General features: G+C 72.5%; 108 protein-coding genes, 2 pseudogenes and 1 riboswitch (2 of these 111 cut by a window edge). Of the genes and pseudogenes, 73 read left to right on the top strand and 37 right to left on the bottom strand.

Features of this window, described 5'->3' with window-relative positions:
- The 6 genes from ACQEVZ_RS23135 to ACQEVZ_RS23110 form a co-directional block, all read left to right on the top strand.
- Positions 1-1,170: the 3' portion of a hypothetical protein gene (locus ACQEVZ_RS23135; protein WP_433369775.1), read on the top strand. The gene continues 45 nt to the left of window position 1, outside the view; 1,170 of the gene's 1,215 nt are visible here — the last part of the coding sequence; the start codon falls outside the window, past its left edge; its stop codon occupies positions 1,168-1,170.
- A 104-nt stretch (positions 1,171-1,274) separates the two neighbouring features.
- Positions 1,275-2,642, top strand: coding sequence for an O-antigen ligase family protein (locus tag ACQEVZ_RS23130; RefSeq protein WP_433369772.1), 1,368 nt, complete (start codon positions 1,275-1,277; stop codon positions 2,640-2,642).
- On the top strand, positions 2,639-3,085 hold the full coding sequence (locus ACQEVZ_RS23125) for a hypothetical protein (protein WP_344511432.1): 447 nt from the start codon (positions 2,639-2,641) through the stop codon (positions 3,083-3,085). Before ACQEVZ_RS23130 ends, ACQEVZ_RS23125 begins: the two co-directional genes overlap by 4 nt.
- Before the next feature lie 140 nt (positions 3,086-3,225).
- Entirely contained in the window at positions 3,226-5,325 is a 2,100-nt protein-coding gene (locus ACQEVZ_RS23120) for an alpha-galactosidase (RefSeq protein WP_433369769.1), read from the top strand.
- A gap of 114 nt (positions 5,326-5,439) precedes the next feature.
- Complete coding sequence (locus ACQEVZ_RS23115; RefSeq protein ID WP_433369766.1) at positions 5,440-7,716, top strand: putative bifunctional diguanylate cyclase/phosphodiesterase; 2,277 nt, start codon at positions 5,440-5,442, stop codon at positions 7,714-7,716.
- 57 nt (positions 7,717-7,773) lie between these two features.
- Complete coding sequence (locus ACQEVZ_RS23110; protein WP_433369763.1) at positions 7,774-9,435, top strand: cellulose binding domain-containing protein; 1,662 nt, start codon at positions 7,774-7,776, stop codon at positions 9,433-9,435.
- On the opposite strand, the gene ACQEVZ_RS23105 is transcribed toward ACQEVZ_RS23110, so the two are convergent.
- Entirely contained in the window at positions 9,407-10,027 is a 621-nt protein-coding gene (locus ACQEVZ_RS23105) for a LuxR C-terminal-related transcriptional regulator (protein WP_344511440.1), read from the bottom strand. The genes ACQEVZ_RS23110 and ACQEVZ_RS23105 overlap by 29 nt on opposite strands.
- Before the next feature lie 130 nt (positions 10,028-10,157).
- The gene (locus ACQEVZ_RS23100) at positions 10,158-10,754 is read right to left on the bottom strand and encodes a response regulator (protein WP_433369759.1); all 597 of its coding nucleotides are present in this window, start codon (positions 10,752-10,754) and stop codon (positions 10,158-10,160) included.
- Between the two features lie 182 nt (positions 10,755-10,936).
- Here ACQEVZ_RS23100 and ACQEVZ_RS23095 point away from each other — a divergent pair, with 182 nt between their 5' ends.
- Entirely contained in the window at positions 10,937-13,252 is a 2,316-nt protein-coding gene (locus ACQEVZ_RS23095; RefSeq protein WP_433369756.1) for a cellulase family glycosylhydrolase, read from the top strand.
- A gap of 197 nt (positions 13,253-13,449) precedes the next feature.
- The gene (locus ACQEVZ_RS23090; RefSeq protein WP_433369753.1) at positions 13,450-14,592 is read left to right on the top strand and encodes a molybdopterin-dependent oxidoreductase; all 1,143 of its coding nucleotides are present in this window, start codon (positions 13,450-13,452) and stop codon (positions 14,590-14,592) included.
- Here ACQEVZ_RS23090 and ACQEVZ_RS23085 read toward each other — a convergent pair.
- Positions 14,586-15,419, bottom strand: a complete 834-nt coding sequence (locus tag ACQEVZ_RS23085) for a PSP1 domain-containing protein (RefSeq protein WP_344511448.1) — start codon at positions 15,417-15,419, stop codon at positions 14,586-14,588. The genes ACQEVZ_RS23090 and ACQEVZ_RS23085 overlap by 7 nt on opposite strands.
- 237 nt (positions 15,420-15,656) lie before the next feature.
- Between ACQEVZ_RS23085 and ACQEVZ_RS23080 the strand changes: the two genes are divergently transcribed.
- A complete protein-coding gene (locus ACQEVZ_RS23080) occupies positions 15,657-17,225 on the top strand; it encodes a hypothetical protein (protein WP_433369749.1) in 1,569 nt (522 codons plus the stop codon).
- A gap of 431 nt (positions 17,226-17,656) precedes the next feature.
- Here ACQEVZ_RS23080 and ACQEVZ_RS23075 read toward each other — a convergent pair whose 3' ends face one another.
- Positions 17,657-17,899 carry a hypothetical protein gene (locus tag ACQEVZ_RS23075; RefSeq protein WP_354901094.1) on the bottom strand — a complete coding sequence of 81 codons (243 nt, stop codon included), beginning with the start codon at positions 17,897-17,899 and terminating at the stop codon, positions 17,657-17,659.
- A gap of 205 nt (positions 17,900-18,104) precedes the next feature.
- On the opposite strand from ACQEVZ_RS23075, the gene ACQEVZ_RS23070 reads away from it, so the two are divergent.
- The 5 genes from ACQEVZ_RS23070 to ACQEVZ_RS23050 all read left to right on the top strand — a co-directional run bounded on the left by ACQEVZ_RS23070 (position 18,105) and on the right by ACQEVZ_RS23050 (position 22,845).
- The gene (locus tag ACQEVZ_RS23070) at positions 18,105-18,494 is read left to right on the top strand and encodes a GntR family transcriptional regulator (RefSeq protein WP_344511454.1); all 390 of its coding nucleotides are present in this window, start codon (positions 18,105-18,107) and stop codon (positions 18,492-18,494) included.
- A gap of 133 nt (positions 18,495-18,627) precedes the next feature.
- Positions 18,628-19,113, top strand: a complete 486-nt coding sequence (locus tag ACQEVZ_RS23065; RefSeq protein WP_344511456.1) for a MarR family winged helix-turn-helix transcriptional regulator — start codon at positions 18,628-18,630, stop codon at positions 19,111-19,113.
- Positions 19,110-20,669 (top strand): MDR family MFS transporter, encoded by a 1,560-nt coding sequence (locus tag ACQEVZ_RS23060; protein ID WP_354901092.1) that lies wholly within the window; start codon positions 19,110-19,112, stop codon positions 20,667-20,669. Before ACQEVZ_RS23065 ends, ACQEVZ_RS23060 begins: the two co-directional genes overlap by 4 nt.
- A 74-nt stretch (positions 20,670-20,743) precedes the next feature.
- A complete protein-coding gene (locus ACQEVZ_RS23055) occupies positions 20,744-22,381 on the top strand; it encodes a fatty acid--CoA ligase (protein ID WP_433369744.1) in 1,638 nt (545 codons plus the stop codon).
- Positions 22,378-22,845, top strand: coding sequence for a hypothetical protein (locus tag ACQEVZ_RS23050; protein ID WP_344511462.1), 468 nt, complete (start codon positions 22,378-22,380; stop codon positions 22,843-22,845). Before ACQEVZ_RS23055 ends, ACQEVZ_RS23050 begins: the two co-directional genes overlap by 4 nt.
- Here ACQEVZ_RS23050 and ACQEVZ_RS23045 read toward each other — a convergent pair.
- Complete coding sequence (locus tag ACQEVZ_RS23045; RefSeq protein WP_433369741.1) at positions 22,842-23,792, bottom strand: Ku protein; 951 nt, start codon at positions 23,790-23,792, stop codon at positions 22,842-22,844. The two genes, ACQEVZ_RS23050 and ACQEVZ_RS23045, sit on opposite strands and share 4 nt — an antisense overlap.
- Before the next feature lie 98 nt (positions 23,793-23,890).
- Between ACQEVZ_RS23045 and ligD (ACQEVZ_RS23040) the strand changes: the two genes are divergently transcribed.
- Together ligD (ACQEVZ_RS23040) and ligD (ACQEVZ_RS23035) are read left to right on the top strand one after the other, a co-directional pair.
- Entirely contained in the window at positions 23,891-24,844 is a 954-nt protein-coding gene (ligD, locus tag ACQEVZ_RS23040) for a non-homologous end-joining DNA ligase (protein ID WP_433369738.1), read from the top strand.
- The gene (gene ligD / locus ACQEVZ_RS23035) at positions 24,837-25,703 is read left to right on the top strand and encodes a non-homologous end-joining DNA ligase (protein WP_344511468.1); all 867 of its coding nucleotides are present in this window, start codon (positions 24,837-24,839) and stop codon (positions 25,701-25,703) included. Before ligD (ACQEVZ_RS23040) ends, ligD (ACQEVZ_RS23035) begins: the two co-directional genes overlap by 8 nt.
- Positions 25,704-25,792: 89 nt before the next feature.
- On the opposite strand, the gene ACQEVZ_RS23030 is transcribed toward ligD (ACQEVZ_RS23035), so the two are convergent.
- On the bottom strand, positions 25,793-26,986 hold the full coding sequence (locus ACQEVZ_RS23030) for an aminotransferase class V-fold PLP-dependent enzyme (protein WP_433369735.1): 1,194 nt from the start codon (positions 26,984-26,986) through the stop codon (positions 25,793-25,795).
- Positions 26,987-26,998: 12 nt separating this feature from the next.
- Positions 26,999-27,116: riboswitch (SAM riboswitch) on the bottom strand.
- 326 nt (positions 27,117-27,442) lie between these two features.
- Here ACQEVZ_RS23030 and ACQEVZ_RS23025 point away from each other — a divergent pair.
- The gene (locus tag ACQEVZ_RS23025; RefSeq protein WP_433369732.1) at positions 27,443-28,894 is read left to right on the top strand and encodes a PrsW family intramembrane metalloprotease; all 1,452 of its coding nucleotides are present in this window, start codon (positions 27,443-27,445) and stop codon (positions 28,892-28,894) included.
- Here the strand turns inward: ACQEVZ_RS23025 and ACQEVZ_RS23020 are convergent.
- Positions 28,885-29,214, bottom strand: coding sequence for a GroES family chaperonin (locus ACQEVZ_RS23020; RefSeq protein WP_344511622.1), 330 nt, complete (start codon positions 29,212-29,214; stop codon positions 28,885-28,887). The two genes, ACQEVZ_RS23025 and ACQEVZ_RS23020, sit on opposite strands and share 10 nt — an antisense overlap.
- A 146-nt stretch (positions 29,215-29,360) precedes the next feature.
- Here ACQEVZ_RS23020 and ACQEVZ_RS23015 point away from each other — a divergent pair, with 146 nt between their 5' ends.
- The gene (locus tag ACQEVZ_RS23015) at positions 29,361-30,614 is read left to right on the top strand and encodes an AI-2E family transporter (RefSeq protein WP_433369729.1); all 1,254 of its coding nucleotides are present in this window, start codon (positions 29,361-29,363) and stop codon (positions 30,612-30,614) included.
- Positions 30,615-32,237: 1,623 nt separating this feature from the next.
- Here the strand turns inward: ACQEVZ_RS23015 and ACQEVZ_RS23010 are convergent.
- On the bottom strand, positions 32,238-34,223 hold the full coding sequence (locus tag ACQEVZ_RS23010; RefSeq protein ID WP_344511624.1) for an ATP-dependent DNA helicase: 1,986 nt from the start codon (positions 34,221-34,223) through the stop codon (positions 32,238-32,240).
- Positions 34,224-34,354: 131 nt separating this feature from the next.
- On the opposite strand from ACQEVZ_RS23010, the gene ACQEVZ_RS23005 reads away from it, so the two are divergent.
- Complete coding sequence (locus ACQEVZ_RS23005) at positions 34,355-34,849, top strand: DUF402 domain-containing protein (RefSeq protein WP_344511474.1); 495 nt, start codon at positions 34,355-34,357, stop codon at positions 34,847-34,849.
- Here the strand turns inward: ACQEVZ_RS23005 and sigJ are convergent.
- Complete coding sequence (sigJ, locus tag ACQEVZ_RS23000) at positions 34,832-35,695, bottom strand: RNA polymerase sigma factor SigJ (protein WP_433369725.1); 864 nt, start codon at positions 35,693-35,695, stop codon at positions 34,832-34,834. The genes ACQEVZ_RS23005 and sigJ overlap by 18 nt on opposite strands.
- Before the next feature lie 65 nt (positions 35,696-35,760).
- Here sigJ and ACQEVZ_RS22995 point away from each other — a divergent pair, with 65 nt between their 5' ends.
- The 3 genes from ACQEVZ_RS22995 (at position 35,761) to ACQEVZ_RS22985 (ending at position 38,513) form a co-directional block, all read left to right on the top strand.
- Positions 35,761-36,756: a hypothetical protein gene (locus tag ACQEVZ_RS22995; RefSeq protein WP_344511479.1), complete on the top strand. Its 996-nt coding sequence runs from the start codon at positions 35,761-35,763 to the stop codon at positions 36,754-36,756.
- 112 nt (positions 36,757-36,868) lie between these two features.
- A complete protein-coding gene (locus ACQEVZ_RS22990) occupies positions 36,869-37,495 on the top strand; it encodes a DUF47 domain-containing protein (protein WP_433369722.1) in 627 nt (208 codons plus the stop codon).
- A gap of 1 nt (position 37,496) precedes the next feature.
- The gene (locus tag ACQEVZ_RS22985; protein ID WP_433376924.1) at positions 37,497-38,513 is read left to right on the top strand and encodes an anion permease; all 1,017 of its coding nucleotides are present in this window, start codon (positions 37,497-37,499) and stop codon (positions 38,511-38,513) included.
- Between the two features lie 179 nt (positions 38,514-38,692).
- On the opposite strand, the gene ACQEVZ_RS22980 is transcribed toward ACQEVZ_RS22985, so the two are convergent.
- The 3 genes from ACQEVZ_RS22980 to ACQEVZ_RS22970 are packed head-to-tail and all read right to left on the bottom strand — an operon-like array spanning position 38,693 to position 42,033.
- Positions 38,693-40,690: a M91 family zinc metallopeptidase gene (locus ACQEVZ_RS22980; protein ID WP_433369719.1), complete on the bottom strand. Its 1,998-nt coding sequence runs from the start codon at positions 40,688-40,690 to the stop codon at positions 38,693-38,695.
- Positions 40,687-41,013 carry a hypothetical protein gene (locus tag ACQEVZ_RS22975; RefSeq protein WP_433369716.1) on the bottom strand — a complete coding sequence of 109 codons (327 nt, stop codon included), beginning with the start codon at positions 41,011-41,013 and terminating at the stop codon, positions 40,687-40,689. The genes ACQEVZ_RS22980 and ACQEVZ_RS22975 overlap by 4 nt, the downstream gene beginning before the upstream one ends.
- Positions 41,014-41,055: 42 nt before the next feature.
- A complete protein-coding gene (locus tag ACQEVZ_RS22970; protein ID WP_344511487.1) occupies positions 41,056-42,033 on the bottom strand; it encodes a Gfo/Idh/MocA family protein in 978 nt (325 codons plus the stop codon).
- Between the two features lie 38 nt (positions 42,034-42,071).
- On the opposite strand from ACQEVZ_RS22970, the gene ACQEVZ_RS22965 reads away from it, so the two are divergent.
- A complete protein-coding gene (locus tag ACQEVZ_RS22965) occupies positions 42,072-42,503 on the top strand; it encodes a hypothetical protein (RefSeq protein ID WP_433369713.1) in 432 nt (143 codons plus the stop codon).
- Positions 42,503-43,264, top strand: a complete 762-nt coding sequence (locus ACQEVZ_RS22960) for an NUDIX hydrolase (RefSeq protein WP_433369710.1) — start codon at positions 42,503-42,505, stop codon at positions 43,262-43,264. The genes ACQEVZ_RS22965 and ACQEVZ_RS22960 overlap by 1 nt, the downstream gene beginning before the upstream one ends.
- Positions 43,265-43,273: 9 nt before the next feature.
- On the opposite strand, the gene pstB is transcribed toward ACQEVZ_RS22960, so the two are convergent.
- The 6 genes from pstB to ACQEVZ_RS22930 form a co-directional block, all read right to left on the bottom strand.
- Positions 43,274-44,050, bottom strand: a complete 777-nt coding sequence (gene pstB, locus ACQEVZ_RS22955) for a phosphate ABC transporter ATP-binding protein PstB (RefSeq protein ID WP_344511493.1) — start codon at positions 44,048-44,050, stop codon at positions 43,274-43,276.
- A 20-nt stretch (positions 44,051-44,070) separates the two neighbouring features.
- On the bottom strand, positions 44,071-45,159 hold the full coding sequence (gene pstA, locus ACQEVZ_RS22950; RefSeq protein ID WP_425552400.1) for a phosphate ABC transporter permease PstA: 1,089 nt from the start codon (positions 45,157-45,159) through the stop codon (positions 44,071-44,073).
- Positions 45,156-46,058, bottom strand: a complete 903-nt coding sequence (pstC, locus tag ACQEVZ_RS22945; protein ID WP_433369705.1) for a phosphate ABC transporter permease subunit PstC — start codon at positions 46,056-46,058, stop codon at positions 45,156-45,158. The genes pstA and pstC overlap by 4 nt, the downstream gene beginning before the upstream one ends.
- 98 nt (positions 46,059-46,156) lie before the next feature.
- Complete coding sequence (gene pstS, locus ACQEVZ_RS22940) at positions 46,157-47,275, bottom strand: phosphate ABC transporter substrate-binding protein PstS (protein ID WP_360567195.1); 1,119 nt, start codon at positions 47,273-47,275, stop codon at positions 46,157-46,159.
- Positions 47,276-47,468: 193 nt separating this feature from the next.
- Complete coding sequence (gene mshD / locus ACQEVZ_RS22935; protein WP_433369702.1) at positions 47,469-48,422, bottom strand: mycothiol synthase; 954 nt, start codon at positions 48,420-48,422, stop codon at positions 47,469-47,471.
- Positions 48,423-48,491: 69 nt separating this feature from the next.
- Positions 48,492-49,193, bottom strand: coding sequence for a winged helix-turn-helix transcriptional regulator (locus ACQEVZ_RS22930; protein WP_344511503.1), 702 nt, complete (start codon positions 49,191-49,193; stop codon positions 48,492-48,494).
- Between the two features lie 219 nt (positions 49,194-49,412).
- On the opposite strand from ACQEVZ_RS22930, the gene ACQEVZ_RS22925 reads away from it, so the two are divergent.
- The 6 genes from ACQEVZ_RS22925 to ACQEVZ_RS22900 all read left to right on the top strand — a co-directional run bounded on the left by ACQEVZ_RS22925 (position 49,413) and on the right by ACQEVZ_RS22900 (position 53,685).
- A complete protein-coding gene (locus tag ACQEVZ_RS22925; protein ID WP_344511505.1) occupies positions 49,413-50,363 on the top strand; it encodes a hypothetical protein in 951 nt (316 codons plus the stop codon).
- A 93-nt stretch (positions 50,364-50,456) separates the two neighbouring features.
- Entirely contained in the window at positions 50,457-51,224 is a 768-nt protein-coding gene (locus ACQEVZ_RS22920; protein WP_344511507.1) for an LmeA family phospholipid-binding protein, read from the top strand.
- Between the two features lie 86 nt (positions 51,225-51,310).
- Complete coding sequence (locus ACQEVZ_RS22915; protein ID WP_354901066.1) at positions 51,311-51,418, top strand: Ms5788A family Cys-rich leader peptide; 108 nt, start codon at positions 51,311-51,313, stop codon at positions 51,416-51,418.
- Positions 51,419-51,630: 212 nt separating this feature from the next.
- Positions 51,631-52,482 carry a sulfurtransferase gene (locus ACQEVZ_RS22910; RefSeq protein ID WP_344511509.1) on the top strand — a complete coding sequence of 284 codons (852 nt, stop codon included), beginning with the start codon at positions 51,631-51,633 and terminating at the stop codon, positions 52,480-52,482.
- A 13-nt stretch (positions 52,483-52,495) separates the two neighbouring features.
- Complete coding sequence (locus tag ACQEVZ_RS22905) at positions 52,496-52,807, top strand: DUF1416 domain-containing protein (RefSeq protein WP_344511511.1); 312 nt, start codon at positions 52,496-52,498, stop codon at positions 52,805-52,807.
- Positions 52,808-52,899: 92 nt separating this feature from the next.
- Positions 52,900-53,685: a hypothetical protein gene (locus tag ACQEVZ_RS22900; RefSeq protein ID WP_344511513.1), complete on the top strand. Its 786-nt coding sequence runs from the start codon at positions 52,900-52,902 to the stop codon at positions 53,683-53,685.
- 3 nt (positions 53,686-53,688) lie between these two features.
- On the opposite strand, the gene ACQEVZ_RS22895 is transcribed toward ACQEVZ_RS22900, so the two are convergent.
- Entirely contained in the window at positions 53,689-54,063 is a 375-nt protein-coding gene (locus ACQEVZ_RS22895) for a DsrE family protein (RefSeq protein ID WP_344511515.1), read from the bottom strand.
- A 12-nt stretch (positions 54,064-54,075) separates the two neighbouring features.
- Here ACQEVZ_RS22895 and mtfM point away from each other — a divergent pair, with 12 nt between their 5' ends.
- The 11 genes from mtfM (at position 54,076) to ACQEVZ_RS22840 (ending at position 61,578) form a co-directional block, all read left to right on the top strand.
- The gene (gene mtfM / locus ACQEVZ_RS22890) at positions 54,076-54,180 is read left to right on the top strand and encodes a small membrane protein MtfM (RefSeq protein ID WP_033363477.1); all 105 of its coding nucleotides are present in this window, start codon (positions 54,076-54,078) and stop codon (positions 54,178-54,180) included.
- Positions 54,177-54,761: an FABP family protein gene (locus ACQEVZ_RS22885; RefSeq protein ID WP_344511517.1), complete on the top strand. Its 585-nt coding sequence runs from the start codon at positions 54,177-54,179 to the stop codon at positions 54,759-54,761. Before mtfM ends, ACQEVZ_RS22885 begins: the two co-directional genes overlap by 4 nt.
- A gap of 22 nt (positions 54,762-54,783) precedes the next feature.
- On the top strand, positions 54,784-55,209 hold the full coding sequence (locus ACQEVZ_RS22880; protein ID WP_344511519.1) for a Fur family transcriptional regulator: 426 nt from the start codon (positions 54,784-54,786) through the stop codon (positions 55,207-55,209).
- Positions 55,160-56,275, top strand: a complete 1,116-nt coding sequence (locus ACQEVZ_RS22875) for a YgfZ/GcvT domain-containing protein (protein ID WP_433369693.1) — start codon at positions 55,160-55,162, stop codon at positions 56,273-56,275. Before ACQEVZ_RS22880 ends, ACQEVZ_RS22875 begins: the two co-directional genes overlap by 50 nt.
- A gap of 8 nt (positions 56,276-56,283) precedes the next feature.
- On the top strand, positions 56,284-57,117 hold the full coding sequence (locus tag ACQEVZ_RS22870) for a 3-keto-5-aminohexanoate cleavage protein (RefSeq protein WP_344511523.1): 834 nt from the start codon (positions 56,284-56,286) through the stop codon (positions 57,115-57,117).
- Between the two features lie 85 nt (positions 57,118-57,202).
- Positions 57,203-58,150, top strand: a complete 948-nt coding sequence (locus ACQEVZ_RS22865; protein ID WP_433369690.1) for an asparaginase — start codon at positions 57,203-57,205, stop codon at positions 58,148-58,150.
- A gap of 69 nt (positions 58,151-58,219) precedes the next feature.
- Positions 58,220-58,633: a helix-turn-helix domain-containing protein gene (locus ACQEVZ_RS22860; RefSeq protein WP_425552402.1), complete on the top strand. Its 414-nt coding sequence runs from the start codon at positions 58,220-58,222 to the stop codon at positions 58,631-58,633.
- A complete protein-coding gene (locus tag ACQEVZ_RS22855; RefSeq protein WP_344511527.1) occupies positions 58,630-59,118 on the top strand; it encodes a hypothetical protein in 489 nt (162 codons plus the stop codon). Before ACQEVZ_RS22860 ends, ACQEVZ_RS22855 begins: the two co-directional genes overlap by 4 nt.
- A 68-nt stretch (positions 59,119-59,186) precedes the next feature.
- Positions 59,187-59,513, top strand: coding sequence for a DUF2516 family protein (locus ACQEVZ_RS22850; RefSeq protein WP_433369686.1), 327 nt, complete (start codon positions 59,187-59,189; stop codon positions 59,511-59,513).
- Between the two features lie 280 nt (positions 59,514-59,793).
- Positions 59,794-60,708 carry an alpha/beta fold hydrolase gene (locus ACQEVZ_RS22845; RefSeq protein WP_433369683.1) on the top strand — a complete coding sequence of 305 codons (915 nt, stop codon included), beginning with the start codon at positions 59,794-59,796 and terminating at the stop codon, positions 60,706-60,708.
- A gap of 132 nt (positions 60,709-60,840) precedes the next feature.
- On the top strand, positions 60,841-61,578 hold the full coding sequence (locus ACQEVZ_RS22840; protein ID WP_360572228.1) for an alanyl-tRNA editing protein: 738 nt from the start codon (positions 60,841-60,843) through the stop codon (positions 61,576-61,578).
- A gap of 670 nt (positions 61,579-62,248) precedes the next feature.
- On the opposite strand, the gene ACQEVZ_RS22835 is transcribed toward ACQEVZ_RS22840, so the two are convergent.
- Positions 62,249-62,656, bottom strand: a complete 408-nt coding sequence (locus ACQEVZ_RS22835; RefSeq protein ID WP_344511532.1) for a GntR family transcriptional regulator — start codon at positions 62,654-62,656, stop codon at positions 62,249-62,251.
- A 143-nt stretch (positions 62,657-62,799) separates the two neighbouring features.
- Between ACQEVZ_RS22835 and ACQEVZ_RS22830 the strand changes: the two genes are divergently transcribed.
- Complete coding sequence (locus ACQEVZ_RS22830) at positions 62,800-63,675, top strand: EI24 domain-containing protein (protein WP_433369679.1); 876 nt, start codon at positions 62,800-62,802, stop codon at positions 63,673-63,675.
- A gap of 1,090 nt (positions 63,676-64,765) precedes the next feature.
- Here ACQEVZ_RS22830 and ACQEVZ_RS22825 read toward each other — a convergent pair.
- On the bottom strand, positions 64,766-65,524 hold the full coding sequence (locus ACQEVZ_RS22825; RefSeq protein ID WP_344511536.1) for a maleylpyruvate isomerase family mycothiol-dependent enzyme: 759 nt from the start codon (positions 65,522-65,524) through the stop codon (positions 64,766-64,768).
- A gap of 65 nt (positions 65,525-65,589) precedes the next feature.
- On the opposite strand from ACQEVZ_RS22825, the gene ACQEVZ_RS22820 reads away from it, so the two are divergent.
- On the top strand, positions 65,590-66,630 hold the full coding sequence (locus ACQEVZ_RS22820; protein WP_433369675.1) for a UDP-N-acetylmuramate dehydrogenase: 1,041 nt from the start codon (positions 65,590-65,592) through the stop codon (positions 66,628-66,630).
- Here ACQEVZ_RS22820 and ACQEVZ_RS22815 read toward each other — a convergent pair.
- The gene (locus ACQEVZ_RS22815) at positions 66,614-67,390 is read right to left on the bottom strand and encodes a class I SAM-dependent methyltransferase (RefSeq protein ID WP_433376921.1); all 777 of its coding nucleotides are present in this window, start codon (positions 67,388-67,390) and stop codon (positions 66,614-66,616) included. The two genes, ACQEVZ_RS22820 and ACQEVZ_RS22815, sit on opposite strands and share 17 nt — an antisense overlap.
- Entirely contained in the window at positions 67,390-68,145 is a 756-nt protein-coding gene (locus tag ACQEVZ_RS22810; protein WP_433369672.1) for an SDR family oxidoreductase, read from the bottom strand. The genes ACQEVZ_RS22815 and ACQEVZ_RS22810 overlap by 1 nt, the downstream gene beginning before the upstream one ends.
- Before the next feature lie 129 nt (positions 68,146-68,274).
- Between ACQEVZ_RS22810 and mshA the strand changes: the two genes are divergently transcribed.
- The 4 genes from mshA (at position 68,275) to ACQEVZ_RS22790 (ending at position 72,942) form a co-directional block, all read left to right on the top strand.
- Positions 68,275-69,591, top strand: coding sequence for a D-inositol-3-phosphate glycosyltransferase (mshA, locus tag ACQEVZ_RS22805; RefSeq protein ID WP_433369669.1), 1,317 nt, complete (start codon positions 68,275-68,277; stop codon positions 69,589-69,591).
- Positions 69,588-70,079, top strand: coding sequence for a YbjN domain-containing protein (locus ACQEVZ_RS22800; protein WP_360572217.1), 492 nt, complete (start codon positions 69,588-69,590; stop codon positions 70,077-70,079). The genes mshA and ACQEVZ_RS22800 overlap by 4 nt, the downstream gene beginning before the upstream one ends.
- A gap of 13 nt (positions 70,080-70,092) precedes the next feature.
- A complete protein-coding gene (locus ACQEVZ_RS22795; protein ID WP_433369665.1) occupies positions 70,093-71,556 on the top strand; it encodes a glycosyltransferase family 39 protein in 1,464 nt (487 codons plus the stop codon).
- A gap of 435 nt (positions 71,557-71,991) precedes the next feature.
- Positions 71,992-72,942, top strand: coding sequence for an alpha/beta hydrolase family protein (locus tag ACQEVZ_RS22790; protein ID WP_433369662.1), 951 nt, complete (start codon positions 71,992-71,994; stop codon positions 72,940-72,942).
- Here ACQEVZ_RS22790 and ACQEVZ_RS22785 read toward each other — a convergent pair.
- Genes ACQEVZ_RS22785 through ACQEVZ_RS22775 form a run of 3 tightly spaced genes read right to left on the bottom strand, consistent with a single transcriptional unit; the run spans position 72,939 to position 75,769 of the window.
- Positions 72,939-73,247 carry an STAS domain-containing protein gene (locus tag ACQEVZ_RS22785; RefSeq protein WP_344511548.1) on the bottom strand — a complete coding sequence of 103 codons (309 nt, stop codon included), beginning with the start codon at positions 73,245-73,247 and terminating at the stop codon, positions 72,939-72,941. The genes ACQEVZ_RS22790 and ACQEVZ_RS22785 overlap by 4 nt on opposite strands.
- A 39-nt stretch (positions 73,248-73,286) precedes the next feature.
- The gene (locus ACQEVZ_RS22780; protein ID WP_433369659.1) at positions 73,287-74,513 is read right to left on the bottom strand and encodes an MFS transporter; all 1,227 of its coding nucleotides are present in this window, start codon (positions 74,511-74,513) and stop codon (positions 73,287-73,289) included.
- 32 nt (positions 74,514-74,545) lie between these two features.
- On the bottom strand, positions 74,546-75,769 hold the full coding sequence (locus ACQEVZ_RS22775) for an MDR family MFS transporter (RefSeq protein WP_433369656.1): 1,224 nt from the start codon (positions 75,767-75,769) through the stop codon (positions 74,546-74,548).
- 63 nt (positions 75,770-75,832) lie between these two features.
- Between ACQEVZ_RS22775 and ACQEVZ_RS22770 the strand changes: the two genes are divergently transcribed.
- A complete protein-coding gene (locus tag ACQEVZ_RS22770; protein WP_344511552.1) occupies positions 75,833-76,585 on the top strand; it encodes a phosphoglyceromutase in 753 nt (250 codons plus the stop codon).
- A 55-nt stretch (positions 76,586-76,640) separates the two neighbouring features.
- Here the strand turns inward: ACQEVZ_RS22770 and phoU are convergent, their stop codons facing one another.
- A complete protein-coding gene (gene phoU / locus ACQEVZ_RS22765) occupies positions 76,641-77,297 on the bottom strand; it encodes a phosphate signaling complex protein PhoU (protein WP_344511554.1) in 657 nt (218 codons plus the stop codon).
- A gap of 217 nt (positions 77,298-77,514) precedes the next feature.
- Here phoU and ACQEVZ_RS22760 point away from each other — a divergent pair.
- Positions 77,515-78,561 (top strand): annotated as a pseudogene (locus tag ACQEVZ_RS22760) (sensor histidine kinase); the annotation flags it as partial.
- A 77-nt stretch (positions 78,562-78,638) separates the two neighbouring features.
- Positions 78,639-79,322: a response regulator transcription factor gene (locus tag ACQEVZ_RS22755; protein WP_344511556.1), complete on the top strand. Its 684-nt coding sequence runs from the start codon at positions 78,639-78,641 to the stop codon at positions 79,320-79,322.
- Positions 79,323-79,341: 19 nt separating this feature from the next.
- On the opposite strand, the gene ACQEVZ_RS22750 is transcribed toward ACQEVZ_RS22755, so the two are convergent.
- Positions 79,342-79,971 (bottom strand): PilZ domain-containing protein, encoded by a 630-nt coding sequence (locus ACQEVZ_RS22750; RefSeq protein WP_344511558.1) that lies wholly within the window; start codon positions 79,969-79,971, stop codon positions 79,342-79,344.
- A 45-nt stretch (positions 79,972-80,016) separates the two neighbouring features.
- Positions 80,017-80,463 carry an acyltransferase gene (locus ACQEVZ_RS22745; protein ID WP_425552406.1) on the bottom strand — a complete coding sequence of 149 codons (447 nt, stop codon included), beginning with the start codon at positions 80,461-80,463 and terminating at the stop codon, positions 80,017-80,019.
- Positions 80,464-80,756: 293 nt separating this feature from the next.
- Here ACQEVZ_RS22745 and ACQEVZ_RS22740 point away from each other — a divergent pair, with 293 nt between their 5' ends.
- Positions 80,757-80,969 carry a hypothetical protein gene (locus ACQEVZ_RS22740; protein ID WP_344511561.1) on the top strand — a complete coding sequence of 71 codons (213 nt, stop codon included), beginning with the start codon at positions 80,757-80,759 and terminating at the stop codon, positions 80,967-80,969.
- A gap of 34 nt (positions 80,970-81,003) precedes the next feature.
- Here ACQEVZ_RS22740 and ACQEVZ_RS22735 read toward each other — a convergent pair whose 3' ends face one another.
- Positions 81,004-81,837, bottom strand: coding sequence for a hypothetical protein (locus tag ACQEVZ_RS22735; RefSeq protein ID WP_433369650.1), 834 nt, complete (start codon positions 81,835-81,837; stop codon positions 81,004-81,006).
- Positions 81,838-81,880: 43 nt separating this feature from the next.
- Between ACQEVZ_RS22735 and ACQEVZ_RS22730 the strand changes: the two genes are divergently transcribed.
- A complete protein-coding gene (locus ACQEVZ_RS22730) occupies positions 81,881-82,810 on the top strand; it encodes a Ppx/GppA phosphatase family protein (RefSeq protein ID WP_433369647.1) in 930 nt (309 codons plus the stop codon).
- A 40-nt stretch (positions 82,811-82,850) separates the two neighbouring features.
- Positions 82,851-83,666 (top strand): sugar phosphate isomerase/epimerase family protein, encoded by an 816-nt coding sequence (locus ACQEVZ_RS22725; protein WP_344511567.1) that lies wholly within the window; start codon positions 82,851-82,853, stop codon positions 83,664-83,666.
- 186 nt (positions 83,667-83,852) lie between these two features.
- Here ACQEVZ_RS22725 and ACQEVZ_RS22720 read toward each other — a convergent pair whose 3' ends face one another.
- Entirely contained in the window at positions 83,853-84,053 is a 201-nt protein-coding gene (locus ACQEVZ_RS22720; RefSeq protein ID WP_344511569.1) for a cold-shock protein, read from the bottom strand.
- Positions 84,054-84,256: 203 nt separating this feature from the next.
- Positions 84,257-84,844, bottom strand: coding sequence for a CGNR zinc finger domain-containing protein (locus tag ACQEVZ_RS22715; protein ID WP_344511571.1), 588 nt, complete (start codon positions 84,842-84,844; stop codon positions 84,257-84,259).
- 78 nt (positions 84,845-84,922) lie between these two features.
- Here ACQEVZ_RS22715 and ACQEVZ_RS22710 point away from each other — a divergent pair, with 78 nt between their 5' ends.
- The 9 genes from ACQEVZ_RS22710 (at position 84,923) to ACQEVZ_RS22670 (ending at position 94,208) form a co-directional block, all read left to right on the top strand.
- Complete coding sequence (locus ACQEVZ_RS22710; protein ID WP_354901039.1) at positions 84,923-85,843, top strand: proline dehydrogenase family protein; 921 nt, start codon at positions 84,923-84,925, stop codon at positions 85,841-85,843.
- 91 nt (positions 85,844-85,934) lie between these two features.
- Positions 85,935-88,163: a hypothetical protein gene (locus ACQEVZ_RS22705; RefSeq protein WP_433369641.1), complete on the top strand. Its 2,229-nt coding sequence runs from the start codon at positions 85,935-85,937 to the stop codon at positions 88,161-88,163.
- A gap of 23 nt (positions 88,164-88,186) precedes the next feature.
- On the top strand, positions 88,187-89,533 hold the full coding sequence (locus tag ACQEVZ_RS22700) for an efflux RND transporter periplasmic adaptor subunit (protein WP_433369638.1): 1,347 nt from the start codon (positions 88,187-88,189) through the stop codon (positions 89,531-89,533).
- The gene (locus tag ACQEVZ_RS22695; RefSeq protein WP_433369635.1) at positions 89,530-90,249 is read left to right on the top strand and encodes an ABC transporter ATP-binding protein; all 720 of its coding nucleotides are present in this window, start codon (positions 89,530-89,532) and stop codon (positions 90,247-90,249) included. Before ACQEVZ_RS22700 ends, ACQEVZ_RS22695 begins: the two co-directional genes overlap by 4 nt.
- Positions 90,246-91,430 (top strand): ABC transporter permease, encoded by a 1,185-nt coding sequence (locus ACQEVZ_RS22690; RefSeq protein ID WP_344511581.1) that lies wholly within the window; start codon positions 90,246-90,248, stop codon positions 91,428-91,430. Before ACQEVZ_RS22695 ends, ACQEVZ_RS22690 begins: the two co-directional genes overlap by 4 nt.
- A gap of 163 nt (positions 91,431-91,593) precedes the next feature.
- A complete protein-coding gene (locus ACQEVZ_RS22685; protein WP_033363444.1) occupies positions 91,594-91,809 on the top strand; it encodes a helix-turn-helix domain-containing protein in 216 nt (71 codons plus the stop codon).
- A gap of 132 nt (positions 91,810-91,941) precedes the next feature.
- A complete protein-coding gene (locus ACQEVZ_RS22680) occupies positions 91,942-92,043 on the top strand; it encodes a 30S ribosomal protein bS22 (RefSeq protein WP_007465623.1) in 102 nt (33 codons plus the stop codon).
- Between the two features lie 39 nt (positions 92,044-92,082).
- Complete coding sequence (locus tag ACQEVZ_RS22675; protein WP_433369631.1) at positions 92,083-93,138, top strand: NAD-dependent epimerase/dehydratase family protein; 1,056 nt, start codon at positions 92,083-92,085, stop codon at positions 93,136-93,138.
- Positions 93,135-94,208 carry a lysophospholipid acyltransferase family protein gene (locus ACQEVZ_RS22670; protein ID WP_433369628.1) on the top strand — a complete coding sequence of 358 codons (1,074 nt, stop codon included), beginning with the start codon at positions 93,135-93,137 and terminating at the stop codon, positions 94,206-94,208. The genes ACQEVZ_RS22675 and ACQEVZ_RS22670 overlap by 4 nt, the downstream gene beginning before the upstream one ends.
- A gap of 692 nt (positions 94,209-94,900) precedes the next feature.
- Here ACQEVZ_RS22670 and ACQEVZ_RS22665 read toward each other — a convergent pair.
- The 3 genes and pseudogenes from ACQEVZ_RS22665 to ACQEVZ_RS22655 form a co-directional block, all read right to left on the bottom strand.
- A complete protein-coding gene (locus ACQEVZ_RS22665; protein ID WP_433369625.1) occupies positions 94,901-95,827 on the bottom strand; it encodes an HAD family hydrolase in 927 nt (308 codons plus the stop codon).
- Positions 95,828-96,160: 333 nt separating this feature from the next.
- Positions 96,161-97,024, bottom strand: a pseudogene (locus tag ACQEVZ_RS22660) (DUF5667 domain-containing protein); the annotation flags it as partial.
- 169 nt (positions 97,025-97,193) lie between these two features.
- The gene (locus tag ACQEVZ_RS22655; protein WP_425552405.1) at positions 97,194-98,135 is read right to left on the bottom strand and encodes a sigma-70 family RNA polymerase sigma factor; all 942 of its coding nucleotides are present in this window, start codon (positions 98,133-98,135) and stop codon (positions 97,194-97,196) included.
- A gap of 441 nt (positions 98,136-98,576) precedes the next feature.
- Between ACQEVZ_RS22655 and ACQEVZ_RS22650 the strand changes: the two genes are divergently transcribed.
- From ACQEVZ_RS22650 to ACQEVZ_RS22635, 4 genes are read left to right on the top strand one after another with little or no spacing between them, the layout of a single operon-like run.
- Positions 98,577-100,070: an AMP-binding protein gene (locus tag ACQEVZ_RS22650; RefSeq protein ID WP_433369622.1), complete on the top strand. Its 1,494-nt coding sequence runs from the start codon at positions 98,577-98,579 to the stop codon at positions 100,068-100,070.
- Complete coding sequence (locus ACQEVZ_RS22645) at positions 100,067-100,312, top strand: glutaredoxin family protein (protein ID WP_344511591.1); 246 nt, start codon at positions 100,067-100,069, stop codon at positions 100,310-100,312. Before ACQEVZ_RS22650 ends, ACQEVZ_RS22645 begins: the two co-directional genes overlap by 4 nt.
- Entirely contained in the window at positions 100,309-100,938 is a 630-nt protein-coding gene (locus ACQEVZ_RS22640; protein ID WP_433369618.1) for an HAD family hydrolase, read from the top strand. The genes ACQEVZ_RS22645 and ACQEVZ_RS22640 overlap by 4 nt, the downstream gene beginning before the upstream one ends.
- Before the next feature lie 35 nt (positions 100,939-100,973).
- Positions 100,974-101,618, top strand: coding sequence for a response regulator transcription factor (locus tag ACQEVZ_RS22635; protein WP_344511637.1), 645 nt, complete (start codon positions 100,974-100,976; stop codon positions 101,616-101,618).
- 69 nt (positions 101,619-101,687) lie between these two features.
- Here ACQEVZ_RS22635 and ACQEVZ_RS22630 read toward each other — a convergent pair whose 3' ends face one another.
- Entirely contained in the window at positions 101,688-102,980 is a 1,293-nt protein-coding gene (locus ACQEVZ_RS22630; protein WP_344511595.1) for a sensor histidine kinase, read from the bottom strand.
- A 402-nt stretch (positions 102,981-103,382) separates the two neighbouring features.
- On the opposite strand from ACQEVZ_RS22630, the gene ACQEVZ_RS22625 reads away from it, so the two are divergent.
- From ACQEVZ_RS22625 to hemB, 5 genes are all read left to right on the top strand, one after another.
- The gene (locus ACQEVZ_RS22625) at positions 103,383-104,129 is read left to right on the top strand and encodes a redox-sensing transcriptional repressor Rex (protein WP_344511596.1); all 747 of its coding nucleotides are present in this window, start codon (positions 103,383-103,385) and stop codon (positions 104,127-104,129) included.
- A gap of 85 nt (positions 104,130-104,214) precedes the next feature.
- Positions 104,215-105,522: a glutamyl-tRNA reductase gene (locus ACQEVZ_RS22620; protein ID WP_433369613.1), complete on the top strand. Its 1,308-nt coding sequence runs from the start codon at positions 104,215-104,217 to the stop codon at positions 105,520-105,522.
- Entirely contained in the window at positions 105,522-106,460 is a 939-nt protein-coding gene (hemC, locus tag ACQEVZ_RS22615; RefSeq protein ID WP_344511600.1) for a hydroxymethylbilane synthase, read from the top strand. Before ACQEVZ_RS22620 ends, hemC begins: the two co-directional genes overlap by 1 nt.
- The gene (locus ACQEVZ_RS22610; protein WP_433369609.1) at positions 106,444-108,027 is read left to right on the top strand and encodes a uroporphyrinogen-III synthase; all 1,584 of its coding nucleotides are present in this window, start codon (positions 106,444-106,446) and stop codon (positions 108,025-108,027) included. The genes hemC and ACQEVZ_RS22610 overlap by 17 nt, the downstream gene beginning before the upstream one ends.
- Before the next feature lie 41 nt (positions 108,028-108,068).
- Positions 108,069-109,049, top strand: coding sequence for a porphobilinogen synthase (gene hemB / locus ACQEVZ_RS22605; RefSeq protein WP_433369606.1), 981 nt, complete (start codon positions 108,069-108,071; stop codon positions 109,047-109,049).
- A gap of 250 nt (positions 109,050-109,299) precedes the next feature.
- On the opposite strand, the gene ACQEVZ_RS22600 is transcribed toward hemB, so the two are convergent.
- Positions 109,300-110,850 carry a GGDEF domain-containing protein gene (locus ACQEVZ_RS22600; protein WP_344511605.1) on the bottom strand — a complete coding sequence of 517 codons (1,551 nt, stop codon included), beginning with the start codon at positions 110,848-110,850 and terminating at the stop codon, positions 109,300-109,302.
- 238 nt (positions 110,851-111,088) lie between these two features.
- On the opposite strand from ACQEVZ_RS22600, the gene galE reads away from it, so the two are divergent.
- Complete coding sequence (gene galE / locus ACQEVZ_RS22595) at positions 111,089-112,060, top strand: UDP-glucose 4-epimerase GalE (protein ID WP_433369602.1); 972 nt, start codon at positions 111,089-111,091, stop codon at positions 112,058-112,060.
- A gap of 168 nt (positions 112,061-112,228) precedes the next feature.
- Positions 112,229-112,553, top strand: the beginning of a protein-coding gene (locus ACQEVZ_RS22590) for a hypothetical protein (protein WP_433369599.1). It continues 1,688 nt past the right edge of the window; the window shows 325 of its 2,013 coding nt (coding positions 1-325); the start codon lies at positions 112,229-112,231; its stop codon lies off the right edge, out of view.

Here is a 112,553-nt window from a genome sequence, read left to right as displayed (position 1 = left end):
GACGCGGCCGGCGCCGGCCTGCAGGCGCTCGCCGCGTTGCTGCTGACCCTCGCGTGGGCGGCCAGGGACCCCGACCTGCCGCGCGTCGCCTGGGCGGCGTTCGCGGGCGTCGGCCTGTGCGGCTGGCTGTTCCTGATCACCGCCGCCCGGTCCGCCCGCCTGGCCGCCACCGGCGCCGGCGAGCTGCGGGGGCTCCTGCTGGTCGCGATGCTGCTCGCGCAGATCGGCTTCGTGCTGCGGCTCAGTGCCCGCGAGCCGGTGGTGCCCGGCCTCGAATGGGTCGTCTTCATGATCTCGGCGCTGCTGTTCCTCGCGGCGTACGAGGTCGCCCGCCGGCCGGTGCACCAGATGCTCTGGGTCGCCACGGTCGGCGTGCTGCTCGCCGGGTCGGTCGCCGCCGTCGTTGCGACCCCGCACGGCGTGCTCGAGCCGCGCCTGTACTGGCGGCAGGCCCTCCCTGCGGCCGTCCTCGCCGCGGCCGTGTCCGGCGCCGTGGTGCTCGGGTGCCTGTGGCGCCGGGACCGGGTCATGCGGGAGGCGGTCAGGGCGCACGTCGTCGCCGTGCCGCCGCTGGCCGTCTACGCGTTCACCCGCGACCCGGGCGCCGCGACCCTCGTGTGCGGCGCCACGGCCGGCGCGGTGTTCGGCGCGGGACGGGTGCTGTGGCGGTCGTCGTGGACCGCGACCCTCCGGCCGATCGGCACCGGCGTCGCCGCGGTCGCGGCCGTCACGACGGTCCTGTGGCTGTTCGACCCGTGGAAGGTCGCCGTCAGGGAGCCGGCACCCGCCCGGGATCTCGTCGGGGTCGCGCGGGAGGCGGCCGGGGCCGTGTCGCTGGCCGACGTGGGCGGGCGGGCCGGCGAACTGGTGCTGACGCTGCTGGTCCTGGTGTTCGCGCTGCAGGTGGGGCTGCTGGCGGCGCGGGCCGCCCGCCCGGACGCCGAGCTGCCGGACCGGCACGCGTTCCAGCGGGTGTGGGCGGTCGCGCTCGGCGGCCAGGTCCTCGCGTCGCTCCTCGCGCCGCTGCTGGTCGGGGTGCTCCGGCTGCCGGCCCCACCGACCCTCACCACGCTGCCGTTCGCGGCCGACGGGGCGAGCTTCGTCGTGACGTTCGCGGCGCTCGGTCTGCTGTTCGCCGCCGCCCAGCGCCCGCCGGCCGGAGCCCTGTAACGCCTGGGCGGCCCAAAAGGTTGTATCGGATAGGGGTCTGCGAATCTTCGCGGACGTCGATACTGTTTCCGCCACGGGCACCCTGACGGGGAAGGGTGGTGCTGGTGGAAACGCTTGTGCACAAACAGGATCCGGTCCTGTCTCACATCGCTCTGGTCGCCGCGGCGACCGCCGGCGTCGTCGCTCAGGGTGGCTTCTACCTGCCGGGCAGGACGCTGGTGACCGTGCTGGCCGCGGTCGCGTTCGGCCTCGCGCTGCACGCCCGGCGGGACCTGCTCACGGGGCTGGTCGCGATCCTCGGCACCGCCGGTGCCGTCGTCGCGTGGGCGCTGCTGCGGGGCGTCGTGAGCGGCGGGCTGCCGGTCGTGGCCGCGGTCGCGGCGAGCCTGGCCACGCTCGTCGCGGCGCTCGCGGCGGTGCGCCTGACCGGCCCGGCCGCCCGGCAGTGGCTCATGTCGGGCCTGGTCGGGCTCGGCACGCTGGTCGCGGTGACCGGCTGGGCCGGTGTCGCGTGGCGGCTGGAGCGCTGGTCGGTGCTGGTCGAGTCGACGATGTGGCGCGCCGCGTCCACGCTGACCTACTCCAACGCCGCGGCGGCGGTCCTCGCGGCCGCCGCGCTGCTGGCGCTGGCACTGGCGGTCGACGATCCAAACGTCTGGTGGCGGCCCTGCGCCGTCTATCTCACGCAGGTGGGGCTGGCCGCGACGCTGAGCCGGGCGGGTGCGCTCGCGTTCGCCGCCGGGCTGGTCGTGCTCGCCGCCGCCGCCGGTGTACGAACCGTGCTCCGGCACGCCGTCCCGGCCCTGCTGGGCGCGGGGGTGGCCCTGGCGGCGCTCATCCCGTCGTTCCCGGCGGACGCGTCGCCGCGGCCGCTGCTCGCGGTCGGCGGCCTGGTCGCCGGCGCCGTCGTGGCGCTGGTCCTGCCGCGGCTGCCCGCCTTCGTGCTGCTGGGCGCCGGCGCGGTGCTGGCGGTCGCGGCGCTGCTGGGCCTGCGGCACGTGGCGGGGCTCGACGCGCTGCTCGCCCGGCGGGCGACCCTCGCCTCCCGCGGGCGGTCCGGGGCCACGTCCTCGGCGCTGGACCTGGTCGCCGCCCACCCGCTGGCCGGCAGCGGCCCGGGGCAGGGGCGGTACTTCTGGATCGACCACACCGGCCAGCTGGTCGTGAGCCGGTGGGTCCACAACGAATACCTGCAGTGGCTCGTCGACCTGGGCGCGATCGGCCTCGTGCTGCTGCTCGCGTTCGTCGCGGCCCTGATCCTGCACGTCCGCGCCGGCCGGCGTGCCGGCGTGCCCATCCCGCTGTGGGCCGGGGCGGTCGCCGCCATCGCCGCGCTCGCGCTGCACAGCGCCTTTGACTTCCTGTGGGAGCTGGCGGTCGTCCCGCTGCTCGTCGGTGTCCTGGTGGGCATCGCGGGTCCCTCCCACGGCGAAGAGTCCGCACCACCACCCAACGGGGAGGAAACATCATGAAGGTCACCAAGTCCAAGCTCGGCGTCGCCGCGCTCGCGGTCGGCGGGGTGCTCGCGTTCGCCGTCCCGGCCGGCGCGGCCGTCAACCTCCAGTCCGAGTCGCCGGGCCACGGCACGGTGAAGATCGCCAAGCAGGCCCAGCTGAAGGCGAATGGCGCGGCCACCGTCGTGACCCTGAACGTCAGCTGCCCGGCCGGCTGGCTCTTCACCGGTTACGTCAGCGTCACCCAGGCCGTCGGCAACATCACCACCGGTGGCTCGAACCGTACGTCCGAGATCACCTGCACCGGCTACACCCAGAAGGTCAAGGTCCCGGTGACGGCCTCGCCGGCACCGTTCAAGGTGGGCGACGCGTACGCCCTCGGCGAGATCCAGGTCCACAGCCCCGGCTACCAGTACTTCTACGCCAACACGGGCCGCGAGATCGTCAACGTCCAGTCCTGATACAGGGGGCGCGCCGGCTTCCGGGCCGGCGCGCCCGCGCTTCCCGGCGGTGGTCGGGCCGGGAGGCGCCACACGACGGGGGTGTCGAGCAGGGATGCAACGGGGGACCTGCTCGACACCCCGCGGTCGATGATGGAGGGGTGACAGCGTTGCTGATCCATCTCCAGGCCGCGGGCACCAGCCTGGTGCTGGACGCCCGCGGCCCGCGGCCGCCCGCGATCCTGCACTGGGGCGCCGCGCTGGGCGACCTGACCGACGCCGACCTGGCGGCGCTGGCCGGCGCGGCGGTCCCCGCGGTGCCACCCAGCTCCCTGGACGAGCCCCTGCGGCTGTCGACGCTGCCGGCGCTGGCGGAGGGCTGGACGGGCCGCCCGGCCGTGCGCGGCTCCTGGGCGGCGGGCCCGGCCCGCCCCGCGTGGCGGCTCGCCGGCGTCGAACGCCCCTCCTCCGGCGCCGTCGTGGCGGACCTGCGCTCGGCCGACGGGCTGCTCCAGGTCGCCGGCGAGGTCTCGCTGTCGCCGCAGGGCGTCCTGCGGATGCGGCACACCCTGACGAACCACGGCACCGGCCCGTTCCTGCTCGACGCGCTCGACGTCGTGCTGCCGGTGCCCGCGCGGGCCGCGGAGATCCTCGACTTCAGCGGCGTGTGGGCCTACGAGCGGCGGCCGCAGCGGGCCCCGCTGCGCGACGGCGCCTGGAGCCGCGAGACCCGGCACGGCCGCCCCGGGCACGACGACCCGTTCCTCATGATGCTCGGCGTCCCCGGCTTCGACTTCCGCGCCGGCGAGGTCTGGGCCGTGCACCTCGCGTGGAGCGGCGACAAGCGGCTGTGGGCCGAGCGGCAGCCGCTGGGCCGCTCGGTGCTCGGCGCGGGCGAGCTGCTCGACCCCGGCGAGATCCTGCTCCCGCCCGGCGGGTCCTACACCTCGCCGTGGACGGTGGCGGCCTGGTCGGCGACCGGGATCGACGGCCTCTCCGAGCGCCTGCACGGCTGGGTCCGCGCACGCCGGGGCCCGGTCCCGCCGCGTCCGGTGGTGCTGAACACCTGGGAGGCGGTCTACTTCGACCAGAGCATGGAGCGCCTGCGGGGCCTCGTCGACGCGGCGGCGGACGCGGGCGTCGAGCGCTTCGTCCTCGACGACGGCTGGTTCACCGGGCGGACCGACGACCGGCGGGCGCTGGGGGACTGGACCGTCGACGCGGACCGCTGGCCGCACGGGCTGCACCCGCTCGTGGCGGCGGTGCACGCCCGCGGCATGGACTTCGGGCTGTGGGTCGAGCCGGAGATGGTCTCCCCGGACTCGGACCTCGCGCGGGCCCACCCGGACTGGCTGCTCGGCCCGCCCGGCGCGGCGACCTGGCGGCACCAGCGGGTCCTCGACCTGTCGTCCGGCGCCTACGAGCACGTCCTGGAGGGCCTCACCGCGCTGCTGCGGGAATACCCGATCGCCTACCTGAAGTGGGACCACAACCGGGACCTGCTGCAGGAAGGCGCCGCGCACCGGCAGACCACCGCGCTCTACCGCCTGCTGGCCGAGCTGCGCGGGCGGTTCCCGCACGTCGAGGTGGAGAGCTGCGCGTCCGGCGGCGCCCGCGTCGACCTCGGCGTGCTCGACCTCGTCGACCGGTTCTGGACCTCCGACAGCAACGACCCCCTCGAGCGGCAGCGCATCCAGCGCTGGACCGGCGTCCTCGTGCCGCCGGAGCACCTCGGCTCGCACGTCGGCGCGCCGGCGGCGCACGTCACGGGGCGCACCAGCGACCTGAGCCTCCGGCTGGCCACCGCGCTGTTCGGCCACGCCGGCATCGAGTGGGACCTCACCACCGCGTCCGGGGAGCAGCGGCTGGAGGTCGCCGAGTGGGTGCGCTGCTACCGGCGGCTCCGGCCGCTGCTGCACACCGGGACGGTGGTCCGCTCCGGCGGCGACGACCCCGACCGGCTCGTGCACGGCGTGGTCGCGGCCGATCGCGGCGCCGCCGTGTACGCCCTGGTGACCCTGCGGGCCTCCGGCGCCGCGATCCCGCCCCCGGTCCGGTTCGCGGGGCTCGACCCGGACCGCCGGTACACCGTGCGGCCGCTGCCCCTCGGCGGCCCGCCCAGGACCGTGCAGGACCGGCCGCCCGCGTGGCTGCTCGACGGCGGGATCACCCTGCCGGGCCGGCTGCTGGCGGAGGTGGGCCTGCCGGCGCCGCTGCTGGCCCCGCAGCAGGCGGTCGTGTTCGAGGTGGTCGCCGCCTGAGGTCGGGACCGATCCTGAACGGCAGCCGCGACGAGCGGGCCGTTTGGCTCAGCCGCGGCCCTCCGCCGCCGAATGGGTGGTTGACGACGGTGTCGGGCGGAGGTTGCCAGGGCGGTGGGAGCGGACCGGCGGACGCGGCGCTGGGCGGCCGTGCTCTGGGTGCTCGGCGGCCTGTACGCGCTCACCGTCGCCGGCATCGTCGCCACGGCCGGCGCGCTCACCGTCGCCGGCATCCTCGTGTCCGGCGTGATCGGCCTGGTCTGCGCCGTGTGCGCGGCCCGCCACGACTGGCTCGACCAGCGGACCCGGCGCGCCTGGCGCTTCATGGCCTTCGGCTACGGGCTCGCGCTCGGCGTGCCGGTCGTCGCCACCGTCACCGACACGGGGCCCTTCCCGTCGCCCGGCGACGCGGCGCACCTGGCGTTCGTGCTGGTGCTGCTGTTCGCGGTGCGGGCGTTCCCGTTGCTCCCGGAGGCCCGCGGCGAGCGCCACAAGCACGTCCTCGACGCGGCCATCGTCGTCGCCGGCGCCGCCACGACGATGTGGTACTTCGTGGTCGGGCCGTACATCGCGGCGAAGGGCGCCTCGACCGGCACGGTCGTCGCCGCGGCCGCCCGCCCCGCCGCCGACCTCGCCCTGCTGTCCGGGCTCGTCATGGTGCTCCTGCGCGGCGCCGACCCGACGTCGCGCCGCCCGCTGGGCATCGTGGCCGCCGGGATGCTCGTGTACACCGTGGGCGACGGCCACCTCGGCCACCTGCGGGCCCACGCCGACCAGGTCGGGCGCACCGCCTGGCAGCTCGCCTGCTGGAGCACGACCCTGTTCCTGCTGGCGGCCGCCGCCGTCGAGCAGAACCGCCGGGCGACCCGGCGGTCCGTCGATCGCGGCGCGGCGCGGCCCGGCAGGACGCGGCTGCTGCCGTACGCCGGGATCGGCGTCGGCTACGCGCTGCTGGTGCTCGCCGCGGTCCGGCAGGGGCAGGCGCACCCGTGGGCCGGGCTCGTCGCCGGCGCGGCCGGCATCACCGGGCTGGTCATGCTGCGCCAGGCGCTCGTGCAGCAGGAGAGCCGCGAGATGGCGGTCACCGACGGGCTCACCGGGCTGGCGAACCGGTCCCGCGTCCACGAGGCCCTCGGCCGCGCCCTCGCCCGCGGCGGGCGGACGGGCGGGAGCACCGCCGTGCTGCTGCTCGACCTGAACGGCTTCAAGCAGGTCAACGACGCCCTCGGGCACGAGGCGGGCGACCGGCTGCTGGTCGAGTTCGGCGAGATGATGCGCCGCAGCGTGCTCGGCGGCGACCTGGTCGGCCGGCTCGGCGGCGACGAGTTCGCCGCGGTGCTGCACGACATCGGCCGGGTCGACCACGCCGTCGCCGTCGCCCGGCGGATCGCGGCCGCGACGGAGCAGCCGATCCCGTTCGGCGACCAGACGCTGCGCGCGTCGGCGAGCATCGGCGTCGCCGTCGGCGGGCCCGGCGAGTGCACGGCCGACGAGCTGCTGCACCGTGCCGACCTCGCCATGCACCAGGCGAAGCGACGGGATGGCGGCACCCGCTGGCAGTGCTGGGACCGCAGCCTGACCGACGAGGCCGAGCTGTCGCTGGAGCACGAGCTGCGCGGCGCGATCGCCGGTGGCCAGCTGCGGCTGCTGTACCAGCCGATCGTCGCCCTCCCGCACCGCGAGATCGCCGGCGTGGAGGCGCTCGTCCGCTGGGAGCACCCCAGGCACGGGCTGCTCGTCCCGGAGAGGTTCGTGCCGCTCGCCGAGCGCGCCGGCGTGATCGAGGACCTGGGCCGCTGGGTGCTGGAGCAGGCCTGCGCGCAGGCGAAGGCGTGGCAGCGGCGGGTGCCGTCGCTCCAGCTCAACGTCAACATCTCGCCCCGTCAGCTGGACAACCAGGGCTTCACCGGCGAGGTGCTGGAGATCCTCGACCGGGCCGGGTTCTTCCCCGGTCACCTGGTGCTGGAGGTGCCTGAGAGCGCGGTCGTCGGCGGCGCCGCCGACGGTGCCGGGCACACCGCCGAGGCCGACCCGATCGCGCAGCTGGAGGCGCTGACCACGGCCGGGATCCGGGTCGCGCTGGACGACTTCGGCACCGGGTACTCGTCGCTGCGCTACCTGACCCGCCTGCCGGTCGACGCGCTCAAGCTCGACAGCTGCTTCGTCGCCGAGCTCGACGGCACGTCGAAGGGCTCGGCGGTCGCGCAGGCGGTGCTGCGGCTCGGGCAGATGCTGCACCTGGACACCGTCGCCGAGGGCGTCGAGGGCGAGGCCCAGGCGCGCGAGCTGACCCTGCTGGGCTGCGAGAAGGCCCAGGGCATCTACTTCTCCGGCCCCGTCCCCGCCGCCGAGCTGGAGCGCCAGCTGCCGGCGGTCGCGACGCCCCGGTGACAGCGCTCCCACGGGACAGTAGCGGGTTGCCGCGCTGCGAGTGATACTCGTCGCACCATGCGTGACTCAGTGCGCCTTCGTGCGGCCGTCGCACTCCTCACCGCCACGGGAGCGGTCGTGCTCGGGGTGGCCGGCGCCCTCCCCGGGGGGCTCGCGACGCTTCCCCTGGCGGTGGCCGCGGCCGTCGGGGGCACCCTGCTCGGCCTCGCCGCCGCGGCGATCTGGCTGCCGGCGGCGGTCCTGCTGCTGTGGCTGCTTCCGGGTTCGGGCTCCGGCGACGGTACGGGCGCCGTGGCCGCCGCGCCGGAGCCGCACCCGGTCGTCGCCGTCGCGGCCGTCGCCGCCGCCGGGCTGCTGCCGGTGCTCGCCATGCGGGTGCGGCGGGCGTGGGCGGCGCGCGGCGAGCGGATGCGGATCGAGGCCCGGGCCGCCGCCGCGGCCGCCGAGCGCGCCCGGCTCGCCCGGGAGATGCACGACTCGCTGAGCAAGACGCTCGACGCGATCGCCCTCGGCGCGGCCGCGCTGCCGGGCACGCTCGCCGAGCCCGACCGGGCCAGCCGGCTGGCGGCGACGCTGCGCGACGGATCGCTCGACGCGGCCCGCGACGCCCGGGTGCTCATCGACGAGCTGCGGTCCAACCCGGCCGACGCGCCGCTGTCCGACGTCGTCGCCGCGATCGGGCGGGAGTGGTCGGTGACCAGTGGCGTCGGCGTCATCCTGCACAACGCCGACGTCGACGCCGCCCCCGAGGTCGGCATCGAGCTGTGCTGGATCCTGCGTGAGGCCCTGCGCAACGTGGCCGCGCACGCGGGGGCGGAGCTGGTCGCGGTGACGCTGACCCGGGCCGGCGGCGAGGTGACCCTCGAGGTCCGCGACGACGGCGCCGGCTTCGCCGTGCCCGACGACCTGAGCCTGCTGCAGCGGGCGGGCAGCCACGGCCTCGTCGGCATGCAGGAGCGGGCCCGGCTGTGCGGCGGGACGCTGACCGTGTGGTCCCGGCCCGGCGGCGGCAGCCGGGTCACCGCGGTCGTCCCCGCCGAGCCCGCGACGCCCGCGGCGCCGCCGTCGCGCCGGCTGCGGCTGCTCGTCGGCGCCGCCGCGGTGGCTCTGCCGGTGGCGCTGATCCTGCCGTTCACCGGGGTGCCGCCGTTCGGCGAAGCCGCGGACCAGCCTGGTGAGCGCGTAGCCGGGGCGTCCACCGGCGCCCTGCCCGCGGGTGACGGGCCGTCCGTCCCGGGTGGACAGACGCCCACCGGGCCGGGCGGTGTGCCGTCCGGGTCGCCGGCGGGGGCGTCGCCGGGCGCCGCACCGGCCGTCACGAAGTCGCCGAAGGCCTCGCCGGGCGGCGCCTCCGGCCAGCCGTCACCGCCGGTCGCCGGACCGCCCACCGGGACCGACGCCGCGAACGCCTGCACGGTGCGGTATTCGAAACGCAACGAGTGGAACCCGGGCTTCGTCGCCGACGTGGTCCTCACCAACACCGGCACGCGGACGATCGACGGCTGGTCGCTGCGGTTCCAGTTCTCGTCGGGTCAGCAGCTGATCAGCTACTGGGGCGCGATCGCCACCCAGACGGGCCCGGCGGTCGTGGTCGAGGACGGCGGGGTCAAGCCGACCGTGCCCGCGGGCGGCACCGTCACGTTCGGGCTGCAGGGCACCTGGCAGGGGGCAAACCCGGCGCCGACCGTCTTCACCCTGAACGGCGTTCGGTGCGGCTGAGCCACTGCACGATCGCCTCGGTGCGGTTGTTGACGCGCAGCTTCAGGTAGATCTGGCTGACCCGGTTGCGGACCGTCTTCTCGGCCAGGTCGAGGCGCGTGGCGATGGCCGCGTTGGGCTCGCCGGCCGCGATCAGCTCCATGATCTCGTGCTCGCGGCGGGTCAGCGGCTGGTGCAGCAGCGCCGGCGCCCGGTCGGCGGTGCGGTGCTGCACGTGATCGACCACGATGGACAGTGGCACCGGCGAGAGCCGGCTGTGCCCGTCGGCGGTCGCGCGGGCCGCGTCGAGCAGGTCCGCCCGGGTGTACTGGCCCTCGACCAGCAGGCTGCGCGCGCCGGCCCGCAGCATCGGCACCACGTCGCCGGGCACCACCGCGAAGGCGACGACCAGCACCGGCGGGCGCGGCGGCGGCAGCGTGGCGAGCGCGGTCAGCTCGCGGATCGGCGCGTGCGTGTGCAGCACGACGAGATCGGCGTCGATCCGCCCGCCGTTGAGCACGTGCAGCAGCGGGCGCACGTCCAGTGCGCCGGCGCACGGGCGCAGCAGCTCGGCGAGGCTGTTACCGGTGGAGCTGATGACCAGGACCCGCATGCCCGTCACGACACCACGGGCGCGGCGTGTTGGCAACGTTTCCCGAAACTCCCGCTGGGTGCGTTTCCGCATCTCAGGAGCGATTCGCGGGGATCGCACCCAACGGATTTGGGTGCTCGTCCCCCGAAAGTCAGGTGTCCCAACGCCTGATGGCGCCCGCCCGGCCGGTGACGCCGAGCTTGGCGAAGATGCGGTTCACATGGTTCTCGACCGTCTTCGATGAAAGGACCAGGGTCGCGGCGATGTCCCCATTGGACAGTCCGCGGGCGATCAGATCCATCACCTCCGCCTCGCGCTGCGACAGCCCGTGCCGCGGCGGCGCCTGACGCACGGCGGCGACCAGGACCCGCGCGGCGCTCGGCGACAGGTGCGACTCGCCGCCCGCGACGGCCCGGACCGCGTGCAGCAGCTCCGCCGGGCCGAACTGCCCGTGCACCAGGAACCCGATCGCGCCGGAGCGCACGGCGTCCAGCACCGTGCGGTCGTCGGCGCTGCGGGTCAGCATCAGCACCCGGCTGTGCGTGCTGATCGCCCCGACGACCGACAGCCCGTCGCGGACCGGCATGCGGTGGTCGAGCAGCGTCACGTCGGGCCGGTGCCGGCGGGCCAGCTCGAGCGCCTCGGCACCGTTGGCCGCCTCCGCGACGACCGCGATGTCACCGGTGAGCATCTCCCTGACGACCGCCCTGACCACGCTGTTGTCGTCGGCGATGAGGACAGTGGTCAATGCCGGGACCTCCTTGCGCGGGTCCCGGCGTGCCGCGGGACAAGCGTGCCAACGATGTTCGCCATTGTTTCGCGACGGTGTCGACATGCTTACGCTACCCGTCACCGGGAGCGCTCCCACGCGCCGCCACGCTGGGGGCGCCCCGGTTTTGTTCTGGACCGCCATCTGGAAGGAACGTCAGCATGCGCCTCCATCGCAGGTTGCTGGCCGCCGCCGCGGCCGCGCTGCTCGTCCCGCTCGCGCCGTTCGTGTCGTCGAGCCCCGCCACCGCCGCCGACACCGCGGACTGGCTGCACACCGCCGGCAACAAGATCGTCGACAGCCAGGGCAACGAGGTCTGGCTGACCGGCACCAACTGGTTCGGCTTCAACGCCACCGAGCGCGTCTTCCACGGCCTGTGGAGCGGCAACATCACCGAGATCACCAAGTCGATGGCCGACCGCGGCATCAACATCGTCCGGGTGCCGATCTCGACCCAGCTGCTGCTGGAGTGGAAGGCCGGCCAGGCCGCCGTGCCCAGCGGCGTCAACACCTACGCCAACCCCGAGCTGCTCGGCAAGACCACGCTGCAGGTCTTCGACTACTTCCTGCAGCTGTGCAAGCAGAACGGCATCAAGGTGATGCTGGACGTGCACTCCGCCGAGGCCGACAACTCCGGCCACATCTACCCGGTGTGGTGGAAGGGCTCGATCACGCCCGAGCTGTTCTACCAGGGCTGGGAGTGGGTGATCGACCGGTACAAGAACGACGACACCCTGGTCGCGGCCGACATCAAGAACGAGCCGCACGGCAAGTGGTCGGAGTCGCCGCGGGCGAAGTGGGACAACTCCACCGACCAGGACAACTTCAAGAACACCTGCCAGGTCGCCGGCAACCGGATCCTCGCGAAGAACCCCAACATGCTCATCCTCTGCGAGGGCATCGAGATCTTCCCGAAGAACGGCACCAACTGGTCCTCCACCGCCGAGGCCGACTACTACGGCAACTGGTGGGGCGGCAACCTGCGCGGCGTCAAGAACTACCCGGTCAACCTGGGCAACCACATCGTCTACTCGCCGCACGACTACGGCCCGCTGGTCTACGAGCAGCCGTGGTTCCAGAAGCCGTTCGACAAGGCGTCGCTGACCACCGACGTGTGGCAGCCGAACTGGCTCTACATCCACACCGAGAACACCGCGCCGCTGCTCGTCGGCGAGTGGGGCGGCCGGCTCGGCCAGGACGCACGCCAGGACAGGTGGATGTACGCCCTGCGCGACACCATCATCGAGAAGCGCATCAGCCAGACCTTCTGGGTGCTCAACCCCAACTCCGGCGACACCGGCGGCCTGCTGCTGGACGACTGGAAGACGTGGGACGAGGCCAAGTACGCGATGCTGAAGCCCGCGTTGTGGCAGTACCAGAACAAGTTCGTCGGCCTCGACCACAACGTCAAGCTCGGCGCCAACGGCATGAGCCTCAACGACCGCTACGGCGGCGTCTCCGACACCGTCGCGCCGTCGGTGCCCGCCGGGCTCACCGTCGCCGGCACCACCGGCACGAGCGTCTCGCTGACCTGGACCGCGTCCACCGACAACAGCGGCACCGTCGCCGGGTACGACATCTACCGCGGCGCCACCAAGGTCGGCACCTCGGCCACCGCGTCCTTCACGGACACCGGCCTGACGCCGAGCACCACGTACAGCTACACCGTGCGGGCCTTCGACGCGGCCGGCAACGTGTCCGCGGCGTCGGCCGCCCGCACCGCCACCACGTCGAGCACGCCGGTCGACACCACCCCGCCGTCGGTGCCGGGCGGGCTGGCCGTCACGGGCACCACGACCAGCAGCGTCTCGCTGGCGTGGAGCGCCTCGACGGACAACAGCGGCAGCGTCGCCGGGTACGACGTCTTCCGCAACGCCGTCAAGGTCGGCACGTCGGCCACCACGTCCTTCACGGACACCGGGCTGGCGGCGAACACCACGTACAGCTACACCGTGCGGGCCGTCGACGCGGCCGGCAACGCCTCCGCGGTCTCCGCCGCCGTCACCGGCAAGACCCAGGCCGGGCCGACCGGGGTGGTGCGGGTGCAGTACCGCAACAACAGCGTCCCGACGAACGACCAGGAGATCAAGCCCGGCCTCCAGGTCGTCAACGGCGGCACCGCGCCGCTCGCGCTGAACACCGTCGCGGTCCGCTACTACTTCACCCGCGACGGCGGCAGCTACGCCATCTGGTGTGACTGGGCCGTCGTCGGCTGCGGCAACCTCGCGACCCGGGTCGTGAACCTGCCGTCGGCGGTCAACGGCGCCGACGCGTACATCGAGGTCACCTTCACCGGTGGCAGCGTGGCGCCCGGCGGCAACAGCGGCGAGATCCAGCTGCGGGTCAGCCGCACCGACTGGCAGCCGGTCAACGAGGCCAACGACTACAGCCGCGGGGCGGGCACGTCCTTCGCGGACGCGGCCACCGTGCCGGCGTTCATCGGCGGCGCCCTCGCCTGGGGTGTCCTGCCGGCCTGACACGTCGAGGTCAGCGGGCGGGTGGCGCGGGTTCCGCGTCACCCGCCCGTGGTTTTTGTGCAAAAGGGACCAATCCGATCGGCCGGGGCGCTCCGAAGACATGGTGTACATCCGCTTACGGCCTGGCCGGTGCGGCCGCGGCGGCGAGCCGGCCGGCCGCCGGTCCGCTGGACGGCCTGCCGTCGCTGCTCGGCGGCGTGGTCGCGGCGGCCGCGCTGGTCCTGCTGCTGCGCCCCCTCGACCGGAGCGGTGCCACCGATGCCGGCGGGTCCGCTCGGCCGATGGGCCGGCGCCGCTTCCTCACCACCGCCGGGCTGGTCGCCGCCGGGGCCGCCGTCGCCGGGGGCGGGGCCGCCCTGGTGCGCGCCGCCGGTCGCGGCGCCGCCGAGCGCAGCCGGGACGCGATCCGGCTCCCCGCGCCCGCCTCACCGGCGCCGCCGCTGCCGGCCGGGTCCGGCGCCGGGTTCGTCACCGCCAACCGGGACTTCTACCGCGTCGACACCGCGCTCACCGTGCCCCGCGTCGACGTCGCCGGCTGGCGGCTGCGGGTCAGGGGCATGGTCGGCCGCCCGCTGGAGCTGACCTTCGACGACCTGCTCCGCCGCCCCCTGATCGAGCGGGACGTCACGCTGAACTGCGTCTCCAACGAGGTCGGCGGGCCGTACGTGGGGACGGCGCGCTGGCTCGGCGTACCCTTGGCGGACCTGCTGCGGGAGGCCCGGCCGGCGCCCGGCGCGGACCAGGTGGTGGCGCGGTCGGTGGACGGCATGACCATCGGGACGCCGCTGGCGGTCGTGCTCGACGGGCGCGACGCCATGCTCTGCGTCGGCATGAACGGCGAGCCCCTGCCCTTGGAGCACGGCTTCCCGGTGCGGATGCTCACGCCCGGCCTGTACGGCTACGCCGGCGCCTGCAAGTGGCTGACGTCGATCGAGCTGACGACGTTCGAGGCGTACGACGCGTACTGGGTGGCGCGGGGCTGGGCGGCGCGGGGCCCGGTGAAGACGGCCTCACGGATCGACCGGCCGCTGCCCTTCACCCGCCTGGACCCGGCCGCCGGCCCGGTCCGCGTCGCCGGCGTGGCGTGGGCGCAGGGGCGCGGGATCGCCGCGGTCGAGGTGCAGGTGGACGACGGGCCGTGGCAGGCCGCGACGCTGCTGCCGGCGCCGACGGACGACACCTGGGTGCAGTGGCGCCTCGACTGGGCCGCGACGCCCGGCAGCCACCTGCTCCGGGTCCGGGCGACCGACAAGACAGGCGCCCTGCAGACACCCGACCGGGCCACGCCCTTTCCGTCCGGGGCGACCGGCTGGCACACCGTCACCGTGACGGTTCAGTAGCGCTCCTCGTACGCCTGGCGGGATCCGCACACGGAGGCGCGGCTGCACGAGCAGCGGGACCCGTCGGCGTCCATCCGCACGGTGACGGAGTCGCGCGGCACACTGTGCCCGACGACCCGGCCCTCGCCCGACGGCGTGGACACCCGCGTGCCGACGGCCGGCGCGGTGGCCTGGAACTGCTGGTACAGCGGGTGCTCGTACTTGAGGCAGCACATCAGCCGCCCGCAGGCGCCGGAGATGCGCAGCGGGTTGAGCGGCAGGTCCTGGTCCTTCGCCATCCGGATGGTGACCGGCTCGAAGTCGTTGAGGAACGTCGCGCAGCACAGGTCGCGCCCGCACGAGCCGATGCCACCCTGGACGCGGGCGGAGTCGCGGGCGGAGAGCTGGCGCAGCTCCACCCGGCAGTGCAGGGTGGCGCCCAGATCCCGCACCAGCGAACGGAAGTCCACCCGGTGGGGTGCGGTGAAGTAGATCGTGGTCCGCGCGCCCTGCCCGCCGGTGCTGTCCAGCACGTGGTCCACCGCGACGACCTTCATCGGCAGCTCGTGATCGCGGATCAGCTTCTTCGCGGCGACCTTCGCCTCGGCCTTGCGCTTGCGCAGCAGCTCGTCGCGGCGCAGGTCGGCGTCGGCGGCCATGGCGACCAGCCGGGGGAAGCCCTCGGTCTCCTCGCTGACCCACTGCGCGGCCCACACGCACTCCGCGACCTCGGGCCCGTCGTCGGTCGGGACCAGCACCCGGTCGCCCACCTCCGGGCGGAACTCGCCGGGGTCGAAGTAGAACAGCCGCCCGTAGCGATTGAAACTCACCGCGCACAGCATGCCCATGGGTGCACAGTAACGCGGCCCACTGCCAGTTCCATATGGCCTGCGGCTTTATCGGTCAAAAGTCCAGTTTGACTCTTTTGGTGTACCCCGTAGCTATTCCAACTACTTCGTCGTTGCTAGTGCGGATGAGCCCGCTAAGTGGGCCGTAACTCCGGCCGGAAAGGGCTCGTTGGGGGCAGCAGTGGCACGCCCCCCGGCGAGCTACCCCCGTACTCCCGGTCTCGGAGGACCTCAAGCATGACGTCTCCTGTTGCTTCCGCACGCCCAAAAACAGCCCGGACCCTCGCCGCCCTCGCCGCAACGGCGATCGTCGGAGCGCTGAGCCCGGTCGCGTTCGCGGCGCCCGCGGCTGCGGCACCGGCCGACGCGGCCTGCCCAGAGGGCTTCGGTGCCACCGCCGCCAGCAACACCCTTGCCCTGGGCCGCGTCGACCTGCGCGCCGCCGGCCTGTCCGGCACGGTCCTTCCCGAGCTCCGCGTCGCCACCACCCACTCCGGCATCGCCGGCGGCACCCTGCGCGCCGCCGCCGACTCCCGCTACCTGCGCAGCAGCGGCGACCTGCCCGCGGGGGTGCTGGGGCCCAGGGCGTACCAGCAGGCGCCCCCGACCCAAGACCAGCCCGACGTCGTGAACGTCGCCGGCGTCGACCTCGGCGCGCTGCGGCTCGGCACCGGCGGCCTGCGCGCGCAGGCGTCCTGGAAGAACGCCGGCCGCTGCACCAGTGCCGACGGCCCGCGGGCCGCCGGTGAGGCGAAGCTCGCCGGCATCACCGTCCTGCCGGGCCGCAACGGCCGCGCGCTGCTGCGCATCAACGCCGTCGAGAGCGCCACGGTCGCGGGCGTCGACTCCTCGGGCAGCCGCCCGGCCGCCTCCGCCACGGCCACCGGCGGCATCGCCGACTTCAAGCTGCTCGACAACGGCCCCTCCGCCATCGGTGTCCGGGTCGTCAGCCCGCCGACCCTGCGCGTCCTCGCCGGCGGCAAGAAGACGGTCGACTACACCGCCCCCGTCCTCGAGGTCACCATCCCCGGCCAGACCCCGGTCCGCGTCTCGTCCGCCGGGTCCCACGTCGACGTGGTCGTGCCCGTCGACGCCGCGAGCACCGAGGCCGCCATCGACCTCGCCCGCACCGAAGGCCTGCCGATCCTGTCCGGCATCCCGCTGCTCGACCTGCTGACCGGCATCACCTCCGCCGTCTCCGGCGTGGTCGGCGGCGCCACGGCCATCCTGCCCGGCGCCGACCTCAACAGCCTGCTCGGCGGCCTGCCCGGCCTCCCCGCCGTCGGCGGCCTGCTCGGCTCCTCCACGGCCGCCCCGGCCGCCGCCTCCACCGAGAGCACCGCCCCCTCGAAGCGCGGCGTGGTGGTCCTGCGGGTCGAGCTCGGCGTGGTCGAGAAGCAGTTCAGCTCCACCGGCGTCTACGCCAAGGCCGCCTCCGTCCGCGTCCAGCTGATCGCCCGCAACACCTGGAAGTCCAGCGGCGGCTACGGCCACGGCGACTCCGGCCCGGCCGACAAGACCGCCCTCGTCGACCTGGGCATCTGCACCCTCGAGGCGGCCGCCGCGGCCCCCAAGGCCCCCGGCACCCCCACCAAGAGCCCCGGCGACGACTCCGACGGCGGCTACGGCCCCGGCGACGATGACGACGACGGTTACGGCGGCGGCGGTACCGGCGGCGGCGGTGGCCAGGCCGGCGGCGGCCTCCCGGTCACCGGCAACAACGTGGCCCTGATGCTCGGCGGCGGCGTCCTCCTCGTCGTGGGTGGCCGCCTCCTGCAGATCCTGGCGCGCCGCAGGGCCGCCTGAGACCCCTTCGCCGCCCGTGCAGCGCCGCCCGCCCTCCCCGGCGAGCCCGCTGCCCGGGCGGCGCTGTCTGTGCTGTGCTGTGCTTCCGCCCCACCGCTGCGCGGCGGGTCCCGGCGGGGATTCTCACCCGCGCCCCAATGCTCGCTGCGCTCGCACCGCCGGCCACGCTGCGCTTACTGCGCGCCTTCGGCGCGGGGCGGCGGCTTCCGCGCCTGCGCGCCGCATCTGCCGCGCGTCCCCTGCCCTGCTCGCGTTCTTCTTCTTGTGATCGAAGTCGCGTGGTGGCTGTCCGGGCGGCCGCTGCTGTCCTTGGAGCACGGGCAGGCGGTCGGTGGACAGTGCTGGACCGTGACACCCAACGGTTGCTTCTGCAGCGGACTGGTGATCAGGGAGTTCTGGGGAACCGGTCCGGTGCACAGGCAGCCGGTGGGTCAGGCGGCGAGGGGGGTCGGGGCGTGGACGCGGCGGAGTGCGGCGGCGAAGTCGGTGGCCGCGGTGGCGACGCGTTCGGCGCCCAGGATGGCCTGCTCCCAGGTGCCGCAGAGGCCGGAGCTGAACTCGATCTGCACGTCGCCGTCGTCGACCAGGAGGATCAGGTCGCCTTCGTCCTCGGTGAGGACGGCGCGGATGGCGCGCAGGTCGAGGGTGACGATGGGGAAGAGGTCGTCGTCCATGGCTGGCTCCGATTGGTCGGCTGCGCACATGAAGGTGGGGTACGGCGCCGCGCGGCTCGCAGCGTCGTGGTAACGGCGCCGCACCCCTGATCTGGTGGCACGGAACCGGACCGCCCAGCCCGGCCCCGCGCCTGACTCAGATAGTAGCCCAATGGCCATAAGGCCACAATATCTCCTGCCGATAGACCTTCATATGGTCGCGGTCATGATCTCCCGGAGTTCCGGCCTGGCTCTCTATCTGCAGGTCGCGGACGCGATCCGACAGAAGATCAACAGCGGTGAGATGGCTCCAGGGAGCCTGTTGCCCTCGGAGAAGTACCTTGCCGAGGAGTACGACGTCGGCCGCGACACGATCCGCGACGCCATGGCGTACCTGCGCGGCGAAGGGCTCGTGGAGAGCAAGCGGGGCTACCGCAGCCGCGTGCGGTCCAACGCGCCGCGGGAGCGGATCTGGCTGCACCAGGGCGAGGTCGTCTGGGCCCGCATGCCCACCCCGCAGGAGAAGAAGGAGCACGGCCTCGGCGACGGCGTGCCCGTCCTGGTCGTCGGCGACAAGTCGTTCCCGGCGGACCGCTTCGAGTTCGGGCGAGAGTAACGCGGCCAGCACAAGGCCGGCCACTGAAGCAAAGCCAGCCGTAACGCGGATCACCCGTTATTGAGTTGGTGAACCCTGCCCCGCGAACCGATGCTTGTGGCAAGCAAGTATCGCGACGCAGGGACGAGGATCCGTGGACGACGACGCCGAGCTGGCCGAGCACGCCGCCATCGGGCGGCAGGTGGGGCGGTTCATCCGCCTCTCCGAGCGCTTGTTCGCCACGCTCAAGTGGAGTGACGCGGGCCGTGGGCTGGAGCGCCCCGCGTACGTGCTGCTGAGCCGGATCGCGGTCGACGGGCCGTTCCGGTTGTCGGCGCTCGCCACCGAGGTCGCGCTGGACCTGTCCACGGTCAGCCGGCAGGTCGCCGCGCTGGAGTCGGCGGGGCTGGTGCGTCGCGCGACGGACCCGACCGACCGCCGCGCCAGCCTGGTGGAGGTCACCGACCTCGGCCGTGACGTGTTCGCGGAGAACAAGGCCCGTTGGCTCGCCATGTGGCAGGAGCTGCTCGCCGGGTGGACGCCCGAGGAGCGGCAGATCTTCGCCGCCCTTTTCACGCAACTGAACCAGACGCTGGCCGAGAAGCTGCCAGGAACAAGCTCCGAAAGGGACGCTCGATGACCACCGTCGCGCCGCCGGAACAGGCCCGGCCGCAACTCGCCCATCGGCAGATCATGCTGCTGATGGGTGGTCTCATGACCGGGATGCTGCTGGCCGCGCTCGACCAGACCATCGTGGGCACCGCGTTGCCGACCATCGTCGGTGACCTCGGCGGACTCGACCACTACTCGTGGGTCGTGACCGCGTATCTGCTCGCCTCGACCGCGTCGACCCCGCTGTACGGCAAGATCAGCGACCTGTACGGCCGCCGCCCGGTCCTGCTGTTCGCGATCTCGACGTTCCTGGTCGGTTCGCTGCTGGCCGGCCTGTCGCAGGACATGACCCAGCTGATCGCCACGCGCGCCCTGCAGGGCATCGGTGCCGGCGGTCTCATGACGCTCGCGTTCACCATCGTGTCCGACGTCGTCGCGCCGCGGGAGCGCGCCCGGTACCAGGGGCTCTTCGGCGCCGTGTTCGGCATCTCCTCGGTGGCCGGCCCGCTCGTCGGCGGCTACTTCGCCGAGACGGACTGGCGCTGGATCTTCTACATCAACGTGCCGCTGGGCGTGTTCGCGCTGTTCGTGTGCAGCCGCGTGCTGCGCCTCGTCCCGCACGTCCGGCGGGACCACAGGATCGACTACCTGGGCGCCACGCTCATGGTCGCGGCGGTCAGCGCCTGGCTGCTCGCGCTGTCGTGGGGCGGCAACGAGTACGCGTGGGGCTCGCCCACCATCCTCGGGCTGCTGGCCGGCGGTGCGGTGCTGACCGCGCTGTTCATCGTCGCCGAAGGGCGCGCCGAGGAGCCGATCCTGCCGCTGCGCCTGTTCAAGCGGGCGACGTTCTCCCTCGCCAACACCGCGACCTTCATCCTCGGGTTCGCGATGTTCGGCTCGATCATCTACGTCCCGCTGTACCTGCAGATCGTCAAGGGTGCTTCGCCGACGCGCTCGGGCCTGCTGATGCTGCCGATGATGGCGGGCGTCATCGTGACCTCGATCGTCGCCGGGCGGGTCATCAGCGGGATCGGCCGGTACAAGTGGTTCCCGGTCGCCGGCACCGTGATCATGGGCTCGGGGCTGCTGCTGTTCACGACGCTGCAGGTCGACACGCCGCTGTGGCAGGCGTTCATCTACATGACCGTGATCGGCGTCGGCCTCGGCATGGCCATGCAGCCGCTCATCCTCGCCGTGCAGAACGCGCTCGACCTGCGGGACATGGGCGCGGGCACCAGCGCCGCCACGTTCTTCCGGTCGCTGGGCGGCTCGGTCGGCGTCGCCGCGCTCGGCGCGCTGATGAACAACAAGCTGGCGGCACAGATGAGCGACAGCGGCATGAAGGGCGTGTCGATCAACGCGCCGGCCGAGGTCCGCAAGCTGCCGCCGCAGGTCCTGGAGGCGGTCGAGCACGTGTTCGTCAACGCGCTGCACCCGGTGTTCCTCGCCGCGGCGGTCGTCGCGTTCGTCGGCACGGTGATCACGATCGCGCTGCCGGACAAGCCGCTGCAGGGCGGGGCGCCGCAGCAGACCGACAGCGAGGAGGCCGCGGCCGAGATGGAAGCCAAGGCCGCCGCGTTCTGACACAGGAACCCCGGAGCTACTCACCAGTAGCTCCGGGGTTCCGTTGTGAGCCACCGCACATTAGCGTGCAGTACATGCGCAGCACGATGATGCAGACACCCCTCCTGATCTCCCGAATTCTGCAGCACGGGGCCACCGTCCACGGCGACTCCGAGGTGGTCACCTGGACCGGCGCCGACGGCAGGCACACGTCATACGCGGAGGTCGGCCGCCAGGCCGCCCGCCTCGCCCACGCCCTCCACGACGACCTCGGGGTCACCGGCGACGAGCGCGTCGGCACACTCATGTGGAACAACGCCGAGCATCTGATCGCGTACCTGGCGGTGCCGAGCATGGGCGCCGTGCTGCACACGCTCAACCTGCGGCTCTTCCCCGAGCAGCTGATCTACATCGCCAACCACGCCGAGGACCGGGTCGTCATCGTCGACTCGACGCTGATCCCGCTGCTCGCCGGCGTGTTGCCGCACCTGACCACGATCCGCCACATCGTGGTCGTCGGCGACGGCGACGCGTCGAAGCTGAGCAAGGACGGCGTCGAGGTCCACCGCTGGGACGCGCTGCTGGACAGCAAGCCCGACACGTACGACTGGCCCGCCGTCGACGAGAACGACGCCGCCGCGCTCTGCTACACCAGCGGCACCACGGGCAACCCGAAGGGCGTCGCCTATTCGCACCGCTCCATCTACCTCCACTCGATGGAGGTCTGCATGGCGGAGAGCTTCGGGCTCGGGCCGAAGGTGCGCGACCTGTGCATCGTGCCGATGTTCCACGCGATGGCGTGGGGTCTGCCGTACGCGGCGATGATGAGCGGCGCCTCGCTGATCATGCCCGACCGTTTCCTGCAGGCGGCCCCGCTCGCGCAGATGATCGCCACGGAGAAGCCGACGTTCGCCGGCGCCGTGCCGACGATCTTCACCGACCTGCTCGCGTACCTGGACGCCAACCCGACCGACACCTCGTCGCTCAAGGAGGTCGTCATCGGCGGCTCGGCCTGCCCGCCGGCGCTGATGCACGCGTACTCCGAGCGGCACGGCATCGAGGTCATCCACGCCTGGGGCATGACGGAGATGTCGCCGCTGGGCTCCGTCGCCCGGGAGCCCTCCGGCGTCGACGGCGCCGAGGCGTGGGCCTACCGGTACACCCAGGGCAGGCTCCCGGCGGGGGTCGAGGGCCGCATCGTCGGGCCCACCGGCGAGGTCATGGCCAACGACGGCACGGCCGTCGGGGAGCTGCAGGTCCGCGGGCCGTGGATCACCGCGCAGTACATCGGCGAGGGCGGCCCCGACCCCGACAAGTTCGAGGACGGCTGGCTGCGTACCGGCGACGTCGGCACCCTCTCTCCCAACGGCTACCTGACCCTCACCGACCGCGCCAAGGACGTGATCAAGTCCGGCGGCGAGTGGATCAGCTCCGTCGACCTGGAGAACGCGCTCATGGCGCACCCCGCCGTGCTCGAGGCGTGCGTCGTCGGCGTGCCGGACGACAAGTGGGGCGAGCGGCCCCTGGCCACGATCGTGCTCAGAGAGGGTGCGAGCGCCGACGCCGGGACGCTGCGCGACTTCCTCGCCGACAAGGTGGCGCGGTGGCAGCTGCCGGAGCGCTGGTCGTTCATCGAGGCGGTGCCGAAGACGAGCGTCGGCAAGTTCGACAAGAAGCGCGTCCGCGCCGACTATGCGGATGGTGGCCTCGAGGTGGTACAGATCAACGGGTGAACCGTACGGCGAAGATCGCGCTCGTCGTCTCCGGCGCCGTCCTCGCCTGCGTGATCGCGGCCTGTGGCGTGGTCCTGGCACTGAGTGACCTGGTGCCGGGACTCGCCGGCTGCGACGAGCTCGACAAGCCCACGAAGACCGGGATCATCACCTCGACGACCCGCATCGAGCAGCAGTGGCCGCAGCTCGCGCCCATCCAGCAGGTCCACTGGCAGGAGCACGAGGCCAGGGCGCGGTCCTGCCCGGAGATCGGGCCGATGGACTACACGATGGACGGGTTCGCGGTGCTGACCGCGGAGCGGGCCCAGGCACTGCCGGCGACCACGGCGGCGGAGGCTCCGGACGTGCCGGAGGACCTCCGCCCCTTCGCGCCCGCCGGCGCCGCATGGCTGCGGGTCGACGGCACCGACCTGCTGCTCGACAAGGCCTCCTCGACGGTCTACTTCACCCGCACCACCAGCTAGGCGGACTTCCTCGCCTTCGCTGGGGTGACCTTCTTCGCGGGCGTCGCCTTCTTCGCCGCGGGCGCCTTCTTCGCCGGGGTCCGCTTGATCGGGGTCGCCTCGGCCACGTCGTCGTCCTTCGCGGCGGCGGTCTTCACGGCCTTCTTCGCGGGCGCCTGGGCCGGCTCGCCGCGCGCCGCCTTCGCCCGCTCCACGGACGCCCGCAGCGCCGCCATCAGGTCGACCGCCGCGGCCGGCGCCTCCTCGGTCTCCTCCGGCTGGACGACCTCCCGGCCGGCCACCTTCGCGTCGATGACCTCCTGCAGCGCCTCGCGGTAGTTGTCCGTGTACGTCGACGGGTCGAAGTCCGCGGCCATCGACTCGATCAGGGAACCGGCCATCGCCAGCTCCGCCGGGCGCGCCGACACGTCCTCGTCGAGGATGTCGAACTTCGCCGCCCTGATCTCGTCGGGCCACAGCATCGTGTTGAGGACCAGCACGTCCTCGCGGACCCGCAGCGTCGCCAGCTGCTCCCGCTGCCGCAGCGCGACCTTGACGATCGCGACCCGCTCCGTGTTGGTGAGCGCGTCGCGCAGCAGCGCGTAGGGCTTCGCGGCCGTCTTGTCCGGCTCCAGGTAGTACGCCTTGTTGTAGAGGATCGGGTCGACCTGCTCGGCCGGCACGAACTCCAGCACCTCGATCGCCCTGCTCGTGGTCAGGGGCAGGTCGGCGAAGTCCTCGTCGGTGAGGATCACCATCTCGCCGCCGCCGAGGTCGTACCCCTTGGCGATGTCGTCATATGCGACCTCCTCGCCGTCGATCGAGCACACCCGCTTGTACTTGATCCGGCCGCCGTCGTCGCGGTGCACCTGGTTGAAGCGGATGTCCTTCTCTTCTGTCGCCGAATACAGCCGGACGGCGATCGACACGAGCCCGAAGGAGACCGCGCCTTTCCAGATCGCGCGCATTAAGGGATCCCTTTCCGCAGCGTGTTGACCTCGGAACACCAGCTTCGCATCGAATCGACCTCCACGCGAGGAAGTCGGCGGCGAACTATCGTGGGGTGATGGGGACCGGGCCGCCCGCACCGATGCTCGCCTCGACCGGCCCGCTTCCGACCGGGCCGGGCTGGTCGTATGAGTTCAAGTGGGACGGCATCCGGGCGATCGCCGTCGTCACCGCCGGCGTCACCCGTCTCTACGCGCGCAGCGGGGTCGAGGTGACCGCCGCCTATCCGGAGCTCGCGGCGATCGGCGAGGGCCTCGACGACACCGTCCTCGACGGCGAGGTCGTCACCATGGACGAGGCCGGCCGGCCGTCCTTCCAGCTGCTGGCCGAGCGGATGCACGTCCGCGAGCCGGCCCGGGCCGCGCGGCTGGCGGTCGCGTTGCCCGTGTCCTACCTGGCGTTCGACGTGCTGAGGGCCGCGGGCAAGGATGTGCTCGCATCGCCGTACACCAGCCGCCGCCGCATCCTCGAAGGGCTCGCGCTGGGGGCGCGGGCGGTGATCCCGCCGTGCTTCGACGACGGCCCGGCGACCGTCGCCGCCAGCCGCGACAACGCCCTCGAAGGCGTGGTGGCGAAGCGGACCGGCTCGCACTACCACCCCGGCCTCCGCTCGCCGGACTGGGTGAAGGTCAAGCTGGAGGAGAGCTGCGAGTTCGTCGTCGGCGGCTGGCGGCCCGGCAAGCGCGCCCTCGGCGCCCTGCTCGTCGGGGTGCCGGCGGCCGGTGGGCTGCTCGCCTTCAGCGGCCGGGTCGGCGGGGGGATCTCCAACGCGGCCGAGCGCGCCCTGCTGGACGCGCTGCGTGACCTGTCGGTGCCGCAGCCGCCCTTCGCCGGCACCGTGCCCCGCGAGGACGCCCGCGGCGCGACCTGGGTCACGCCGACGCTGGTGGTGGAGGTGAAGTTCAGCCACCGGACGCGCGACGGGCGGCTCCGCTTCCCGCGCTTCCTGCGCCTTCGGCCGGACCTCACCCCCGCGGACGTCGCTTCCTCCTTGGGCGGCGTCGATGCCTGACAAGGTCCGGGTCGAGGTCGAGGGGCGGCACCTCGACCTGACCAACCTCGACAAGGTCCTGTACCCGCAGGTCGGCTACACCAAGGGCGAGATCATCGACTACTACACCCGCATCGCGCCGGTCCTCCTGCCGCACCTCGCCGGCCGGCCCCTGACCCGCATCCGCTACCCCAACGGGGTCGACGGCATCAGCTTCTTCGAGAAGAACGCGCCGGCCGGCACGCCCGACTGGGTCCGCACCGTCCGGCTGCCGGTGCCCGGCTCCAGCCGTGGCCGCGAGACCATCGACTTCATCGTCGTCGAGGAGCTGGCCACGCTGGTCTGGCTGGCGAACCTCGCCGCGCTCGAGCTGCACACCCCGCAGTGGCGCGTCGCCGCCGACGGCTCGCCGCTCAACCCCGACCTGCTCGTCATCGACCTCGACCCCGGCCCGCCGGCCACGCTCGCCGACTGTTACGAGGTGGCCCTGCTGGTCCGGGACCGGCTCGCCGCCGACGGCCTGGAGCCGGCCGCCAAGACCTCCGGCCGCAAGGGCATGCAGCTGACCGCCGAGCTGTCCGGCGAGGAGACCGCCGACGAGATCAGCGCGTACGTCAAGGATGTCGCCGAGGAGCTCGCCCGCCTCCGGCCCGACCTGATCGTGGCCCGGATGGCGAAGCAGCTCCGCCCGGGGAAGGTCTTCATCGACTGGAGTCAGAACAACGCCTTCAAGACGACGGTCGCGCCGTTCTCGTTGCGCGCGGGTGCCCTGCCGACGGTGTCGGCCCCGCTGACCTGGGACGAGGTCGCCGAGGGCACGCTGACCATCGCCGACCTCACCCCTTCCGTCGTGCTGGACCGCGCCACCGCCGGGCCGTGACCCGGTGCGGTGCCGGCGCGCCGCCGACACCGCACCGGATCGTGCCGGCGCCGCCGGTGCCGCGGGATCGTGGCGGCGGGCCTGGTGGCTCAGCGGCGCAGGGCTTCCAGGAGGCGGTCGATGTGGGCTTCCGTGGTGCCGAGGCCGAAGCTGGCCCGCACCGCCTGGGGCGGCACCGGCGCCGACGGGGCGATCCTGGCCGTCGCCTCCGACAGCAGCCGCCGGGTCAGCGGATGCGCGCAGAACAGCCCCGTCCGCACCCCGATCCCGTGGTCCCGGCCGAGCGTCGTGGCCAGCGCGCCGGGGTCCTCGCCCAGCACCGCGAACGACACGATGCCGACCCGCTCCGCGTCCGCCTCGAACAGCCGCAGCTCCTCCACGTGCGGCAGCCGCGCCAGGCCCGCCCGCAGCCGTGCCACCAGGGCCCGCTCCACGGAGTGGTCGGCGGCGGCGAGCGCCCGGCACGCGGCCGCGATCGCGACGGCGCCGAGCAGGTTGGGCGTGCCGGCCTCGTGCCGCGCCGGCCCGGTCGCCCACCGGACGTCGAGGTCGTCGCCGACGCTGGCGCTCGCGCCGCCCCCGGCCAGGTACGGCTCGGCGGCGTCCAGCCAGTCCGCCCGCCCGGCCAGCACCCCGGCCCCGAACGGCGCGTAGAGCTTGTGCCCGGAGAACGCCACGTAGTCGGCGCCCAGCGCGGTCAGGTCGACCGGGGCGTGCGGGGCGAGCTGCGCCGCGTCGACCGCCAGCCGGGCCCCGTAGCGGTGCGCCACCTCGGCGAGCGCCGCCACCGGCCACACCTCGCCGGTCACGTTGCTCGCCGCCGTGACGCTGACCAGGCCGCACGGCTGCCGGCGCAGCGCCCACTCCAGCGACTCCACCGCCTCCTGCGGCGAGCGCGGCGCGTCCAGGTGGAGGCTCTGCTGCCACGGCAGCAGGTTGGCGTGGTGCTCCCCGTCGAACGTGAGCACCGTCGTGCCCTCGGGCACCGCCCTGGCCAGCAGGTTCAGGGCGTCGGTGGTGTTGCGGGTGAAGACGACCGTGTCGCCGTCGCGGCAGCCGACGAAGTCCGCGACGGTCTCTCTGGCCTGCTCGTACTCCCGCGTGCACCGCTCCGAGAGCGCGCCGGCGCCGCGGTGGACGCTGCCGTAGAACGGCAGGAGCTCGGCGACCGCGTCGGCTACCGCCCGCAGGCACGGGGCGGTCGCGGCGATGTCGAGGTTGGCGAAGTCGACGCTGCGGCCGTCGCGCAGCTTCACGTCACCGGGGGACAGGATCGTGGACATGGCAGAGTCCTCCGCTCGCGCTTGCCCGGACACACCGCGTGCCGGACCGTGTCATCACCCGGGGCACCCCGCCGCGAACGCGAGGGTTGCCGGCCAGCAAGCCGGGGCTTCAGCGCTGGCACTCATGACCTGGTCTCACCGTAGCGCGGATATGGTTGGCCCATGACCGATCTCCCGCCGACTGGGACGCCCCAGGATCCGGGTAACCGTGACGCCACCTTGTTGCCGTCGTCGGGTGATGTACGACCAGCGGCGGCCTCTGCCGCGCCCGAGGAACGGTCACCCTGGGCAGCTCCGATCCCCGTACCTGCCCCGTCGAGCGGCGGTCCGGTCCCGTCCAGCGGCGGTCCGGTCGCCCTGGACAAGGGGCCCGACGCATCGGCCGGTGCTTCCGGCGGTGCTTCCGGCGGAGCTACAGGCGGCACTTTTGGTGGTGCGGCCGGCCCGGCCGCCGGCTTGGCCGCGCCGCAGGGGTGGGACGCGGCCGGCGGCGACGTCGTGCCCAACGTGACGGAGGACGCCGCCCCCGACACCGGCGAGCAGCGCTACCCGACCGCGGCCCTCGCCCTGGCCGCCGCGCCGCCCGCCAAGCGCTCCGACCGCCGCCGCCTCTGGACGCTCATCGGCGTCATGGGCGGCATCGCGGCGTGCGGCGTCGCGCTGCTGGCGTTCTTCGGCTTCAGCGGCGGATGGACCGCCCTCGTCATCGGCGTCGGCGCGGCCGTCATCCCGGTGCCGCTGCTGGTCTCCTGTTTCCTGTGGCTCGACCGGTACGAGCCGGAGCCCGTCCGCTATCTCGTCTTCGTCTTCGGCTGGGGCGCGTGCGTGGCCACCGGCGTGGCGCTCGTGGTCAACACCGCCGGCGGGGTGCTCGCCGACAAGCTCGGCCTGTCGGACGCGATCGTGGCGGTCGTGGTCGCGCCGTTCATCGAGGAGAGCATGAAGGCCCTCGGGCCGGTCCTGCTGCTGTGGCGCCGCCCCCGGGCGTTCTCCGGCCTGATCGACGGCATCGTCTACTGCGGGCTGTCCGCGACCGGGTTCGCGATGGTGGAGAACATCCTGTACCTCGGGTACAAGGGCTACGCCGACACCGCCGAGCAGGGCGGCGCGGTGAAGGGCGCGGCGGCGCTCGTCGGCATCTTCATCGTGCGCATCCTGATGACCGGGTTCGCGCACCCGCTCTTCACGTCGATGACCGCGATCGGGCTCGGCACCGCGTCGCGCAGCTCGACGAAGGCGGTCAAGTGGCTCGCACCCCTCGCCGGCCTGCTGCTCGCGATGCTGCTGCACGGCTCGTGGAACCTCATGTCGGTGATCGCCGCCGCGAAGCCGATCATCCTGCTGTACGGCTATTTCTCCGTCATGATGCCGATCTTCCTCTGCATGGTCGGCTTCGCGCTGTGGCAGCGCGCGGCCGAGGGCAGGCTGACCGAGCGGATGCTCACCGAGTACGCGCGGGCCGGCTGGTTCTCCCCGCCGGAGGTGGCGTCGCTCGGCACGCTCGGCAGGCGGCTGTCCGCCCGCCGGTGGGCCAAGCGGGTCGCCGGAGACCCGGGTGCCAAGGCGATGAAAGCCTTCCAGTTCGACGCGACGAAGCTCGCCCTGCTCCGCGACGGCATGCGCCGCGGCCTGGACAACACGCCGGCCCGCCGGATGGAGGCGCTCGCCGAGGAACGCCAGCTGCTGACGGCGCTCGCCGCCTACCGGCAGGTCTTCGTCGGGCGCGATCCGCAGGCACCCATGGCGGTGTGGGACGGCAGCAGGTATCACATCACCTTCCCGGACGGGATGGTCCGGGTGCTCGCCGCTCCGCCCACCCCGGTCGTGCCCGTCCCGGTCGTCGTGCCGCCGCCTCCGCCCCCGCCGCCGATGTACGCCGGATACCCCTACCCCTACACCTACAGATAGAGCCCCGTCGAGTCCGGCTCGACCCGCCGCGCCGCGACGGCGTGCACGTCCCGCTCGCGCAGCAGCACGTAGTCGCGGCCCTGCAGCTCCACCTCGGAGCGGTCCTCCGGGTCGAACAGCACCCTGTCGCCGGCCACGATCGACCGTACGTTGGGCCCCACCCCGACGGCCGTGGCCCACGACAGGCGCCGCCCCACCGACGCCGTGGCCGGGATCACGATGCCGGACGCGTGCCGGCGCTCGCCCTCGGCCCCTTCGAGCCGGACGAGGACCCGGTCGTGCAGCAACCGGATCGGCAGGCCCCCTTCCACATCGGACACGACGGGCGGGGTGGTGGCCGGCGGGTAACCGGCGGCTGGCTGGGCTGTCACGGTTGCGACGCTACCGCCTGGGTACGTGCGATCGCCGCGGGACCCGGACTACGGTGAAGCGTCCGGTCGGTTCGCAGGCATTCACAGGGGGTTTCGTGGGCCGGTTCGATCAGGTGCGCGCCAATCTCCGGCGGGCGTACGAGCAGCGTCTCGAAAACGCCCGCCTCGAACGCGAGGCGATCGCCGCGGAAGTGGCTGAGGCTGAGGTGCCGCCGCCTCCACCGCCGGCCGAGCCCGACGTGATCCACTCGTCGACGATGAGCCGCGACGACGCCGAGATCCCGCGTGGCCTGCGGCTCGCCGCCGCCTGGTCGTGGCGCCTGCTGGTCCTCGTGGCGGCCCTCGCGGTCCTGCTCTGGCTGGTCAGCCGGCTCGACACGGTGCTCATCCCGCTGAGCATCGCCCTGCTGCTGTCCGCCCTGCTCGCGCCGATGATGGAGTTCCTGCGCCGCCGCGTGAAGCTCCCGCCGTCCCTGGCCGCGTTCCTGGTGCTCGTCACCGGCCTCGCCGCCGTCGCGGGCGTGCTCACGCTGGTCGTCAGCGAGTTCGTCGACGGCTTCCCCAACCTGGCCGACAAGGCCTCGGCCGGCGTCAACCAGATCCAGGACTGGCTCACCACCGGCCCGCTGCACCTCAACGGCAGCCAGCTCGACGCCACCTTCGACGCCGCCACCAACTGGCTCAAGGACAACCGCGGCAGCCTCACCGACAGCGCTGTCTCCACCGCCACCGCCACCATCGAGTTCTTCGCGCTCCTCCTGCTGGTGCTCTTCGTCACGTTCTTCTTCATGCGCGACGGTCACCGCATCTGGCTCTTCCTCACCGGCGTCCTGCCCACCCCCGCCCGCGACCCCATCCGCCGCGCCGGCGAGGCCGCCTGGCGCACCCTGGTCGCCTACGTCCGCGCGACGGTGCTGGTCGCCTTCATCGACGCCCTCGGCATCGGCCTGCTCCTGGTCATCATCGACGTGGACTTCTGGTTCCCCCTGGCGACAATGGTGTTCCTGGCCGCCTTCGTCCCCATCGTCGGCGCCACCGTCTCAGGCGCCGTGGCCGTCCTCGTCGCCCTCGTCGACGAAGGCCCGATCAGCGCCCTGGTCGTCCTCATCGGCGTCATCGCCGTCCAACAACTCGAAGGCCACGTCCTCCAGCCCCTCATCATGGGCCGCGCCGTCTCCGTCCACCCCTTGGCCGTCATCGTCGCCATCTCCACCGGCGTCGTCCTGGCCGGCATCATCGGCGCCCTGGTAGCCGTCCCCCTGGTAGCCGTCCTCAACACCGGCATCCGCCACCTGGTCCAACACCGCCACGAACCACCCCCCGACTCGGTCATCATCTCCGCGGATTGACCCTGCTCGTGCCACCGGCCAGGCCCGCCCTTCGAACCAGACCGGCGCACCGACCAGGTGGCAGCACTCCGCCCACAGCGAGGTGGCGCCGGTCGACGTGGTGATCGAAGTCCAGCCCTGGCCGCGCCGGCAGCCAGCCCTGTCCTTGGATCAAGCCAGCCACAGGAGAAGCGCACTGCAAGCACGGTGCCGCTGGACTCGGCCGGCGCGGCAGTCCTGGCAGGCGGTGGGGAGGGCGCCGTGCGGTCGGCTGGGGTTGCTGGGCATGGCTGGCTGTGGGCTGGCGGTGAGTGAAGTCGGTGCGGTCCGCGAGGAGGTCGGGGGCGGAGCAGACGGTCAGAAGGCGGACGGAGTTGTGGGGACTGGCGACCCACGAAGTCGGCGCGGTCCGAGTGGGGTCAGGGCCGAAGCGGGCGGTCAGGCGGCGGATGGCGACCGTTTCGATCGGCGCTGTGTCGGTCGGCACGGCGCGACGCCGGCCGGTGGCGGGCTGAGGTGCGGTGGGCGGTGTCGCTGGACCGGGCCAGCATGTCGACCGGGGCAGTGGTGTTGGCCAGTGGTGGGTGTCATGCGGTGGGCTGGGTCTGTTGGGCCCGTCTGGTGTGTCGAGCGGTGCGGCGGCAGCGGCGATGGTTGGGCGGCAGTCGGCGGAGACGTGGGTCGATCCGGGATGCGAGGCAGGTCCGGCGGGGCGGCGGACGTGACTGCTGTCGGGAGTCTGGCGGTGGGACTGGTTGTGGGGCTGGCGGCCTACGACGGCGGTCCGGTCTCAGTGCTGGTCAGGCCCGGAGCGGGCGGTCTGGCGGCGGGAGGGCGGCTGTTTCGATCGGCGCTGTATCGGGTCGGCACGGCGGTGGTGGGTGTCGTGCGGTGGGCTGGGTCTGTTGGGCGCGGCTGGTGTGTCGAGGGGCGTGGCGGCAGCGGCGATGGTGGGACGGCAGCCGACGGGGACGTAGGCCATCCGGGATGCGAGGCAGGTCCGGCGGGGCGGCGGACGTGACTGTTGTCGGGAGTCTGGCCGTGGGACTGGTTGTGGGGCTGGCGGCCTACGACGGCGGTCCGGTCCCAGCGCTGATCAGGCCTGGAGCGGCGGTCAGGCGGCGGAGGGCGATCGTTCGATCGGCGCTGTGTCGGTCGGCACGGCAGTGCTGGCCAGTGGTGGGTGTCGTGCAATGGGCTGGGTTGTTGGGCTCGGCTGGTGTGTCGAGCGGTGCGGCGGCAGCGGCCACGGTTGGACGGTAGCCGGCGGGGACGTAGGCCGATCCGGGATGCGAGGCAGTTCCGGCGCGGTGGCGGACGTGACTGCCGTCGGTGCGGCGTGGGCTGATCGTGGGCTGGCGACCGGCGAAGGCGGTGCGGTCCGCGTGGAGGCAGGGGCGGAGTGGGCGGTCAGGTGGCGGTCGGACGGCAGGGGCAGGTCAGGTCCGGTGGTGGCCGATGTGACCGCCGTCGGGGTGGTGGGACTGGCGAAGGGTGCGGTCCGCGAGAGGGCGGGGGCGGAGTGGGCGGTCAGATGGTGGACGGGGCGGCAGGGCAGGTTCGGCGCGGTGGCGGACGTGACCGCTGTCAGCGCTGGGTGGGACTGGCGAAGGGGGCGCGGTCCACGAGGGGGGAGCGGGCGCGTCAGGTGGTGGACAGGCGGCGGAGGGCGGCGCGGACGACGTCGGGCTTTGTGGTGTACCAGAACGGGGGGAGGGAGGCGCGCAGGTAAGGGCCGTAGCCGCGGGCCGTCTCCAGGCGGGAGTCGAGGACGGCCACGACGCCCTTGTCGGTGCGGGCTCGGATCAGGCGGCCGACGCCCTGTGCCAGGCGGACCGCGGCGATCGGGACGCTGACGGCGGCGAAGCCCGAGCCGCCGGCGGAGTCGACGGCGGCGGAGCGGGCGGCGGCGAGGGGCTCGTCGGGGCGGGGGAAGGGGAGGCGGTCGATGATGACGAGCTGGCAGGCGTCGCCCGGCACGTCGACGCCCTGCCAGAGGGACATGACGCCGAGCAGGCAGCTGTTGCGGTCGGTGCGGAACTTGCGGACGAGGATCGGCAGTGCCTCCTCGCCCTGCAGGAGGATCGTGATGCCGGGGGCGCGGGCGCGGAGGACCTCGGCGGCGCGCTCGGCGGCCTTGCGGGAGGAGAAGAGGCCGAGGGCGCGGCCGCCCAGGGACTGGACGAGCTCGACCATCTCGTCGGCCGCCGGCTCGGACAGGCCGGAGGTCTGCGGGCGGGGCAGGTGGGCGGCGACATAGAGGATGCCCTGCTTGGCATAGTCGAACGGGGAGCCCACGTCGAGCGAGCTCCACGCCAGGTCGGCCTCGTCGCGGGCGGCGGAGGCGCGCATGACCGCGTCGCGAGCGGCGGCCCCCGGCGACGAAGGCTGAGCCGGGACCGGCGCCGGGGCCGTGACAGGCAGGCCGAGCGAGCGGGCCACGGTGTCGAACTGCCCGCCGAGCGCCAGGGTGGCCGAGGTCGCGACGACGGTGCGCTCGTGGAACAGGTGCGTGTTGAGCGTGCCGGCGACCGAGAGGGGGGCGACGACCACCGCACGGCGGCCGCGGTCGTCGCGCTCGATCCAGGTCACGTCGTGCTCGGCGTCGGAGAGGATGCGCTGGGCGATCTTGGTGAGGTCGGCGACCATGGTCTTGGCCTGCTGCTTGCGGACGGGGTCGGCGTCGTCGGCCTTGACCTCGCCGATCGCGTCGATCGCCTTGCGGCCGCCGCCGTCGAGGAGCGTGAGCGCCTCGCCGAGGGTGGTGGGCAGGCCGTCGGTGATGCGGCCCGCGGGGGCGTCGGCGAGCGCGACGGTGAGCGTGTCGCCGGCCTCCATGAGCCGGTCGGCGACGTCGTCGTCGACATAGGGGCGGCAGCGGCGGGCGGCGCGCTCCAGCAGCTCGGGGGTCAGCTCGGCCTGCGAGGCGGAGCTGACCCGGTCGGCGAGCTCGTGCGCCTCGTCGACGACGAGGAGCTTGTGCGGCGGGATGATCATGCGGCCGCTGAGCATGTCGACGGCGAGGAGGCTGTGGTTGGTGACGACGATGTCGGCCTCGCGGGCACGGGCGCGGGAGGCCTCGGCGAAGCACTCCGACCCATAGGGGCAGCGGGCCGCCCCGACGCACTCGCGGGCGGGCATCGAGACCAGCTTCCATGCGGAGTCGTCGACGCCCGGGTCGAGCTCGTCGCGGTCGCCGGTCTCGGTCTCCATCGCCCAGTCGCGGAGGCGCTCGATGTGCTTGCCGATCCGCCCCGCCTCGCCGAGCCAACGGGTCGGCCGGGCCTCGCCGACGTCGAAGAGCGCGTCGTCGGGCTCGTCGGCGGAGGTGCCCTCCAGCCGCGCCAGGCAGACATAGTGGTGCCGGCCCTTGAGCACGGCGAAGGTCGGGCGCCGGCGCAGCAGCGGCTCCACCGCGTCGGCGAGCCGGGGCAGGTCGTGGTCGACGAGCTGCGACTGCAGCGCGAGGGTGGCGGTGGACACCACGACGGGGCCGTCGACCAGCAGGGACGGCACGAGATAGGCCAGGGACTTGCCGGTGCCGGTGCCGGCCTGGACGAGCAGGTGCTCCTCACTCGAGGCGGCCGCGGCGATCGCCTCGGCCATCTGCTGCTGCCCGGGCCGCTCCATGCCGCCGGGCACGGCACCGACGGCAGCGGAAAGCAGATCAGCGGTCGCAAGCGTGGCAGTCACGACCAAGAAGCTACCGCCTCGGTACGACAGAAACCTGCGGGCACCAACACGATCAGTACTGTGGGCGCATGCCAAAGGTGGTCTACCGCAAATTCGACGGTTCACTGCACTGGAACTACGAGACCAGGATCCTCGGCGAGGACGACCACGGCATCTGGGTCGGCGCCGACACCGGCACGATCGTGCACCGCGGACCGACGAGGACCGGCCCGGTCGAGGCGCCGCACGTGCTGCTCTTCCCGCGCCAGGCCTGGTGGACCGCGTGCTTCAACGCGGCACCGCACCGCACCGAGATCTACTGCGACATCACCACCGTCCCCCATTGGGTGGAGGAGACGGAGGTCACAATGATCGACCTGGACCTCGACGTCCGGCGCCGGCGCACGGGCGCGGTCGAGCTGCTCGACGAGGACGAGTTCGCCGCGCACCAGGTCAGGTACGCCTACCCGGCCGACGTGATCGCCGAGGCACAGGCCAGCGCCGATTGGCTCTTCGGCGCCGTCTCGCAGCGCATCGAGCCGTTCGGCGACAAGTACCGCGAATGGCTAGATCTCGTCCAGTGACAGCTTCGCGGGGTTGAGCTGGTTGTAGAGCCCGGTGATGAGCCCCGACTGGCTGATCCCGAAGCCGGCGACCGCGGCGGCCCCGTCGAAGTGCACCACCAACCCCAGGTCGCCGTTGACCAGCGCGACCTCGATCGACACATCGGCGGTGCGGCGGTACAGGCCCAGCACGAAGCGGGCCACGTCGGACGCCCCGAGAATCGGCCGCCGGGCCGCGGACACGACGCCGCCGCCGTCGCCGAGGGCGACCACGTCCGGGGCGAGCAGCTTGAGCAGCGCCTCGATGTCCCCGCCGGCCGCCGCCGCGGTGAAGGCGGTCAGCACCGAAGCCTGCAGCGCCCGGTCCGTCGTGTGGCGGCGTTCGCCGTCGGTGACCGCACGGCGGGCGCGGGAGGCCAGCTGCCTTGCGTTCTCAGGTGTTGTACCGAGGGCCGCCGCCACCTCCGCGAACGGCACCGCGAACACGTCGTGCAGCACGAACGCCACCCGCTGCTCGGGGGTCAGGGCGTCGAGCACCAGCAGCAGCGCCATGCTTACGCTGTCCCGGAACGACACCCGCTCGCCCGGGTCCACCTGCGACGGGTCGGGGAGACGCTCCACCAGCGGTTCAGGCAGCCACGGCCCCACGTACGCCTCCCGGCGCACCTTCGCGGCCCGCAGCTGGTCGAGGCACAGCCGTCCGGTGACGGTGGTCAGCCAGGCCCGCAGGTCGGTGACCCCGGAGGTGTCCGCCCCGGCGTACCGCAGCCAGGCGTCCTGCACGACGTCCTCGGCATCGGCCCGGCTGCCGAGCATCCGGTACGCCACGCCGAAGAGATGGTCACGGTGCGCGCTGAACTGATCCACCACGACACCCATTCAAGCAGGGCGTTTCTCACCCGGGCGATATGCGTGTTACATACCATTTAGGGATGAGCAATGGTCTTGCCACGGTCGCCAGCGGCATGGTGGGCCTCGCGGCGATGGGCGCACTGGCCGCGGCGCGGGCGCGGCGCGGCCGGCCGTACCTCGCCGACGGCCTTCTCGTGGCGGTCGACGGCCCCGCCGACCCCGTCGCGGCCGCCGTCCGCGCCGGCTTCGCGGGCGTCGAGGTGGCCGTCCGGCTCGACACCGACACCGCGCCGCCGGTCCTGCGCCTGGACTGCGCCATGCCCGACGGCGAGCCGGCGCCGACCTTCGAGCAGGCCGTCCTGGAGCCCCTCGCGGCGCTGGTCGACGAGAGCCCGCTCGGCCGGGTCCACCCGCGCCGCGCTGAGCCGTTCCTGCTGCTCGTCCACGCCGACCCGGAGCCGGGCCCGCCGCCGCGCATGACGGCGCCGCAGCAGCGGGCCGCGCTGCTGCTGCAGGCCGCCCGCCCGGAGTACGAGGCCCTCGACCTCCTCCTGCGCCCGCGAGCCGAGCTGCTCACCACGTTCCTCGGCGGCCGCGTCGTGCCCGGCGCGATCACCGTCGTGCTCACCGGCCCGTACTGGTCCCGCGCCGACCTGCTCGGCGCCTACGAGCGGTTCGCGTTCCTGGAGGGCCGCTTCAGCGACCTGGAGCCCGGCGGCCTGCCCGTCACGGTCGCGCCGCTGGTCACCGAGGCGCTCGGCGCGCGGATCGGCTGGGACCCGCAGGAGGAGTGGCCCGAGTTCCCCGCGGAGGCGCGGCACATCCTGCGGTCGCTGGTCGGCGCCGCGCACGCCGGCGGCCGCCGGATCCGGTTCGTCGGCGTCCCCGAGGAGCCGCGGCACGTCCGCCTGGCGTTCTGGCAGGAGCTGCGCGCCGCGGGTGCCGACCTCATCGCCAGCCGTCACAGGGCCCAACTCGCAAGATTTCTCCGCAAACCAGTCGATCGCGAGCGAAAGCATCGGGCCGAGCCCCGGCGGCCCGCCGTACAAGATGAACAAAAGCTGAACGGAAGATGAACTGCACAAGGTCACAGGACTGCGGTTCTGCCGAGGTCGGCGGCGGGATCTAGCATTCCCGCCGAGGACCAACCGGCCCTCGCGGATTTCGTTCACGTCTCGAGGTCAGGCTGTGCGTTTGAGGCTCCGTCCCAGTGACGATTCGTTCTACGACTTCTTCACCCGTGCGGCGGGGAACCTGGTGAAGGGCACGGAGCTGCTCTCCGAGCTCGCGGTGCCCGGCGTCGACGTGATGACGGTCAGCGAGCGGCTGGTCGAGGTCGAGCACGACAGTGACGCGATCACGCACGAGCTCTACAAGAAGATCAACTCCAGCTTCATCACGCCGTTCGACCGGGAGGACATCTACCGGCTTGGATCGCTGCTCGACGACGTGATGGACCACCTCGAGGCGGTCGGCAGCCTGCTGTACCTGTACGGCCTGACCAAGCTGCCGTCGCTGCCCCGTGAGCTGCACGAGATCGTCAAGGTCCTCGACCAGCAGGCCCGGCTCACCGCCGAGGCCATGCCGCGGCTGAAGACCATGAAGAACCTCGAGGAGTACTGGGTCGAGTGCAACCGCCTGGAGAACGAGGGCGACAACGCCTACCGCATGCTGCTCGTGCGGCTCTTCTCCGGCGAGTACGACGCGCTCACCGTGCTCAAGATGAAGGAGGTCGTCGACGAGCTCGAGGCCGCGTGCGACGCCTTCGAGCACGTGGCCAACACCGTCGAGACCATCGTCGTCAAGGAGTCGTGACATCAGCGCGCAGCTCGTCGCGGTGCTGGCCGTCATCCTCGTGGCACTGGTGTTCGACTACACCAACGGGTTCCACGACGCGGCCAACGCGATCGCGACCTCAGTCTCCACCCGCGCGCTCAGCCCGCGCACGGGTCTGATCATGGCCGCGCTCGGCAACTTCGCCGGCGCGCACCTCGGCGGCCAGGTCGCCAAGACCGTCGGCAGCGGCATCATCCACCCGCCGAGCGGGATGAGCGGCCTCGGCATCGTGTTCGCCGGCGTCGTCGGCGCCATCGCGTGGAACCTCGTCACCTGGTACTTCGGGATCCCCTCCTCCTCGTCGCACGCCCTGGTCGGCGGCCTGGTCGGCGCCTCGCTCGGGGCGATGCTCTTCGGCGTCGACGACGCCACCGTCCTGTGGGGCGGCATCGTGGAGAAGGTCGTCATCCCGATGGTGGCCTCGCCGCTGGTCGGCTTCACGCTCGGCGGCGTCGCGATGATCGCCATCATGTGGATCTTCCGGAAGGGCAACCCGCGCAAGCTCAACAAGGGCTTCCGCTACGCACAGACCGCCTCGGCCGCGGCGATGTCGGTCGGCCACGGCATGCAGGACGCCGCGAAGACCATGGGCATCGTGGTCCTCGCCCTGTACGCCGGCGGTTACCAGGACAACACCAGCCACATCCCCGAGTGGGTGTTCTGGACCTCTTCCACGATGCTGGCGCTCGGCACGTACTCCGGCGGCTGGCGGATCATCCGCACCCTGGGCCGCAAGGTCATCGACCTCGACCCGCCGCAGGGCTTCGCCGCCGAGACGGTCGCCTCGGGTGTGCTCTTCACCACCTCGTGGCTGGGCGTGCCGATCTCGACGACCCACACGATCACCTCGGCGATCATGGGCGTCGGCGCGACGAAGCGGCTCTCCGCGGTCCGGTGGAGCGTGGCTGGCAACATCCTGGTCGCCTGGGTCCTCACCTTCCCGGCCGCGGGAGCCATCGCCGTCCTCGCCTACGCGATCTCGCGCTGGATGTTCTGAGCCCCCATAGGCCCTAGGGCCTGCTTCATAAGGGGGGTCGAGGCGAGGCGAGGTCCAGGCGTCGATCTGGGGCCGCGCCGGGCGCGCCCGGATACCGGTGTTGTATCCGGGTGTGACCGGCGTGGTTCCAGGCGGCGTCTGGGCCCGCCGCAGCCCGGCCATCCCTTATGAAGCAGGTCCTAGGGGCGGCCGTACGTGTCCCGGAGCGGCAGGCGCATCTCGGTGCGCAGGCCGTTCTCGGTGAGCTCGATCGGGTGCCGCGGGTCGAGGCGGTTGGCGGTCGCGGGGTCACCGTCATGGTCGATGGGCAGCCCGGTCGCCTGCCGTTCGAGGTTGAGCACCGGGTTGCCCAGACCGTCCACGTCGCGTCCGCTGGCGCCGTTGTACGGGTGCTCGTCGGCCGTCCCGTGCGTGAAGTCGTACACGTGCGCCAGCTCGTGGAACAGCGTCGACAGCGGCGGGCGGCCGTCCTGCAGGGCACCCCACGCCGGGTTGTAGCGGATCACCGGCCACGGCCCCGGCTCGGCGTAGCCGTTGTCGTCGCCCACCGGCCGGATGGTGATCGGCACCGCGGTCGCCTGCAGCGCGGCCAGCATCTGCCGGCCGGCGGGGGAGGCGGCGAGCAGGTCCAAGTCCGTCCGGACCCGCTCGGCGAACTCCGCGTCGCCGTCGATCCGGATGAACGCGTCCATGGATGTCGCGACCCCGGTCATGTGCTCGACCCCGGCGGCCCGGTCGTCGCCCTGGCCGTAGAGCAGGTCGTCGCCCTCACCGCCGCGCACGGCGTCGGCGCCGGCACCGGAGTAGACGACGTCGTCGCCGGCCCCGCCGGTCAGCGTGTCGTCGCCCTGCCCGCCGGACAGCACGTCCCGGCCGTCGCCGCCGTCGAGGACGTCGTCGCCGGTGCCGCCCTCCAGGTAGTCGCCGCCGGCGCCGCCGGTCAGGATGTCCCGGCCGGAGAGCCCGTAGAGCACGTCCGCGCCGTCGCCGCCGTCGAGCCGGTCGTCGCCCGCCCCGCCGTCGAGGTGGTCGCCGGAGTCGCCGCCGAAGAGCGTGTCGTCGCCACCGTTGCCGGCCAGCCGGTCCTCGCCGGCGCCGCCGTCGACGGTGTCCGCGCCGGCCCCGGCACTGATCACGTCGTCGCCGTCGCCGCCGAAGAGCAGGTCGTCGCCGTCCCCGCCGTCGACGCGGGCCACGCCGCCGCTGCCCCAGAGCCGGTCGTCCCCGCCGCCGAGCGCGGCCGTCTCGGCCTTCTGGTCGCCTCCCCGCCACGGTCCCAGGCTCACCAGGTCGTCGCCGTCGCCCGCGCGCACCGTGTCCGCTCCCGCGCCGGCGAGCAGCGTGTCGTCGCCGGCGCCGCCCTCCAGCGTGTCGTCGCCCGAGCCGCCGAGCACGGTGACCGCGCCGCCGCCCTCCACACGGACGGTGTCGTCGCCCGACCCGGCCCGCACGACCAGCCGCGCACCCGCTGGCACGCGCACCGGCACCCCGCCGACCAGCACGATCCTGCTGCCGTCGGCCTCGGTGCGCACCGTCACGACGTCGTCGCCGGCGCCGGCGTCCACCACGACGCTGCCGGCCACGATCACGTCGACGGCGTGTGACGCCTCGGCCGCGGCCAGCCAGCCCTCGACGCGCCCCGCCGCGATCTCGCTCCAGCCGGCCGCCACCGCCGCCCACCGCGGGCGTGCCGATCGAAGCGCGGCGTCGTGCACGACCAGCGCCTGCGCGATCTCCGACCGGATCGTCGCGGCCTCGGTGACGGCCCGCCCGACCGCGGCGGCCTGCACCGGGTCCGCCGGGCTGAACGTGACCCCGTCCAGCCCCCGCCGGTGCGGCACGGCGGCGATCGCCCGCCACGCGTCGTCGAGCAGGTCCTGGCCCCGCCGCAGCAGCGCCGCCATCGCCTCGTACCGGTAGGCGACCTCCGGCGCCAGCCCCGTCACGGCGTCCAGGTCCCGGCCGAGCCGGCCCCGGTGCGACTGGTAGCTGTCGGCCGCATCGCCCGCCCAGACCAGCCGCCGCGCCGCCGTGTCGAGTGCCGTGCGCGCCGCGTCCGCGTCCCGCCCCACCTGCCGCCACACCACGGCCGCCGCGTCGAGCAGCGCGGGCCGCGCCTCGAGCCGCCACAGGTCGTCGACGGTGACCGCCTCCATGACCAGCCCCGCGTTCGTCATGCCGGCGCTCCGCGGGAACCGCCCATGCGCTGGTCGGCGAGGCGGTCGGCCTCGTGATACGCGAACGCGGTGCGCCACAGGCGCTCGGCGTCGCCCTCCAGGACCGCCACCAGCCCGCTGATCACGGACTGGGCGTCCCGCAGGACCATGGTGCAGGTGCCGTGCAGGGCGGCGCTGCCGCCGAGGTTGCCGAACGCCGTCGCCGGGACCGGCAGGTCGCGGTAGCCGCCGCGGAAGTGGTCGCCCAGGTGCGCGGCCGCGGCCAGGCTCGCGTCGGCCAGGTCGCTCAGCGCGCCGGGATCGGCCCGGATCTCCTTCGCCATATCGCGCACGGTAATGGTGACACGACGAACGGATGGCCCCGTTCAGCTCGAGTAGTCAAGACCGACCTTTACCCGTACAACATCCAAAACCGTCAAAATGTCCAGCGTCTCCGACAGCGGGACCAGCGGGCTCTCGGTGCGGCCCTCCCGGATGCAGCGGTGCACCTCGGCGGCCTCGAAGTGGTAGCCGGCACCCTCGAACGGCAGGTCGACCGTCTCGGCCTCGCCGCCGCGCCAGATCGTGAAGCCGGACGGGTGGAAGAACTCGCGGGCCACCTCGATGCGGCCGGTCGTGCCGGTGACGGTCGCCCGGCGGGCGCTGTCGCCGACCAGCGAGCAGGTCAGCGCGGCGAGCGCGCCGGAGTCGTAACCGAGCAGGATGCCGGTGTTCTCGTCGACGCCGCCCGCGCTCATCCGCGCCCACGCCTGCACGCTGGACGGCGCGCCGAGGAACAGGTGCGCGAACGTCACCGGGTAGATCCCGACGTCGAACAGCGCCCCTCCGCCGAGCGCCCGGGACAGCAGCCGGTGCGACTCGTCCCACGGGCCGGCCATGCCGAAGTCGGCGTGCACGGCGGTCGGGTCGCCGATCGCGCCGGCCGCGACGAGCTCGACCATCCGCCGGATGGCGGGGATGCAGCGCATCCACATCGCCTCCATGAGGAACACGCCGCGCTCGCGGGCGGTCGCCACGAGGGCCTCCGACGACGCGACGTCGAGCGTGAGGGGCTTCTCCGTCAGCGTCGCCTTGCCCGCCGCGAGCGACAGCATCGTCGCGTCGTAGTGCGCGGTGTGCGGCGTCGCCACGTAGATCGCGTCGACCTCCGGGTCGTCGACCAGCGCCTGCCAGGAGCCGTGCGCCCGGGGGATCCCGTGCTTGGCCGCGAACCGCTCGGCGCTCTGCGCGGTGCGCGAGCCGACCGCGGCGACCTCCGCGTCGGGCAGCAGGTGCAGGTCTTCGACGAACGTGCTCGCGATGCTGCCGGTGGACAGGATGCCCCAGCGAATGCGGTCGGCCATGGCGTTCAATCTAGTGCTCGGCGGGGTACCGGACCGTCGTGGGACCAGATGAGCAGCACCGCAGGCCAGACGGTGTCTCCGACGCCACCGTCGAGGCGCTGGGCAAGTTGAGCGAGGCCCTGGAGTGCGTCGAGCGGGCCCGTGGCCGCCTCTACGACCTGCACCAGCTGATCGGCCACGCGGACCTGATGCTGGACGAGGCCGTCAGGCTCTTCCGCGAGGCCGGCCACCCGAAACTCGCCGAGCGGATCCAGACCGACCTGGTGGGCCGCAACGTCATCGCGGGCCACTGGACGTTCCAGATCGTCGAGGACTTCGACGACGACTACTACACCACCTTCAAGGACCTCGACCGGACCGCCCGCGACGAGCTCGTCCAGGGCCGCCGGCACCTCTACGAGGCCGAGATGAAGGAGCGGCGCCGCACCCACGGCCGCCCCGGGCACGAGCAAGGCCCTAGTGTGGCCTGATGGTTGAGTTCCGTCTGCCGCCCGCCCTCGCCGAGCAGGCCCGTCAGTTCGCGGCGTCGGGTGCTGTACCGGTGGAGCCCCGCCTCGCCAGCACCGTGGTGCTCATGCGGGCGCCGTTCGAGGTGTACCTGCTGCGCCGGGTCCCCACGATGGCCTTCGCCGCGTCGATGTACGTGTTCCCCGGCGGCGGCGTCGACCCGCGGGACGCGACGGTGCAGCCCGGCTGGGCCGGCCCGTCGCCGGCGGAGTGGGCCGCGCGGCTGCGCCTTCCGGAGTCGGTGGCGCGCGCGGTGGTCTGTGCGGCGGTCCGGGAGGTGTTCGAGGAGTCCGGGGTGCTGCTGGCCGGCGCCGACGTGGACACCGTGGTCGGCGACGTGAGCGGGGCCGACTGGGAGCGGGCCAGGATCGCGCTGATCCAGCGGGAGCTCGGCTTCGCGGAGTTCCTCGCGGACAACGGCCTGGTGCTGCGCTCCGACCTGCTGGCGGCGTGGTCGCGCTGGATCACGCCGGAGTTCGAGCCGCGGCGCTTCGACACGTACTTCTTCCTCGCCGCCCTGCCGGAGGGTCAGGTCACGAGGGACGTCGGCGGCGAGGCCGACGACACGGTGTGGTGCTCGCCGGCGGAGGCCGCCGACGGCCGCTTCACGATGCTGCCGCCCACCATGTTCACGCTCACCGAGCTGGCCGAGGCGGGCGGCATCGAGGCGGCCCTGGCGGCGGCGTCGGACCGTGACCCGGCCGACGCCATCCGCCCTGTCTGACCCACGCGACTAACCGAACCGGCCGGTGATGTAGTCCTCGGTCTTCTTCACCGACGGGTTGGTGAAGATCTTCGCGGTGTCGTCGTACTCGATGAGGCGGCCGGGGTCGCCGGTCTTGTCGATCGAGAAGAAGCCGGTGCGGTCCGAGACGCGCGCCGCCTGCTGCATGTTGTGCGTGACGATCACGATCGTGTACTGGTTCTTCAGCTCGGTGATCAGGTCCTCGATCGCGAGCGTGGAGATCGGGTCGAGCGCCGAGCAGGGCTCGTCCATCAGCACGACCTGCGGCTCGACCGCGATGGCGCGGGCGATGCACAGGCGCTGCTGCTGACCGCCGGACAGGCCGGCGCCGGGGCGGCCGAGCCGGTCCTTGACCTCGTTCCACAGGTTGGCGCTGCGGAGCGCCTTCTCGGCGACCTCCTCGAGCACCGACTTCTTGCGCACGCCGTTGAGCCGCAGGCCGGCCACGACGTTGTCGAAGATCGACATGGTCGGGAACGGGTTGGGCCGCTGGAAGACCATGCCGATCATCCGGCGGACGGCGGTGACGTCGACGTCCTTGTCGTAGATGTTCTGCCCGTCGATGAGGAGCTGCCCCTCGATCCTGGCGTTGGGCAGGACCTCGTGCATCCGGTTGATCGACCGCAGGAACGTCGACTTGCCGCAGCCGGACGGCCCGATGAGAGCGGTGACCGACTTCGGCTCGATCGTCATCGAGACGCCGTCGATGGCCTTGAAGGATCCGTAGTACGAGGTGACACCGTGGGCTTCGATGCGCTTTGCCATGTGGGGCGCTCCAGAGAGGGTCATCGGGCGAGCTTGTTTCGGCGGGCCAGAAGCTTCGCCGCGACGGTGAGGACCAGGACGAGGACGACCAGCGTGAGGGCCGCCGTCCAGGCGCGGCCGGGCGCGAACTCCGAGGCGACCCCGGCCTGCTCGAAGACGAACAGGGAGAGGGACGACTGGTTGCCGCTGAACACGTTGAAGTTGATCGAGTTGAGGCCGCCGGCGACCAGCAGGACCGGTGCGGTCTCACCCGCGGCCCGGGCCACCGCCAGCATGACGCCGGTGACGATGCCCGGCAGCGCCGTCGGCAGCACGATGCTGACGATCGTCTTCCAGCGGGCCACGCCGAGCGCGTAGGCGCCCTCGCGCAGCGCGCTGGGCACGAGCCGCAGCATCTCCTCGGTGGAGCGGACGATGGTCGGCAGCATCAGCACGCTCAGCGAGAGCGCGGCCGCGAAGCCCGAGTAGGCGGCCCGGCCGTCGTTGAACAGCGGCGTGACCGTGAAGACCCAGAACGACAGGATGAACAGGCCGGACACGATCGACGGGATGCCCGTCATGACGTCGACGAAGAAGCGGATCGCGTTGGCCAGGAAGCCGCGGCCGTACTCCACGATGTAGATCGCGCCGAGGATGCCCAGCGGCACCGTGATCAGCGTGGCGAGACCGGCCTGCTCGAGCGTGCCGATGATCGCGTGGTAGGCGCCGCCCTTCTCGTCGAACGCGCCGATGTTGTTCATCGACGTGCCGAAGAAGTTGCCGTCGAGGCGGGTGGTGCCCTTGCTGACCAGGGTCCAGGCCACCGACAGCAGCGGGGCCAGGGCCAGGATGAACGCGCCGTAGATCAGCGTGGTGGCGATCCGGTTGCGGGCCGCGCGGCCGCCCTCGACGATCGAGGCGGCGATCGCGAAGAACGCCACGAACAGCACGGCCGCGACGACCCCGGTGAGGACCAGACCGCCGGCCGAGGTCAGGTAGATCAGGACGAACGCCACGGCGATCGCGGCGGCCGCCGCCGCCCAGGCCGACCACGACGGCAGTGACTTGCTGCGCAGCTGCTGGCCGCTGCTCAGCCCGACGACGCGCTCAGGGGTTTCGACGCTCATCATGCGCTCCCGACGAATTCGCGGCGCCGGTAGATGATCGCGCGCGCGGCCATGTTGACGACCAGCGTGATGGCGAACAGCACCAGACCGGAGGCGATGAGGGCACCGCGACCGGTGTCGTTGGCCTCACCGAACCGGTTGGCGATGTTGGAGGCGATGGTGACACCGCCGGGGCCGAGGAAGTCCCACTTGATGTCGTAGACGCCGCCGAGGGTCAGCGCGAGGGCGATCGTCTCGCCGAGCGCGCGGCCCAGGCCCAGCATGACCGAGGCGATGATGCCCGCCTTGCCGTAGGGGAGCACGGCGGTGCGGATCATCTCCCACTTGGTGGAGCCGAGCGCGAGCGCGGCCTCCTGGTTCTCCGACGGGGTCTGCATGAAGACCTCGCGGGAGAGCGAGGTGACGATCGGCAGGACCATGATCGCCAGGACGATCGAGCCGAGCAGGATCGACTTGCCGTAGGGGCCTTCGCTCCCGAAGATCGGCAGCCAGCCGAGCGTGTCGTGCAGCCACTTCGAGAAGTTGGTGATCGGCTCGTAGAAGTAGTCGCGACCCCAGAGACCGAACACGACGCTGGGGACGGCGGCGAGCAGGTCGATCACGAAGCCGAGGCTGGTGGCCACCCGGCGGTGCGCGTAGTGCGACAGGCACAGCGCGATGCCGAGGGCCACCGGGACCGCCAGCAGCAGCGCGAGCGCGCCGGTGAGCACCGTGCCGAAGACCGTCGCCGCGACACCGAACTGCGGGGTGTCGCCGTCGGTGAACCACGACTTGTAGGTGAAGAAGTTCTCGGTGTCCTTGTTGATCGCCGGGATGGCCTTGACGATCAGGAAGACGGCGATGGCGGCGATGATGACGAGCACCATCGAGCCGGCAGCTGTCGCGGTGCCACGGAAGATCATGTCAGCGCCGAGACGGCGCTTCCTCGGAAGACCGCCACCTCCGCCGGGCGAACCGGCGGAGGTGGCAGGCAGAGTCTGCTGGCTCAAGGAGAGTCCTGTCAGGCCAGGTTCTTGATGGAGGCAGCGACCTTGGTCTGGACCGACTCGGGCAGCGGGGCGTAGCCCAGCTTCTCGAGCTGAGCCTGGCCGGCGGCGCTCACGGTGTAGCCGAGGAAGCCCTTGACCAGGTCGAGCTTGTCGGCCGGGGTGCCCTTGCTGCAGACGATCTCGTAGGTCACCAGGATGATCGGGTAGGCCCCGGCCTCCTTGGTGGCGTAGTCGATCGAGAGCTTCAGGTCGTCGCCGGTACCGGTGATCTTGGCGCCCGCGACGGTCTTGCCGGCCGCGGCACCGGTCAGCGCGGTGTACTCACCGGCGCCGTTGAAGATCTTGGCGGTCGAGAGCGAGTTGACCTTGGCGAAGGACCACTCGACGTAGCCGATCGCGCCGGGCGCCTTCTTGATCGCGCCCGCGACGCCGTCGGAGCCCTTCTCGGCCTGGCCGCCGGTGGCCTTCCAGACCTTGTCCTTGCCGAAGGTCCAGGTGCCGGCCGCGGCCTTGTCCAGGTAGCCCGTGAAGTTCTCGGTGGTGCCCGAGGACTCCTGGCGGTGGATGGCGTTGATCGGGGTCGACGGGAGCGTCGCGCTCGGGTTGTCGGCCTTGATGGCGGCGTCGTCCCACTTGGTGATCGAGCCACCGAAGATCTTGGCGAGGGTCTCCGGCTTGAGCTGGAGGTCCTTCACGCCATCGAGGTTGTAGGCGATCGCGATCGGGCCCGTGACCATCGGCAGGTTGAGCGCCGGGTTGCCGCCGCAGCGCGCGGTGGCCTTGGTGGTCTCGTCGCCGTCCTTGAGGGCCGAGTCGGAGCCCGCGAAGTCGGCCGTGCCACCCGAGAAGGCGGTGATACCGGCACCGGAACCGGTGCCCTGGTAGTCGATCTTGGCGTCGGTGCACTTCTGCTGGTACGCCTTGATCCACTCGTCCATCGCGTTCTTCTGCGCGGACGAGCCCTGGGCCGTCAGCGAGCCCTTGGCGCAGGTGATGTCGGAAGCCGCGGTGCTGCCACCGCCGGTGCCCGGCGTGCTGGGGGTCTCGTTGTTATCCGAGCCGCACGCGGTGAGCGCCAGCGTCGCGGTGAGCGCGATGCCGGCCATGATGCCGTGCCGCTTGAAGTTCACTGCGGTCCCTTCGTCGGGGTACTGCCGACGGGGGTCGTCGACTGAAAGCGACGCTAAGAGCGCTAGGTAACCGGTCCTCCGGAGGCGGGTGAACGCACGGTGAACAGGTGCTTCGGGGAAGGTGACGCCTGGTCGGAGGCCAGTTTGCCAATGGGTGAACTGCCCAGTGGAGATAGCCGGTGCCCGTTTTGCGTCAGCGCGTCGCGGCGCCGTCCCGGGGCCCGGACCGCTGGAAGCTCACGTCCATCGCCCAGCGCACGAACCCCAGCCGCTGGTAGAGCGACACGGCCCGCCGGTTCTCCTCGTCGACGTAGAGCATGACCTGCGAAAGCCCGCGGGAGCGGAGGTGCCAGAGGCCGGCCAGGGTCAGCGCGCGGCCCAGCCCGCCGCCGTGCGCGCCGGGCGCGACGCCCAGCACGTAGACCTCGCCGATCGGGTCGTGCGAGCGATCCTCGGGATCGCCGTGGATCTTGGTCCAGTGGAAGCCGGCGAGCTCTTCCGGCGGATCCTGGCGGAACGCCAAGAGGAAGCCGGCCGGGTCGAACCAGGGCTCCTGAATCCGCACGCGCAGGTCGTCGAGGGTCCACTTGCCCTGCTCGGGGTGGTCGGCGAAGGCGGCCGCGTTGACCGCGAGCCAGGCGGCGTCGTCCTCGCCCGGGCGGAACCCGCGCAGGGTCACCCCGTCGGGGAGCGCCACCTCGTCCAGCGGCGCGAACAGCGACCGCCGCAGCTGCAGCAGCACCCGGGCCCGGTCGAAGCCGAGCCGGATCGCGAGGGCGGAGGCCGACGGGTGGTCGCCGTGCGCCCACAGCCGCAGCCGGCCGCCGGAGCGCTCGTCGGCGACCGCGATCGCCGCCTCGGCGAGCGCCCGCCCGATCCCGCGCCGCCGGTGCTGCGGGTGCACCGCCAGCTCGGCCGAGGCGCCCGCGACCGCGTCGGTCGTGTCGACGTGCGCATACCCCGTGACGGTGCCGTCGGCGTCGCGCGCCAGCAGGTGCACCGCCTGCGTCTCGCCCCCGTGCCGCAGGTGCAGCACCACGTGCTCCGACAGTGGCAGCGCCCCGTCGGTGTCGCCGGCGGCCTGGCTCAGCGCGAGCACCTGGTCGACCTGCGCGGTGGAGAGGCGGTCCAGCTGCTCGACGGTCACGGGCCAAGCCTAGAGCAGACCCTTACCGGGATCGCCCCGTGCGTCGGCCCGTGTCGGCCGGTGCGGCGGTCAGACCCGCACCGGCTCGGACTCGTGCAGCGGGCGGGCCGGCGGGACCACGAACTTGTAGCCGACCTGGCGCACCGTGCCGATCATCGACTCGTACTCCGAGCCGAGCTTCGCGCGCAGGCGCCGCACGTGCACGTCGACCGTGCGGGTGCCGCCGAAGTAGTCATAGCCCCAGACCTCGCGCAGCAGCTGGTCGCGGGTGAAGACCCGGCCGGGGTGCTGGGCGAGGAACTTGAGCAGCTCGAACTCCTTGTAGGTGAGGTCGAGCGGGCGGCCCTTGAGCTTCGCCGCGTAGGTGTCGGGGTCGATCGTCAGCTCGCCGGCCTTGATCATGCCCCCGCTCGCGGCCGCGGCCGAGTTGAGCCGGCCGACGCCCAGCCGCAGCCGGGCCTCGATCTCGGCGGGGCCGGCGCTGGCCAGGACGACGTCGTCGAGGCCCCAGTCGGCGTGCAGCGCGACGAGGCCCGCCTCGGTCACCACCGCCAGCAGGGGCACGCCCAGGCCGGTCGCGTGCAGCATCCGGCAGGTCGCGCGGGCGTCGGCAAGCTCCGTGCGGGCGTCGACGATCACAGCGTCGGGGCTCGGACCGTTCACCAGTGTGCGGACATCGCGCGGGGCGGTGCGCACCGTGTGGGGCAGCAGGTCGAGGCCGGGCAAGACCACCTGGCCCGCGGGAGCCGCGGTCAGCAGCAAGATCTCCACGAGTCACCTCCGCGGCTCTGTTTCGTCCCGGCCACACTGACGGGAGGTTGTGGGGGTATCTCAGCCCAAGAATATCGGAGTATTCATCGTTTGCGACCAGCGGCAATCCAGATCGGGACAGTCGGCTGAGCCACACTCCACCGTTCCCCGTCGCGTGCTATGCGCGATTTCGTCATCCCGGTGGGGGCCGGGTGAGGGGAGTTCTGGCACCATCGGGGCGTGCCCGCTACCCCGCCCTCCGCCGAGAACCACGCCGAGGACCACGGCGCCTGGCCTTCGGCCGCCGACGAGGCGCCCCGGCGCCGGCGCCGGGAGCAGGCCGACGTCCCGGACAATCCCGAAACACCGGGACAAATCCCCCCGGTGCGGCGCATGGTCTCCCTCGGCATCGCCGGGTTCGCGGCCCTGATGACCGTCGGGCTCGTCGTCGGCGCGCAGACCAGGCACGAGTCCTACGCCGTGGTGATCTTCGGCGTGCAGGTCCTGTTCGTCGGCGTGTGGATCATCGCCAGCCGGCCGCCGGCCCCGCGCGTCGTCGCCGCCGTCGGAATAGCGGTCGCCGTCGGCACCGACGTCGCCGCGGTCCTCACCCGCCCGGCGTCCCTCGCCCCGCTGGCGTATGTCACCGCGGCCGGGTTCATCGTCGGCGTCGTCGGCCAGCTCACCCGCCCCGCGGGGCGGCAGCGGGTCACCGAGTCGCTCGGCTCCTCGCTCGTGGTCACCCTCGGCGTCGTGGCCTTCGCCAGCCTGATCGTCCTCGGCAGGATCCCGCGCGGCACCCAGGCGATCGTCGCCTGCCTCGCCGCCGCCGGCATCGCCATCGTGATCGCCCGGCTCACCGACGCGATCGTCGCGCTGCCCCGCATCGCGCCGCAGGTCCCGCGCGGCGGCGCCGGCGTCGTGCTCGGCGCGATGGCCGGCACCGCCGCCGCCGGCGCGATCGGCAACCTGCTCGACGGGATAACGCCGCTGTGGAGCGCCCTCGCCGGCCTGGCCACCGCCATCGTCGCCGTCATGGTGGACCTGTCCGTCGGGTATGCCGAGGCCAGCCGCGTCATCGACGGTGACGAGCCCGCCATGTACCTCGCCCGCCACATCCAGGGGCCGATGGGGGCCTTCGCCTTCGCCGCGCCCGCCGCCTACGTCGCCAGCACGCTGTTACTGCTCTAGTACTGCTGTAGGGCCCCGCGGTTGCGAGGGTAGGAAATCCTGGTGGCTGGGTACGTTTCGGTAACACCCACCCCGGGGCGCGGAAGGAGAGCTGTGGCGAGCAGAGGTGCCAAGGTCAGCATCGTGCTGGTCGTGCTGGCGGTCATCCTGGTCGGAGTGCTCTTCGTCGCGGACCGGATCGCGGCCAGCACCGCCCGGGACCGCATCACCGACGAGACCCGCAAGCAGCTCGCGGCCAACTCCGTCACCTACGAGGGCGACCCCTCGGTGAAGATCGCCGGCTTCCCGTTCCTCACCCAGGTGCTCGCGGGGGAGTACGAGAAGATCAGCATCGCCCTGAGCAAGCCGCAGATCGACAACGTGAAGCTCGAGACGCTCAACGTCGACGCCAAGGCGGTCAAGGCCGACGCGCGCGACCTGATGAACGGCCGGGGCGAGGTGGTGGCCGGCGAGGTCACCGGCCAGGCCACCATGACCTGGGACAACGTCCGGAAGCTGCTGGAGTTCACCAACCTGCCGCAGGGTGTGGACCCCTCCGCCATCGACGTGAAGGTGGTCAACAACAAGATCGTGATGCGGATCCCGTTCGTGTACCAGGGGTTCAAGGTCACGATCATCGCCAACGGCAGCATGGTCGTCGAGTCGGGCAAGGTCCGGCTCAAGCTCGACTCGGTCACCACCGACCAGGGCAACCTGCCGAAGCTCGTCAACGACTTCATCCAGGCCAACAAGAGCCGGCTCCAGGTCACCGTCAAGCTGCCGGGCCTGCCGTACAACCTGGTGATCAACTCCGCGGAGACGACCGACTCGGGCCTGCGCGTCACCGCCTCCGCGAAGGACGTTCCGCTGTCCGAGCAGTGATCAGGTCCCCTTCCGGGCGGTGATCGTGCCCCCTTCCAGGCAGTGATCAGGTCCAACAGGCGGACAGTGACCAAGCGGACCCTGGGATGACACCTCCAGCGGTGCTAGGCTGCCTGACCATGAGCATGCTGCTCACCAGACGGCGCGCGGTCGACCTGTGCCGCGTGGCCACCTGCCTGTGTTGCCGCCCCTAGTGGTGCGGCCCTGCAGCGTGCTCGACTAACGGCTCGAGGCAGCGGCGCCCCAGACCGATGGGTCTGGCGGGCGATTCCCAGTCCGCGGCAGTTCTCAGACCCATCGCCGAAACCGTGATCCGTCCCCTCGGGTCGCGCGCGGCGTGGTGCACACCCCGACCCGTGTGCCGACTCGACCCACCCCAAAATCGTCCCTGGGAGAGAAAACACTCATGAGTCGCGAGAGCGCACTGGTCACGGCCGACTGGGCCGAGCAGAACATCGGTGCCGACAACGTGGTCTTCGTCGAGGTCGACGAGGACACCGCCGCCTACGACGGCGGCCACATCGCCGGTGCGGTCAAGATCAACTGGAAGACCGAGCTGCAGGACCAGGTCCGCCGGGACTTCGTCAACAAGGAGCAGTTCGAGGCCCTGCTGTCCAGCAAGGGCATCGGCAACGACGACAAGGTCGTCCTCTACGGCGGCAACAACAACTGGTTCGCCGCGTACGCGTACTGGTACTTCAAGCTCTACGGCCACGGCGACGTCAAGCTGCTCGACGGCGGCCGCAAGAAGTGGGAGCTCGACGGGCGCCCGCTGACCAAGGACGAGGTCAGCCGCCCCGCCACGAGCTACGTCGCGGTGCACGACCAGGACCTGTCGATCCGCGCGTTCCGCGACGACGCGGTCAAGGCGATCGGCGTGCAGAACCTCGTCGACGTCCGCTCGCCCGACGAGTTCGCGGGTCGCCTCCTCGCCCCCGCCCACCTCCCGCAGGAGCAGGCGCAGCGCCCGGGCCACATCCCGACCGCCGTGTCCGTGCCGTGGAGCAAGGCGGCCAACGAGGACGGCACCTTCAAGTCCGACGACGACCTGCGCGAGATCTACGCCGCCGCCGGCCTCGACGACAGCAAGGCGACCATCGCCTACTGCCGCATCGGCGAGCGCTCCTCGCACACCTGGTTCGTCCTCAAGGAGATCCTCGGGCACAGCGACGTGCGCAACTACGACGGTTCCTGGACCGAGTACGGCTCCCTTGTCGGTGTCCCCGTCGCCGTCGGCGACGAGCCCGGCAACGCGTGAAAGGCAGAGCATCATGAGTGTTGCTGACAGCTGCGGCGCCCCCGAGCAGAGCGCGCCGATCCCCGCTTCCGTCGACGTCGAGAAGGAAACCGTCATCACGGGCGTCGTGAGCTCCGGCGACGGCCCCGTCGGCGGTGCCTACGTGCGCCTGCTCGACGCGACCGGCGAGTTCACCGCCGAGGTCGTCACCTCGCCGGCCGGGCAGTTCCGGTTCTTCGCCGCGCCCGGCAACTGGACGCTGCGCGCACTGTCCCGCCAGGGCAACGGCGACGCGAGCCTCGCCGCCGCCCGCGGCATCAACGAGGTCGCGGTCGCGGTCGCCTGACCTTCGCACGCACCGTGCCGCCGCCCTCCGGGCCCAACCCCGGGGGGCGGCGGCATTTGGCGGCACTGTGCTGGACTGCGAGGATTGCCGCCGTGAAACGTCGCTGGATCATCGCCGCAACGGTGGCCTGGGCCCTCGTGGTGGCCGGATTCGCCTACTACTCCTCGCGCCACGGCACGCCGACCTCCCGCGACCAGACCACCATCGCGCAGGGCCTGCCCATCGCCGACCAGGCCCTCGGCCGCATCGCCGCCGCGGTCGACCCGGCCACCTCGGTCCCGGTGCTCGGCGGCTACACGCGCGTCGACCGCAGCTGCCGGGTCACCTCCGCCCGCGAGGGCACCCGCTTCGAGCGGGTGTTGCTGGTGTACGTGAAGAAGGGCACCGAGCCGGACGTCCTCGACCGGATCAAGGCGGCCCTGCCCGCGTCGTACGACGTCCACCTCGTGAGCGGCCCGAGCAGCCACTCGATGACCGCCGACGCCGGTGGGTTCGTCGCGGTGCGCGGCAGCGTCATCCAGCCGGGTCAGCTGCGCTTCACCGCCGACACCGGCTGCCGGGTGCAGGACGCCCCGGTCGAGGAGGCGACCCCGCAGTCGCAGACCGCCAACCGCGCGCCCGTCCAGGCCGTCCTCGACACCCTCAAGCAGAGCGCGTCGCAGTGGCGGACCCACCGGGTCACCTGCCCCGGCGGCGGCACCCTGTGGACCGTCGAGGCCGTCACCACCGGCGACGGCGCCGCGTCCCGCACCACGGTCCCGGCCTCCGCGGTCGTCCTCGACGAGCCGAAGCTCTTCGCCTTCCGCGCGGGCGAGGCGGGTGTCGCCCTGCGCGTCGACGGCAGCGAGCTGCACATCACCTCGACGGCGGGCTGTTAGCCCTCAGTACACGAGCGCCTGCGCGCCCTCCTCGAGGGCCTCCTCGACGAAGACGGCCGCGCCCGCGATGCGGATGCCGGGGATGACGTCGTCGGGTCCGATGCCGCGCCGGGCGGCGCACTGGGTGCACAGCGTGACCGTGCCGCCCGCCAGCACCGCGTCCAGCAGGTCGGCCAGCGGCGCCGCGTGCGGCAGCTCGAACTGCGCCGCCCGGCCCGGCAGCGCGAACCACGCGGACTCCCCGGTCAGCCAGAGCGAGGTGGCGACGCCGCCGGCGAGGGCGGTCGCGGCCACCGTGAAGGCCTGCGAACAGCGTTCCGGGGCGTCCGAGCCGGCGGTTGTCTTGATGACCAGAGAGCGTGCCATGCCTCGCAGCATAGGATTCGGGGGATGGTTACCGAGATCGGGTTCGTCAGCTTGCTGGTCGCCGGGATGGGCGCCCTCGCAGGCGGGCTGATCTATCTCGCGGTGAGGGTGTCGAGGGGGCGTTGGTGACAGACGAACAGCCGCCATGGGCCGGGTTGGCCCAGGTCGGGGAGTACCCGTACGAGGAGACGCACGACCTGCGGGTCGGCCCGGACCTCCATCCCGCGCTGCTGGGGCTGCTGCCGCTGGTCGGGGTGTGGCGCGGGCGCGGCCAGGGCGACTACCCGACGATCGAGGGCTTCCACTACGCGCAGGAGATCCGCTTCAGCCACGACGGGCGGCCGTTCCTGTTCTACGAGTCGCGCGCCTGGGTGATCGACGTCGACGGCAACCCGATCAAGCCCAGCAACCGGGAGACCGGCTGGTGGCGGCCGGTGCTCGCGGACGGCAAGGCGACCGACGAGGTCGAGGTGCTGCTCAGCCAGCCGACCGGGATCATGGAGCTCTACATCGGCCAGGCCAAGGGCACCACGCAGTGGGACATGGCCACCGACGCGGTGGTCCGCACGTCGACCGCCAAGGAGGTCCGCGGCGCCAAGCGGCTCTACGGGATCGTCGAGGGGGCGCTGCTCTATGCGTTCGACCTCGCCGCCGTCGGCCAGCCGCTCCAGCCGCACCTGTCCGCCCGCCTGGAGCGCGTCGCGGGCTGAGTCGCGCGTTAATCTGAACGTCGTGGGTTTCGATGATCTGGCCGCAGTGCTCCGGTCGCGGGGCCTGCGGCTGACCGCGCCCCGGCAGCTCGTGCTCGAGTCGGTCTACCGGTTGCGCCACGCGACGCCGGACCAGATCCACGCCGACGTCAGCGAGCGCGCCGCCGGGGTCAACATCACCACCGTCTACCGCACGCTGGAGCTGCTCGAGGAGCTCCAGCTGGTGACGCACGCGCACCTGTCGCACGGCGCGCCCACCTACCACCCGCTCGGCGAGCACCAGCACGCCCACCTCGTGTGCCGGGGCTGCGGCGACGTGCAGGAGCTGCCGCCACCCATGCTCGAGGGCCTCGCCGAGGACCTGCGCACCACCCGCGGCTTCCGCCTCGACATCGGCCATGTGGCCCTGTTCGGCGTGTGCGGCAGCTGCGGCTCCAAAGAGGAGTAGCTCCGTGAAGCCAGTTACCGTGGCGTCCATCGATCCCTCGTCCGCCGACGGCGCCGCGGTCGCCCACTACGGCGACCCTGCCCGCGAGCAGAAGATCCTCGACACCGGGGCCGGGCTGGTCGACCGCTCGCACCGCGACGTCCTGGCCGTGCCCGGCGCCGACCGGCTGACCTGGCTGCACAGCCTCACCACCCAGCACCTGACCGGCCTGGACCCCATGAGCGGCTCGGAGCTGCTCGTGCTGTCGCCGCACGGGCACGTGGAGCACCACGCGATGCTCGTCGACGACGGCACGGCCACGTGGCTGGACCTGGAGCCGGGCGCCGGTGCGGGCCTGCTGACGTTCCTGTCCCGGATGATCTTCATGATGCGGGTCGAGCCCGCCGACGTGACCGCCGACCGGGCGGTGCTGTCGATCGTCGGCCCGCACACCGACGAGGCCCTGCGGGCGCTCGGCGTCACGCTCGCCGCGCCCGACGTGGTGCCCGTGCCGCCGGCGAAGTTCGCGACCGGGGTGGTGCCGCCCCGGCCGACCGCGCGCTACGCGGCGGCCGCGCTGCCGGCGTTCGACGGGCTGGTCCGCCGGGTGGAGGGCGGCGCGGACCTGATCGTGCCGCGGTCCGCGGTGCCCGACCTGGTCGCCGCCGCGCAACTCCCGCCGGCCGGGATCTGGGCGTACGAGGCGCTGCGGGTCGCGGCGCGGCGCCCCCGGTTCGGCTTCGAGACCGACCACAAGACCCTGCCCGCGGAGGTCGGCTGGACGGCGCACGCCGTGCACCTGGAGAAGGGCTGCTACCGGGGGCAGGAGACGGTCTCCCGGGTGCACCACCTCGGCCGGCCGCCGCGCAAGCTGGTGCTGCTGCACCTGGACGGCATCGCCACCGACGAGCTCCCCGCGCCGCACACCGAGGTCGTCCGGGACGGCCGGGCGGTCGGGTTCGTCGGCACCGCCGCCCGCCACTACGAGCTCGGCCAGATCGCGCTCGCCGTCGTCCGGCAGAACGTCAACGAAGACGGGGGTCAATTGCTGGTGGGCCCGTCCACGGCCGCGATCGACCCGCTGTAGAAAGAGCCATGACAACAACGACGTTGATCACGGTGGCGCCCACCGGCGCCGAATCGAGCAAGGCCGACGTGCCAGCGCTGCCGGTGACCCTGGACGAGCTGGTCACGACCGGCAAGGAGTGCCAGGCGGTGGGCGCCTCGATCATCCACGTGCACCTGCGCGACGACGACGCCCGGCCGACTCTCGACCTCGGCCGGCTGAAGGACGCCGTCGCCGCGCTGCGGGCCGAGACCGACCTCATCGTCCAGCTCTCCAGCGGCGGCGCGGTCACCGACCCGGAGTCCGACCGGCTCCGCGTCCTCGACGCCGGGCCCGACATGGCCTCCTGCACGATGGGCACGGTCAACTTCGGCGACGACGTGTTCCTCAACCGGTGGTCGTTCATCGTCGAGCTGCACACCCGCATGCGTGACCGGGGGATCGTCCCCGAGTACGAGATCTTCGACCTCGGCCAGCTCACCACGCTGCGCCGCCTGCTCGACAAGCACGGGCTGCCCGCCGGCGGGCACGTGCACCTCGACCTGGTCATGGGCGTGCCCGGCGGGATGCCCGCCACCGCCGAGGCCCTGGTCGCCTGCGTGCAGGCGATGCGCGACCTGCCGTCCGGCACCACGTTCTCCGCCACCGGCATCGGCCGCGGCACGCTGCCGGTCCTGCTCGCGTCGCTGTCGGCGGGCGGGCACCTGCGGGTCGGCATGGAGGACACCGTCACCTACGCCAAGGGCGCGCCGGTGGAGAGCAACGCGCAGCTCGTCGCGCGGGCCTCCGCCTTCGCCCGGCTCGCCCAGCGCCCGCCGATGACCCCGTCCGACGCCCGCGCGCTGCTGGGGATCCCGGCGTGAGCGGCCCGGAGCGCAGCGGAGGAGCTGCGAACCGGTATGGCAGGTGTGGCTCAGGCCGACGCCGGAGCGCAGCGGAGGCGGCGGCATGAGCGATCTGTACCTCGGCGGGGAGCTGCTCGCGGAGGTCGAGCGCAACGGGTTCGTGGAGAGCCGGCACAGCGGGTCAGTCGTCGTCCTGGACGCCGGCGGCGAGGTCACGGCGTGGGCCGGTGACGTGCTCGGCCCGGTCTTCCCGCGCTCGTCCAACAAGCCCATGCAGGCGGTGGGGATGCTGGCGGCCGGCCTCACCGCGACACCGGCGGAGCTGGCGATCATCTCGGCGAGCCATCGTGGACAGCCCGCGCATGTGGCGTCGGTACGAGGTGTGCTCGCCGACCTCCCCGCCTCGGCGCTCGGCTGCCCGCCGGACTACCCGCTGTCCGACGACGCCCGCGACGCCGTGGTCCGGGCGGGCGGGGAGCGGTCGCCGCTGTACATGAACTGCTCCGGCAAGCACGCGGGGATGCTGCGCACCTGCGCGGCCAACGGCTGGCCCCTCGCCGGCTACCTGGACCCGGCGCACCCCGTGCAGGTGGCGATCCGAACCGGCGTCGAGTCCCTCGCCGGTGAGCCGGCCGCGGCGGTCGGCGTCGACGGGTGCGGCGCGCCGCTGCTCGCGGTGTCGCTGCGCGGGCTGGCCGCGGCGTTCCTGCGGCTGGTGTCGGCCCCGTCCGGCTCGCACCCGCGCCTGGTCGCGGACGCCATGCGCGCCCACCCCGACCTGGTCTCCGGCACCGACGCCGACGGGCACGACACGCAGCTCATGCGGGCGTTCCCCATGCTGCTGTCGAAGATCGGGGCCGAGGGCGTGATGGCGGCGGCGGTCCCGGGCGTCGGCGCGGTGGCCCTGAAGATCGACGACGGCGCCGCGCGGCCGCGACTGCCCGTGCTGAGCGCGGGGTTCGCGCGTCTCGGCTTCTCCCTGGGTGACTTTTCGGACATGCCGGTCATGGGCGGCGGCGTGCGGGTAGGTTCAGTCCGGACAGTCTGGTGAGCGGCTTCACGCTAGCTGGAGTTAGCAGTTTGCTTGCAACAGTTAGCACGGCGAGCTACGGTCGGTGATGTGACTGAAGAGCCGCGCGACCTGGGTGGGTTCATCCGTGACCTGCGCCGCAACGCGCGCATCTCGCTCCGCCAGCTTGCTGAGCAAGCCGGCGTCAGCAACCCGTACCTCAGTCAGATCGAGCGTGGCCTGCGTAAGCCGAGCGCCGAGGTGCTCGCGCAGCTCGCGAGTGCACTGCGGGTGTCGACCCCGCTGATGTACCTGCGAGCCGGCCTGCTCGAGCGCGAGGGGCACGACGTGCTGGCCGCGATCGCTGCGGACAGTGATCTCACGACGGCCCAGAAACAGTCGCTCACGCAGATCTACGAAACGTTCCGGCGCGAGAACTCGCGCAGCGATGCCGACAGCGCCGCCTCGGGGGCGGGGCGCGACGCCGACCCGGCACCACCGACGAAGTCAGAGGAGTCATCATGACCACCAGCACCACCACCCGGAAGATCCCGACCCCGCTCTATGCCGCCGCAGGCGCCGGTGACCTGGCCTATGAGCAGCTGCGCAAGCTGCCCGCGCAGGTCGCCCAGCTGCGCGCCCGGGTCGAGGAGCTGCGCCCGGCGGTCGCCGAGACCAACCTCCGCGCCGACCTGACCGTGGCCGCCGACCGCCTGCGCAACGCGGCCCGCCGCAACACCACGTCGCTGCTCGCCGGCGCCCAGGTCGCGCAGGACCGCGCGGTCGCCGTGTACACCGAGCTCGTGAACCGCGGCGAGAAGGTCGTCGCCGGCGGCCGCACCGCCGAGGCGAAGATCGAGATCGCGCCGGCCACGAAGACCGTGACCACCGAGGTCGCCGTCACCCCCACCCCGGCCGACATCGCGCCGGCCGTGACGCCCGTCGAGACCGACACGCCGGCCCCCGCGAAGAAGGTCGCGGCGAAGAAGACCGCCGCCGCCAAGAAGTAACGGGAGTTTGTCGGGAGCCCTCCGGACCGTCTCGCACGGTTCGGAGGGCTTCGGAATAAGCTCGGGGGATGGTGACTGCAGTGCCGGTGTTCTACGACAGGGTTGAGCTGTACATCAACCTGGCGGTGTGGGTCTTCTGCCTGGTGCTCGGCGCCGCGGCGTTGCTGCACTGTCTCGTCCAGCGGGCCGACGCGTTCCCGGCCATCGGCACGATGTCCAAGACGGTCTGGCTGGCCATGAACGGTGGCGGCCTGCTGCTCACGGCCCTGGCGCCGCAGCTGCGCATGGGCTACCTCAGCATCTTCCTGCTCATCTCCGCGGGCATCTTCGCCGTCTACCTGCTCGACATCAGACCCGCGCTGCGAGACGCGGTCGACGGCCACGGCTCCTGGTGATGGCGGCCGGAATGACGGCTGCCCCGGCGATCGCACCACTGCCCTGCTCGGTGGCCTCTCCGACGTCCGGCCTGGCGGTTGCGCCGGTACCTGGCTCGGTGGCCTCTCCGACGGCTGTGACGGTGGCTGGGCCGGCGGTTGTGCCGACGCCTGCGGCGGCTGATGCGCCGGCGGCTGGGCTGGCGGTTGTGACGGCGGCTGCTCCGGCCCGTGCGATGGCGGTCGCAACGGCGCCTGGCTTGGTGGCTTCTCCGACGGCGGTTGTGACGGCGGTCCGCTGATGGACTTCCGCTGGCCGCCGCCGCCCGACGGCAGGCCCGACCGGTTCCGCCCGCCCGTGACGCGCGGGCCGCAGACCGGCCGGCCCACGCTCCCCGCGCCGCCGACCGAGCAGATCGCCACCCCGCACGGCGTCGAGCTGGAGTGGCTCCTCACCGGCGAGGGTGACCCCGTCACGGTCTTCGCGCACGGGCTCGGCAGCGGCATCGCCGAGACCCGCCCCCTGGGCAGCGCCGTCGCCGGCCGCAAGGTCTTCTTCCAGTTCCGCGGCCACGGCCACTCCGCCGCGCCCGGCGGCGTCTGGACCTATGCCGACCTCGCCCGGGACCTGCGCGCCGTCGCCGACCTCTCCGGCGCCACCCGCGCCCTGGGCGTCAGCCTCGGCGCCGGCGCCCTCTGCCGCCTCCTGGCCGACAACCCCGGCCGCTTCGAGCGCGCCGTCTTCTTCCTCCCCGCCGTCCTCGACACGGCACGCCCGGCCGCCGCGCAGGAGCGCCTCACCGCCCTGATCGAGGCGATCGACGCCGGCGACGCCGCCGCCGTGGCCGACGTGCTCTCCATGGAGGTCCCCGCCCAGGTCCGCAACTCGCCACCGGTCTGGGCGTTCCTGCGCCAGCGGCTCGACCAGCTGATGCGCGACGGGCTCGCCGGGGGTCTGGCCAGCCTGCCCGCCCAGGTCGCCGTGCAGGACCGCGCCGACCTCGCCGCGGTCACCGCGAAGTGCCTCGTCATCGGCTCCAGGGGCGACGAGCTGCACCCGGTCGCCGTGGCCGAGCAGCTCGCCGAGGCGCTCCCCGACGCGGAGCTGCACGTGTACGACCGCCCCGGCGTCGTCTGGACCCAGCGCGCCGACCTGCGCGCCCGGATCTCCACGTTCCTGAACCTCGGCCCCGACCGAAACTGTCCGAACGGCTGACCCCCGGCACGTATCAGAGTGGCACCCCGGAGCGTCTGTCCTATGGATGACAACTTCGCCACTACTGACCTGAGGGGGATCGGACCATGACCGCGCTGCGCCGCTGGGCCGGACCGACATAGAGTTTCGGACATGGGTGTCACGCAACACGGCAGGACCTCCCGCCTCGACCTCGCCGACCCGACGCTGCGCGAGTGGACGTGCGTAGTCCTGCACTCCGATGCCACCGACGGCATCGTGCTCGACCGCTCAGCCTTCTACCCCGGCGGCGGCGGCCAGCCACCGGACCACGGCGTGCTGCTGTGGCAGGGGGTACAGACGCGAATCACCGGGACCCGCAAAGGCGACGACCTCTACCTCCAGCCCGCCGAGGGAGACCCGCTCCCGCCCGCCGGCACCGAGGTGATCGGCGCCGTCGAGGACGACCGCCGCACCAAGCTCATGCGCACCCACTCCGGCCTGCACGTCCTGGGCGGCGTGGTGTTCCGCGACTTCGGCGCCCTCGTCACCGGCGGCTCCATGGAGCCCGCCGAGGCCCGCATGGACTTCAACCTCCCCGAGGTCCCGCCCGACTTCAAGGCCCGGCTCGAGGAGCTCATCAACGCCGAGGTCGCCGCCGACCGCAAGGTCGTCACCAAGGTCCTCGCCCGCGACGAGGCCCTCGCCCTGCCCGACATCATCCGCACCCAGTCCAACCTGATCCCGCCCGACGAGCAGGAGATCCGCATCGTCGACATCGTCGGCCTCGACGCCCAGGCCGACGGCGGCACCCACGTCGCCTCGACCGCCCAGATCGGCCGCCTCCAGGTCGTCAAGGTCGAGAGCAAAGGCAAGGCCAACCGCCGGGTCCGCGTCCGCCTGACCGACTGACGCCCGCTCCCACCACAGCACCCGCCCGCCGCCCTCGTACGCGCCGGCTCGCCTGCTCCGCGCTGACCCGCTTCAGGGTCCGACCCGCGGCAGGTTGGCGCCTGTGGACACGACCTGCTCGCCCTGTGCGTGCTTGCTCCGGCCGCTACTGCTTGCTCGGGGTCTGACCCGCAGCAGCTTGGCGCCCAGGGGTAGGACCGCTCGCCCTGCACTCACTCGCTCGGGGCACGCTCGCCCAAGGCCTGCCAATTGGCCCTGCTTGCCTGGTCCGCGCTCGCCCGCTGCTGGGTCCGACCTGCGCAGGTCGGCTCTCGCGGACAGGACCTGCTCGCCCTGCGCCCGCTCGCTCACGGCCTGCTCGCCGTGGGTCTCCTGCTCGGCTCCGGGTCTGCTCGGCTCCTGCGTCCGCTTGTTCGCGGCTGCTTACCTCAGGGGCGGCTCGCAGCAGGTCGGCTCCCGCAGGCAGGACCTGCTCGCCCTGCGCCCGCTCGCCGTGGCCTCCTGCTCGGCTCCGGGCCTGCTCGGCTCCGGGCCTGCTCGGCTCCGGGCCTGCTCGGCTCCGGGCCTGCTCGGCTCCGGGCCTGCTCGCCCCTTGCGTCCGCTCGGCTCCGGGCCTGTTCGGCTCCGGGCCTGTTCGGCTCCTGCGTCCGCTTGTTCGCGGCTGCTTACCTCAGGGGGCGGCTCGCAGCAGGTTGGCTCCCGCGGGCAGGATCAGCTTCTCGCCGCCGGCCCTGGTCACCTCGAGAATCGGCTCGCCCGGATCGATGCCCAGGTCGCGTCGCTCCGGATCGGTCGGCATCCGCCCGATCACCTCGTCGCCGGCTCGCAGCTCCACGACCTCCCGCTGCAGCGCGGGCCGCACCATGGTCCGCGCGCCCCGGGCCGACACGACGAGCCCCTCCTGCCGCAGCACCGCCACCGCGTTGCGAACGGCGGGCCGGCCCAGCTCGTACTCCTGCATCAGGCTGCTCTCCGACGGCACGAACGCCCCCGGCGCCAGCTCTCCCGCCCGAATCTGCTCACGCAGCAGGTCCGCCAGCTGCTGGTACAACGGCCGATCCGAACTCCGGTCGATCATGCCCCAACGGTAGATAACCCCATGATCTTGTCCGCTTGCCGTCCTATGCGTACATGGCCCTACCATCATCCCACCGCAACGCACGAGTCGGCAAACTGGCCTCCTCCGTATCTGGGGCTTGCTGTCGGGGCGGTCTTCGGGTCGTGAAAGATGACGGAGTGGCGCAGCTGAAGACGATGTGGGACGAGTTCGCCGAGGGGGCGAGACTGCTTGGGCGGGGGTTCTCGCTGTACAGCCGAAGCCCCCGCCTCCTGCTCCTCGGGCTGATCCCGGCAGTCATCTCCTTCCTGTTGCTGGCGACCGCCTGGTTCTTCCTGCTCTGGTTCATCCGCGACCTGGCCGCGACCGTCACCTGGTTCGCCGACGACTGGGGGTCGCCGTGGCGGGGCGTGATCAGGTTCGGCGCCGGCGCGGGCATCGTCATCGTGTCCGCCCTGGTGTCGGTCCTCACGTACACGGCGCTGACCCTGCTCATCGGCGACCCGTTCTACGAGGTCATCTCCGAACGCGTCGAGGACCACCACGGCGGCGCGCCGGGGCTGCCCGACCTGCCGTGGCACCGCACGTTCTTCAAGAACGCCGCCGACTCCATCAGGCTCATCCTGCTGGGCATCGTCGTCTCGGTCCCGCTGTTCCTGCTCGGCTTCGTCCCGGTCCTGGGCCAGACGGTCATCCCGGTCCTCGACGTCGTGGTCGGCGGCTGGCTGCTCGCCGTGGAGCTGACCGGCGTCCCGTTCAACCGCCGCGGCCTGCGCCTGAAGGACCGCCGCGCCATGCTCCGCGCCAACCGCCCGCTCGCGCTCGGCTTCGGCATGCCGGTCTTCGTGATGCTGCTGATCCCCTTCGCCGCGGTCCTGGTCGTCCCCGCCGCCGTTGCCGGCAGCACCCTGCTGACCCGCAGGCTCTTCGGCCTCCCGACCGACAAGCCGTCCGCCGCCCTCGGCAAGCCCCCGCTCGTCCGAGCCCCGGAAACTGTCGTACCTGGCGGGCATGATGTGGGAGTAGCCGGCCGGTTGTGACCTGACCGCTTCCGACCGGGGGAGTGAGGATGCATGACGGTTTGTGACTATCAAGCGGCATTCGGCGCGGTCCGCGCCGCCGTCTGACCTGAACGCCGACGGTTGGCAGGCAACCGTGTCTGTCAGGTCTTCGGGGGTTCGCCCGCGTTCGGGTCCTGAGATACGGCGTGGCCAGGCGCCCGGCGCAACAGGGGAGGCGCCCGGTTCCGCGGTCGCTGCTGCGGCGGGAAGCGTCGGGGTTCGTGCGGCAGAGCTTGGGCGAGCCAGAAACCGTCCACCGGCTCCGCCGCCACGTCAACGATGGCGCCGACGCGACCGGCCAACGCGACGGGTCACCCGCCTTGGCTCGCGAAGGCAGGCTTGAGCACTGCGCCCGGCACGGAGGACAGGCCACCGCACCGCTGGGTGACGGCCGGGCGGGCAGCGGCGAGCCCCGCCATGCGGTGACCTCGGCATGCGGTGACCTCGGCATGCGGTGACCTCGGCATGCGGTGACCTCGGCGACCATCACCGCCACCATGGCCACGCTCGCCGTCACGCGGCGCCCGGTCACGGCGACCGGTCGCACGTGTCCGGGCGTGCCGCCGACCAAGGCTGCCATCGGGTCGGGTGTGCCACCGAGCGGCGGCGGTGACCTGGAGGCGGCTGGTCGGGAGTCTGGTCCGGTGTTGGTGAGTGCTGCTGCTGGTTGGGCGCGCCGCCAAGGCGGGCCTGTCGCTGAGGGGCGTGCCATAAGTCCGTGTGGGTGCATTACCGGACGGGCAGGACACGGCGACGACCATGCTGTCGGCAGGCGGCCCGGCTCCCAGCGAGCGTCCACGTCGCGGGTTTCCGGCGCGGACCCCACCGCAGGTCCTTGAGGGGAGCTCGTGTGTGGAGCACTCGGTGCGGACTTCCGGCGTGGACCCTCATTGCGGGGCGTTGAAGCGGACCTCCGGGCGAACCCGGCCGACGCGGAACCCCCCATCGCAGGTTTCCGGCGGGAACCTGCGCCGCGAAACCCGCTGCCGACCCCGGCTTGACACCGCTCGGTGTGGAGCCAGTGACGCAGACCTTCGGTGCGGACTGGTCCCTGGCTCGGTAATGGGGGTCAGCCGGTGCGGAGGCCTTCCAGGAGGGTGGTGTCGCCGCTGACGAGGAGGGTGTCGAAGGCTACGCGGCCGAAGAGGGCCAGGACCAGGTCGCTGGCGGGGCCGCTGGCGGTGGCGCGTTCGTGGTGGTCGTCGGTGTCGAGGAGGGTGTCGGTGTCGAGGAGGGCGACGCCCGCGCCGCGGAGGCGGACGTACCAGACCTGGTCGACGTCGGTGGCGTGGAGGGCGATCATGCCGGCGCGGTTGGTGGGGCCGGAGCGGCGGCCGGCGGGGAGCCAGGTGTCGAGGACCTCGGTGACGCCGTCGCTGGCGAGGCGGGGCTCGATGGGCTCGCTGAGGCCCGCGGCCATCTGGGCGTCCCAGCGGTGGATGGCGGTCTCGTGCGCCATGCGGCGGTGCCAGAAGCCGGCCTTCTTCGCCTGCGGGGCCCAGTTGTAGGCGGGCAGGTCGGGTTCCAGGGCGTCGAGGGTGGCGAGGAGCTCGGTGAAGGCGTCGGTCCACGCGACCGCCGGGTCGACGTCCGCCGGGAGCGGGGTGTCGGGGCGCGGGTCGGGGCGGTCGGTGACGCCGCGGGGGGCGATGGCGTTGACCCACACATAGATCTGGGTGAGGTGCCAGGCCAGGTCGCGCAGCTGCCAGCCGGGGCAGGTGGGGACGGCGGCGTCGAGGGGGACGGTGCCGAGCGCGGCGCGGAAGGCGTCGCCTTCGGCGCGCAGCGCGGTGAGCCAGAACTCCTTGGTGAGCTGAGGCTTGCTCATCGGCGATCCCTCTCCCGGTCCGGACGCTGCAGCTCCAACATTAGGGCACGCCTTACTCTGGTGCGGTGCCCGAAGCAGCCGCGTCCGCGCCCAGCCTCGCCGACCTGACCACTCTGCGCCTCGGTGGCCCCGCCGGGGAACTGGTGGAGGTGACCTCGGAGGAGGAGGCGGTCACCGCGGTACGAACCGGAAAACCGGTGCTCGTCCTCGCCGGAGGCAGCAACGTCGTGATCGCCGACGAGGGGTTTCCGGGCACCGTGGTGCTTTTGCGGCAGCGCGGGATCCACGTGCAGGAAGAGGGCGGGAGCGTCCGGCTGACCGTCCAGGCGGGGCAGCCGTGGGACGAGGTCGCGGCGGCGGCGGTCGCCAACGGCTGGGCGGGGATCGAGTCGCTGTCGGGCATCCCGGGGTCGGCGGGCGCCACCCCGATCCAGAACGTCGGGGCGTACGGGCAGGAGGTCGCCGAGACGATCACCGCCGTCCGGGCGTACGACCGGGTCCGCGACGAGATCGTCACGCTGCCGAGGGACGCGTGCGGCTTCGCGTACAGGACGAGCGTCTTCAAGCACAACGAGCGGTTCGTGGTCCTGTCGGTGACGTTCGAGCTGGCGGTGTCGCCGCTGTCGACGCCGATCCGGTATGCGGAGCTGGCCAGGACGCTCGGCGTGCAGGCGGGGGAGTCGGCGCCGCTCGCCGACGTGCGCGAGACGGTGCTGAAGCTGCGCGCCGGCAAGGGGATGGTCCTGGACCCGTCGGACCGTGACACGTTCTCGGTGGGCTCGTTCTTCACGAACCCGGTGGTGGCGGCGGACGCGGTGGAGCACGTGCGCCGGGCCGCCGGCGAGCCGCCCGCCTGGCCGGCGCCCGACGGGATGGTCAAGCTCAGCGCGGCGTGGCTCATCGAGCGGGCCGGGTTCGGCAAGGGCTACGGCGACCCGGCCGGCGGCGTGGCGCTGTCGGGCAAGCACACCCTCGCCCTGACGAACCGGGGCACCGGCACGACCGCCGCGCTGCTCGGGCTGGCGCGCGAGATCCAGCACGGGGTCCAGGAGAAGTTCGGCGTGCGGCTGCACCCGGAGCCGGTCCTCGTCAACTGCTCTCTGTAGCGAGGCAACTGTAGGGGACCGTCATCTCGCCCAGGCGCCAGCGGGCGGGGCGGTCCAGGACGGGCCAGCCGGCGTCCCGGGTGGCCTCGACCGCGCGCCGCCAGCGCTGGCGCGGCCCGAAGGCCGACAGCGGCGCCGCCGCGCGCCAGGCGGCGTCCAGTGTGGACAGCAGCGCGTGGATCGGCTGCCCGGGCACGTTGTGGTGGATGAGGCACTTCGGCAGCCGCTCGGCCAGGGTCGCCGGGGTGTCCAACGTGGACAGGCGGCTGGCGAGGGTCAGGGTCCGCGGCACGCCGCCGGTGACGGTCACCCAGGACGCCAGCCGGCCGAGCTCGTCGCAGGTGCCCTCCACCAGGACCGCCCCGGTCGCGGTCATCGCGGCCCACGCGGCGGGGACGGCCTCCAGGTCGTACTGGCGCAGCACGTTGAACGCCCGGACCACGGTCGGCGCGAGCCCCGCCAGCTCGAAGCCGCCCCGGCGGAACTCCAGGAACGGCGGGTCGGCGAAGGGCTGCGCGACCGCGACCCGCTCCGGGTCGATCTCCAGGCCGACCACCCGGACCGGCGGGCCCGGCAGGTCGAGCAGGCGGCGGCGCAGCTCCAGGGTGGTGACGGGCGAGGCGCCGTACCCGAGGTCGACGACGAGCGGCGCGTCGGCGCGGGCCAGCACCGGGCCGAGCGTCACCGCGATCCAGTTGTCGACCCGCCGCAGCCGGTTGGGATTGGTGGTCCCGCGCGTGATCGCGCCGAGGACACGCATCACGTCACCCGGTGCACCTTGTGCTGGGCGGCCTGGGCGAGCGGGCGGACCACGAGCCGGTCGATGTTGACGTGGTGCGGCCGGGTCGCGGTCCACGCGACGCAGTCGGCGATGTCCTCGGCGACCAGCGGGTCCGCCACGCCCTTGTAGACGGCGGCGGCCTTCTCCGAATCGCCCTCGAACCGCTTGAGGGCGAACTCGTCGGTCTTCACCATGCCGGGATCGATCTCCACGACCCGGATCGGGCGGCCGTTCAGCTCCAGCCGCAGGGTCTCCGCGACCGCCGTCTGGGCGTGCTTCGCCGCCGTGTAGCCGCCGCCGCCCTCGTACACGATGAGACCAGCCGTGGAGGAGATCACGACGATCGTCGCCCGGCCCGAGGCGGACAGCAGCGGCAGGAGCGCCTTGGTGACCCGGACCGTGCCCAGCACGTTGACCTCGAACATCCACTGCCAGTCGCTGAGGTCGGCCTCCTCGACGGTCTCCGCGCCGATGGCCCCGCCGGCGTTGTTGACCAGCAGCTCCACGGGCGCACCCAACGCGGCGACCGTGTCGACAAGTCGTGAAATGTCCGCATCCGACGTGATGTCGGCCACAACCGCGGTCGCCGACGGCAGCGAGTCCACCAACGCGGAGAGCAGCTCGGCGCGCCGGGCAACGGCCACCACGTGAAAGCCCTCGGCGGCCAGACGGCGGGCGGTAGCTGCGCCGATACCGCTGGAAGCGCCGGTCACAACGGCAACAGGAGAAGACATGCCGACCATCCTCCCGCATGCACCGCGAACCGCAGTGATGAACGCAACGGTGGGTAGACGCCCGCCCGCGAGGGAACATGGACGGTTGGGAAGATGTAACCGTCCAGCAACAGATGAAGGAGCACCGACGTGGCGCGGGTCGACTCGCTGCACAGGCACACCCCGCAGTCCCGTCGCTCTCTCCCGCGGAGGGTCGCGACGCTGTCCGTGCACACGTCCCCGCTCGACCAGCCGGGCACCGGCGACGCCGGCGGCATGAACGTGTACATCGTCGAGGTCGCCGAGCGCCTGGCCCGGGCCGGCGTCGAGGTCGAGGTCTTCACCAGGGCGACGTGCAGCGAGCTGCCGCCGGTGGTGGAGATGGCGCCGGGCGTGCTCGTGCGGCACGTCATCGCCGGCCCGTTCGAGGGCCTGGCCAAGGAGGACCTGCCGGCGCAGCTGTGCGCGTTCACCAACGGGGTCCTGCGCGCCGAGGCGTCGCGGGCGCCCGGTTGGTACGACCTCGTCCACTCCCACTACTGGCTGTCCGGTCAGGTCGGCTGGCTGGCGAAGGACCGGTGGGGCGTTCCGCTGGTGCACACCGCCCACACGCTCGCCAAGGTGAAGAACCAGCTGCTCGCCGACGGCGACAAGCCCGAGCCGATGGCCCGTGTCATCGGCGAGGAGCAGGTCGTCGCCGCGGCCGACGGCCTGGTGGCCAACACCCCGGCCGAGGCCGCCGACCTGATCGAGCTGTACGCCGCCGACCCCCGCAGGGTCAGCGTGGTGCCGCCCGGCGTGGACCTGGAGACGTTCACCCCGGGCGACGGCAGGAACAGGCAGAAGTTCGGCCTCCCCGAGGACGCCCTGGTGGTCGCGTTCGTCGGGCGGATCCAGCCGCTGAAGGCGCCCGACGTGCTGCTGCGCGCCGCCGCCGAGCTGCGCGCCCGCGACCCGGAGCTGGGCGCGAAGCTGGTCGTCGCCGTCTGCGGCGGCCCCAGCGGCTCGGGCCTGGACCGGCCGACCGCGCTCATGGACCTCGCCGCCGAGCTGGGCATCGCCGACTGCGTGCGGTTCCTCGCCCCGCAGCCGCGCGAGGACCTCGCCGAGCTGTTCCGCGCCGTCGACCTGGTCGCCGTGCCGAGCTACAACGAGTCGTTCGGTCTGGTCGCGATCGAGGCGCAGGCGTGTGGCACACCGGTCGTCGCGGCGGCCGTCGGCGGGCTGGTGACCGCCGTCCGTGACGGGGTCTCCGGGGTGCTGGTCGACACGCACCGCCCAGAGGACTGGGCCGCGGTCCTCGGCGACCTGCTGGCCCACCCGGCGAGGCGCCGGGAGCTCTCGGAAGGCGCCGTCCGGCACGCCCACGAGTTCTCGTGGAGCCACACCGCGAGCGGCCTGCTCGCCGCGTACCGCGACGCCCTCACCACGCACCGCGACACCGAGCTGCTGGCGGCGATGTCATGAGAGAGACGGTGAGCCGGCTCATCGAGCGGGTCTGCGACGAGCGCGAGATCGCCTGGGAGAAGACCGGCGACAACGCCTACGTGGCGGTCCTGCCCGGCACCCACAAGCAGAAGACCAACTGCAACCTCATCGTCGGCGAGCACACGCTGCGCGTCGAGGCGTTCGTGATGCGCCACCCGGACGAGAACCGCGAGGAGCTGTGGCAGTGGCTCCTGCAGCGCAATTCGCGCATGTACGGCGTCGCGTTCAGCGTCGACACGGTCGGTGACGTGTACCTGATGGGCCGGCTGCCGCTGCACGCGGTGACCGAGGAGGAGCTCGACCGGCTGCTCGGCGCGGTGCTGACCTACGCCGACGAGAGCTTCGACCCGATGCTGGAGATCGGCTTCGGCTCCGCGATCCGCCGCGAGTGGGAGTGGCGCGTCAAGCGCGGCGAGCCCCTCGACAATCTCAAGGCATTTACGGCCTTCGTGGAGCGCACGAGCTAGCTACCCTGAGCCGGTGATCGAACGGGCGCCGCTCGCTTGGAGACCTGTCGGTGCGGTGGCGGCCACGGCCGCCGTCGCGCTCCTGCTGACGATCAACCGCTATGACTATCACCGCGACGAGTTGTACTTCCGCATGCTCGGTGACCGGCCGAGGTGGGGCTACGTCGACCAGCCGCCGTTCACGCCGCTGCTGATCCGGCTGTGCGCCGAGGTCTTCGGCGACTCGGTCTGGGCGATCCGGCTGCCCGGCCTGCTGTTCCTGCCCGCCGCCGTCTTCCTGCTCGCCCTCATCGCCCGCGAGGCCGGCGGCGGCGCGGTCGCGCAGACCCTCGCCGGCACCGGCGCGCTGACCACGTTCGCCCTGGTGTCCACGCACCTGACCCTGACCACCGGGCCGGACCTGCTGGTCTGGCTCGGGGTCGTCCTGTGCGTCATGCGGGCGTCGTTGCGGGAGCTGCCACGGTACTGGCTGGCCGCCGGGCTGGTCACCGGGCTCGCGCTGTACAACAAACACCTGGTCATCCTGCTGCTGCTCACGTTCGCGGCGGGGCTGCTGGTCGCCGGGCCGCGCAAGGTCCTGCTGTCGCCGTGGCTGTGGGCCGGCGCCGGCATCGCGCTCGTCGTCGGGCTGCCCAACCTGCTGTATCAGATCGCCAACGGCTTCCCGCAGCTCGACATGGCCGCGGCCCTGGCCGAGAACAAGGGCGACGAGGCCAGGATCACCCTGATCCCGCTGCAGCTGGCGTGGCTGGGCCCGTTCTTCGTGCCGGTCTGGGTCGCCGGCATCGTGACGCTCCTGCGAAACCCGGCGCTGCGCCCGATCCGGGCGCTCGGGGTGGCGTACCCGCTGATGCTGGTGCTCCTGTTCGTGATCGTCGGCCAGCCGTACTACACGGTCGGGCTGCTGTCGGCGCTGTTCGCGATCGGCGCCGTGCCCGTCGCGCGGCGCGTGACCCGCCGCTGGATCCTGGTCGCCGGCGCCGCGGTCAACGTGGGCTTCGCGATCCTGATGTCGCTGCCGGTGCTGCCGGTCGGCGTCGTGGGCGGGACGCCGATCCCCGCGATCAACCAGGGCATCTCCGACCAGGTCGGCTGGCGCCGGTACGTGCGGCAGGTCGCCGACGTGTACGAGGCGCTCCCGGCGCAGGACAAGCCGCACACGGTGCTCCTGACCGGCAACTACGGCGAGGCCGGCGCCCTGGACCGCTACGGCAGGGCGCTGGGCCTGCCGGATGTCTACAGTGGACAGAACGAGCTGCACCGGCTCGGCCCGCCGCCGGAGTCCGCGACCGTCGTCGTGCTCGTGACACAGGGTGACCCGAGCCGCTCGCCGGCGTTCGTGTCATGCGAGTTCAAGGCGAATCTGGACAATGGTTACGGCGTGGAGAACGAAGAGCAAACAGCTCGCGTCTTCGTGTGCCGGGGCCTGAGGGGCACCTGGGCCGACCTGTGGCCGGGCTTCCAGCACTTCGATTGATTTCAATTATTTCAAGTGTGTGAGGGAGCCGACAGTCCCGTTACTTGTCGCTGCAATTCCTCGCCGCGTACCGTCAATCACGGATACCGGCGATTCCTGAAGTTGGGGAGCGACGGGGGTGTTTCTGGGCCTTCACGGGCCCACTCGCAGTGGTCTGTCCGGGCGGGGCGACCACTGCAACCGGCGGCACCGCGCGGTCGAAAGACCGCAGCAGAGCGGGTGGTCGTGGACTGGGGGTGCACGCCACCCGCTGCCGCCGGTACGAGTTTCCAGGACTGGGCATCGGCCCCAAACTTAAGTCCGGCGTAAAGACGCACAAAGTCGCAGAGCCGTAGTTTCTCTCGCATGCGGATGCGCGGTGCTCTCGCCGGTCTCTTGCTCGTCGTCACGTTGGCCGGCTGCGGCGCGAAGACCGACGCATCGGCGAATCCGGAAATGTCCGTATCCGCGGACGCGAACGCGGGCGAGGATGCCGCGAGCGGGGACGCCGTCGCCGCCCTGGCCGCCGCCGGGGCCGCGCCCTCCGGGTCCGCGTCGGCCGCCGCCTCGAAGAGCGCCGCGCCGCCCGCCGTGAAGGCGCCCACCCAGACGTTCGCCGTCGGGGTCAGCCAGTTCACGTTCAGCCGCGCCGGCCGCACGCTGCGCACCCTGGTCTTCTACCCGGCGACCGGGGCGGCCGGCGGCTCGCCGAAGAGCAACGCGGGTGTCGCCGCGGGCAGGTTCCCCCTGGTCCTGTGGAGCCACGGCCTGCACGGCTCGCCGGAGGGCTACCAGGGCGTCACCGCGAAGATCGCCGCCGCCGGGTTCGTCGTCGCGGCGCCGGCCTACCCGTTCACCAACTCCGCGGCGAACCCGTTCAACCAGAACGACATGGGCAACCAGCCCGCCGACGCGTCCGCCGTGATCACCGAGGTGCTCAAGCTCGACACGAAGGCCGGCGCCGCGCTCGCCGGCCACATCGAGACCGGCCGGGTCGCCGCTGGCGGCCACTCGGCGGGCGGCTACACGACCGCCGGCATGCTGTCCGGCTCGGGCCGCGACGCCCGGCTCAAGGGCGGCATCATCGTCTCCGGCGGCGGCATGGGCGGGAAGTTCAGCGGCGCCGCCACGCCGGTGCTGTTCATCCACGGCGACGCCGACGGCACCGTCCCCTACAGCAGCGGCCGCGGCCTGTACGACGGCTGCGGCTGGCCCAAGGCGTTCCTGACGCTGCTGGGCGGCGACCACGGCGGCGGGCTGTTCGGCTCGGCACCGGCCAACCAGGCCGTGTCCAGGACGATGCTCGACTTCCTGCGGTACACCCTCTACAGCGACGGCGCCGCGAAGGGCCGGCTCCGCGCCGACGCCACCGTCAGCGGCGCCGCCAGGTACGACGGGACGCTCTAGCTGAGCGCGAAGACGGGCAGCAGGCCGGTCAGCCGCAGTTGCGCGTAGGCGAGGGGGCGCGGGTTGCGCAGGCTCAGCGTGCAGCCGGTCTCCTTGGCGAGCTTCCAGCAGCCGACCAGCGCGCCGATCCCGGCGGAGTCGAGCACCGTCACGCCGGCCAGGTCCACCACCAGCGCCCCCGGCCGGAAGACGGGCAGCACCGCCCGCACCGCTTCGGAAAGGTGGTCGCGGGTGGCGAGGTCGAGCTCCCCGTCGAGCCGGATGACGACCGTGCCGGGGTCCGGCGCCTCGAGCTTCGCCGTCAAACCATCCACTTCGCCCCCTGTCACGTCGAAGGGCGGCGTCTACCCCGCTACCGGCACCGCTAAACGCTCCTTCTCGGCCTGAGTGACCCGGCGCTCCCGGGCCGGCTGGATCAGCAGGTGACCGGCGGCGGCGAGCGCGCCGAGCCCGCCGCAGATCACCCAGTGCCAGTCGCCGAGGAACTCCAGGCTCACGCCGCCGGCCGCGGGCGCGATGAAGCTCGCCGCCGGGAAGATCAGGTAGAAGACGCTCTGGTACCGCCCGCGCAGTGCCTCCGGCGACAGCTCCGCGATGACGGCCGCGTTCGGTGGCGCGGCGAGCATCGAGCCGATCGTCCAGATGGTCGCCGCGACCAGGTAGCCGGGCACACCGGAGGCGAGCGCGACGCAGCTGAAGCCGAGCCCGAGGAACACGTTGGCGACGGCGAGTGTGGTGCCCTTGCGCCAGCGGTCGATGAGCTTCGGCACGAAGAGCTGCCCGGCGACGATGAGCAGGCCGGCGTAGGCGACGACCGAGCCGTACACGGTCGGCCGCAGCCCGTCGGCGTCGATCGCGAGGGGCAGGATCGTCGAGCTCTGCATGGTGACGACGGCCAGCAGCAGGCTCAGCCCGACGAACGCCAGGTAGGCCCGGTCGGTCAGCGCCGTGTGCAGCCCGCCCTTGGCGGGCCCGCCCGCTGTCCGCGCCGTGGGCCTGGTCTCGTGGACCTTCCACAGCAGCAGCACGGCGGTGACCAGCGTGCCGGCGGCGTCGACGGCGAACAGCAGCGGGAAGCTCACCTCGGCGAGCGCGCCGGCGATGACGGACGCCGCGGCCATGCCCAGGTTCATCGCCCAGAACTGCAGGTTGAACCCGCGGTTGCGGTCGGCGGCGGGGACCACGTCGACGATCGCCGCGACGAACGCGGGGCCCGGCATGGAGTGCATGAGCCCGAGCAGCGCGGCCAGGGCGGCGATCGCGGGGATGTCCCGGGTCAGGGCCAGCCCGCCGACGAACGCCGCCGCGCCGAAGTGGGCCAGCAGGAGCGTCGGCCGGCGCCCCCACCGGTCGGCGAGCACGCCGCCGAGCAGGACGCCGGCGATCCCGCCGATGCCGTAGAGGCCGACGACCAGCCCCGCCGCGCCGGGCTTCAGGCCGCGGTCGGCGGTGAGGTACAGCGAGAGCACCAGCGCGACGAACCCGCCGACGCGGTTGATGAGCATGCCGGTCCAGAGGTACCAGTACATCCTCGGCAGACCACCGATCGTGGACCGGTACCACACGCGCACGTTTGCTCCAGAATTGTTAATACTCTTTACAGTTAGATCTTAGCCAACTCGGCCGGCGCCTCCGCGGCGGCGGTGACCTCGGCCACCCGGCGCTCCCGGGCGGGCGCGGCGAGCAGGCTCCACGCCCCGGCGGCCAGGCCCAGCCCGAGGCAGCCCAGCCACAGCGCGGTGTTGCCGGCGAGCTCGCGGACCGCGCCGCCGAGCGTCGGCGCCAGGAACGACGCCGCCTGCCACGACAGCCCGTACGCGCCCTGGTAGCGGCCCCGCATGTCGACCGGTGACAGCCCGGCCAGCAGCGCGGCGTTGGACGGGGCGTTGAGCATCTCGCCGACGGTCCAGAGCAGCACGGTCGCGCCGTACCAGACGGGGGTGTGCGCGAGCGCGGTGAGGCCGAAGCCGACCCCCATGACCACGGCCGCGACCGGCGCGACGAGCGCCTCGCGGCGGGTGGCGAGCAGGCGGGTGACGAGCGGCTGGCCGAGCACGATGAGGACGCCGTTGAGCGCGATCACCACGCCGAACGTGCGCGGGCTCAGCCCGTCGTCGATCATCGCGATCGGCAGCATCGCCATGTGCTGGAGCAGCAGGAGCGCGATGAGCAGGTTGCACACGACGAACCCGAGGAACACCCGGTCGCGGCCGAGCGTGCCCAGGCCGGACCGCTGCTCGGTCCTCGACGTCGTCGCGGGCCTCGTCTCGCGGATCCGCACCGCGATGAGGACCGCCGCGGCGCCGGTCGTCGCGGCGTCGGCGAGGAACAGCGTCAGGTAGCCGCTGCCGGCGGCGAACCCGGCGAGGATCGCCGCGGTCGCGAAGCCGAGGTTGATCGCCCAGAAGTACACGGAGAAGGCCCGGCCGCGGTCGGACGCCGGCACCAGGTCGGCGATCATCGCGCCGAGCGGCGGGCGGGCGCCCTCGGCGGCGATCCCCAGCGCGAGCGCGCCGGCCATGATCGCGGGCCGGCTGTGCGCCAGCCCCAGGACCACCATGAGCACCGACGCGGAGCCCATCGCCAGCAGGACCGTCGGCCGCCGCCCCCACCTGTCGGTCAGGTGGCCGGCGCCGGTGACGCCGATCGCGCCGCCGAGCCCGTAGAGCCCGAGGACGAACCCGGCCGTGGACTCGCTGAACCCGCGCTCCGTCGTCAGGTAGATCGTCAGGAAGATGCCGACGAACCCGCCGGCACGGTTGATCAGGGTGGCGGTCCAGACGACCCAGAACTGGGACGGTAACCGTTTTTGTAAGCTGCGCGGCACGCCCGCATCCTTACATTGGAGGTCCGGTGCTGTCGAAGTGATTCAGTGCGGGAAGATTGCGGCATGAGTGAAGTCGGGACACTGGTGCTCTTGCGGCACGGTGAGAGCGAGTGGAACGCGAAGAACCTGTTCACCGGCTGGGTCGACGTGGACCTCAGCGCCCAAGGAGAGGCCGAGGCCCGCAGGGGCGGCGAGCTGCTCCGTGAGTCCGGTCTGCTGCCGGATGTGGTGCACACGTCAGTGCTGCGCCGTGCCATCCGCACCAGCGAGATCGCCCTGCACGCCGCCGACCGGCACTGGATCCCGGTCCAGCGCAGCTGGCGGCTCAACGAGCGGCACTACGGTGCCCTGCAGGGCAAGAACAAGAAGCAGACGCTCGAGGAGTTCGGCGAGGAGCAGTTCATGCTCTGGCGCCGCTCCTACGACGTGCCGCCGCCGCCGATCGCCGACGACGACGAATGGTCGCAGGCCTCCGACCCGCGCTACGCGAACCTGACGCCGGACATCCGTCCGAGCACCGAGTGCCTCAAGGACGTCGTGCAGCGCATGCTGCCGTACTGGTACGACCAGATCGTGCCGCAGCTGCTCGCCGGCCGCACCGTGCTGGTCGCGGCGCACGGCAACTCGCTGCGCGCGCTGGTGAAGCACCTCGACGGCATCTCCGACGAGGCCATCGCCAAGCTCAACATCCCGACCGGCATCCCGCTGCGCTACGACCTCGACGCGGCGCTGCGGCCGGTCACGGCCGGCGGCACCTACCTGGACCCGGAGGCGGCCAAGGAGGCCGCGGCCGCGGTCGCCAACCAGGGCCGGTAACCGCTCACATACAGAAAGAGGGGGCCGCGGAAGCGGCCCCCTCTTCTCGTGGGTCTCAGGCTTGCGTGGAGTCGAACGACTCGCCCGTGACGAGGAACACGACGTGACGGCCGGCGTTAACGGCGTGGTCGGCGTAGCGCTCGTAGAAGCGGCCCAGCAGCGCGGTGTCGACCGCGGCCTGCGTGCTCTCGGTCCACTTCGGGCCGAACATCGTCTCGAACAGGCTGGTGTGCAGCCGGTCCATCTCGTCGTCGTCGCGGTCCAGCTGGCCGGCGGCGACCACGTCGAGGTTGGAGATCGCGCGGGAGATCTTGCCGGCGATCCGGTCGGCGACCGTGCCCATCTCCTCGAACGTCGCGATCAGCGGCTCCGGCACCGCCACCTCGGGCAGCCGGCGCAGCGCTGTCTTCGCGACGTGGTCGGCGAGGTCGCCCATGCGCTCGAGGTCCGCCGCGAGGTGCAGCGCGGTCAGCACGACCCGCAGGTCGGAGGCGACCGGCGCCTGGCGGGCGCAGAGGTCGTAGACCTTGTCCTCGACGAGCCGGTAGAGGGCGTTGACCTCCGCGTCGCGGGCCACGACCTCCTCGGCGTCGGTCTGGTCGGCGGTGAGCAGCGCCTTCGTGGCACGGATCATCGCGCTGCGGACGGCGTCCGCCATCGAAACCAGTAGACGGTTGACCTGCAGCAGGTCGGCACGGTATTCGTCGCGCATGGTTCTCCTATCGTGGTGTCCCTCACGGTAGGTCCCGCACCGGCGCATCCGGTGAACTTCATCCCGCGCGAGAGTGAACACTGGGTGATGTGAGCCCGTTTCGTGCCCTGGACCACCGTCCGTCGGGTAAGCGACCTCCTACCATCAGGTCGTGGATTGGAAGTTCCGGCAGTCGAAGGCCGACAGCGCGGCGATGGGCTCGGCCATGACCGAGATCCTCGACGCCCTCCTGGTCGGTGTCGTCGTGCTCGACGACACCGACCAGCCTGTGCTGGTCAACGCGGCTGCCCGCGAGATGGGCCTGGTCCGGCAGCGCCAGGGCGCGGCGGAGGAGGCGCACACCATCGTGCGCAGCCTCGCCACCCAGGTCCGGCGCAACGGGGTGACCCGCGTCGTCGAGCTCGACCTGCCCCGCCTCACCCACGGCGACCCGCTCGGCGTCAACGTGCGGGCGGTGGCGCTGGACGGCGGCCGGGTCGCGATCGAGGCGACCGACGTCACCGAGGCGCACCGGGTCGCCCGGGTCCGGCGCGACTTCGTCGCCAACGTCAGCCACGAGCTCAAGACCCCGGTCGGCGCCCTGCAACTGCTCGCCGAGGCGCTGCTGGACGCCACCGACAAGGACCCGGCGGCCGCGATCCGGTTCGCGGAGCGGATCAAGCACGAGTCGGCCCGGCTCGGCCGGCTCGTCTCCGAGCTGCTGGAGCTGTCGCGCCTGCAGGGCGCCGAGCCCCTGCCGGAGCCGGAGCCCGTCGAGGTCGACAAGATCGTCGCCGAGGTGCTGGACCGGACGAAGACGCCCGGCTCCGCGAAGCACATCGAGGTCGCGTCGAGCGGCACCCGCGGGCTGACCGTCTACGGCAACGAGAACCAGCTCGTCACCGCCGTGGTGAACCTGGTGGAGAACGCGATCGCCTACTCCCCGGAGAACACCACGGTCAGCCTGTCGACCCGGGTCCTGACGGACGCCGACGCCAGCTACGTCGAGATCGCGGTCGAGGACCAGGGCATCGGCATCGAGCCGCGTGACATCGACCGGATCTTCGAGCGCTTCTTCCGGGCCGACCGGGCCCGGTCCCGCGCGACCGGTGGCACCGGCCTCGGCCTGGCGATCGTCAAGCACATCGCGACCAACCACGGCGGCCGGGTTGACGTGGTCAGCACGGCCGGAGTTGGCTCGACGTTCACCTTGCGGCTCCCCGCGCGTCCGACAGATGCCGCGCTGGCGCTACCGCCGTCCGTTGAGATCGGAGGCACCCCATGATTGTGACCCAATCGCAACATCAGACCCGCGGTTCGCAGCGCAGTGCGGCTCCCCGGCAACTACGAAAGGACAGCACGTTGGCGCGCGTACTCGTGGTCGAGGACGAAGAGTCCATTTCGGACCCGTTGTCGTACATGCTCCGCAGGGAAGGTTTCGAGGTCTCCATCGCGGCGACCGGCACCGAGGCCCTCACGGAGTTCGACCGCACCGGAGCGGACATCGTCCTGCTGGACCTGATGCTGCCGGAGATGTCGGGCACCGAGGTCTGCCGCCAGATGCGGACCAAGTCCAACGTGCCGATCATCATGATCACGGCGCGGGACAGTGAGATCGACAAGGTCGTCGGCCTGGAGATCGGCGCCGACGACTACGTCACGAAGCCGTACTCGCCCCGCGAGCTGGTCGCCCGCATCCGCGCCGTGCTGCGCCGGCAGGTCGACACGGTCGGCGAGCTGGCCCCGCCGACGCTGTCCGCGGGCCCGGTCCGCATGGACGTCGACCGGCACGTCGTCACCGTCGCCGGCGACGCGGTCCAGCTGCCGCTGAAGGAGTTCGAGCTGCTCGAGCTGCTGCTGCGCAACGCCGGCCGGGTGCTCACCCGCGGCCAGCTGATCGACCGGGTCTGGGGCGCCGACTACGTCGGCGACACGAAGACGCTCGACGTGCACGTCAAGCGGCTGCGCTCGAAGATCGAGCCGGAGCCGTCGGCGCCGCGCTTCATCGTCACCGTGCGCGGCCTCGGCTACAAGTTCGAGCCGTAGGAAGCTGCCGGGCCCCGGCTCACCCGGCGTTCGCGACGGACTCGCGGGCCCGGCGGCGCTCCTCCATCTCGCGGCGCAGGACGTAGCCGCGGATCGCCCGTCCCATGTTCTCGGACGTCTCGTACGTGATGATGACGTCGAACGCGTCGTTCTCCGGGTCGCGGCGGACGAAGAGCACCGTGCCGCGAATCGCGATCGTCTCGTCGTCGAGCGCGATCCGCAGGTCGACCCGGTCGTCGCGCTCGAAGCGGTCCTCGTGCAGGCGGCACCGCACGCCGCCCTCGGACAGATCGATGACCCGCCCGCGGAACACGGTGCCGTCCTTGCCGACCTCGACGTTCTCGCCGCCCCCGCCGCGCACGTAGTTGCGCCGGGTCTGCAGCCGCACCGAGCTGACGGCCTCCAGGCTCCAGCGCGGCGGGTGCTCCTTGCTCAGCTCGACCAGCCGGACGTCGACGGCCTGCCGCCGGTCGCCCGCCACCCACGCCAGCTCGACGGAGGTGCCGAGCTTCGGCATGTCGGCGCCGTTGACGCCGAACGGCGCGGCGACGGTCAGCCGCTTGCCGGTCACGTCCTCGACGCGGGACTGATAGGCCTCGCCGTCCATCAGCACCACGTCGACCAGAGCGTTGATCGCGGGCAGGGTCACGATTACACGTTCGGCCGATCGGCCGCCGACTTGAGTGCCGGGGTGCTACGAGTCCAGTGCCTCGCGCCACTCGTACGGCTTCGCGAAGTGGCCGGGGGCGCAGACCAGCTCCGACGTCTTGCGCTTCTCGCGCGCCGGGCTGCCCGCGACCACGGTGTCCGGGGCCACGTCCCGGGTCACCACCGACCCGGCGCCGACCAGCGCCCGGGCCCCGATCCGGACACCGGGCAGGATCGTCGCGTTGCCGCCGATCGAGGCGTCGTCCTCGACCGTGGCTCCGCCGACGCACTCGTCGTAGCGCGGGCACGGCGGGTGCGGGTCGTCGGTGAAGACCACGCCCGGGCCGAGGAACACCCGGCGGCCGAGCGTCACGTTCTCCAGGAAGCAGTGCGAGTGGACCCGGCTGCCGTCGCCGATCCGGTTGCCCGGCTCCAGCACCGCGTTGGTGCCCACCGAACAGCCGTCGCCGATGACGTTGTTCTCCCGGATCATCGCGCCGTGCCCGGACTGGAACCGGGCCCCGATCCGCGCCCCGGCGTAGATCACCGTCCCGGACCTGATCCGGCTCCCCGGCCCGATGATCGTCGGCAGTTCGCCGGGTGCCGCGCCGCGCGGCGGCACCCCGATCCGCGCACCTGGCTCCACCACGGTGCCCTCACCCAGCTCAACCCCGGGGAAGATCTCTTCGGTCACCGGATGAACCTATTGCACCGCGGGCCGGTTCGGCCGTCGGGTTCGGGCGTTGTCACACACCGGACACCCCGCGACCCGTAGCGTTTCCTGGGGTGCGCAGCTTCAACTCCGGCCCCGCCGGGACGCTCATGATGCTGGTCGGCGTGATCCTCGCGATCAGCTCGACCTGGACCGCCATCGCCCGCACGGGCTGGGCCGCGGCCGTCCCCAGCATCCTCATCGGGCTGTCCATGACCGCCGTGGGCTACTCCCTCTTCGCGAGGTCCCGCCGCACCCGCTCGGAGTCCAGCTCCGACGACGACTGAGCCCCGGCCGCTGGTCCTGGCCCTGTGGCTGAGGTCAGGACTTGCGGGTCGGCAGGAGGGTCAGGGCGACCGTCGTCGCCGGGTGGGGAGCGACCATGCCCTGCCGGGCGCGCTCCGCGCACAGCTCGGCGAGCTTCGCGTAGGCGGCACGGCCGATGAGGGCGACGAGCTCCGCCTCGTACTCCTGGTAGAGCCGCTTCGCGCCGACGTGCGCCTCGGGGGAGGACGTGCACCACCAGTGCAGGTCGTGGCCGCCCTCGCCCCAGCCGCGGCGGTCGAACTCGCCGAGGGTGGAGACGAGGACCTTGGTGCCGTCGGGGCGCTTGCGCCAGTCCTGGTCCCGCCGCACGGGCAGCTGCCAGCACACGTCGGGCTTGTACTCCAGCGGGTGCACGCCGTCGCGGAGAGCCTGGCCGTGCAGGGCGCAGCCGCCACCGCCGGCGAAGTCGGTGTCGTTCTGGAAGACGCAGCCGGCGCCGGGGCGGGTCGCGGTGCGCAGGGCCTTCGACTCGCCGTCGATGGTGTCCCACTCGGTGTAGTTCTTGAAGCCGCGGCGGTAGTGCTGCCAGTGCTCCGGGGTGAGGCGCTTCGCGGCGGCGCGGACCCGCTTCTCGTCGTCGTCGTCGGTGAAGAACGCGCCGTGCGAGCAGCAGCCCTCCTCGGCCTTGCCCTCGATGATGCCGTGGCAGCCCTGCCCGTAGACGCAGGTCCAGTTCGACAGCAGCCAGGTGAGGTCGGCGCGCACGAGGTGGTCGGCGTCCGCGGGGTCGGTGAACTCCAGGAACTCCCGCGAGAAGTCGAGATCGACCTCGAGGTCGCGCGGCGTCTCTGGCTCGCCGGTGCCGTCGACCGCGACGTGAATCTCCATTTGGTGAAGGGTACGCGTCCCGCCGCGGCATTACGGTGAAGGGATGCGGCTCGGTGTGCTGGATGTCGGCTCGAACACGGTCCACCTGCTGGTGGTCGACGCGCACCATGGCGCCCATCCGTGGCCCGCACACTCGCAGAAGGCGGAGCTGCGGCTCGCCGAGAAGATCGGGACCAACGGGGAGCTGACCAAGGCCGGCGCCGACAGCCTGGTGGCGGCGTGCGCCGAGGCCCGCGACGCGGCGTCCGCCCTGGAGACCGACGACCTTCTGGCGTTCGCGACGTCGGCGGTACGGGACGCGAAGAACTCCGCGCGGGTCCTGCGGCGGGTCCGCGAGGAGACGGGCGTCGACCTGCAGGTCCTGTCCGGCGAGGCCGAGGCGATCATGACCTTCCTGGCGGTGCGCCGCTGGTTCGGCTGGTCGGCGGGGCGGCTGCTGGTCATGGACATCGGCGGCGGCTCGCTGGAGCTGGCGACCGGCATCGACGAGGAGCCTGACGTGGCGCTGTCCGTGCCGCTCGGCGCGGGACGGCTGACCCGCGAGCGACTCGACGGCGACCCGCCGGCCAGGGCCTCTGTCGAGGCGCTGGGCGAATACGCCGAGGCCGAGATCGCCAGGCCGGCGAAGCGGCTGATGGAGGCCGGCTGGGACCGGCCGGTGGCGACCTCGAAGACGTTCCGGACCCTGGCCCGCCTGGCCGGCGCCGCGCCGTCGTCCGTGGGGCCGCGGGCGCCGCGGAAGCTGACCAGGGTGGGGCTGCACCAGGTGCTGTCGTTCATCCGCAGGATGCCGTCGGCGGCCCTGGCCGAGATCGACGGGGTCAGCCCGGGCCGCGCCCACCAGATCCTCGCCGGCGCGGTCGTCGCCGAGGTCACGATGCGCACCCTCGGGATCGACGAGGTCGAGATCTGTCCCTGGGCGCTGCGCGAAGGGGTGATTCTTCGCCGGCTGGAAGTGCTGGAGTCGAGTTGATCGACAGGAGACGCTACCCGGCTGGGGCTAGCCTGGGGGAGTGAGTCATCGAGTGCCGGTGCTGCTGTCCACGTCGTCAGTCTTCCCCGAGCCGACCGCGGCCGGGTTCGAGATGGCGGCCGCCGTCGGGTATGACGGCGTCGAGGTGATGGTCTGGTCCGACGCGGTGAGCCAGGACGCAGGCGCGCTCGCTGGCCTGTCGAAGCACTACGGCGTGCCGGTCGGCTCGGTGCACGCGCCGTGCCTGATGGTGACCCAGCGGGTGTGGAGCCCCGACCCGTGGGAGCGGCTGCGGCGGGCCGCGGTGCTCGCCGACACGCTCGGCGCGCCGGTCGTGGTGGTGCACCCGCCGTTCGCCTGGCAGCGCGACTACGCGCGGACCTTCAGCAGCGGCCTGGCCAAGCTCGGCAAGGCGTTCCCGGGCATCCGGTTCGCGGTGGAGAACATGTTCCCGCTGCGGGGCGTCGGGCGGGAGTTCGTCCCGTACGCGCCGGGCTGGGACCCGACGATCACCGGCTTCGACGCGTACACCCTCGACCTCTCGCACTGCGCGGCCTCCCGGACCGACGCGATCGGGCTCGCCGACACGATGGGCGCGGGGCTGGCCCACGTGCACCTCGGCGACGGCACCGGCAAGGGCCGCGACGAGCACCTGGTGCCCGGCCGGGGCACCCAGCCGTGCGCGCAGCTGCTGGGGTCGCTGGAGCGGCGCGGGTTCACCGGGTCGGTCGCGGTCGAGGTCGGCACCCGCAAGGCGAGCAGCCGCGCTGACCGCGAGGCGGACCTGGCGGAGTCCCTGCACTTCGCCCGCCGGCACCTGGCCACCACCCCCACCGTCGAACCGAGCAAGGTGTAACAAGGCCGACCGCCCTCGCCCCGTTCCCCCGGATAAGTCCGGCGCGAGCGCCAGACTTATCCGACTTTTCGTATTTGTCTGGTGGGAGCCGGCAATCGCCGGCTGAGGGGGTTGGGCAGGGGCTTGAGTCGACGGGGCAGGAAAAAGCCCGGCACGCCAATGCGCGCCGGGCCGTGAAGTCGCCGGTCAGAGCTTGCGGACGGATTCGGCCTGAGGGCCTTTCGGACCCTGCTTGATCTCGAACTCGACGCGCTGGTTCTCGTCGAGGCTACGGTAGCCGTCCTCGGCGATGGCGGAGAAGTGGACGAAGACGTCGTTGCCGCCGTCGACACTGATGAAGCCGAAGCCCTTTTCAGCGTTGAACCACTTCACGGTTCCCTGTGCCATGGTGCTGTTTCTCCTTCGTAGGGCGTCGTGATCCGGTGCGGGACCCCGGTGTCGAGCGCCGCGAACTGGTGCCACGACCCAACATCGCCCTACCCGCATGTCCGACTTTACCCGTTAAATCGGATTGGTCGGGCACGCGGTGAAGCGAACCACAACACGCAAGATATGCCGAAGTTGGCGGCGTGTGTGGCCGTTTCGCGCAGTTACGCGGTCACGACCGCCCGATCGGCCTCGCCCACCCCTACCTGCGACGGTGCGAGTGTGGCGCCCGTTTCGGCGGCACGCTTGCGGGCCCGGTGTGCCGCGACGTGCGACCTGGTCGCACACCGCTCCGAGCAGAACCGTCGGCAGCAGTTGGACGACGTGTCCAGGTAGACGTTGCCGCAGCGCTCGTCCGCGCAGACGCCGAACCTGGAGCTGCCGTGCTCGCACAGCCACACCGCCAGGCCCCACGCCGCGCCGGCGAGCAGCTCCGAGCTGACCGAGGACCCGCGACCGGTGACGTGCATGTGCCAGTCGTGGGTGTCGTGACCGGAGATGCGCGGCTGCATGGGATAAACCTCCAGCAGCGCGTTGAGCTCGGCGACCGCCGCGACGTCCCGGCCGGACGAGCCGTGCTCGAACACCTCCCGCAGCCGCTTCCGGGCACGACGGAACGCGATCAGATCGCGCTCCGTCGCCTCGGCGGTCTGCCAACTGTCCTCGCCGAACAGGGCGGCGAGATCCTGCATGCTTTCGAGCGGCGCGTTGACGATGTCGACGGCGGTCCGCGCATACGCGTCGAAGTCCACCCGACCAAGGTAGTCAAGAAATGCCACACTGGCGACCAGGCGTCACCGGAGTCGGGCGGTTCTGTCTACGCTCGGCACATGCTCAGATCGGTCATCCTCGCCGCCGCCCGCTCACATCGGGTCGAGCGGATCGTTGAAACCGCCCCGGTCAGCCGCAGCATCGTGCGCCGGTTCATCGCCGGAGAGCATGTGGAGGACGCGTTACAACGCACCCGCGAGCTCGTCGCCGCCGGACTTGCCGTCACCATCGACCACCTGGGGGAGGACACCACCAATCCCCAGCAGGCCGAGGCGACCCGGGAGGAATACCTGAAGCTGCTCGACGCCCTGCACGCCGCCGAGCTGACCCCCGCCGCCGAGGTGAGCCTGAAGCTGTCCGCCCTCGGCCAGGTCTTCGACGAGAAGGTCGCCTACGAGCACGCCCGCGCGATCTGCGCCAAGGCGAGCGAGGCCGGAACCACCGTCACCCTCGACGCCGAGGACCACACCACCACCGACTCGACCCTGGAGGTCCTCGGCCGGCTGCGCGCCGAGTTCCCCACCACCGGGGCCGTCGTCCAGTCGTACCTGCGCCGCACCGAGGCCGACTGCCGCGAGCTCGCCGTCACCGGCTCTCGGGTCCGGCTCTGCAAGGGCGCCTACAAGGAGCCCGAGTCGGTCGCCTACCAGTCCCGGCTGGAGGTCGACAAGTCGTACGTGCGCTGCCTCAACGTCCTGATGTCCGGCACCGGCTACCCGATGATCGCCACGCACGACCCGCGACTGGTCGCCATCGGCGAGGACCGGGCCAAGTGGTTCGACCGCAACCCCGACGAGTTCGAGATCCAGATGTTGTACGGCGTGCGCCCCGACGAGCAGCTGCGCCTCGCCCAACTCGGGTACACCGTGCGGGTCTACCTTCCGTACGGCACGCAGTGGTATGCGTACATGATGCGGCGCCTCGCCGAACGCCCCGCCAACCTCGGCTTCCTCGCCCGGGCGGTCAGCTCGCGCGGCTAGTCCGACATCTCGGGAGGTTACGGGCTTACTCAGCATCTCGTCCGTACGGGCGACGCGGCACCTTGACCGGGTCGCGTACGTTCCGGCAGTGATGCAGGGGGATGAAGCCGACGCGCCGCACCGCACGGGACCGGGGACCACACCGGAGCCCGCGCCGTCCGACGCGCCGGCCCGCCCGCCGCTGCCCCGCCCGCGACCGGCCGCCGAGTGGGCGCCCGAGCCGGCGGCGGCCGAGCTGATCGGCGAGCCCGTCGCGGCCCCGATGTGGGTGGCGCCGGACTCGCCGTCGCCGCAGCCGCTGACCGAGGAGCGGCCGCGGACGTCGGCGCAGCCGGTGGCGCCGTGGCCGCCGGCCGGACCGTTCCCGCCGCGGATGGGCAACACCGGCCAGCACCCGATCGTCCAGCCGCGCCCGGCCACCGGCCTGCCGCCGGCGCAGCGCCGGCCGATGCCCGGCGAGCCCCTGCCACCCGCGGCCCAGCACCCGACCGGCAAGTTCCCGGTGGTGCCGCCCCAGGCCGGCCGGCACCCGACCGCCCGGCACCCGCTCGTGCCCCACCAGGCGGGACCGTCGCCGGCCGGATCACACCCGAGCGGCCAGTTCCCCGTCGTGCCGCCGCCGGCAGTCCAGCGCCCGAGCGGCCAGTTCCCCGTCGTGCCACAGCCCGGAGTCCAGCGCCCCACCGGCCAGTTCCCGGTCGTGCCACAGCCGGCGGTCCAGCGCCCGAGCGGGCAGTTCCCGGTCGTGCCGCGGTCGGGCCAACCGACGGGGCAGTTCCCCGTCGTGCCGCCGCCGGGCCAGGCGCCGACGGAGCAGTTCCCGGTCGTGCCGCGGCAGGCGGGACCGTCGCCGGCCGGGGCGCACCCGAGCGGCCAGTTCCCGTTCGTACCGCAGCAGCACCGGCCGCAGGAGCACGGGCCGCACCTCGGTGTGCCGTCGCAGGCCGGTCCGCAGATGTTCCCGCCGCACGCCGGCGGCTACCCCCAGGCGTACACCGGACACCCATACCAACCGGAGCCACCGCGGCGCGGGAAGCTCACCGGGCTGCGGATGGCGCTGCTCGTCGCGCTCGCGCTGGTGCTCGTCACGCCGCCCGCGGCGATCGCGTTCGAGACGGTGCGCCGGGAGCGGACCGCCGGCAGTGCGCAGAGCGTCGACCCGGCCGGGAAGAGCCCCGGCCAGGCGAACGGCCGGCCCGGCGCCAGCGGCACCCCGAAGACGCCGCCACCCGCGTCCGTCGACGGCAAGATCAAGCAGGCGCTCACCGACCAGGGCAACGCGCTGCTCAACGGCGACTCCGCCGGGTTCGTCGCGGCCGTCGACCCGTCCGCGGCGGCGCTGCGCGACGAGCTCACCAAACGCTTCAACTCGCTGCGCCAGCTGCAGGTGAAGCTGTGGGAGCCGAGCGTCCTGGACAAGGTCGAGGTCGCCGGCGACAGCACGGCCGACGTGATCGTCTACGTCCGGTACTGCTACGTCGTCACCACCTGCGACCCGATGAACCTCGAGACGAAGACGAAGTGGAGCGTCACCGCCGCCGGCGTGAAGCTGCTCGAGTTCGGCACCGCCGAGGACCTCGGCCCGCGGCCGTTCGAGCGCAGCGAGCTCAAGGTCGCCGTCGGCAAGCGGGTCATCATGGCGACCACCCCGAAGTACGCCTCGCGCCTCACCACCATGCTCAACGCCGCCGAGAAGGCCGCCGAGCTGTCCGACCGCTATTCGAAGTGGACCTCGCCGCCGTCGCGGTACGTCGTCTACCTGGCCGGGCCGGAGGAGTGGTCCACCTGGTACGGCATCCGGCAGGAGAGCTGGGTCGCCGGCTTCGCGCTGCCGCTGACCGCCGAGGCCACCGAGATCGTGCTCAACGCCAACCGGGTCGACGTGAAGGAGACCCTGGACGTGCTGCGGCACGAGTTCACGCACGTGGTGACCCTGTCGAAGGTGTCGCGCGCCTACGACCAGACGTGGTGGCTCGTCGAGGGCATCGCCGAGTACGTGCGGGTGCAGGGCCTCGGCGGCCGGTTCGACGACGTCTCGTCGGTGCGCAAGTACGTGCAGAGCGGCCGCTGGCAGAACGAGATCGCGATGGACGACCCGCCGGAGGGCACCACGTCCGCCGACGTCAGCGGCCGGTACGGCGTCGCGTACATGGCGGTCAACCGCATGGTGGAGCGCTTCGGCGAGGCGAAGATGCTGGAGTTCTTCGACCTGGCCGCCAGGCAGGGCGTCGCGCTGCAGGACGCCGCCCCGAAGGCCTACGGCGTGTCGTGGGACGACGTCGCCACCGACTGCGTCAAGTACGTCCGCAATCACGCCTGAAAGCCCGTGGCAGACTTACGGGCGTGAATCGCGTCCCCCCGCGTGTTCAGCTGCTCGTCGCCGTCCTGACCGTCTTCTCGCTCACCGGCGCGTCCTGCTCCGACGAGGACGACGGCATCGGGCTCGGCACCGCCGGCCGCGGTGACGTCGTCGAGGTCGTCGACGCACCCGCCACCGTCACCGCGCGGGCCGCGGCGACGCTGACCGCGGCCGCCGACGGCACCCTCGCCTCCCTGGCCGTGCGGCCCGGCGACACCGTGACGGCGGGGCAGGTGCTGGCCGTCGTGGACTCCCCGTCGGCACAGCAGCGGCTGCGCGGCGCCGAGGAGGCCCTCGAAGCGCTCAAGGGCGCCGGCGGCGGGGGCGGCGTCAAGAACCTGTCGGCGACGCAGAAGAAGACCGACGACGCGGCCGCGAAGGCGTTCGGCGAGGCACGCAAGGCCGCTCAGGCCATCGCCGATGCCACGGTACGGGCCGGCCTCCTCGCCCAGATCGACTTCGCCGAGAGGTCGTACCAGGAGGCGGCCGCCTCGGCCCGCGCCGTGATCAGCGCCGTGCAGCGCGGCCTGGCGAGCGTGACGAAGGCGATGGCCGCCCTGACGACGGCGCAGCGCAGCCAGGCGCAGGCCGCGTACGACCTGGCGAAGTCGACCGTCGACGCGCTGACGCTGCGGGCGCCCGTCGGCGGCGTCGTCCAGCTCGGCGGCACGTCGGCCGCCGCCGCGCCGTCCATCACCGACCTGCTCGGCGCGGCGCTTCCGGCGGGTGCCGCTCCGGCCGCCGCCGGCACCGCGGGCGCCGCCGGCCCCGGGGTCGACCCGGCCGTCCCGGTCGGCGGGCAGGTGGCCGCCGGCACCGCGATCCTCACCGTCGTCGACGTGTCGCAGCTCGGGCTGATGGCGGAGATCGACGAGACCGACGTCCTGCTCGTCGAGCCGGGCGTCACGGCCCGCGTGGAGCTCGACGCGGCACCCGGCGCCACCTACGAGGCGACGGTCACGTCCGCGGACGTGCTGCCGTCCGCGTCGGCGCGCGGGGGTGTCTCGTACCGGTCGCGGCTCACGCTGAGCGGGGGCACCTTCGCCGACGGGCGGGCCGCCCCGGCGCCGCGCCCCGGCATGAACGCGGTCGCGCACCTGCAGGTCCGGCAGATCCGCGACGCGGTGACGGTGCCGGCGGCCGCGGTGTTCAACGTCGGCGGCAAGGACGTCGTCTGGCTCGTCCGAGACGGCAAGGCGGTCCAGGCGCCCGTCGCCGTCGGCGTCGCCGGCCAGGACCGGGTGCAGGTGCTCAGCGGCGTCGCCGACGGCGACCGGGTCGTGATCCGCGGCACCGACAAGGTCAAGCAGGGCATGGACCTGACCCGATGAGCCCCGCTTTCGTCGTGCAGGACGTGACGCGGGAGTACGCGCTGGACGGCGTCACCGTGCCGGCGCTGCGCGGGGTCAGTTTCACCGTCGACGCGGGCGACTACGTCGCGATCATCGGCCCGTCCGGGTCCGGCAAGTCGACGCTCATGCACCTGCTCGGCGGCCTGGACCGGCCGACGGCGGGGTCGCTGCGGATCGGCGGGCGCGACGTCGCCGGCCTCGACCCGCAGGCCCTGGCCAGGCTGCGCAACGAGACCATCGGCTTCGTCTTCCAGTCCTTCCACCTCCTGGCCCGCACCAGCGCCGTCGAGAACGTGGCGCTGCCGCTGGTGTACCGGGGGATGCGCGCCTCCGAGCGGCGCCGCCGCGCCGTGGCGATGCTGGAGCGGGTCGGGCTCGGTCACCGGCTCGACCACCGGCCCAACCAACTGTCCGGCGGCGAGCAGCAGCGGGTGGCGATCGCCCGGGCGCTGGTCACCGACCCGCAGGTGCTGCTCGCCGACGAGCCGACCGGCAACCTCGACACCCGCAACGGCCAGGCGGTGCTCGCCCTGCTGGAGACGCTCAACGCCGAGCAGGGCGTCGCGTTGGTGATCGTCACCCACGACAACGAGGTCGCCGACCGCGCCCACCGCAAGATCGTCATGCGGGACGGCGTGATCGTGTCCACCGACGTACCGCCCGCTGCCCCCACCGCTGATGAGGGCGTCTCGTGAGGTTCGCGGAGGCGTGGCGGGTCGCCATCGACGCGCTGCGGGCCAACCGGCTGCGCTCGACGCTGACCATGCTCGGCGTCATCATCGGCGTCGCGGCGGTGGTCGTGCTGGTGGCCATCGGCACCGGCACGAAGCAGCAGATCGAACGGCAGGTCGAAGGGCTCGGCTCGAACCTCCTCATCGTCCTGCCCGGCCAGGTGAGCCTCGGCTCCGCGCCGTCCGTGTCGCGGATGGACCTGTCCGACGTCGACGCCGTGTCGAAGATCGTGGGGGACCGCAACCGGGTCGCCGTCACCGTCGCCTCCGGCGAGACCGTCGCGGCCGGCAACGTCGACACGTTCGCCACCATCAACGGCGTCATCGAGACCACGCCGCAGGTGTTCGTGCGGAGCCTGGCCCGCGGCACGTACCTGAGCCGCAGCGACGTCGACACCCAGCGCCGCGTCGCCGTCCTCGGGTGGACCGTCGCGCGAGCGTTGTTCGGCGACCGCGACGCCGTCGGCCAGCAGGTCACCATCGCCGGCGTGCGCTTCCGGGTGATCGGCGTCTTCGCGAAGCTCGGGCAGAGCCTCGGCGTCGACCGCGACAACGAGGTCCACGTGCCGATCACCACCGCGCACCGCCTGCTGGGCACCAACCGGGTCGACGGCATCGCGATCAAGGCTCCGAACCGGGACGAGATCGACGACCTGAGCGCCCGCATCATCGCCGAGCTGGCCCGCCGGCACCCCGGCACCGAGTTCAGCGCCGTCACGCAGGAGCAGATCCTCGGCGTCCTCGGCGACATCCTCGGGGTGCTCACCGGCGTCCTCGCCGCGATCGCCGGGATCTCCTTGCTCGTCGGCGGGGTCGGCGTCTCCAACATCATGCTCGTCTCCGTCCGGGAGCGCACGAAGGAGATCGGGCTGCGCAAGGCCGTCGGCGCCCGGCCCCGCGACATCGGCGTGCAGTTCCTGCTCGAGGCGGTGCTGCTCACGACGCTCGGCGGGTTCATCGGGATGGGTCTGGGCATCGGCGCCGCCCTGGTCGTCGCCGCGCTGTCGCCCGTGCCGGCCGCGATCACGTGGTGGTCGCTCGCGCTGGCGTTCGGGGTCTCCGCGGCCGTCGGCATCGTCTTCGGCGTCGTGCCGGCTCAGCGCGCCGGCCGCCTCGACCCCGTGGTCGCGCTGCGCACCGAGTGACCCGCACGGCGAGTCGTGGTGCGTCGCGCGGTGTGTCCGCGCCCGACTTGACCTTGGCAGCAAAGAATCCGACGAAGCGAGGGCGCAAGTCACAGCAGTACCGTTACCGTACTGATAACACGCTGATTCATCAGCTTGGCGAGCACGCTGGTCGGAGGTCGCGATGTCTAGCACGCCACACACCACCGAAGGCCGGTTGGGCGAGGTCAGGTTTCTCACGGTCGCCGAGGTCGCAACCCTGATGCGAGTGTCCAAGATGACCGTCTACCGCCTGGTTCACGCCGGGGACCTCACCGCCGTGCGGGTCGGCCGGTCGTTCCGGGTGCCTGAGCACGCGGTCGACGCGTATCTGCGCGAAGCGTTCCGCGAAACGGCGTAAGTCGCACGTTTCGCCGCTGATGGTGGGCCCGCTTTTCCGATCACGCGGGGGTGCGGCTACGCTGGAGCCGCTAACCATGTCTTCGGCGTGCCAGCGATGGCACGCGTTCCGCTGTTTCGAGGAGATACCCGTATGGGCTCGGTGGTCAAGAAGCGCCGCAAGCGTATGGCCAAGAAGAAGCACCGCAAGCTGCTGCGCAAGACCCGCGTCCAGCGTCGTCGTCTCGGCAAGTAGCAACGCGTCGGCGGTCCGCCCCGGCTCGGAGGTGACGCTGTGACGACGCCACGGGTAGTCCTGGTGACCGGGGTGGGCCGATATCTCGGTGCGCACCTGGCCGCCAGGCTCGCCAAGGACCCGCGCATCGAGCGGGTCGTCGGCATCGACTCCACGGCACCGGCGGGCGAGCTCGCCACCGTCCTCAAGGACGTCGACGTGCACCAGGTCGACCTGCGCACCCCTGGGGTGCTGCGGGTGATCGTCGACGCCCGGGTCGAAGCGGTGGCGCACCTCGCGGTGACCACCGCCGCAGACCAGCACGGCGGCCGCGCCGCGATGAAAGAGCTCAACGTCATCGGCACGATGCAGCTGCTCGCCGCCTGCCAGCAGGCGTCCCGGCTGCGCAAGCTGGTGGTCCGCTCCTCCACCGCGGCCTACGGCGCGTCCTTCCGCGACCCGGCGATCTTCACCGAGGACACCGAGCCGCGGGAGATCCCGCGCGGCGGCTTCGCCAAGGACGTCCTCGACATCGAGGGCTATGTCCGCGGCTTCCGCCGCCGGCGCTCCGACGTCGGTGCCACCGTGCTGCGCTTCGCGCCGTTCATCGGCTCGACCGTCGACACCAGCCTCACCAGGTACTTCGCCGCGCCCGTCGTGCCGACCGTGTTCGGCCGCGACCCGCGCCTGCAGTTCCTGCACGTCGACGACGCGTTCGAGGTCCTGCACCGCTCCGTGGCCGAGTCGCACCCCGGCACGTTCAACGTCGCCGGCGGCGGCACCCTGACGCTGTCGCAGGCGATCCGGCGCGCCGGACGCATCACCATGCCGGTCCTCGAGCCCGGCCTTGGCATCGCCGCCGGTCTCGGCCGCGGCATCGTGTCGCTGGACCAGCTCGACCTGTTCGTCCACGGCCGGGTCGTCGACACCAGCAGGCTCGTCCGCGAGTTCGGGTTCACGCCCAGGACCACGGCGGAGGCCTTCGAAGAGTTCGTCCGCAGCCGCCGCTCCGGCGAGGCGCTGCCGGCGGACCGTATCCGCGCCGTCGAACAGACCCTGCTCGAAGGCTTCCGACGGACCCGTGCGGCGCGCGCCGCGTTGGAGGCGGGCTCATGACCGACCCTGGTTCCCCTGACCCAGGGCTGCCCGACCCCGACGCCACGCCGCCGGACCCCGCGCTGCCCGGTGCCTCGGCGCGCGACGCCGCGCTGCCCGGTGCCGCGGATCCGGACGCTGCGGCGGCCGACGCCGCGCTGCCTGACACTGCCGCGACGGACCGTGCGGTGCCCGGCTCCAGGGCGCCCGGTGCCGCGAGGTCCGACGCCGCGGCGTCCGAGCCCGCGCTGCCCGACCAGTGGGACGACCGGGTCGCCGGCGCGCTCGCGTTCGTCCGCGAACGCCTCACCGGCGACTACGAGGTCGACGGCTTCGGGTTCGACCGGCACCTGACCGACGGCGTGTTCCTGCCGCTGCTGCGCCCCCTGTACAACCAGTGGTTCCGCACCGAGGTCTTCGGCGTCGAGCACCTGCCCAAGGAAGGCCCGGCCCTCGTCGTCGCCAACCACTCCGGCACCGTCGCCCTCGACGCCCTCATGCTCTCCGTCGCCGTCCACGACGAGACCTCCGCCCGGCGCCACCTCCGGCTTCTCGGCGCCGACCTGGTCTTCCGCCTCCCGGTCCTGTCCGAGATGGCCCGCAAGTCCGGCGCCACCCTCGCGTGCAACCCCGACGCCGAACGCCTCCTCGGCGAGGGCGAGCTCGTCGGCGTCTTCCCCGAGGGCTTCAAGGGCATCGGCAAGCCCTTCGCCGAGCGGTACAAGCTGCAACGCTTCGGCAGGGGCGGCTTCGTCTCCGCGGCGGTGCGCACCGGCACGCCGATCGTCCCGGTCTCCATCGTCGGCGCGGAGGAGATCTACCCGCTGATCGGCAACCTGCGCCCCCTCGCCCGCCTGCTGGGCGCCCCGTACTTCCCGGTCACCCCGACCTTCCCGTGGCTGGGCCCGCTGGGCCTGGTGCCGCTGCCGAGCAAGTGGCTCATCGAGTTCGGCGAGCCCATTCCCACCGCCGACTTCGTCGACTCCGCCGACGACCCGATGGTCGTGTTCAACCTCGCCGACCAGGTCCGTGAGACGATCCAGCAGACCCTCTACAAGCTCCTCGACCGCCGCCCCGACGCCTTCGCATAACGCTGTCACCCGCCTGTGGCCTTCGGCCATGGGCTCGCCGCCCCACCGCTGGCGCGGCGGGTCCCGCCGGGGATTCTCACCCGGACCCCAATGCGCTGTTACCCGCCGGTGGCCTTCGGCCATGGGCTCGCCGCCCCACCGCTGGCGCGGCGGGTCCCGCCGGGGATTCTCACCCGGACCCCAATGCGCTGTTACCCGGCGGTGGCCTTCGGCCATGGGCTCGCCGCCCCACCGCTGGCGCGGCGGGTCCCGCCGGGGATTCTCACCCGGACCCCAATGCGCCGCGAGCGGCGCACGGCCGCGCGTGCCGCTGGCCGGATACCGCTCACGCGTGCCCGACGTGGCCGACCACCGCGACTCTCCCGCCTCTTCCGGCGACCCCGACCGGCCCCGCCGCAATCCCGGGCGCATCCGTTCCCATGATCGGAAGACGTCGTGTCCCCCTGGCTGCACAAGGTCTACCGGAGATCATGGGGGAGGACAGCTGGCCCAGGGCGGTGGGCGGCCACCGGGATGCGGCGTGCCTGCGCAGTCCTGCCGCGGGGCAGCGCTGGCAGTGCGTCGCGCAGCGGCGCATTGGGGGTCCGGGGTGAGAATCCCCCGGCGGGCCCCGCCGCGGCAGCGGTGGGGAGGTGAGCACATGGCCGAAGGCCACAGGCGGGTGACAGCGGGTGACAGCGGGTGACAGCGCTTCAGCGAAGCTGAACGCGGGTAACAGCGCGGCGGCGGCGTAGGGCGGCGGCGGTGGCGACGCCGCCGAGGATGGCGCCGGTGGCGAGGGCGGCGGGGATGGCGATCTTCGCGGCCTTGCGGCCGGTGCGGAAGTCGCGGACCTCCCAGCCTCGCTTGCGGGCCTCGCGGCGCAGGGCGGGGTCGGGGTTGACGGCGACGGCGTGGCCGACGGTGGAGAGCATCGGGGTGTCGTTGACCGAGTCGCTGTAGGCGGAGCACAGCGACAGGTCCAGGCCCTCGACCGAGGCGAGCGCGGTGATCGCGGCGGCCTTCTCGGGGCCGTGCATGAGGTCGCCGACGAGGCGGCCGGTGTAGACGTCGTCCTGGATCTCGGCGACGGTGCCGATGGCGCCGGTGAGCCCGAGGCGCTGGGCGATGATACGGCCGAGCTCGACGGGGGCGGCGGTGACGAGCCAGACCCGCTGGCCGGCGTCGAGGTGGAGCTGGGCGAGGGCACGGGTGCCGGACCAGATGCGGTCGGCCATCAGCTCGTCGAAGATCTCCTCGCAGAGGCGCGACATGTCGTCGACCTTCCAGCCGGCGATGAACGCGAGCGCCGCGGACTTGGCGCCGGCGACGGTGCCGGCGTGCTCGGAGGCGAGGAGGCGGAAGCGGGCCTGCTGGTACGCGAAGCGGACCAGGTCGCCGCTGGTGAAGTAGCGGCGCTTCGCGAGGCCGCGGGCGAAGTAGTAGATCGACGCGCCCTGCATCATGGTGTTGTCGACGTCGAAGAACGCGGCGGCGGACAGGTCGGCGGGGACGGCGAGCGCGGCCTCGACCTCCGCGACGGCCCAGCCGGCTGACGGCGAAGTGGATCTGGGCGGCGCGATTCGGCCCTGCCGGCGGCGGCGCAGGGCGAGCGCGGCGGTCGAAGGTCGGATCGGCATGCGGAGAAACCCCCTGTCGTGTTCGACCAACCGTACCGGCATGGACAACGACAAGGGCCCGGTGTCAGACACCGGGCCCTTCTCAACGCTGCTGGCGGACCATCAGTGGAACAGCCAGTCGAGCAGGCCCTGGTTCTTCGTGGGGGAAGGTGAGGGACCCTGGGAGGGCACCGCCGGCGCGGACTCGGTCGCCGTGCCGCTGGAAGCCGATCCGCTCGGGACGGGACGCTGGCCGGCGGGGGTGCCGGTCTGGCCCGGGTTGTTCTGCTGCTGGGTGTTGCCGGGCTGCTGGTTGGTCCCGGAGGTCTTCTGCCCGGCCGGCTTGCACGCGGTGCTGTTGGGCACCGGTCCGAGCTGGTCGGCGGCGGAGACCGCGGCGGTGCCGCACTTGATCAGCGGGCGGATCGCCTTGGAGCGCCGGTCGATCTCGTCGAGCAGGGTGACGGAGTTGCCGGCCCGTGCCCTGGCGTCGCCGTCGACGCCGTTGCGGAGCTTCTCGGCACCCGCGTGCTGCGTGGACACGAACGCGTCGATGGCGTCGAGCGCGGCGGCGTCCTTGCGGCTCACGGCGGTCGTGGTCAGCAGGCGCACACCTTCGAGCGTCTCGCTGTCCATGTCGTCGAGGACCGCGGTCAGACCCGTCGGGTCCTTCACCGCCTGTGCCTCGTCGAGCCGGGTCCGGGCGAACTCGAGGTACAGCTGGCCGCGGCTGATGTCCGAGCCGGCGAGTGCCAGCTGGGCCTTCTCCGTGGACCGCTTCACCGTGTAGAGGGCGTCGCCGGGGATGGCGTCGCCGCTCGCCGCGGACATGCCCGACAGCGCGAGAGTGCCGGCGGCGAGGCCGACGACGATCGCGCCGCGGGTCCGGGTCCGCCGGCTGACCGCCGGCCTGCTGCCCGCCGGGCGCCGCAGCGAGCGCACGCCCCTGCGGGCCGCCTCGGGCTCCGGGTCCTTGGCGGTGATGCCGATGCCTTCTCGTTCTGCTGTGGCCAGGAGCATGGCCCGCAGCCCGTCCTTGAACTCCTGCTGCGTCTCCACTTTGACCGGCATCTCGGCCAGCCGTTGGCTGACCGAGACCAGTTCGGTCAGGGAGTCGTCGAGCGTGGACCTCATGCGGTGCCTGCGGGCTCCTGCAGCCTCGTCCACGAGCTGCGCGAAACGCTCAACCCGGCGACGGTGGAAGACGGAGCCGATCACCTGAGGCACCCCCCTTCACTGATCGCGTCACTCAGGCGCGGCAGGGCAGCGGGATGGTGTGCCACCGCGTCCGCCGTGCGCCAAGCCGACGGTCGCACCCGGACCAACGGTGCAGAGCGGAAGCTGGTTACGGCGCCGGAGGAGGCACTGTAACGGAAGGTGACAACGGTCACGGCTGGAATCCGTCGGGGAGCAGCCGCGCGAGGGCACGCACGGCGCGGTACTGCAGCGCCTTGATCGCTCCCTCGTTCTTGCTCATGGCCTGTGCGGTCTCCGCGACGGAGAACCCGTGCAGGAAGCGCAGCACGATGCACTCCTGCTGTTCCGGGTTGAGCTGCTTGACCGCCTTGAGCAGGTCGACGTTGGTGATGTGGTCGATGACCGCGGCCTCGGGGCTGCCCTCGGGCCCCCGGTCGGGCCGGTCGGCGTCCAGGACGTCACCCGTGGTGACCTCCAGCCGGTACCGCCCGGACTTGAAGTGGTCCGCGACGAGGTTCCGCGCGATCGTGACGAGCCATGCGCCGAGGTCGCGACCCTGCCAGGTGAAGCTGCCGATGCGCTTCAGCGCGCGCAGGAACGTGTCGGCGGTGAGGTCCTCGGCGAGCTGCCGGTTGCCGACGCGGAAGTACACGAACCGGAAGACGGTGTCGAAATACCGGTCGTACAGCAGGCCGAACGCCGCGCCGTCGCCGGCCTGGGCGCGCTCGATCAGCGCCCACACCTCCGAGGCGGGGTCGCCGCGGTCCGGCCGCGCCGGCTTCGGGGCGGGCTCCTGCGCGGGGCCACCCGGCTCGGGCGCGGTGTCGACGAGCGTCCCGGCGACCACGGACTTCGTGATCGGGACCGTGTCCTCCTCGATGAGACCGGCACCCGGCGACGGCTTGGCGCCCGGGTTCGGTCTGACGTTTGTGCCGGTGCCTTGACCGGAACCCTGCCGGGTGGGTGCCTCGTTGGTGTGGGGGCGTCCCCGTGTACGCGGAACGCTGCCGCCTTCACCGCGGATCACCGTGCTGAACATGTCGCGCACTGAGTCGCGGACGGACTCGCGCAGGATCGACAGCCCATCGGCGAGTGCGTGCTCGGCGTCGAACACGTGCTGAATCGCGGTCATGCTGCGCAATCCAGACGACACGGCTTATTCGGCGCGATCACGGGCACTTCGGCCTCCTCGGGGTGAGGGGTGTCAACTCGCAACAAATGGGGTGAGCTGACTTGGGTGATGATAGGTCCGGCGTCACCCGCATGTGGGCAGTCTTTGGCGTGAGGGCACAATTCTTCCCACGGATCGGGGACGCCTCGGCGCACATGCTGTCCGTCACGCGACGGCAACTCGCCGTGCAACACGCCGCATACTTGGGCAAACGGGACGTAGACACGCCGCACTTACTCGGGTGCGACACACCCAACCCACACGATCGAGTGGACCTTTACTCAGTCGGCGTGTCGGGCGCCTAAGCACCCTGGCACAGCACCGGGTGCCCCGAGGGTGATAGGTGACGGGTGATCTCTCAGGTGGCGGCAACTCACCCGTGACGTGGCAGACTGATCGACCGTGCAGGACGTCACGAACTTCGCCGACCTGGTCCGGCGCGCCGCCGCCTCCGCTGGCGCCCGACCGGCCCTGCGATCACACGCCACCCTGATCACCTGGTCGGAGCTCGACCGGCAGGTCGACGCGGTCGCCGCGCACCTGGCCGGGCTCGCCCTGCCAGCCGACGACCACGGCCCCGCCCGGGTCGCGATCGCGCTGCCCAACGTGCCGGAGTTCGCCGCCGTGTTCTTCGGGGTGCTGCGCGCCGGGCTGGTCGCCGTCCCGATCAACCCCGCCTACACCGCCCGCGAGCTGACCCACGTGCTCACCGACTCGGGCGCCGCGGTCCTGGTGGGCACCCAGCCGGTGACCGCCGCCGTGGAGGCGCCGGCCCGCCGGTACACCCTGGGCGGCAACCTGCCGGAGCTGCTCCAGCCGGCCGCCGCCGCACCGGCCGAGACGCATGGCGGCCTGGCGCTGCTCCTCTACACGTCCGGCACCGCCGGCGCCCCGAAGGGCGCGATGCTGTCGCACCGGGCCCTGCTCGCCAACCACGAGCAGCTCGCCGCGATCGACCCGCCGCCGGTGCGCCCCGACGACGTGCTGCTGCTCGCCGTGCCGCTCTTCCACGCGTACGGGCTGAACAGCGGCCTCGGCGCCGTCGCCTACCACGGCGCGTGCGGCGTGCTCGTCGAGCGGTTCGACCCCGCCGACTCCCTGGAGGCCATCGAGCGGCACGGCGTCACCGGCGTCGTCGGCGTCCCGCCCATGTTCATCGCCTGGTCGCTGATGGGGGAGCGGCTCGCCCGCGCCTGGTCCGGTGTCCGCCTCGCCGTCTGCGGCGCGTCACCGCTGGACGCCGCCGCCGAGCGGCGCTTCGCCGAGGCGACCGGGAAGCCGGTGCATCAGGGGTACGGGCTGACCGAGGCCGCCCCCGTGGTGTCCAGCACGCTCTCCGGCCGCACGGTCAAGCCCGGCTCGATCGGCCGCCCGATCCCCGGCGTCGAGCTCAAGCTCCTCGACGCCGGCGGTGAGGAGGTGCTCCTGGACGAGGACGACGAGGTGCGCACCGACCCCGGCGAGATCGTCGTGCGCGGCCCGAACCTCTTCGACGGCTACTGGCCCGGCGGTGAGGAGGCGCCCGGCGCCGACGGCTGGTGGGCGACCGGCGACGTCGCCTACGCCGACGAGGACGGCGACCTGTTCATCGTCGACCGGCTCGGCGAGCTGATCCTCGTCAGCGGCTTCAACGTGTACCCGCACGAGGTCGAGCTCGTGCTGGCCGCGCACCCCGCGGTGGTGGAGGCGGCCGCGCTGGGCGTGCCCCACCCGTACACCGGCCAGACCGTCAAGGTCGTCGTCGTGCGGCGCCCCGGGTCACAGGTCACCGCCGAGGAGCTGATCGCGCACTGCGAACGCAACCTCGCCAGGTTCAAGTGCCCGACCGCCGTCGAGTTCGTCGACGAGCTGCCCCACTCCGCGACCGGCAAGATCCGTAAGGCGGCGCTGCGATGAGGCTCACCCTGTACACCCGGCCCGGCTGCCACCTGTGCGACGTCGCCAAGGAGGCGATGGAACGGGTCGCCGCCGCGACCGGCGAGGCCTGGACCGAGGTCGACATCACCGGCGACGAGGCCCTGGAGGAGGAGTACGGCTTCCGCATCCCGGTCGTCCTCCTCGACGGCAGGGAGCACGGCTACTGGCGCGTGGAGGAGGACCGGCTCCTGCGCGACATACGGCTATCCTCACCCGCGTGAAGCACCTCGTCTGGGACTGGAACGGGACCCTGCTCGACGACCTGAAGCTGGTCGTCGACGCCACCAACGTCTGCCTGGCCACCGTCGGCGGCCCGGTGATCACCGCCGCCGACCACCGCCGTGACTTCCGCCGCCCGATCCTCGACTACTACGCGCACGTGCTCGCCCGCCCCGTCGACCAGGTCGAGTTCCAGCTGCTCGACGACGCGTTCCACGACGCGTACCGGCTGGGCATGGCCGACGTGCAGCTCGTCCCCGACGCCCTCGCCGCGATGGGCCGCTGGACCGGCACCCAGTCGCTGCTGTCGATGTTCTTCCACGACGAGCTGCTGATCGAGGTCGAGCGGCACGGCCTCGGCGCCCGGCTGGTCCGCGTCGACGGCCTGCCCGGCACCGTCGGCGGCCACCGCAAGGCCACCTACCTGGAGCGCCACCTGCAGGCCCTCGCCCTCGACCCCGCCGATGTCGTGCTCATCGGCGACTCCGTCGACGACGGCGAGGCCGCCACGTCCGTCGGCGCGTCCTGCGTCCTGTACGCCGGCGGCTTCACCGACGAGACGCTGCTGAAGGCGACCGGCCTGCCGGTGGCGTACACGCTGCTCGAAGCCGTCGAGCTGGCGGCATGAGCGGGCCGGAGCGAAGCGGAGGTGACAGCATGAGTATGCGGGTGGTTGTCGCGGATGACGCGGTGCTGCTGCGGGAGGGTCTGGTGCGGCTGCTCACCGAGAGCGGCCACACGGTCGTCGCCGCCGTCGGCGACGGCCCGAGCCTGGTCGCGGCGGTCGTCGAGCACCGGCCCGACGTCGCGATCGTCGACGTGCGGATGCCGCCGTCGCACACCGACGAGGGCCTGCGCGCCGCCGTCGAGGCCCGCCGGCAGGTGCCGGGCACCCCGATCCTGGTCCTGTCGCAGTACGTCGAGGTCTCCTACGCCGACGACCTCCTCGCCGACCGGGCCGGCGCCGTCGGCTACCTGCTCAAGGACCGCGTGTCCGACGTCGCCGACTTCCTCGACGGCATGCGGCGCGTCGCGTCCGGCGCCACCGTGCTGGACCCGGAGGTCGTCGGCCAGCTGCTGGTCCGCCGCCGCCGCGACGACCCGTTGCGCAGCCTCACCCCGCGGGAGCGCGAGGTGCTGGGGCTGATGGCCGAGGGCCGCTCCAACACGGCGATCGCCCGCAAGCTCGTCGTCACCGACGGCGCCGTCGAGAAGCACGTCAAGAACATCTTCACCAAGCTCGACCTGCCCCCGGACGACGAGCAGCACCGCCGGGTGCTGGCGGTGCTGACGTACCTGCAGACGTGAGGCCCGGCCCGGACCTCACGGCGGCTCAGATGGGGGCGGCTCAGATCGGGGTGGCTCGGATCGGGCGGCTCAGACGGGCAGGATCGCGGTGAGGCGGGTGCCCTCGCCGGGCGGGCTGGTGACGGTCATCTCGCCGCCGGCGGCCTTGACCCGGTCGGCGAGGCCGGTCAGGCCGTGCCCCTTGGCCAGGCTCGCCCCGCCGACGCCGTCGTCCTCGACGGTGACCAGCAGCCCGTACGCCGACCGCTGGAGCCGCACCCGGCACTCCTCGGCACCGGCGTGCTTCGCGACGTTGGTCAGCGCCTCGGCGACGACGAAGTAGGTCGTGGTCTCCAGGCTCTCCGCCAGCCGCTCGTCCAGCTCCGGCAGGTCCAGGTCCACGGGCACCGGCGACCGGCCGGCGAGCGCGGTCAGCGCGGCCCGCAGCCCGCGGTCGACCAGGATCGGCGGCGCGATGCCGCGCGACAGCGCCCGCAGCTCGTCGAGCGTCTCCCGGGTCTGCGCGAGGGCCTCCGCGACCGTGGCGCGCGCCGCCTGCGGGTCCGACTCGAACTGCAGGTCGGCCCGGCCGAGGTCCATCGCCAGCCGCACGAGCCGCTGCTGCGGGCCGTCGTGGATGTCGCGCTCGAGGCGGCGCAGCGCGGTCGCCTCCGCGGAGACGGCGGCCTCCCGCTGGGCGCGGGCGGCGTCCCGGCCGGCCTCGGCCTCCGCGACCCGCTCCCGCAGCTCGTTGACGCCGTTGAGCAGCGCCCGGGCGAACTGCGCCTCCAGCTGCGCGGCGCCCCGCACGACCGGCACCAGGGTGAGCGCGAAGATCAGGCCGAGCCCGGTGTAGAGCAGCACCCGGCCGCTGTCGCCGCCGCCGATGCCGATGAGCTCGTTGAGGTCCTTGTTGTCCGGGGGGCGGGGGATCGACCAGTCCCATAGGATGGTGGTGACACCGCTGAGGGCGCCGACCCACCAGGTGACGACGAACGCGAAGGCGATCGTGCTCGGGATGAAGCGCAGGATCCCGTGCAGCAGGTCCAGCCACGACTGGCCGTCGCTGAGCGGCACGATCATCTTTCGCCAGAAGCCGTCGTCCGGGTCGGGTTTCTTGTAATAGGGGTGTGGTAGCCGGGTCCGGAGCACGGGTCCGATCCGCGCGCGCTCGACGGTGGCGAAGCCGCGGGCCTGGAAGAGCGTCGCGACCAGGATCGGGAAGCCGAGCACGGTGACGATCAGCCCGACGCCGAGGGCGAAGCCGACGAGGAAGAGCACCACGGTCAGGATGCCGAGTGGGAAGCCGAGCAGCACGTACTGGGTGTCAACGGCAAGCTGGCGGAAGACTCCGCGGCGGCGAGGGGTGATGGTCGTTGTCATGTCATCGACGCTATGCATGACGCCCCGCCCATCCCATCCCGCCGCCTGGCTTCTCGGTAGTAGGGGCAACCCTACCGAGACGTGTAGCCTGGCTACTGGTGAGTTCTTCTCTTCCGCGTGTCGTCAGCGAAATGCCCGATTTTGTAGTGATACTTCATCGAGCGCCCGCCCGCTGCCGGCCAGGTCCGGGGAAGGGGCACGCAGGTGCCGCGGGGGCATTCCATGTCGACATGGACCGCACGGGCGGGCGCTGACCTCTATGTGGTTGGCGTGGACGCTTCAAGATCGCGATTTGTGCACGGCTTCACAAGCGCCTACTCTGTTGCAACGACGAACCCCGCTAGCACAGGCGGTCACAGCCATCGCGAGCGGCCTCGCATACCGTCGTCGTCACGGAGACTCATGAGCCAGCAGCGCACCGGCCCCACCGGCGGACCGGACTTTCCGGACCTCCCGGAGGCGACCGTCGCCCGGCTTCCGGAATACCTGCGCGCCCTGCACCACCTCGCCGAGGACGGGCACGACACGGTCTCCTCGGAGGGCCTCGCAGCGGCCGCCGGCGTCAACTCCGCCAAGCTCCGCAAGGACCTCTCCCACCTCGGCCGCACCGGCACCCGCGGCGTCGGCTACGACGTGACGTTGCTCATCGACCAGATCGAACAGGTCCTCGGGCTCACCCACCGCAGGGCCGTCGCCCTCGTCGGCGTGGGTAATCTCGGTCACGCCCTCGCCGGGTACGCCGGCTTCGGCACCCGCGGCTTCCGCATCGCCGCCCTCTTCGACGCCGACCACGGCCGCGTCGGCGAGCACATCAACGGCCTCGTCGTCCGCCACATCGACGACCTGCCCGAAGTGGTCGAACAGGAATCGATCTCGATCGCGGTCATCGCCACCCCCGCGCACGCCGCCCAGCACGTCGCGGACCGCCTCGTCGAGGCCGGCGTCACCAGTGTCCTGAACTTCGCACCATGCGTCTTGAACGTTCCCGACGGCGTCGACGTGCGTAAGGTCGATCTGGCCATCGAACTGCAAATCCTGTCCTTCCACGAGCACCGCAAGTCAGCGCTGACCGCGCTGCCGGCCGCGGTGCAGAAACCCGGGCGGGTCGGCATGGCCAACCGGCTCGGCGGGGAGGCGGTGGCCACGTGAACAGTTCGGGGCACAGCGGAGCAGCCGTCCACCAGCGGCTCGGCGCCGGATCAGGCCGGCGCCGCAGCGCAGCGCAGGTGACGGCATGAACGGATCCAACCTGCTCGTCGTCGGCATCTCGCACCGGACCGCCGGGGTGCCCCTGCTGGAGCGCCTCGCCGTCACCGGCGAGCAGCTGCCCATCCTCCTGCGCGAGCTCGTCGCCCAGCCGTACGTCGACGAGGTCGTCGTCCTGTCGACCTGCAACCGGGTCGAGATCTACGCCGCCGTCACCGCCTTCCACGGCGCCCTCGCCGACATCGGCGGCGTCCTCGCCGCACGGTCCGGCACCACCGTCGGCGACCTGGCCAGCCAGCTCTACGTCCACTACGAGGTCGACGCCGTCCGGCACGCCTTCCGCGTCGCCGCCGGCCTCGACTCCATGGTCGTCGGCGAGGCCCAGATCCTCGGCCAGCTCCGCGACGCCTACGGCGCCGCCGCCGAACACGGCACCGCCGGCCGCGTCCTGCACGAGCTGCTCCAGCAGGCGTTGCGCGTCGGCAAGCGGGTCCACGCCGAGACCGAGATCGACCGCGCCGGGCAGAGCGTCGTCAGCGCCGCCCTCGCATACGGCCAGGGCGCCACCGGCCCCGTCGAAGGCCGCCCCGCGCTCGTCATCGGCGCCGGCGCCATGGGCGCCCTGTCGCTCGCCACGCTGCGCCGGTCCGGCGCGCACCCCCTGTACGTCACCAACCGCAGCCACGAGCGGGCCGAACGGCTCGCCGAGCTGCACGGTGCCGTCGCTGTGCCGTACGCCACCCTGCCGACCGCACTGGAGCAGGTCGACGTCGTCGTCAGCGCCACCGCCTCACCCGAGCCCGTCCTCGACGCCGCCCTGGTCGGCGCCGCCCTCTCCGGCTCCCGTGACTCGCTGCTCGTGCTCGACCTCGCGCTTCCGCGGGACGTCGCACCCGGCGTCGGCGACCTGCCCGGCGTCACGCTCGTCGACATCGAGCTGCTGTCGACGTCGCTGTCCACCACCGCCGACGCCGAGCAGCGCGCCGCCGAGGACATCGTCGCCGGCGAGGTCGAGGCGTTCCTCACCTGGCTGCGCGGCGCCGACGTCGCGCCCACCGTCGCCGCCCTGCGCGCCCGCGCCGACGAGGTCGTCGAGGCCGAGCTCGGCCGGCTCGCCCAGCGCTGCCCCGAGCTCACCGACGGCCACCGCGCCGAGGTGGCCCACAGCGTCCACCGGATCGTCCAGCGGCTCCTCCACCAGCCGACCGTCCGCGTGCGCCAACTTGCCGCCGAACCCGGTGGCGAGGCATATGCTCAGGCGCTCCGGGAACTATTTGATCTGCAGATCCCCACCGCCGACATCGACCCGGCCGCCGCAGGCGAGGTGCACCCCTGATGTCCACCAACCCGTTGCGACTCGGCACGCGGGGCAGCGCCCTCGCCATGGCGCAGTCCGGCACCGTCGCCCAGGCCGTGCGCGACCGCACCGGCCGCGACGTGGAGCTCGTCGAGATCGTCACCCCCGGCGACCGCTCCAGCGCGCCCATCCAGACCCTCGGCGTCGGCGTCTTCGTGTCCGCGCTCCGCGACGCCCTGCTCGCCAAGGAGATCGACTTCGCGGTCCACTCCTACAAGGACCTGCCGACCGCCCCCGCCGACGGGCTCGTCGTCGCCGCGATCCCGCCGCGCCACGACCCCCGCGACGCCCTCGTCGCCCGCGACGGCCTCACCCTCAACGAGCTGCCCGCCGGCGCGCGTATCGGCACCGGCGCACTCCGCCGCATCGCACAGCTCAACGCGCTCGGCCGCCACTTCGAGCCGCTCCCGCTGCGCGGCAACGTCGACACCCGCCTCCGCAAGCTCGCCGAAGGCGAGTACGACGCGATCGTCCTCGCCCACGCCGGCATGGCCCGCCTCGGCCGCGGCGGCGAAGCCACCGAGGTCCTCGACCCGCTGCTGATGCTGCCCGCCCCCGCGCAGGGCGCACTCGCGGTCGAATGCCGAGAAGACGATGCCGAGCTGCGCGACCTCCTCGCCGCGCTCGACGACGAATACACCCGCGCGGCGGTCACCGCCGAGCGGGCGCTCTTGGCCGAGCTCGAGGCGGGATGCTCCGCCCCGATCGCGGCACTGGCCGAGGTCGCAGAAGGCGACGACGGCCCGGAGATCTATCTGCGCGGTGCCGTCTTCAGCCCGGACGGCGGGTTCGCCCTCCGGCTGTCGCGCACCGGAACGCTCGCCGACGCCGCGGAGGTGGGCCGAGCCTTGGCCCGCGACCTGCGCGAAGAAGGCGCCGACAACGCACTGGGAGTGCAGCATGACCCGCACCCGTAAGGGCAGCACCGGCCGGATCGCCTTCGTCGGGGCCGGCCCCGGCGATCCAGGCCTGCTGACGCGTCGCGCCCATGAGGCGCTGGTGTCCGCCGACCACATCGTCCACGACCGCAACGTCCCCGAGTCGCTGCTCAGCGTGATCCGCGCCGAAGCCGACCCCGAGACGCAGTTCTCCCCGGCCGAGGGAGCGCCCGGCGACGTCGCCAAGGTGCTGCTGTCCGCGGCCCGGTCCGGGCTGCGCGCCATCCACCTCGTCGGCGGCGACCCGCTCGCCCACGACACGGTGCTCAAAGAGGTGCAGGCCGTCGCCCGCACCGCAGTCCCGTTCGAGGTCGTCCCCGGCATCGGACAGGCGGCGGGCGTCGCCACGTACGCCGGCGTCCCCCTCCCCGGGGTTCGCGTCACCGCCGACGTCGACGACGTCCAGAGCGTCGACTTCGAGTCCATCGCCGCCGCCGTCAGCCGGGGCTCCTCGGCCGTCGCCGTCGACGCCGGTGACCTCGCCGCGGTCCGCGACGGCCTCCTCGCCGCCGGCGTCGACCCCGCCACGCCCGTCTCCGTCACCGGCGACGGCACCGGCGAGACCCAGTACAGCTCCGCCACGACCGTCGACAGCATGGTCGCCGCCGCGCTCGGCTTCGCCGGCCGGGTCGTCCTGTGCCTCGGCGCCGGCGTCGCCCAGCGCGAGAAGCTCGGCTGGTGGGAGAACCGCCCCCTGTACGGGTGGAAGGTCCTCGTCCCCCGCACCAAGGAGCAGGCCGGCGCGATGAGCGAGCGCCTGCGCGCCTACGGGGCCATCCCGTGCGAGGTGCCGACCATCGCGGTCGAGCCGCCCCGTACACCCGCCCAGATGGAACGCGCGATCAAGGGCCTCGTGGACGGCCGCTACGCCTGGACCGTCTTCACGTCGGTCAACGCCGTCCGCGCCGTCTGGGAGAAGTTCGCCGAGCACGGCCTCGACGCCCGCCACTTCGGCGGCGTGAAGGTCGCCTGCATCGGCGAGGCGACCGCCGAGGCCGTCCGCGGCTTCGGCATCGTCCCCGAGCTCATCCCCGCCGGCGACCAGTCCTCCGAAGGGCTCCTCGCCGAGTTCTCCCCGCACGACGAGATCCTCGACCCGGTCGGCCGGGTGCTCCTGCCCCGCGCCGACATCGCCACCGAGACCCTCGCCGCCGGACTCACCGAACTCGGCTGGGAGGTCGACGACGTCACCGCGTACCGGACCGTCCGCGCGGCCCCGCCGCCGGCCGACATCCGCGACGCCATCAAGTCCGGCGGCTTCGACGCGGTGCTCTTCACCTCGTCCTCCACCGTCCGCAACCTCGTCGGCATCGCCGGCAAGCCGCACGCCCGCACCGTCGTCGCCGTCATCGGTCCCAAGACCGCCGACACCGCCGTCGAGTTCGGGCTCCGCGTGGACGTCCAGCCGCCGCACGCCTCCGTGTCCGACCTCGTCGAAGCCCTCGCCGGCTACGCCGTGGAACTGCGCGAGAAGCTCGCCGCGATGCCTGCCAAGCAGCGCCGCGGCTCCAAGGTCCAGGGCCCGACCGCGCTCCGGTTCCGTTAGGTCGTCATCCGCTAGATCGTTTTTGCCGCAGGGGGTTCACCATGGCTGGCTACCCGACCGTCCGCCCACGCAGGCTGCGTCGTACCCCAGCGATGCGACGGCTCGTCGTCGAAACGCACGTCGAGCCGTCGAACCTCATCCTGCCCATGTTCGTCAAAGAGGGCCTCACCGAGCCGCGACCGATCTCGTCGCTGCCCGGTGTCGTCCAGCACTCCCGCGGATCCCTGCGGAAGGCCGCCGTCGAGGCGGTCCAGGCAGGGGTCGGCGGCATCATGCTCTTCGGCGTGCCCACCTCCCGGGACCCGCAGGGCTCCGCCGGTACCGACCCCGACGGCATCCTCAACGTCGCCATCCGCGACCTCGCCGCCGAGGTCGGCGACGCCACCGTCATCATGAGCGACCTCTGCCTGGACGAGTTCACCTCACACGGCCACTGCGGCCTGCTCGCCGCCGACGGCACGGTCGACAACGACGCCACCCTCGAGGCGTACGCCACGATGGCGGTCGCCCAGGCCTCCGCCGGCGCTCACGTCCTCGGCCCCTCGGGCATGATGGACGGCCAGGTCGGCGTCGTCCGCCGCGCCCTGGACGAGGCCGGCTTCACCGAGGTCGCCCAGCTGGCCTACGCGGCGAAGTACGCCAGCGCCTTCTACGGCCCCTTCCGCGAGGCCGTCGAGTCCGCCCTCGTCGGCGACCGCAAGTCGTACCAGCAGGACCCCGGCAACCTGCGCGAGGCCCTCCGCGAGGTCGCCCTCGACATCGCCGAGGGCGCCGACATGGTCATGGTCAAGCCGGCCCTGCCGTACCTGGACGTCCTCACGAAGGTTGCCGCCGCGGTCGACGTGCCCGTCGCCGCCTACCAGGTCTCGGGCGAGTACGCGATGGTCGAGGCCGCCGTCGCCAACGGCTGGCTGGACCGCGACCGCGTCATCCTGGAGACCCTCACCTCCATCCGCCGCGCCGGCGCCCAGCTCATCCTCACCTACTGGGCCGTGGACGCCGCCCGCCTGCTCCGCGCCTGACCCGCCTTTTGTCAACTCACCCCGGTTACACCGGGTGACGATGCGGTTCGCCGGTTTGGAAGCCGGGTCTAGGCTGGGATAGAGCGGAACGCCCACCGGCCGTCAGACCTCGCACCTCCGACACCCACCGGACCGCCTGCCTCGCTGAGCGGCCCGGACCTTCCTGAGCAGCCCCCGCCCCGCCCCCGCGCCCGCGCGTGTCCCGGACCGGGTGGGACAGGCTGGCCAGCGGTGGACGGGGGAGCGCAGGTCAGGCGGCGAGGCGGTCGCGGCCTGTGCGTTTGGCGGTGTAGAGGTTGCGGTCGGCGAGGTCGTAGAGTTCGCGGCCGTCCATGCCGTCGTCGAGGGCGGCCACGCCGATGCTCAGCGTGACGTGCAGGCCGAACGCCAGCTGGTTCCAGTCGCGGGCGGTGACGACGTTGAGGATGCGTTCGCCGATGCGGGCGGCGGTCGGCAGGTCGGTGCGCAGGAAGAGGGCGAACTCGTCGCCGCCGAGGCGGACGGCGGTGTCCTCGGGGCGGCAGTGGGAGCGCAGGATGGCGGCGATCTCGCGCAGGACACGATCGCCGACGATGTGGGAGAAGCGGTCGTTGATGCCCTTAAAATGGTCAATGTCCACTAAAAGTAGGACTAGGGTGCCTGCGACGCCGGCCAGCTGACGGTCGAACTGGCGGCGGTTGCCGAGGCCGGTCAGGGCGTCCGACGCGGCCACGCGGTCGGCGCGGGCGCGGGCGGCCTCCAGGTCGACGCGGCGGCGGGCCTGCTGGAGCATCGAGCGGCGCTCCAGGCGGAGCCGCCACAGGTGGCGGGCATGGGCGCGGACCGCGTTGAGCAGAGCGCCGGTGGAGTCGCCGGGGAGCTCGGCGGCGGCGAGGAGGGCCAGCTCGTACTGGAAGATCAGCCGCTGCGGGCTCAGCGGGGCCAGCTCGTCGGCGGCGAGGAACTCGCGGCGGGCCTCGCGGAGGCGGCCGGTGCAGCGCAGGGCGATGCCGTACGCGAGGTGGGCCAGGCGGGCCTCGTGCTCGTGGCCGTTGGTGCGCAGCGGCACGACCAGCGAGTCGGCGAGGACGAGGGCCTCGTCGACGGCGCCGATCTTCACCAGGCCGAGCGTGTAGAGGACGGTGGCGAGCGGCGCGTCGTGGAAGTGGTTCTGCACCCAGTACCGGACGAGGCCGACGCTGCGGGCGAAGCGCACGTTCGCCTCCTCCACCAGGCCGACGTGCTCCAGTCGCAGGCCCCACTCGAGGAGCAGCTCGGCGCGCTGCAGCTCGGCGGCGGCGCGCTGGTCGGTGCCGGGGCTGAAGGACTCGACGGCGAACGCGGACACCTCGTCGGCCAGCTCGTACAGCTCGGCGGCGCGCGCGGCCTCGCTGACCGACGACATCGCGGAGATGTACCGCACGTTGCCGCGCGGGATGGTCTCCATCAGCCGCAGGGCGCTCGCGAGGTGGTGCAGGCCCTCGTCGAGCAGGCCGAGCTTGATCAGGATCTCGGCGGTGTCGGCGAGGATCTTCGCCTCGCCGGTGCGGGTGCCGGCGGCGCGGTGCATCTGCAGGAGGCGGTCGGCCTCCTCCAGGGCCTCGTGCAGCCGGCCGAGGCTGATCAGCGCGTACAGGCGGCCCTGGCGGATCATGCCGGCGCTGCGGTCGTCGCCGAGGATGGCGACGACGTGTTCGAGCCGGTCGGCGAGCTCGAGCGCCTCGGAGTTGCGGCCGTGCACGGTCAGCTCGTGCACCTGCAGTGACAGGTCGTGGTGCGGTCCGAAGGGCCACAGCGGGATCGGCAGCCGAGCCTCAGTCATGTGCCTCCCCCGTCCGGTCGTTGGTCGTCGTTCCGACCAGAGACGTCGGCAGCGCGACGGCCGGCATGAGCCTTGCGACGCGCCTCTCACTCGAATAGGCGTAAATCGGACAAAACGGAAGGCGCGGGTCGAAGAAGCGGGCAAACTGGGGGGACTTTGGTCGGACTTTTGGGTGTTCCAAGTGTCAGGAACCCGACAGTTGCCCGATTCGTAGTGATAGACCCTCGTTGCCCCCATCGTGAGATGGCTTGTCACTGGAGGCGCCGGGTACATCGGCGCGCACGTCGTCACCGCCCTCGGGGCGTCCGGGGTCGAATCGGTCGTCGTCGACGACCTGTCGACCGGGCGCGCCGCCCGCCTGCCGCTCGGGGTGCCGCTGGTGCGCGCCGACGTGCGCGACAGCACCACGATGCGCGACCTGTTCCGCCGCTTCCAGCCCGACGGCGTCATCCACCTGGCCGCCCGCAAGGACGTCGCCGAGTCGACCGCCCACCCGCTGCGCTACTACCAGGACAACCTCGACGGGCTGCGGTCCGTCCTCGCCGCCGTCGCCGCGACCGGCACCCGGTCGGTCCTGTTCTCCTCCAGCGCCGCCGTCTACGGCACGCCGACCTGCTCGCCGGTCAGCGAACTGGCCCGCACGGCACCCGAGAACGCGTACGGGCGCACCAAGCTGATCGGTGAATGGATGCTGCGCGACGCGGCCGCCAGCGTCGGGTTCGGCTGGGCGGCGCTGCGCTACTTCAACGTCGCCGGCGCCGGCGCCCCGCACCTGCGCGACCACGGCGGCACCAACCTCGTGCCGCGACTGCTGCAGGCGGCCGCCGAGGGCCTCCCGGCGGTCGTCTACGGCGACGACTACCCGACGCCCGACGGCACCGCCGTGCGCGACTACGTCCACGTCGCCGACATCGCCGAGGCCCACGCCCACGCGGCGCTGGCGCTCAGGGACGGCGACCTCCACGACGAGGTCCTCAACATCGGTCGCGGCGAGGGCGCCTCGGTGCTGCAGATGATCGCCGCGGTGTCCGGCGCGTTGCGGTTGCCGCTGCCGTACGTCGTAGCGCCCCGCCGGACCGGCGACCCCGCGGCGGTCGTCGCCTCCCCGGCCCGGGTCCACGAGCTGCTCGGCTGGCGCGCCCGCCACGACCTCGACGAGATCGTCCGCAGCGCCGCCGCCACCCCCGTCGCGGAACCCCAGGCCGCCTGACCCCGCCGCCACCCCCTCGAAGAGCCTGACCCCCGCCGTCCCCGGTCGCGGAGCCCCAGGCCAGGGTGCCTGACCCGCCCGCCGCGGCACCTGCTCGTACACCTGCCGAACGAAAGCACGGACAAGCGACAGCGAACAGCGAAACCCCCCGCCCGAAGGAGCAGCACGTTGAAGTTCCGGATCCGCCGGCGAGCCATCGCCGGTGCCTGCGCGCTCGTCGGCCTCACCGGCCTCGTCTTCGCCCCGCCGGCGCTCGCCGCCGAACCACGCCAGCGCATCGACCTGCGTGTCCTCGTGCTCGACGACGGCAGCACCGGCGTCGACATGCTCCGCGCCCAGCTCGACCGCGAAGGCGTCCCCTACGACGCGCTGCAGCTCGCCGACGCCGGCCGGGCCCGGATCAGCCCCGCGTTCCTCGCCGACTCCGTCAGCGGCGTGCGGCGGGCCAAGTTCCAGGGCGTGATCGTGCCGAACGAGAGCGCGGTCACCGGCA

Origin of the sequence: Dactylosporangium sp. CA-152071 (assembly GCF_050936335.1) — a bacterium.
In the GTDB taxonomy this organism is placed as follows: Bacteria; Actinomycetota; Actinomycetes; order Mycobacteriales; family Micromonosporaceae; genus Dactylosporangium; species Dactylosporangium maewongense.
The sequence above is the reverse complement of the archived record's forward strand: the minus strand, read 5'-3'. Positions and strand labels throughout refer to the sequence as shown.

Bases quoted from the DNA above. Each gene is read 5' to 3' on its own strand.
- ACQEVZ_RS23125 (WP_344511432.1), top strand. From the start codon at position 2,639: ATGAAGGTCACCAAGTCCAAGCTCGGCGTCGCCGCGCTCGCGGTCGGC.
- ACQEVZ_RS23110 (WP_433369763.1), top strand. From the start codon at position 7,774: ATGCGTGACTCAGTGCGCCTTCGTGCGGCCGTCGCACTCCTCACCGCC.
- ACQEVZ_RS23105 (WP_344511440.1), bottom strand. From the start codon at position 10,027: ATGCGGGTCCTGGTCATCAGCTCCACCGGTAACAGCCTCGCCGAGCTG.
- ACQEVZ_RS23095 (WP_433369756.1), top strand. From the start codon at position 10,937: ATGCGCCTCCATCGCAGGTTGCTGGCCGCCGCCGCGGCCGCGCTGCTC.
- ACQEVZ_RS23085 (WP_344511448.1), bottom strand. From the start codon at position 15,419: ATGGGCATGCTGTGCGCGGTGAGTTTCAATCGCTACGGGCGGCTGTTC.
- ACQEVZ_RS23080 (WP_433369749.1), top strand. From the start codon at position 15,657: ATGACGTCTCCTGTTGCTTCCGCACGCCCAAAAACAGCCCGGACCCTC.
- ACQEVZ_RS23075 (WP_354901094.1), bottom strand. From the start codon at position 17,899: ATGGACGACGACCTCTTCCCCATCGTCACCCTCGACCTGCGCGCCATC.
- ACQEVZ_RS23070 (WP_344511454.1), top strand. From the start codon at position 18,105: ATGATCTCCCGGAGTTCCGGCCTGGCTCTCTATCTGCAGGTCGCGGAC.
- ACQEVZ_RS23060 (WP_354901092.1), top strand. From the start codon at position 19,110: ATGACCACCGTCGCGCCGCCGGAACAGGCCCGGCCGCAACTCGCCCAT.
- ACQEVZ_RS23055 (WP_433369744.1), top strand. From the start codon at position 20,744: ATGCGCAGCACGATGATGCAGACACCCCTCCTGATCTCCCGAATTCTG.
- ACQEVZ_RS23045 (WP_433369741.1), bottom strand. From the start codon at position 23,792: ATGCGCGCGATCTGGAAAGGCGCGGTCTCCTTCGGGCTCGTGTCGATC.
- ligD (WP_433369738.1), top strand. From the start codon at position 23,891: ATGGGGACCGGGCCGCCCGCACCGATGCTCGCCTCGACCGGCCCGCTT.
- ligD (WP_344511468.1), top strand. From the start codon at position 24,837: ATGCCTGACAAGGTCCGGGTCGAGGTCGAGGGGCGGCACCTCGACCTG.
- ACQEVZ_RS23030 (WP_433369735.1), bottom strand. From the start codon at position 26,986: ATGTCCACGATCCTGTCCCCCGGTGACGTGAAGCTGCGCGACGGCCGC.
- ACQEVZ_RS23010 (WP_344511624.1), bottom strand. From the start codon at position 34,223: ATGGAGCGGCCCGGGCAGCAGCAGATGGCCGAGGCGATCGCCGCGGCC.
- ACQEVZ_RS23005 (WP_344511474.1), top strand. From the start codon at position 34,355: ATGCCAAAGGTGGTCTACCGCAAATTCGACGGTTCACTGCACTGGAAC.
- ACQEVZ_RS22995 (WP_344511479.1), top strand. From the start codon at position 35,761: ATGAGCAATGGTCTTGCCACGGTCGCCAGCGGCATGGTGGGCCTCGCG.
- ACQEVZ_RS22980 (WP_433369719.1), bottom strand. From the start codon at position 40,690: ATGACGAACGCGGGGCTGGTCATGGAGGCGGTCACCGTCGACGACCTG.
- ACQEVZ_RS22975 (WP_433369716.1), bottom strand. From the start codon at position 41,013: ATGGCGAAGGAGATCCGGGCCGATCCCGGCGCGCTGAGCGACCTGGCC.
- ACQEVZ_RS22970 (WP_344511487.1), bottom strand. From the start codon at position 42,033: ATGGCCGACCGCATTCGCTGGGGCATCCTGTCCACCGGCAGCATCGCG.
- ACQEVZ_RS22960 (WP_433369710.1), top strand. From the start codon at position 42,503: ATGGTTGAGTTCCGTCTGCCGCCCGCCCTCGCCGAGCAGGCCCGTCAG.
- pstB (WP_344511493.1), bottom strand. From the start codon at position 44,050: ATGGCAAAGCGCATCGAAGCCCACGGTGTCACCTCGTACTACGGATCC.
- pstA (WP_425552400.1), bottom strand. From the start codon at position 45,159: ATGATGAGCGTCGAAACCCCTGAGCGCGTCGTCGGGCTGAGCAGCGGC.
- pstC (WP_433369705.1), bottom strand. From the start codon at position 46,058: ATGATCTTCCGTGGCACCGCGACAGCTGCCGGCTCGATGGTGCTCGTC.
- ACQEVZ_RS22915 (WP_354901066.1), top strand. From the start codon at position 51,311: ATGACACCTCCAGCGGTGCTAGGCTGCCTGACCATGAGCATGCTGCTC.
- ACQEVZ_RS22910 (WP_344511509.1), top strand. From the start codon at position 51,631: ATGAGTCGCGAGAGCGCACTGGTCACGGCCGACTGGGCCGAGCAGAAC.
- ACQEVZ_RS22905 (WP_344511511.1), top strand. From the start codon at position 52,496: ATGAGTGTTGCTGACAGCTGCGGCGCCCCCGAGCAGAGCGCGCCGATC.
- ACQEVZ_RS22895 (WP_344511515.1), bottom strand. From the start codon at position 54,063: ATGCTGCGAGGCATGGCACGCTCTCTGGTCATCAAGACAACCGCCGGC.
- mtfM (WP_033363477.1), top strand. From the start codon at position 54,076: ATGGTTACCGAGATCGGGTTCGTCAGCTTGCTGGTCGCCGGGATGGGC.
- ACQEVZ_RS22875 (WP_433369693.1), top strand. From the start codon at position 55,160: ATGTGGCCCTGTTCGGCGTGTGCGGCAGCTGCGGCTCCAAAGAGGAGT.
- ACQEVZ_RS22870 (WP_344511523.1), top strand. From the start codon at position 56,284: ATGACAACAACGACGTTGATCACGGTGGCGCCCACCGGCGCCGAATCG.
- ACQEVZ_RS22865 (WP_433369690.1), top strand. From the start codon at position 57,203: ATGAGCGATCTGTACCTCGGCGGGGAGCTGCTCGCGGAGGTCGAGCGC.
- ACQEVZ_RS22855 (WP_344511527.1), top strand. From the start codon at position 58,630: ATGACCACCAGCACCACCACCCGGAAGATCCCGACCCCGCTCTATGCC.
- ACQEVZ_RS22850 (WP_433369686.1), top strand. From the start codon at position 59,187: ATGGTGACTGCAGTGCCGGTGTTCTACGACAGGGTTGAGCTGTACATC.
- ACQEVZ_RS22845 (WP_433369683.1), top strand. From the start codon at position 59,794: ATGGACTTCCGCTGGCCGCCGCCGCCCGACGGCAGGCCCGACCGGTTC.
- ACQEVZ_RS22840 (WP_360572228.1), top strand. From the start codon at position 60,841: ATGGGTGTCACGCAACACGGCAGGACCTCCCGCCTCGACCTCGCCGAC.
- ACQEVZ_RS22835 (WP_344511532.1), bottom strand. From the start codon at position 62,656: ATGATCGACCGGAGTTCGGATCGGCCGTTGTACCAGCAGCTGGCGGAC.
- ACQEVZ_RS22825 (WP_344511536.1), bottom strand. From the start codon at position 65,524: ATGAGCAAGCCTCAGCTCACCAAGGAGTTCTGGCTCACCGCGCTGCGC.
- ACQEVZ_RS22815 (WP_433376921.1), bottom strand. From the start codon at position 67,390: ATGCGTGTCCTCGGCGCGATCACGCGCGGGACCACCAATCCCAACCGG.
- ACQEVZ_RS22810 (WP_433369672.1), bottom strand. From the start codon at position 68,145: ATGTCTTCTCCTGTTGCCGTTGTGACCGGCGCTTCCAGCGGTATCGGC.
- ACQEVZ_RS22800 (WP_360572217.1), top strand. From the start codon at position 69,588: ATGAGAGAGACGGTGAGCCGGCTCATCGAGCGGGTCTGCGACGAGCGC.
- ACQEVZ_RS22790 (WP_433369662.1), top strand. From the start codon at position 71,992: ATGTCCGTATCCGCGGACGCGAACGCGGGCGAGGATGCCGCGAGCGGG.
- ACQEVZ_RS22770 (WP_344511552.1), top strand. From the start codon at position 75,833: ATGAGTGAAGTCGGGACACTGGTGCTCTTGCGGCACGGTGAGAGCGAG.
- phoU (WP_344511554.1), bottom strand. From the start codon at position 77,297: ATGCGCGACGAATACCGTGCCGACCTGCTGCAGGTCAACCGTCTACTG.
- ACQEVZ_RS22745 (WP_425552406.1), bottom strand. From the start codon at position 80,463: ATGATCCGGGAGAACAACGTCATCGGCGACGGCTGTTCGGTGGGCACC.
- ACQEVZ_RS22735 (WP_433369650.1), bottom strand. From the start codon at position 81,837: ATGGAGATTCACGTCGCGGTCGACGGCACCGGCGAGCCAGAGACGCCG.
- ACQEVZ_RS22730 (WP_433369647.1), top strand. From the start codon at position 81,881: ATGCGGCTCGGTGTGCTGGATGTCGGCTCGAACACGGTCCACCTGCTG.
- ACQEVZ_RS22720 (WP_344511569.1), bottom strand. From the start codon at position 84,053: ATGGCACAGGGAACCGTGAAGTGGTTCAACGCTGAAAAGGGCTTCGGC.
- ACQEVZ_RS22710 (WP_354901039.1), top strand. From the start codon at position 84,923: ATGCTCAGATCGGTCATCCTCGCCGCCGCCCGCTCACATCGGGTCGAG.
- ACQEVZ_RS22705 (WP_433369641.1), top strand. From the start codon at position 85,935: ATGCAGGGGGATGAAGCCGACGCGCCGCACCGCACGGGACCGGGGACC.
- ACQEVZ_RS22695 (WP_433369635.1), top strand. From the start codon at position 89,530: ATGAGCCCCGCTTTCGTCGTGCAGGACGTGACGCGGGAGTACGCGCTG.
- ACQEVZ_RS22685 (WP_033363444.1), top strand. From the start codon at position 91,594: ATGTCTAGCACGCCACACACCACCGAAGGCCGGTTGGGCGAGGTCAGG.
- ACQEVZ_RS22680 (WP_007465623.1), top strand. From the start codon at position 91,942: ATGGGCTCGGTGGTCAAGAAGCGCCGCAAGCGTATGGCCAAGAAGAAG.
- ACQEVZ_RS22670 (WP_433369628.1), top strand. From the start codon at position 93,135: ATGACCGACCCTGGTTCCCCTGACCCAGGGCTGCCCGACCCCGACGCC.
- ACQEVZ_RS22665 (WP_433369625.1), bottom strand. From the start codon at position 95,827: ATGCCGATCCGACCTTCGACCGCCGCGCTCGCCCTGCGCCGCCGCCGG.
- ACQEVZ_RS22655 (WP_425552405.1), bottom strand. From the start codon at position 98,135: ATGACCGCGATTCAGCACGTGTTCGACGCCGAGCACGCACTCGCCGAT.
- ACQEVZ_RS22645 (WP_344511591.1), top strand. From the start codon at position 100,067: ATGAGGCTCACCCTGTACACCCGGCCCGGCTGCCACCTGTGCGACGTC.
- ACQEVZ_RS22635 (WP_344511637.1), top strand. From the start codon at position 100,974: ATGCGGGTGGTTGTCGCGGATGACGCGGTGCTGCTGCGGGAGGGTCTG.
- ACQEVZ_RS22630 (WP_344511595.1), bottom strand. From the start codon at position 102,980: ATGACAACGACCATCACCCCTCGCCGCCGCGGAGTCTTCCGCCAGCTT.
- ACQEVZ_RS22625 (WP_344511596.1), top strand. From the start codon at position 103,383: ATGAGCCAGCAGCGCACCGGCCCCACCGGCGGACCGGACTTTCCGGAC.
- ACQEVZ_RS22620 (WP_433369613.1), top strand. From the start codon at position 104,215: ATGAACGGATCCAACCTGCTCGTCGTCGGCATCTCGCACCGGACCGCC.
- hemC (WP_344511600.1), top strand. From the start codon at position 105,522: ATGTCCACCAACCCGTTGCGACTCGGCACGCGGGGCAGCGCCCTCGCC.
- ACQEVZ_RS22610 (WP_433369609.1), top strand. From the start codon at position 106,444: ATGACCCGCACCCGTAAGGGCAGCACCGGCCGGATCGCCTTCGTCGGG.
- hemB (WP_433369606.1), top strand. From the start codon at position 108,069: ATGGCTGGCTACCCGACCGTCCGCCCACGCAGGCTGCGTCGTACCCCA.
- ACQEVZ_RS22600 (WP_344511605.1), bottom strand. From the start codon at position 110,850: ATGACTGAGGCTCGGCTGCCGATCCCGCTGTGGCCCTTCGGACCGCAC.